We start from the raw sequence: 111910 nt of genomic DNA on the forward strand, positions 1-111910 counted from the left end.
CGGCGCCGTGGCCGGGGGCGCTGCCCCCGGACCCCCGCTCCTCAAACGCCGGAGGGGCTGAAATTGCCCTGCGGGCAATCCAGCCGCACCAGGCGGGCGGCATCAGCCAAAATCCAGCCTCGCCGGCGTTTGAGGCGCGGGGTCCGGGGCAGCGCCCCGGCAGCGGCGCCGCACCCGGCACCATCCAGCCCCGCCGGCGTTTGAGGCGCGGGGTCAGGGGCCGAAGCGGCGGCGGTATTCGGCCGGGGACTGGCCCAGGGTCTTCACGAAGGCGCGTCGCAGGGCCTCCGGGGTGCCGTAGCCACAGGCACGGGAGATCTGGGCGACGCCCGCCCCGCTGTCCTCCAGGAGCCTCCGCGCGTGTTCCACGCGCACCCGCTCCACGTACCGCCCCGGCGTCACCCCCGTCTCCGACTGGAAGGCACGGGCGAAGTGCCGCGGGGAAAGCCGAGCCCGCGCGGCCAGCGCCTCCACGCTGAGGTCCCCGTCCGGGTGCTCCGTGATCCACTGCTGCACGTCCCGCAGCGGCTCCCGCCGCGCCGTCTGCGCCTCCAGCTGCGCGCTGAACTGCGCCTGGTTGCCGGGCCGCCGCAGGAACACCACCAGGTGCCGGGCGATCGTCAGCGCCACGTCCCGCCCGTGGTCCTCCTCCACCAGCGCCAGCGCGAGGTCGATCCCCGCCGTGACCCCGGCCGAGGTGGAGACCGGCCCGTCCCGTACGTAGATGGGGTCCGGCTCGACCACCACCTCCGGATAGTCCCGCGCCATCCGCTCGCACGCGTTCCAGTGCGTCGTCGCCCGCCGCCCGTCCAGCAGCCCGGCCTCGGCCAGCAGCAGCCCTCCCGTGCACACGGACACCACCCGCTCCGCCCCGCCCCCGTAGGCGCGCAGCCACTCGACGAGCCGCGGCTCGAAGTCGGCCGTGTAGCGGCCCCCGGGCACCAGCAGCGTGGTCCCGGCCCCGGGCCGGGCGCTCTCCAGTTCCCCGTCCGGCACCAGCGTGAGCCCGCTGCTCGTCCGGACCGGGGCGCCCCCGAGCGACACCGTCCGGATCCCGTACCCCGACCCCGACAGCCCGGGGAACCGGGCCACCCCGGCGAACACCTCCACCGGCCCGGTCACGTCCAGGCTCTGCACCCCGTCGTAGAGGACGACGAGCACGTTTCGCAACGACATGGCCTCATGGTGTGACGCGGACCCCGATGGCCGCAATGACGCGCTTCCCACCTTTACGGCCATGACCCCCGGCGCGGATAGGATCGGCAGATCATGACTGCAACCCTCGTCGCCAAGAAGCTCACCGCCGCGCACGGTGAGCGCACGCTGTTCGCCGATCTCGACCTCGTCATCGCGCCCGGCGACGTCATCGGCCTCGTCGGCGTCAACGGCGCCGGGAAGTCCACCCTGCTGCGCCTCCTCGCCGGGCTGGACACCCCCGAGACCGGTGAGCTGCGGCTCTCCCCGCCCACCGCCGCCGTGGGCCACCTCCCGCAGGAGCCGGAGCGCCGGCCCGCCGAGTCGGTACGGGACTTCCTGGCCCGGCGCACGGGCGTGGCCGCCGCGCAGGCGGAGCTCGACGCGGCGACGCAGGGGCTGGTGGACGGCACGCCGGGCGCGGACGACGCCTACGCGACGGCCCTGGACCAGTGGCTGAACCTCGGCGGCGCCGACCTCGAGGATCGGGCCGAGGAGGTCGCCGCCGAGCTCGGTCTCACCGTCGGTCTCGACCTCCCCATGACGGCGCTCTCCGGCGGCCAGGCGGCCCGCGCGGGCCTCGCCTCCCTGCTCCTCTCCCGCTACGACGTGTTCCTGCTCGACGAGCCCACCAACGACCTGGACCTGGACGGTCTGGAGCGGCTGGAGCAGTTCGTCAAGGGGCTGCGCGCGGGCACGGTCGTGATCAGCCACGACCGCGAGTTCCTGACGCGGACCGTCACCAAGGTCCTGGAGCTCGACCTGGCCCAGCAGCAGATCAACCTCTACGGCGGCGGCTACGACTCCTACCTGGAGGAACGGGCCCGGGCCCGCAGCCACGCCCGCGAGGAGTACGAGGAGTACGCGGACAAGAAGGCCGCCCTCGAAGGCCGGGCGCAGATGCAGCGCAACTGGATGGACAAGGGCGTGCGCAACGCCCGCCGCAAGTCGAGCGACAACGACAAGATCGGCAAGGCGCTGCGCGGCGAGTCGAGCGAGAAGCAAGCCGCCAAGGCCCGCCAGACGCAGCGGGCGATCGAGCGGCTGGAGGTCGTCGACGAGCCGCGCAAGGAGTGGGAGCTGCGCATGGAGATCGCGGCGGCCCCGCGCTCCGGCTCGGTGGTCGCCACCCTGCGCGAGGCGGCCGTCAAGCGCGGGGACTTCGCCTTCGGCCCCGCCAGCCTGCAGATCGACTGGGCCGACCGGGTGGCGATCACCGGCGCCAACGGCGCGGGCAAGTCCACCCTGCTGGCCGTCCTCCTCGGCCGGCTGGAGCCGGACTCGGGCTCCGCGACCCTCGGCTCCGGGGTCCTGATCGGCGAGGTGGACCAGGCGCGCGGCCTCTTCCTCGGCGACGAACCGCTGCTGGAGGCCTTCTGCGCGGCGGTCCCGGACACCGAGCCGGCCGAGGTGCGCACCCTGCTGGCCAAGTTCGGCCTCAAGGCGGCCCACGTGCTGCGCCCGGCGGCCACGCTCTCCCCCGGCGAGCGCACCCGTGCCGCCCTGGCGCTGCTCCAGGGCCGCGGGGTGAACCTGCTGGTCCTGGACGAGCCCACGAACCACCTGGACCTCCCGGCCATCGAACAGCTGGAGTCCGCCCTGGAGGCGTACGAGGGCACGCTGCTCCTGGTCACGCACGACCGCCGCATGCTGGACGCCGTCTCGGTGACCCGCCGGCTGCGGGTCGCTGACGGCAAGGTGACCGAGCTTTAGGTGTATTGACCACGGGGGCACGTCCCAAGGTGCCCCCGTGGTCGAACGCGACTAGCCTTTGTGAGTGAGAGCCGCAACCGCGGAGCACGCCCCCATGGCCGGAGCTCCGCGCCGCCGGGGTCGAACCCCCTGTGGCCGGACGTGTGCCTCCGCATTTCCCGCGGCCCTGTATCCGATCCGCGCTGCGCATGTCGATTTTGCGGCCGCGGTTCCGCTCCCCGTATGCCTCGCAGAGGTGTGGGCGGGTGGAAGGAAAGGGAATTTCTCATGCATGCACTGAGAGCGAAGCGCCTCTTCGTGGTCTCCGCCGCCGGTCTCCTGATGGCCGGTGGGGCCGCGCTCGGCACGGCGGGCACCGCCTCCGCGGCGACCCCGACCCAATCCGTCAGTTACGTCACCGGCGGCGGCTGGGACGACGACGATGACGACGGCGGCGGCTGGCACAACAGTGGCTGGCGTCACGGCGGCTGGGACGACGATGACGACAACGGCTGGGGCGGACACGGCAACTGGAGCGGTCACCACGGCCGAGGAGGACACGGAGGATACGGAGGACACGGCGGCTGCTGATCCGTCCCCTTCACAGCACACCGTGCGCGGACCGGTCACCGGGCCGCGCATCGGTCTGCCGCGGTGACGTCAGTGCTCGTGCTCCTGTGACCGGTCCGCCGGGGCGCGCCGGGTGCGGGCCATCCTCCGCGCCACGAAGCCCCGCGGGAGGTGGCGGGCCGCCAGGGCGTAGGCCCGGTAGCGGCGGCCGGTGACGCTGAGCGGCCGGCGCAGCGCGAGGTCGCGCAGGGCGCGCGCGACGACGGCCTCCGGCTGCAGCCAGACGGCCTCGCGCAGGGAGCTGACGTCCATCCCGGCGCGCTCCTGGAACTCGGTGCGCGTGAAGCCGGGCACCACCGCCAGCACCCGGACCCCGTACGGCTCCATGTCCACGCGCAGGGACTCGCTGAAGGCGGTGACCCAGGCCTTGGCGGCCCCGTAGGTCCCGGTCGGCAGGAGCCCGGCCACCGAGGAGACGTTGAGGACGGCCCCGCGGCGGCGTTCGCGCAGGCCGGGCAGCAGCGCGTGGGTCAGCCGGAGCGGGACCTTGACCAGCAGGTCGAGCATCCGCTCCTCGTCCTCGACGGGGCTGTACGGGAAGGGCGCGGGCAGTCCGAAGCCCGCGTTGTTGACCAGGACGTCCACGGGCCGGTCCCGGTCGGCGAGCCGCTCGGCGACGGCCGCGCACTGCGCCGCGTCCAGCAGGTCGGCGGGCAGCACCTCGCAGACCGTGCCGAACTCCCGCCCCAGTTCCCGGGCGACGTCCTCCAGCCGGTCCTTGTCGCGGGCGACGAGGACCAGGTCGCAGCCCTTGGCGGCGAAGCCGCGGGCGAAGGCGGCGCCCAGTCCGGCGCTGGCCCCGGTGATCAGTACGGTGGTGCTCACGACACCTTCACTTCCTCTTCCTCGCTGCCGCCCGCCGAGCCGTAGGCCTGCGCGACGTCGACGAGGAACCGTGCCTCGTCCGCCAGGTCCCCGCCCTCGTGCGAACTCTGGATCGCGGCGGGCAGCTCCAGCCCGGCCGACTCCCCCGCGTGCCCGGGCAGTCCGGCGAGTTTGGCCTGCCGCGCCTCCTTGAGTACGGAGGCCAGCGCGGCCGCGGTGCGCCGCTGCTCGGGGATCCCGCGCCCGGCGACCCGGCCGCGGGCGAGCTCCAGGGCGCCCGGAGCCACGTACTCCCCCAGGATGAGGATCGCGTCGCGCGTTTCGATGACCTTGCGGTAGACGAGCATGTCGCGCGGCACCGGCGGCCACAGCAGCTCCACCACCCGTCCCGACCGGGGCTTGTTGAGGGCCACGTGCGGGACGGCCTGGACCAGGTCGCGCCACAGCGGCCACAGCCGCCAGGCGGTGGCGATGTCTGCGGCGGTCCGGCGGAAGGTGAACAGGGTCGGCACGAAGATCGCGGCGGCGCGCAGCAGGCCGTGCAGGTTCATCAGCAGCGGCAGGGCGGGCATCGCCCAGGTGCTGCCGAACAGGGCCTTGAGGAGGTACGCGAACCAGAACACGCCGGCGAGCGCGGTACCGAGGCCGAAGAGCCGCAGCCCGGCGGCCAGTCCGCGGCTCTCGCTGCGGCGGCTGTAGCGCCAGCACAGGGAGACGCAGATGGTGTTGGCGACCACGTGCGCGGAGATCAGCACCAGCCAGTACGCGAGCGAGGGCACCGGATCGCCGACGGGCGGCATGGTGTGGGTGCCGTGCGCGGGCGCCGCGAGGTCCAGGGCGATCAGCGCGGAGAGCCAGGCCACCGTGGCGATCCACGAGGCGAGTTGGAGCCGGCGGCCGCGGGTGGTGGCGGCCACGAAGTAGATCACGGCGCCCGCGGACAGCACGCCGATGAGGTTGCGGACGAGGCCGATGGTGTGGGCGTAGCCGGCGCCGCGGCTCATGGCGTAGGCGACGACGTCGGGGAGGTTCAGTGTCATCGCGGCGGCGGCGGTGGCGACGGCCAGCCACAGGCCGCGCTGCTGCGGGGAGCGCAGGGCGCCGGGGGCGCGGAGCAGGACCGCGATCCACAGGATGACGACGCTCGGGACGGCGAGCGAGTTGCCGAAGTCGGTCAGGCCGGCGGCGGTCATCTCTCCCCCCGCTCGTAGCCCATGGCGGACTCCAGCCGGGCCAGCGTGCCGTGGGCCCCGGCGGCCGTGTGCGGGCCGGAGTTCGCGGTGCGGATGCGGATCATGCTGGCGAGCATCTCCGCCTCCTGCTCCTGGCGGGTGGTGTAGTTGGTGCGCCCGAGCACGGTCGGGGCGCCGCCGTCGGCCTCCTCGCCCTCCAGCGAGTTGTGCCCGAAGAGGATGTGGCCGAGCTCGTGGAGCACGATGTGCTCGCGGTGCAGCGGGGTGGTCTGGGCCTCGTAGAACACGTAGTCCACGGTGGCCGTGCCCACCCACAGCCCGCAGACGCCGGACTCCGCGGCCTCCTTGGGGAGCGGGTGCAGCCGTATGGGGCGGCCGCGCTGCTCGGCTATTCGGTTGCACAGCGCATCGAGCGAGAACGGATGGGTCAGATCCAGTTGGCCGAGAATGTTCTCGCACCGTTTGCGGAGGCTGAGTTGCCGGTGGGGCATGTGATCCCTCTTCGGACCCTTTCTCGGGCAGCGTCGGTAGGCGTGCGTGGGCATGGGCATGGTGTCCTGTGCCTTCAAGGCGGCCTCGGGGAATGCGGTCCTGAGGGGAAAAGCGGAGGCCCGTCCGCCAGGTGACGAACGGGCGTTCCACCATGCCTACAGATCTTGTACGCGAGTTGGCAAGGTGCCCCCCAATCCGGGGAACCTATTCGGCCATTCCGCGGGAAGACCCTCACGCACCTGCGCTGACTAGCGCTTTCGCCGCTCCTCGGGGCCGGTCAGGCCGGCCCGGCGCAGGGCGTCGGCCATGGCGCTGTTGGCGGGGGCGGGGGCGTTTCCGCCGCCCTGCCGGCGGTCCTGACCCTGGCCCTGGCCGCGCCGGCCCTGGTTCCGCTGGTCCTGGCCCTGCCCCTGGCCCTGGTTCCGGCCGCCTTCGCGGGAGCCCGTGCCGCCGCGCTGCTGGGGCGGGCGGCCGCCGCCGCGCCGCTCCTGGCGTTCCTCGCGCTGCCTGGGCGCGCCGGCGGTGCGGTCTGCCTCGTCCTCCAGCCGCAGGGTGAGCGAGATCCGCTTGCGCGGGATGTCCACGTCCATGACCTTCACGCGGACGATGTCGCCCGGCTTGACCACGTCCCGGGGGTCCTTGACGAAGGTCTTCGACAACGCCGAGACGTGCGCCAGCCCGTCCTGGTGGACGCCGATGTCGATGAAGGCGCCGAAGGCGGCCACGTTCGTGACGACGCCTTCCAGGATCATCCCCGGGGTCAGGTCGCCGATCTTCTCCACGCCCTCCTTGAAGGTGGCCGTCTTGAAGGCGGGGCGCGGGTCGCGGCCCGGCTTCTCCAGCTCGCGCAGGATGTCGGTGACCGTGGGCAGGCCGAAGGCCTCGGTGACGAACTGCTCGGGCCGCAGGGAGCGCAGGACACCGGTGTTGCCGATGAGGGCCGCCACCTCGCCGCCGGCCGTCTTGCCCATGGCCCGGACCACCGGGTAGGCCTCGGGGTGCACGGCGGAGGCGTCCAGCGGGTCGTCCCCGCCGCGGATCCGCAGGAAGCCGGCGCACTGCTCGTACGCCTTCGGGCCGAGCCGGGCCACGTCCTTGAGGCCCTTGCGGCTGCGGAAGGGGCCGTTGGCGTCGCGGTGGGCGACGATGTTCTCGGCGAGTCCGCCGCTGATGCCCGAAACCCGCGACAGCAGCGGCGCGGAGGCGGTGTTGACGTCCACGCCGACGCCGTTCACGCAGTCCTCGACGACCGCGTCGAGGGAGCGGGAGAGCTTCACCTCGGACAGGTCGTGCTGGTACTGGCCCACGCCGATCGACTTCGGGTCGATCTTGACGAGCTCGGCGAGGGGGTCCTGGAGGCGGCGGGCGATGGAGACGGCTCCGCGCAGGGAGACGTCCATGCCGGGGAGTTCCTGCGAGGCGAAGGCGGAGGCCGAGTACACGGAGGCGCCGGCCTCCGAGACCATCACCTTGGTGAGCTTCAGCTCGGGGTGGCGGGTGATGAGGTCCCCGGCGAGCTTGTCGGTCTCGCGGGAGGCCGTGCCGTTGCCGATGGCGACGAGCTCGACCGCGTGCTCCTTCGCGAGGCGGGCCAGCTTGGCGAGGGACTCGTCCCACCGGTTGGCGGGGACGTGCGGGTGGATGACGTCGGTGGCCACGACCTTGCCGGTGGCGTCCACGACGGCGACCTTCACGCCGGTACGGAAGCCGGGGTCGAGGCCGAGCGTTGCGCGGGTGCCGGCGGGCGCGGCGAGCAGCAGGTCGCGCAGGTTCGCGGCGAAGACCCGTACGGCCTCGTCCTCGGCGGCCGAGCGCAGCCGCATGCGCAGGTCGATGCCGAGGTGCACCTGGATCTTGGTGCGCCAGGCCCAGCGGACGGTGTCGGCGAGCCACTTGTCGCCGGGCCGGCCGCGGTCGTTGATCCCGAAGCGGCGGGCGACGATGCCCTCGTAGGTGGACGGGCCGGGCGTCTCGCCCGGCTCCTCCGGCTCCAGCGTCAGGTCGAGGACGTCCTCCTTCTCGCCGCGCAGCATGGCGAGGACGCGGTGCGAGGGCAGCGCGGTGAACGGCTCGGCGAAGTCGAAGTAGTCGGCGAACTTGGCGCCCGCCTCCTCCTTGCCCTCGCGGACCTTCGCGGCGAGCCGGCCGCGGCCCCACATGCGCTCGCGGAGTTCGCCGATGAGGTCGGCGTCCTCGGCGAACTTCTCGGTGAGGATGGCGCGGGCTCCCTCCAGGGCGGCGGCCGGGTCGGCGACGCCCTTGTCGGCGTCGACGAACGCGGCCGCCGCGGCGGCCGGTTCCACCGAGGGGTCGGCGAGCAGGCGCTCGGCGAGCGGCTCCAGGCCGGCCTCGCGGGCGATCTGGGCCTTGGTGCGGCGCTTGGGCTTGAAGGGGAGGTAGATGTCCTCCAGCCGGGCCTTGGTGTCGGCCGCGTTGATCCGCGCCTCCAGCTCGGCGTCGAGCTTGCCCTGCTCCCGTACGGAGTCCAGGATCGCGGCGCGCCGGTCCTCCAGCTCGCGCAGATAGCGCAGCCGCTCCTCGAGGGTGCGCAGCTGGGCGTCGTCGAGCATCTCGGTCGCTTCCTTGCGGTAGCGCGCGATGAACGGCACGGTGGAGCCGCCGTCGAGCAGCTCGACGGCGGCCTTGACCTGCCGCTCCCGTACGCCGAGCTCCTCGGCGATCCTGCCTTCGATGGACATCGTCACGATCGGGTCCCGCCTGCCTTCGTTTGCACTGGAAGGCTGCCAATTGTGGCAGGTGGCGGCGGCGGTCGGCGGGACCCCTGCCGATCGGTCCGTGCGGGTCAGCCCTTGCCGCGGAGGTCGGCCGGGAACGCGCCGGCCGCGACGGCCTTCAGCACGAAGCCGCCGCCCAGCTCCGCCAGGCGGGCCAGGCCCTGCGCACCGAGGTGTTCGTACGGGGCGGCGTCCAGCCGGTCGGTCTCGGTCTCCAGCCGTTCGCGCAGGGCCAGGCCGTCCTCGGTGAGCTCGCCGTCGGCGTCGAGCACGCCGCGCTCGCGCAGGCGCCCGGCGGCGGCGTCCAGGTCGGCCTGCTGCCAGCCCCGGGTGGCCTTGAGCCACTTGGAGGTCATGCCCTTGCCGGTGGCGCCGTGGCTGACGAGGGCCTCCACCGGGTCGAGCCCGACGATGAGCAGGGCCGCGAGGTGGCCGTCGCCGCGGTGCTCGCGGAGCAGGGTGGCGGCGTGCCAGAGCCGCAGGTGCGGCTGCTCGGGGACGGGCAGGTCGGCGTGGGCGGAGTAGAGCGTGCGGGCGTGGCGGGTGCAGCCCTCGGTGGCGCGTATGGCCAGCTCGGCGGCCTCGGCGAGCTCGGGGGACTCGACGGTCTCGTCGCCGAGGAGCCGGCGCAGGGTGCTGTCGGCCGCGCGGTAGCGGGCGGCGATGACCTGCTCGGGGGAGACCGTGTCCCAGACGGCGGGCAGGACGCGGGCGAGGTGTTCGTAGCGGTAGTTGTAGAACGTGGCCGCCACGACGCCGGCCCCCACGGGGCCCATGGCGGCGGCCCGGCCGGCGAGGTTGGCGGCGCCGGGGTCGGCCACGCCGAGCGCGGCGAGCTCCTTGAGGTAGTCCGGGGAGAAGTAGACCGTGGAGTGCAGCGGGTTGATGGCACCGTGCCAGGCGTGCCGGGCGGCGAGCGCGGGAATCGTCATGCCGGGCAGGTTACCGACTGCTCAGTATGCCGGGAACCCCCGCCGCCGTCCGCCGCCGCGCCGAGCCCCCGCCTCAAACGCCGGCGGGGCTGGATGTGTGCCGGGTGCGGCGCCGTTGCCGGGGCGCTGCCCCGAACCCCGCGCCTCAATCGCCGGCGGGGCTGGATTTTGGCTGATGCCGCCCGCCTGGTGCGGCCGGCCCTGTTCTTTCTGGCCTTTCTTCGGTCCCTCCGCGGGCGGTGCGAGGGCGCTGATGTGGCTGCTCGGCGCGCTCGGCGCCCTGGCCACGGGCCCGTGCGGGGCGGCGGCGGTGTGACGGCCGAATGGCGATCGTGTGACAGGGGGCGCCATGGACATGACCTGGGACGCAGGGGTGAATACGGTCGAACGACGAGCCATCCAACCGACATGACTCCCCTACCACTTGGAGCCTTTCGTGCACCGCAAAGTCATCGCCCCGAGCGTGCTCGCCGCCTCCCTGCTGCTGGCGATCCCGGCATCGGCGGCGAGTTCCGGTCCGGGCGCCCCGGGTATCGGCGACCCCTACTACCCGGCCAGCGGCAACGGCGGATACGACGTGTCCCACTACGACCTGCGGCTGAAGTACGAGCCGAAGACCGACCTCCTCGAGGGCACCGCCACGCTCCTCGCCACCGCCAAGCAGGACCTGTCCCGGTTCAACCTCGACTTCGGCCTCCAGGTCAGCGAGATCCGGGTGAACGGCGCCAAGGCGAAGTTCGCCACCTCGGGCGCGCAGGAGCTGGAGGTCACCCCGGCGAAGCCCCTCGCCCGCAACACCCCGGTGACCGTCGTCGTCAAGTACGCGGGCAAGCCCTCCGAGTTCAAGGTGGACGGCTGGACGGCCTGGCAGCGCACGCCCGACGGCGGGGTCGCGGCGCAGGAGCCCCACTCCGCCGCCTGGTGGTTCCCGAGCAACGACCACCCGCTCGACAAGGCCACCTTCGACGTCTCCGTGAGCGTCCCGGACGGCACGCAGGCGATCAGCAACGGCGTGCTCCAGTCGCAGAGTTCGCGGCTGGGCTGGACCAGGTACAACTGGCGCTCCAACAAGCCGCAGGCCACCTACCTCGCCACGCTCGCGGTCGGCAGGTTCGACATCACCACCGACAAGACGGCGAGCGGACTGCCCGTCCTCAACGCGTACGCCAAGGACCTCGGCGACAACGCCGGGGCGGCCCGCGCGAGCGTGGAGCGGACGGGTGAGGTGGCCGAGTGGCTGGAGGGGGTCTTCGGTCCGTACCCCTTCAACGCGCTGGGCGGCTACGTGCCGAACGTGACGGCCGGCTACGCGCTGGAGACGCAGACCCGCCCGTTCTACGGCCCGCGCCAGTTCTCGAACGGCGCCAACGTCTCGGTGGTCGTGCACGAGCTCGCCCACCAGTGGTACGGCGACAGCGTGTCCGTCGAGGGCTGGAAGGACATCTGGATCAACGAGGGCTTCGCCCGCTACAGCCAGTGGCTGTGGTCGGAGAAGGAGGGCGAGGGCACCGCGCAGGAGCTCGCCGACTGGGCGTACGCCCTGCGCCCCGCCGAGGACCCGTTCTGGCAGGTCAAGCCGGGTGACCCTGGTCCGGACAACCAGTTCCACGGGGCCGTCTACGACCGCGGTGCGATCGCCCTCCAGGCGCTGCGCAACGAGATCGGCGACGAGAAGTTCTTCCAGATCCTGAAGGGCTGGCCGACCGAGCGGGCCTACGGGAACGCCAAGGTCGGCGACTTCGTCCGGTACGCCGAGAAGGTGTCGAACAAGCCGCTGGCCCAGCTGTTCGAGACCTGGCTGTACACCCCGGGCAAGCCGGACGCCTCGGCGCTGAACGGGACGGCGAAGGCCCCGACGGCCCGCTCGCTCCAGGCGGCCCCCGTCAAGCCGGCGGCGGAGCCGAAGTCGTGGAAGAAGATCGCGGAGACGAACACGATCCACGGGCACGAAGCCCGGAACTGAGCCCCGGCCCCGGCCCCGGCCGTACGGGACCTCGCGCGCCGGCGCCCCTCAGCGGGCGCCGGCGCGCCACTGCGCCCGCGCCCGACGGGCGATCGGCAGGTACCGCAGCCGCTCCGGCAGCAGCGGTGCGAGGAGCCGTACGGCGGTACTGAACCGCCTGAGCCTGCGCTCCTGGGCCGGGCTCCACTCCAGCCCGATGGCGGCGCGCGCCTCGGGCGGCATGTAGCCGACGGAGACGAAGGCCCGGAAGTGCAGGAACGCCGGCCGCAGCACGGGCCAGGCGAGCCGCAGCAGCAGCCGTGCGAGCGGTCCGCCGCCCTCGGGCCGGGGCAGCGGCACGTCGGTGGCGACCAGCTCGCGGGCGACGGCGGTCGGATCGATCTCCTCGGCCAGCATCCGGCCCCAGTACTCCCGGTATTCCTCGATGCTCTGCGGCATGTCCCGGTCGCGGAGCCCGAGGATCCGGCCCACCTGGAGCCACTCCTGGTACAACTGCCGTTCCTGGGCGGGGGTGAAGGGGCGCAGCAGGTAGCGCCCGGCGTACGTGTACACCGGGAACCCGGTGGCGTGCACCCAGGCGTAGCAGGCGGGGTCGAGGGAGTGGTAGCGCCGCCCGCGGGTGTCGGTGCCCTGGATCTCCTTGTGCAGGCGGCGTACCCGGCGGCCCTCCTCGGCGGCGTCCTCCCCGCCGTACACCCACAGCTGGACGGAGCGCAGCGAGCGCTCGCCGCGGCCCCAGGGGTCGGTGCGGAAGACGGAGTACTGGTCGACCCCGGCCGCGATGGCGGGGTGTGCGACCTGCATGGTGAAGGCGGCGGGCAGCATCAGCAGCGCCCGGACGTCCCCGGCGATGGTCCACAGCACCCCGCCGGGCGGGGGCGGCTCGGGGTCGGTCCGGCCGGCGGTCCCGCTCGGCGGGGTCCGCTCGGCAGGCTGCTGCGTCGTACTCATCCACGTGCCCCCGGTGCGCGTTCTTGCTGGTCCCCCCAGTATCGCGCCCCCACGATGTCCCGGGCCCGACAGAAAGTCTTGTCACGGGTGTTACCCAGAGGTAACCGCGGCTGCTTGGATGGCGAAGCCGATCTTCCCCACAGGAACGATGGAGACCTCATGCTGCACACCTCGCACCGCCGTCACCGGGCCGCCGCCGCGGCCGTCGCCGCGGTCGCCGCCGGCACGCTGGCCGTCACCACCGCGCCCTCCGCCGCGGCGGCGGAACCGGCCGCCGCGCCGCGGCTCAGCGTCCTGTCGTACAACGTGTTCCTGATGAGCAAGAACCTGTACCCGAACTGGGGCCAGGACCACCGGGCCGCGGAGATCCCCAAGGCCTCCTTCTTCCAGGGCCACGACGTGGTCGTGCTCCAGGAGGCCTTCGACAACGGCGCCTCCGACGCGCTGAAGGCCAACGCGGCCGCCCGCTACCCGTACCAGACCCCGGTCGTGGGCCGCAGCAAGAGCGGCTGGGACGCCACGGGCGGCGCCTACTCCTCCACCACCCCGGAGGACGGCGGCGTCACGATCCTGAGCAAGTGGCCCATAGTCCGCAAGGAGCAGGTCGTCTACAAGGACGCCTGCGGCGCCGACTGGTGGTCGAACAAGGGCTTCGCCTACGTCGTGCTGGACGTGAACGGCACCAAGGTGCACGTGGTCGGCACCCACGCGCAGTCCACCGATCCCGGCTGCAACGCGGGCGAGGCGGCGGAGATGCGCGCCCGTCAGTTCCGCGCGATAGACGCGTTCCTGGACGGGAAGAACATCCCGGCGGCCGAGCAGGTGATCGTGGCGGGCGACATGAACGTCGACTCGCGCACCCCCGAGTACGCCTCGATGCTCGCCAACGCCGACCTGGCGGGTTCCGACACGCGCACGGGCCACCCGTACTCCTTCGACACCGCGCTGAACTCGATCGCGAACTACCGCTACCCGACGGACCCGCGCGAGGACCTGGACTACGTCCTGTACCGCAAGGGCAACGCCCGTCCGGCGGGCTGGGAGAACAACGTGGTCAAGGAGCAGTCGGCGCCCTGGACGGTCTCCAGCTGGGGCACCTCCTACACCTACACCAACCTCTCCGACCACTACCCGCTGATCGGCCGCTAGGCCTGCCCGCGCGCCCCGCACCCGGTCCGTCCCGCCGGGTGCGGAGTGCGGCACCGCCCCGTCCGGGTTACGGGGCTTCGTACGAGTCCGCGTACAGGCCGTCGATCAGCGCGCCGTACTTCTCGCGGATCACCCGGCGGCGGAGCTTGAGCGAGGGGGTCAGCTCGCCGGTCTCGGGCCCCCACTCCCCGGTGAGCAGCCGGTAGCGCTTGATCTGCTCGGTCCGGTTGAGCCGCGCGTTGGCGGTCTCGACGGCCCGGGCTATCTCCGCCCGTACGGCGGGGTCCTCGGCGAGCTCGGCCATGGAGGCGGCCTCGATGCCCCGGGCCGCGGCCCATACCGGCGCCAGCTCCGGGTCCAGGACCAGCAGGGCGACGAGGTAGGAGCGGCCGTCGCCGTGGACCAGGGCCTGGCCGATCAGCGGGTGCTCCTTGACGGTGTTCTCCACGAGCGCCGGGGAGACGTTCTTGCCGTTCGAGGTGATGATCAGTTCCTTCTTGCGGTCCGTCAGCCAGAGGAAGCCGTCCTCGTCGAGCCGGCCGACGTCCCCGGTCGGGAACCAGCCCTCCGCGTCGGACGCGCTCTCCACCGAGCCGTCGGGCCGCAGGTAGCCGTCGAAGACGGTCGCGCCGCGCGTGAGGATCTCGCCGTCCTCGGCGAGCCGCAGCTCCAGCCCCTCGATGGGGCGGCCCACCGAGCCGAGCCGGAAGCCGTCGGGGCTGTTGACCGTGCACACGCCGGAGGTCTCGGTCAGCCCCCACGCGTCCATGATGGTGATCCCCCAGCCCGCCCAGAAGCGGACCACGTCGATCGGCATCGGCGCGGTCGCGCTGGCCGTCCAGACGAGCCGGTCCAGGCCCGCCAGGCCCAGCAGCGGGTCGAGCACCTGCTCCTTCGCCCTCGCGTACGAGGCTTCGAGCGCGGGCGGCACCGCCTGCCCGCGCTCCCGGTGGCCGGCCCGCGCCCGGGCGAGGTCGTTCGCTGCCTCGATGGCCTCGCGCTGCTCCCGCGGGAGCTGCGCGAGGACCGCCCGTACGGAGGCGGCGAGCTTCTCCCAGACCCGGGGCACGCCGAAGAACTGCACGGGGTGCAGTTCGCGGACGGCGCCGGACACGGCGGTGGGGTCGGCGCACAGCCGCACGTGCGCGGCGCGCAGCAGGGGCAGGTAGATGCCCAGCACCCGCTCGGCGATGTGCGCGAAGGGCAGGTAGCAGATGTGCTCGGCGTGCTCGGGGAGGTCCACGTTCCGGTCGAGGCGCACGGCCTGGAGCAGGATATTGCGGTGGGTCAGCCGGACGCCCTTGGGGTCGCCGGTGGTGCCCGAGGTGTAGACGACGGTCAGGGGGTCCTCGGGGCGGGTCTCCTGCCAGGCCTTGTCGAAGGCGTCGGGGCGGTGCAGGCGGGCTCCGCTCGCGTACAGGGAGCCGTAGGTGCGGTGCGGGCCGGCCTCCGCGGCCTCGGCCACGACCAGCCGCTCCAGGGGGACCCCGGCGTCGGCCAGCAGCGGCTCCCAGCGGGCGAGTTCGCGGGCGCCCTCGACCACGGCGACCCTGGCCCGGCTGTGGCGGGCGATGTGGGCGATCTGCTGGGGCGCGGAGGTCCCGTACACGGTGACGGGGACGGCGCCGAGGTGGACGAGGGCGAGGTCGCTGAGCCAGTGCTCGGGGCGGTTGCCCATCATCAGCAGGACGTGGTCGCCGCGCCCGACGCCGAGCGCGGCGTAGCCGGAGGCGAGGACGGCGACCTTGCGGCGCACCTCGCTCCAGCCGAGGGTCTCCCAGCCCTCGCCGGCACGCCACGACAGGGCGGGCAGGTCCCCGTACTCGGCGGCGTTGCGGGCCAGCAATGCGGGGAGGGTGAGCTCCTCGGGGCGTCCGGGCAGTCGCAGTTTCGTGGTCATGGGCAGCTCCTGGCCGTTTCACATCGTTGGTGCGACAGCAATACTGTTGAACCCAAGCCGTTGAGCAGAGAGCGAGGCGCAGACGATGGCCGACCAGGCACCCGAGCCGATGCTCACCGTCGACGAGCTGGCGGCCAGGGCGGGCGTCACCGTCCGTACCGTACGGTTCTACAGCACGCGCGGGCTTTTGCCCCCTCCCGTGATCGGCCCTCGTCGGGTGGGCCACTACGGCCCCGAGCACCTCTCCCGGCTGGCGCTGATCGAGGAGTTGCAGCACCAGGGCATGACCCTGTCCGCGTGTCAGCGCTACCTGGACGCGCTGCCGGACGATCTGAGCGCGCACGATCTGGCGATCCACCGGGCGCTGGTGGCCAGTTGGGCCCCGGATTCGGCGCAGGAGGTGTCAAGGGCGGAGCTGGAGAAGCGGGCCGGGCGGAGCCTGTCGGACTCCGATGTGCGGCGGCTGACGGCGATGAACGTCCTCTCCGCCTCGGGGGACGGGTTCCGGGTGGACGTGGGGCTGCTGCGGCTGGGGGTGGCGCTGCTCGACGTGCCGATCGCGCACGAGACGATCCTGGCGGCGCGCAAGGTGCTGGTGGAGCACACCAGGTCGGCGGCGCACGAACTGACGGCGCTGTTCCGGGACGAGGTGTGGGGACCGTTCACCCAGGGCGAGAGCGATCCGGAGCGGGTGGAGTCGATGAAGGCGCTGTCGGCGCACATGCAGCCGATGGTGGTGCAGGCCCTGGTGACGGCCTTCCAGCGGTCCTTGAAGGAGGAGCTGCGGGCGGCGTTCGTCTCCGGCGGGGAATGAGGGCCGCCACGTTGTCACATCTGCCCGCCGGGGCGGGTCAAGGAGGCATGGACACCAAGAAGATCGCTCTCGCCGCCCCGCTCGCCGCCGCCCTGCTGGCCGTGACCGCCGCCTCGCCCGCCGGCGCGTACGGCTCCCCCTGGCACAGTGCCTGGGCCTCCTCCCCGCAGGCTCCCGCCCACACCTCCTGGTACCCCAACTGGTCCGAGCAGGGCTTCGCCGACCAGTCCGTACGCCAGGTGGTCCGCGTCGGCGCGGAGGGCTCGGAGGTGCGGATCCGGCTGACCAACGCCTACGGGAAGACGCCGCTGCGGCTCACCGGCGCGACGGTCGCCAGGAGCGCCGGGGGCGCGGCCGTACAGCAGGACACGGTGCGCACGCTGACGTTCCGGGGGTCGGGCGGCGTGACCGTCCCGGCGGGCGGGGAGCTGTCGAGCGACCCGGTCGCCCTGCCCGTCCGGGCGTTCGAGGAACTCACCGTCACCTTCTGGTTCCAGGGGCCCACCGGTCCGGCCACCTTCCACAACGTCGCCATGACCACGAGTTACCGGGCGGCCGGGGACCACCGGCGCGACGCGGCGGGGGACGCGTTCACCGACCGCAGCTGGTCCTGGTACTACCTGGCCGGTGTCGACGTGAAGAACCGCGACCGCGACCGCGGCCGCGGCGGCGAACGCGGGGCCGTGGTGACCTTCGGAGACTCCCTCACCGACGGTTTCGGCTCGACCCCGGGCGCCAACCGCCGCTACCCGGACCTGCTCGCCGAGCGCCTCGCGGAGAGCGGCGCCGCCCGTCCCGTGCTCAACGCGGGCATCGGCGGCAACAAGGTGCTGACCGGCTCGGAGTGCTTCGGCGAGAGTGCCCTCTCCCGGTTCCGGCGCGACGCCCTCGGCCGTCCCGACGTACGCACGGTGATCGTCCTCGAGGGCACGAACGACATCGTGCAGCCCGACGTGCCCGCCGACCACTGCACGGCGGGCAGCCCCCGGGTGACCGCCGAGCAGATCATCGCCGGTCACCTGCAGCTCATCCGCGAGGCCCACACCCGCGGGGTCAGGGTCGTCGGCGCCACCATCCCGCCGTACCGGGGCTTCCCCGCCTGGAACAAGGCCTCCGACGACGTGCGGATCGCCGTCAACACCTGGATCCGCACGAGCGGCGCGTACGACGGCGTCGCCGACTTCGACCGGGTCCTCGCGGACGGCTCCGACCCGGCCGGCGATGCCATCAAGGAGGAGTACGTGCTGGAGATGGACCACCTCCACCTCAAGGACGCCGGCTACAAGGCGATGGCCGACGCCGTGGACCTGAACACGCTCTGACAGGCGCACGGGCACCGGGCCGGTCCTGCCGAGCGGGGCCGGCCCGGCCTGAGTACGCTGGAAAGGAATCTCCGCGCCCGCCGGTCCTGCCTCGGTCAGTTCACGCTCACCGTCGTGAGGGAGATCGATTCCCGTGGACCTCAACACCATCACCGAAGTCGTCCGGCTGCCGTCCGAGCGTCCCGGCACGGACTGGCGGGAGGGCGACGCCTGGCTCGCGGGCGGCACGTGGCTGTTCTCCGCGGAGCAGCCGCACCTGCGCCGCCTGGTCGACCTGACGGCCCTGCCCTGGGAATCCCTCGTCCCGGGCGACGCCGGCCTGGAGATCGGTGCCACCTGCACCATCCGCGACCTGTACGCCTTCGCACCGCCGGCGGAGTGGACCGCCGGCCCCCTCATCAGGACCTCCTGCGAGGCGTTCCTGTCCTCCTTCAAGGTCTGGAACGCGGCGACCGTCGGCGGAAACATCTGCATGTCCCTCCCGGCCGGACCGATGATCACGCTCACGGTGGCGCTGGAGGCACGCTACGAGCTGTGGGCCCCCGACGGGTCGGTGCGCACCGTGGACGCCCTCGACTTCGTGACCGGGAACAACCGCAACGTCCTCGCGCCCGGGGAGCTGCTGCGCCGCATCGACGTTCCGGCGCACGCCCTGGGCAAACGCGCCGCGCACCGCCGCTTCACCCTGACCCACCTCGGCCGTTCGACCGTGTTCCTCATCGGTACGCACACGCCCGGCACCAGCAACCTGCTGCTCACCGTCACCGCCGGCACCACACGGCCGGTGCGGTTCGCCTTCGACTCCATGCCCGATGCCGCCACCCTGCGGCAGAGCATCGACGCCATCCCCGCCGACGTCTGGTTCGCCGACCCCAACGGGACCCCGGACCACCGCCGGCACCTGACGGAGCACTTCGCCGAGGAGATCCGCCGCGAACTCATGGAGGGGAGTGCGGCATGACGTACACCGTGAACGGCGAGAGCTTCGCCGAGGAACCCGCCCCCGGCCAGTGCCTGCGCACGTTCCTGCGGGCGCTCGGCCACTTCGGCGTCAAGAAGGGCTGCGACGCCGGCGACTGCGGCGCCTGCACGGTGTGGCTGGACGGCCGGCCCGTGCACAGCTGCATCACCCCCGCGTTCCGCGCGGACGGCCGCGAGGTGACCACCATCGAAGGGCTCGGCACACCCGGCGACCTGCATCCGGTGCAGCGGCAGTTCCGTGACGCCCCCGGGTTCCAGTGCGGCTTCTGCACCGCGGGGATGATCATGACCTCGGCGACGTTCACCGAGGAGCAGAAGGCCGACCTGCCGAGGGCGCTGAAGGGCAACCTGTGCCGCTGCACCGGCTACCGGTCGATCGAGGACGCCGTGCGGGGCGTCACCGGCGTGCAGACCGCGGCGCCGGGCAAGGCCGTCGGGACGAGCGTCGGCGCGCCGGCGGCCGAGGAAGTGGTGACCGGCCGCGCCGAGTTCACGATGGACACCCGCATGGAGGGCATGCTGCACCTCAAGGTGCTGCACTCGCCCCACGCGCACGCCCGGATCCTGTCGATCGACAAGACCGCCGCCCTCGCGGTCCCCGGCGTGCACCGCGTCTACACCTGGCAGGACGTGCCGCGCAGGCGGTTCACCACGGCGATCCACACCGACCACCTGGTCGATCCGGACGACACCTACATCCTCGACGACACGGTCCGCTTCGTGGGCCAGCGCGTCGCCGTCGTCCTCGCCGACACGGTCGGGGCGGCCGAGGAGGGCTGCCGCAAGCTGGCCGTCGAGTACGAGGTGCTGCCGGCGGTCTTCGACCCCGAGGAGGCCATGGCCGACGGGGCACCGCAACTGCACGGCTCGGAGGACCCGTTCGTCCGCGACTCCGTCCACAACCTCCTGCTGGAGATCCACTCCGACATCGGCGACGTGGACGCGGGCTTCGCCGCGGCCGACGTGATCCACGAGGGCACGTACGTCTCACCGCGCGTGCAGCACGCGCACCTGGAGACCCACGGCTCGATCGCCTGGATGGAGGGCGGCCGGCTGAACGTGCGCACCAGTTCGCAGTCCCCGTCGATCGCCAAGGTCAAACTGGAGTACCTGTTCGCGCTCCGCCCCGACCAGCTCCGCGTGTTCTGCAAGCGCGTCGGCGGTGGGTTCGGCGGCAAGCAGGAGGTCATCGCGGAGGACCTGGTCGCACTCGCGGCCCTGGACACCGGGCGTCCCGTCTGCCTCGAGTACACGCGCGAGGAGGAGTTCACAACGGCTTCGCCGCGGCACCCGATGAAACTGACGGTCAAACTCGGCGCGAAGGCGGACGGCACGCTCACGGCCTTCCAGGTCCGCAACATGTCCAACACCGGCGCCTACGGCAACCACGGCGGCGAGACGCTCTTCGCGGGCGGGGCCGCCGTCATGATCTACCGCTGCCCCAACAAGCGGTACGACGCCTACTCCGTCTACACCAACACCGTTCCGAGCGGCGCGCTGCGCGGCTACGGGATGACCCAGCCGGCCTTCGCCGTGGAGTGCGCGATGGACGAGCTGGCCCTCGCCCTGCACATGGATCCGCTCGATCTGCGCCGCCGCAACATCGTGCGCCCGGGCGATCCGCTCGTCGCCATGCACGAGGGCCCCGACGACGTGATGTTCAACGAGGACGGACTCGCCAAGTGCATCGACCTGGTGGCCGGCGCCCTGGCCCGTACGGCCGATCAGCCCTCCCCCGGCCCGGGGTGGCTCGTCGGGGTCGGTGTCGCGAGTTCCCTGCACGAGACGGCGCCCCCCACCGAGCACATATCGGAGGCCTGGATCACCCTCGGCGACGACCTCGTGTACGAACTTGCCGTCGGCACCGTCGAATTCGGGGAGGGCACCTCGACGGCGCACGTCCAGATCGCGGCCAACCAGCTGGGTACGACCCCGTCCCGGATCCGCCTGGTGCAGTCCGACACCGACCGCACGGGGTTCGACACGGGCGCCTTCGCCAGCGCGGGCCTCTTCGTGGCGGGCAACGCGGTGCTCCGCGCCGCCAACGCGGTGCGCGACCGCATCCTGGAGTTCGCCGCCGCGCACACGGGCGTCCACCCCGTGATGTGCTCGATGGACGACGAGGACGTCGTCTGCGGGGACGAGCGCGTCCCGCTGGCCGAACTGGTCGCGCTGGCCCGGGCCCGCGGCATCCGCTTCACCGCCGCCCGCAAGGCCTACGGCTCGCCGCGCAGCGTCACCTCCAACACCCAGGGCTTCCGCATCGCCGTCCACCAGGTCACGGGTGAGATCCGCATCCTGCACAGCGTCCATGCCGCCGACGCCGGTGTGCTCATCAACCCGGAGCAGGTCCGGGGACAGGTGGACGGCGGGGTCGCCCAGGGCGTCGGATTCGCGCTGACGGAGAACTACCTGATCGACGCGGACGGCGCCATGGTCAACCCGAACCTGCGCAACTACCGGATCCCCACCTACGCCGACGTCCCCCGCACCGAGCTGCTCCTGGTGGGTTCGTCCGACTCCGTCGGGGCCATGCACTCGAAGGGGATGGCGGAATGCTGCATCAACCCGGTGGCCCCCGCGCTGGCGAACGCGCTCCGCGATGCCACCGGCGTCCGCTACCGCGAGCTGCCCCTCACGCCGGAAAGGATCTACAGCCGGCTGAGTGAGAGCCGGTCGGCGGCGACGGGCCCGAGACGATGACCACCGAGGAGCGGGCGGAGGCGGCGGCCACCGTCATCATCGGCCGCAGGGTCCGCCCCGGCATGGAGCGGCAGTACGAGAAGTGGCAGGAGGGCGTCAACGCCGCCGCCGCCCGCTACGCCGGGCACCTGGGCGCCGAGGTGTCCCCGCCGACGGAGCTGCAGCCCGACTGGGTCGTCGTCTACCGCTTCGACTCGGTGGCCCATCTGCAGGCGTGGATCAACGGCGCGACCCGGCAGAGGCTGCTCGACATCGGTGAGGAGCTCTTCGACGGTCCCGCGACCCAGCAGGTGATCAGCGGCGGCACCCAGCCGACGGACCCGCTCGTGACCGTGGTGGTGACCCACCGTGTCCACCCGGACCAGGTCGAGGACTTCCTCGCCTGGCAGCGCCGCATGAGCGAGGAGGAGGGCAAGTTCGACGGGTTCCGCGGGACCGAGCTCTTCCGTCCCATCGAGGGCCTCCAGGACGAGTGGACCACCCTGTACCGCTACGACAACGCCGAACACCTCGATGCCTGGCTGACGTCGGCGAAACGGCGGGAGATCCTCGCCGAAGGGGAGAAGTTCAACGACTTCAAACTGCGTACGATCGACAACTCGTTCGGCAGCTGGTTCGCCTTCGAGGAGAACGGCAGGGAGGCACCGCCGCCCTCGGACACCAAGACCGCCATCGCCGTCTGGGTCGGCCTGTACCCGACCGTCGTGCTGCTGGCGCTCGCCCTGTCGCCGCTGAAGCTGCCGATCTGGCTCGGACTGCTCGTGGGCAACCTGCTGTCGAGCCTCGCCATGACCTTCTTCACGATGCCGTACTACGTGAACCGGCTGCTCAAGCGGTGGCTGTGGCCCCCGCCGGACGAACCGGCCGCGCGGACCAACCTCGTCGGCCTCGGCCTGGTCTTCGCGGCGCTGGCGTTCTGGGTGGTCGTCTTCTACCTCGTGACACGGCAGTTCTGGACGCTGCCCTGAGAACGGGGGAGGCGGGGAGGCCGGCCGGCCTCCCCGCCCCGTCGTCAGTCGCTGTAGGTCTCGCCCCGCTCGGCCTTCGCCACCAGGGAGGCGGGCGGGGTGAAGCGCTCGCCGTAGGTGTCGGCGAGCTCCCGGGCGCGGGCTACGAAGCCGGACAGGCCGCCCTCGTAGCCGTTGATGTACTGGATCACACCGCCGGTCCAGGCCGGGAAGCCGATGCCCATGATGGAGCCGATGTTCGCGTCGGCGATCGAGGTCAGCACGCCCTCGTCGAGGCAGCGGACGGTGTCCAGGGCCTCGGAGAAGAGCATCCGCTCCTTCATGTCCTCGAAGGGGATGTCGGCGTCCGGCTTGGCGAAGTGCTCGCGCAGGCCCGGCCAGATGCGGGCGCGCTTGCCGCTCTCGTCGTACTCGTAGAAGCCGGCCCCGCCGCTGCGGCCCGGACGGCCGAACTCGTCGACCATGCGGTCGATGACGTAGTCGGCGGGGTGCTCGGCCCACGCCCGGCCCTCGGCCTCGAAGGCCTTGCGCGTCTCGTTGCGGATCTTGCGCGGGAGGGTGAGGGTCAGCTCGTCCATCAGGGAGAGCACCTTGGCCGGGTACCCGGCCTGCGCCGCGGCCTGCTCGATGGAGGCGGGCTCGATGCCCTCGCCGACCATGGCCACGCCCTCGTTGATGAACTGGCCGATGACGCGCGAGGTGAAGAAGCCGCGCGAGTCGTTGACCACGATCGGGGTCTTGTTGATCTGGCGGACCAGGTCGAAGGCGCGGGCGATGGCCTCGTCGCCGGTCTGCGCGCCCTTGATGATCTCGACCAGCGGCATCTTGTCGACGGGCGAGAAGAAGTGCAGGCCGATGAAGTCGGCGGGGCGCGAAACCCCCTCCGCCAGACCGGAGATGGGCAGGGTGGAGGTGTTGGAGCAGAGCAGCGCGTCGGGCTCGATGACGCCCTGGACCTCCTGGAACACCTTGTGCTTGAGGGCCGTGTCCTCGAAGACGGCCTCGATGACGGCGTCGCAGCCCGCCAGGTCGGCCGCGTCGGCGGTCGGCGTGATCCGGGCGAGCAGCTCCTCGCGCTGGGCCTCGGTCGTACGGCCGCGGGAGACGGCCTTGTCGAGCAGCTTCTGCGAGTACGCCTTGCCCTTGGCTGCGGCTTCGGCGGAGACGTCCTTGAGGACCACCTCGATGCCCGCGCGGGCGCAGGAGTAGGCGATGCCCGCGCCCATCATCCCGGCGCCGAGCACCGCGACCTTGCGGACCGTGCGGGGCTCGACGCCCCGGGGGCGGCTGCGGCCCGCGTTGACGGCCTGGAGGTCGAAGAAGAACGCCTGGATCATGTTCTTGGCGGTCTGCCCGGTGACCAGCTCGGTGAAGTAGCGGGCCTCGATGGTCAGCGCGGTCTCGAAGTCCACCTGGGATCCCTCGACGGCGCAGGCCAGGATGTTGCGCGGGGCCGGGTACGGGGCCCCGTTCAGCTGCTTCTTGAGGTTCGCGGGGAAGGCCGGGAGGTTGGCGGCGAACTTCGGGTTCGACGGGGTCCCGCCGGGGATGCGGTAGCCGGGGACGTCCCACGGCTGCTGCGACTGCGGGTTCGCGTCGATGAAGGCGCGGGCCTTGGCGAGCATCTCCTCGGGGGTGGCGGCCAGTTCGTGGACCAGGCCGTTCTCCAGGGCGCGCCGGGGGTTGTACTGGGTCCCCTGGAGCAGCACCTTCAGCAGGGCGTCGGCGATGCCCATCAGGCGCACGGTGCGGGTGACGCCGCCGCCGGCCGGGAGCAGGCCGAGGGTGACCTCGGGCAGGCCGATCTTGGAGCCCGGCACGTCGAGGGCGACGCGGTGGTGGGAGGCGAGGCAGATCTCGTACCCGCCGCCCAGGGCGGCACCGTTGATGGCGGCGACCACGGGCACGCCGAGGGTCTCGATGCGGCGCAGCGAGCGCTTGATGGCGGTGCCGGTGTCGAAGGCGAGGCCGGCGTCCTCGGGGCGGAGCCGGATCATGTCCTTGAGGTCACCCCCCGCGAAGAAGGTCTTCTTGGCGGAGGTGTAGATGATGCCGCGGATGGAGTCCTTCTCGGCCTCGGCGCGGTCGGCGATGGCCGCGATGGAGTCCTTGAAGGCCTGGTTCATGGTGTTGGCGGACTGGCCGGGGTCGTCGAGGACCAGGGTGACGACGCCGGTCTCGTCCTGTTCCCAGCGGATGGTGCGGGTCTCGGTCATGGGGTGGGTCTCCGTGGAAGTCTGGTTCGGCAGGGCCGGGCGGAAGGGGGCCGGGGTCGTCCCGGCTCGGGCGCTGCGCGGCGGCCGGGGCCTCCGCTGCGCCGCACGGCTACAGGCGTTCGACGATGGTGGCTACGCCCATGCCGCCGCCGACGCAGAGGGTGACGAGCCCGTAGCGCTTGTCCTGGCGCTCCAGTTCGTCGATGACGGTGCCGAGCAGCATCGCGCCGGTGGCGCCGAGCGGGTGCCCGAGCGCGATGGCGCCGCCGTTGACGTTGACCTTGTCCAGGGAGACGCCCATGTCCTTGACGAAGCGCAGGACGACGCCTGCGAAGGCCTCGTTCATCTCGATGAGGTCGATGTCGTCGATGGTCAGGCCGGCCTTGGCGAGGGCCTTGCGGGTGGCGGGGGCGGGGCCGGTGAGCATGATGGTGGGCTCGGAGCCGGAGACGGCGGCCGAGACGATCCGGGCGCGCGGTGTCAGCCCGTTCCGCTCGCCCGCCTCGCGGGTGCCGATGGCGACGAGTGCGGAGCCGTCGACGATGCCGGAGGAGTTGCCCGCGTGGTGGACGTGGTCGATCTTCTCGATCCAGTGGTACTTCTGCAGGGCGACGGCGTCGAATCCGCCGAGGTCGCCGATGTCGGCGAAGGAGGGCTTGAGCTTGGCGAGGGTGTCGGCCGTCGTGCCGGGGCGGACGAACTCCTCGTGGTCCAGGACGACCAGGCCGTTGCGGTCGGTGACCGGGACGACGGACCGCGCGAAGCGGCCGTCCTTGATGGCGGTGGCGGCACGCTCCTGGGAGAGGGCGGCGTACTCGTCCACATCGCGCCGGGAGAATCCCTCGATGGTGGCGATCAGGTCGGCGCCGATGCCCTGCGGGACGAAGCCGGTGTCCCAGTTGGTCATCGGGTCGGCGAACCAGGCGCCGCCGTCGGAGGCCATGGGGACGCGGGACATGGACTCCACGCCGCCCGCGAGGACGAGGTCCTCCCAGCCGGAGCGCACCTTGGCGGCGGCCAGGTTGACGGCCTCCAGGCCCGACGCGCAGAAGCGGTTCTCCTGGACGCCGGCCACGGTGTCCGGCAGCCCGGCGGCGATGGCCGCGATGCGGGCGATGTCGGAGCCCTGGTCGCCGACCGGGCCGACGACGCCGAGCACGATGTCGTCGATGGCGGCCGGGTCCAGGCCGGGGTTGCGCTCGCGCAGGGCGTGGATGAGGCCGACGACCAGGTCGATCGGCTTCGTGCCGTGCAGGGCGCCGTTGGCCTTGCCGCGGCCGCGCGGGGTGCGGATCGCGTCGTATACGTAAGCTTCGGTGCTCACTGGTCAAGCCTTTCGAGGGGAGTTAGCCGAGCAGGGAACGTCCGATGATCTCTTTCATGATCTCGGTCGTGCCGCCGTAGATGGTCTGGATGCGGCCGTCGGTGAAGGCCCGCGCGACCCGGTATTCGGTCATGTATCCGTATCCGCCGTGCAGTTGCAGGCAGCGGTCGGCGACGCGCTTCTGGAGTTCGGTGGCCCACCACTTGGCCATCGAGGCGTGGACGTGGTCCAGTTCGCCGTTGGAGTGGTCGGTGATGCAGCGGTCGAGGAACGTGCGGGTGACCGCGCACTCGGTGGCCATCTCGGCGATCTCGAAGCGGATGTGCTGGAGCCGGGACAGCGGCCGGCCGAAGGCCTCGCGCTCCTTGACGTACTGGGTGGTGATCTCCAGCAGGTACTCGGCGGCGGCGATGCCGGCCATCGCGATGCCCATCCGCTCCTGCGCGAGGTTGGTCATCAGGTGGACGAAGGCGCCGTTCAGCTCGCCGAGCAGGTTCTCCTTGGGGACGCGTACGTCGTGGAAGAACAGTTCCGCGGTGTCCTGCGCCTTCTGGCCGATCTTGTCGAGGTTGCGGCCGCGCTCGAAGCCCTCCATGCCGCGCTCGACGACCAGCAGCGACAGGCCGTGCGCCCCGCCCTCGGGCGTGGTCTTCGCGACGACGATCACCAGGTCGGCGAGGATGCCGTTGGAGATGAACGTCTTGGAGCCGTTGAGGACCCAGTGGTCCCCGCGGTCCTCGGCGGTGCTCCGGATCCCCTGGAGGTCGGAGCCCGCGCCGGGCTCGGTCATCGCGATGGCGGTGACGGTCTCCCCGGAGCAGAATCCGGGCAGCCAGCGGCGCTTCTGCTCCTCGGTGGCCAGCGAGGTCAGGTAGGGGCCGATGATGTCGTTGTGCAGGCCGATGGCGAGTCCGGCGGCCCCGGCCCGGGTGAACTCCTCGGCGATCACGGCGGCGTAGCGGAAGTCGGTGTTCCCGCCGCCCCCGTACTCCTCCGGGACGGCGAGGCCGAGCAGCCCCTGCCGGCCGGCGGCCCGCCAGGCCTCGCGGCTGACGATGCCGTCCTTCTCCCACTGCTCGTAGTGCGGCAGCACCTCCTTGTTCAGGAAGGTGCGGACGGTCTCGCGGAACGCCTCGTGGTCGGCGTCGAAGATCTGGCGCTTCATCGGTCGGCTCCCTACAGCCAGTTCTTGACGGTTTCGATCAGCCGGGCCGGGTCGGCGCCGACGGGCGTGACGTTGAGCATGGTGACGCCGGCCTCGCGGAAGGCCTCGACACGCTCGCGCACGTAGCCTTCGGGCCCGCACAGCGTCATCAGCTCGCAGAACTCGTCCGGGACGGCGGCCGCGGCGTCGCGCTTGCGCCCGGAGAGGTACAGCTCCTGGATCCTGCGGGCTTCCTCCTCGTAGCCGTAGGCCACGGCGAGGTCGTTGTAGAAGTTCTTGCCGACCGCGCCCATGCCGCCGACGTACAGGGCGATCTGCGGGCGCGCGAGGTCCCGTACGGCGGCGGCGTCCTCGCCGATGGCGAGCAGGCCGCCCGCCACGGTCTGCAGCGGGCCGAGCTCCGCGGGCCTCTTGCCCGCGCCCTCGGCGAGGGCGCCGCCCCACACCGCGCCGGCCTTCTCGGGGATGAAGAGGGTGGGCAGCCAGCCGTCGGCGATCTCGGCGGTCAGCCGCACGTTGGCCGGGCCGAGCGAGGCGATGTAGACGGGGACGGTGTCGCGGACCGGCCGGGTCAGGATCTTCAGCGGCTTGCCGTGCCGGCCGCCCTTTTCGGGCGGCAGCGGCATGTCGGTGATGCCGTGGTGGTCGATCGTCTCGCGGCGCCAGATGCGGCGGCACAGTTCGACGGTCTCGCGGGTTCGGCCGAGCGGTTTGTCGTACGGCTTCCCGTGCCAGCCCTCCACCACCTGCGGGCCGGAGGCGCCGAGACCGAGCAGCGCCCGGCCGCCCGAGACCGCGTCCAGGCCGGCGGCGGTCTGTGCGATGAGGCCGGGGGTGCGCGAGTAGACGTTGAGGATGGCCGAGCCGATCTTCATCCGCTCGGTGCGGGCGGCGAGGTAGCCCATGATCGTCGGGGAGTCGAAGCCCCAGGCCTCGGCGACCCACACGGCGTCGAGCCCGGCCGCTTCCAGCGCGGCGGCCTGGTCGGCGGCCCGGCGCGGGTCCCCGGCGTAGTCGAGCATCATCGACAGCTCCATCACGCCTCCTTGCCGAGCAGGGCCGGTACGTCCCAGTCGGCGGCCACGGACGCGGTGTCCGCCCCCGGCCGGGCGGGGCCGGAGGTCACCGCCACCGGGGTCGCGGAGAAGCGGGGAGCCGGGGCGGGCTGGGTGATCCCGCCGAAGTCGGTGAAGGTCCCGCGGGCGGCGAGGTGGGGGTGGTGCGGGGCCTCGCGCAGCGAGAGCACGGGCGCCACGCAGGCGTCGGTGCCCTCGAAGACCGCCGTCCACTCCTCGCGCGTACGGGACTTGAAGCGCGCGGCCACGGCCTCGCGCAGCTCGCCCCAGCGGGCGAGGTCCTTGCGGGCCGGGGCCTCGTCCTTGATGCCGAGGAGGTCCACGAAGGTGTCGTAGAACTGCTGCTCCAGCGCCCCGACCGCCATGTACCCGCCGTCGGAGGTCTCGTAGGTGCCGTAGAAGGGGCAGCCTCCGTCGAGGAGGTTGGCGCCGCGCCGGTCCTGCCAGCCGCCGGCCGCCACCATGCCGTGGATCATCGCGGTGAGGTGGGCGGTCCCGTCGACGATGGCCGCGTCGACGACCTGCCCGGCGCCGCCGGGGGTGCGGGCGTGCTGGAGGGCGGCGAGGACGCCGATCACCAGGTACAGGGAGCCGCCCGCGTAGTCGCCGACGAGGTTGGCGGGCACGGCGGGGGGCTCGCCCGGGTTGCCGATCATGCCGAGCGCCCCGGTGAGGGCGATGTACGCGATGTCGTGCCCGGCGGTGTGCGCGAGCGGGCCCTCCTGGCCCCACCCGGTCATCCGGCCGTAGACCAGCCGCGGGTTGCGCGCGTGGCAGTCGGCCGGGCCGACGCCGAGCCGCTCGGCGACCCCGGGGCGGAAGCCCTCGATGAGGACGTCGGCGCGCTCGACCAGGTCGAGGACCCGGGCGGGGCCGTCGGCGGACTTGAGGTCGACCAGCACGGAGCGCTTGTTCCGGTTGGTGACGTCGTAGGCCGGATCGACCGCGAGGCCGCCACCGCCCGGCCGGTCCACCCGTACGACGTCGGCGCCCAGGTCGGCGAGGAGCATGGCGGCGAACGGGCCGGGGCCGATGCCCGCCAGTTCGACGACGCGCACCCCGGCGAGCGGGCCGTTCCCTGTCACTGCCATCGAGCCCCCAGCGTTGTCGAGCACACGGTGTGACACAACTGATGTAACACCAGTGATGCTAGGAACGTGTCCCGCTCAGCACAAGAGCAAGCGCTTAGCCGTTTGCGGCGATGCGGGCGTCCAGCTCCTTGACGTGCCGTTTGAGGGCCACCGTCCGGTAACTCTCCTCCACCCATTCGCACAGCACCTGGAGCGACGGCGCCCCCTTCACCCCCATCGGCACCGAGACCCAGCCGGAGCGGCCCAGGCCGTATCCGGTGGGCTCCGCGCCGGGCGCGGCCATCGCGTGCCCGTGCAGCGCCTCGTCCTTGAGCTTCACGGACAGCCCCGGCGGCCGGTCCCCGTCCACGTCGCCCAGGAAGACGAAGATCTTCTTGTTGACCTTCACCACGCAGTCCTCGGGCCCCCACGGGTGGTCCTCGACCGCCTCCGGGAGCCCCCGTGCGAACTCCCGCACCGCTTCCCACTTGCGCACCGCAGCCTGTCCGGCCTTCATGACGCCTCCCGCCACCGCTGGTCCCACCTGCCCGCACGGACAGCCTGTCCTCACGCTAGCCTCAGCCCCCGACAACAGCTGGGAGGAGCGGTCATGAACGCACGGGTCCGGCAGGACCATTCGGAACGGCCCTACGACGTCGTGCTGTTCGGGGCGACCGGGTTCGTGGGGGCGCTGACCGCCGAGTACCTCGCCGCGCACGCCCCCGCGGGCTGCCGGTGGGCGCTGGCCGGGCGGGACCGGGCCAAGCTGGAGCGGCTGCGCGAGCGGCTGGCCGCGCTCGACCCGGCCTGCGCGGCGGTGGAGCTGCTGCAGGCGGACGCCTCCGACCCGGAGGCGGTACGCGAACTGGCCGCCTCCACACGGGTCCTGGCCACGACCGTGGGACCGTACGTCTGGTACGGCACGGAGCTGGTCGCGGCCTGCGCGGAGGCGGGCACGGACTACGTGGACCTCACCGGGGAGCCCGAGTTCGTGGACCGGACGTACGTGGAGCACGACGCGCGGGCCCGGGAGACGGGGGCACGGCTCGTGCACGCCTGCGGCTTCGACTCGATCCCGGCCGACCTGGGGGCGTACTTCACCGTGGGGCAGCTCCCGGAGGGGGTGCCGCTGCGGGTCGACGGGTTCCTGCGGTCCAACGCGCTCTTCTCCGGCGGCACGCTGGCCTCCGCGCTCACCGCGGTCAGTCGCGGCCCGCAGACCCTCGCGGCCGCCCGCGCCCGCCGGCTGCACGAGCCCCGGCTGCTGGGGCGGCGGGCGCGCGGCCCGGTGGGGGCGCCCCGGTTCAGCCGGGAGACCGGGACGTGGGCGGTGCCGCTGCCCGTGCTGGACCCGGCGGTCGTGGCCCGGTCGGCGGCCGCCCTGGAGCGGTACGGCCCCGACTTCCGCTACCGGCACTACGCCTCGGTCCGGCACCTTCCCTTCGCGGTGGGCGGCACGGCGGCGGTCGGCGCGACAGTGGCGCTGGCCCAGATCCCGCCGGCCCGGCGCTGGCTGATGAACCGCTGGGAGGCGGGGCAGGGTCCGGACGCGGAGCGGCGGGCGCGCAGCTGGTTCACGGTGCGGTTCGTGGGCGAGGGCGGCGGCCGCCGCGTGTTCACGGAGGTGTCCGGCGGCGACCCGGGGTACGGGGACACCGCGAAGATGCTGGCGGAGTCGGCGCTGTGCCTGGCCTACGACGCCCTGCCCGAGGCCGCCGGCCAGCTGACGACGGCCGTGGCGATGGGCGACGCGCTGATCGACCGCCTGCGGAAGGCGGGGATCACCTTCCGCGTGGTGGACGTGCGGGACGCCGGCTGAGTCACCCAGCGGCTTCGCGCAGGGCGCGGCGGCACAGGGAATCGGCGTGCCGGGTGGTCTCCGGGATCCGGAAGCGGGGGCTGAGGGCGAGGGTGTGGGCGCAGGCGTTGTCCAGCGAGACGCGGTTTCCGACGGAGACGTAGACCGGCTTGACGCCGTCCTGGGTCCGCAGCGCCCGGCCGACCTCGGTGCCGTCGGCCGCGAGCAGCGGGGCCGCGTCGCCGCGCCGGGCGCCCGGTTCCTCGTGGGTGAAGGTGAAGGGGTTCTTCGCGACGCCGATGGCCGGGATGCCGGTGACCACGCCGAGGTGGCAGGCGAGTCCGAAGCCGCGGGGGTGGGCGAGCCCGTAGCCGTCGCAGACGACGAGCCCGGGCACGGCGGTGAGGGAGTCGAGGGCGGCCAGTACGGTCGGCAGCTCGCGGAACGCGAGCAGCCCGGGCACGTAGGGGAAGCTGACGTGCCCGACGGCGGTGGCCTCCTCGACGACCTCCAGGGTGGCGGCGTCGAGCACCACGGCCGCGGCGGCGACGAGGTCGCGCTCGTCGTCGTAGGCCACGTCGACTCCCGCGACCAGTCCGCGGCCGGGCGGCGGGCCGGGTTCGGTGAGCACGACCTGATGGCGCAGTACGTCCTGTATCGCCCGGGCCTCGGCCTCGTCGGCGGGGGTCTTCACACTCGTCATGATGGTGCGAGAGTAGCCTGACGATCATGTTCGTCATGGAGCTCAGCTACACAGCGCCCCTCGAAGCCGTCGAAGAACAGATGGACGCCCACATCGCCTGGCTGGACGGCTACTACGCCGCCGGCGTCTTCCTCGCGTCGGGGCGCAAGGTCCCGCGCGAAGGCGGGGTGATCCTGGCCGGCGGGGTCTCCCGTGCGGAGATCGAGAAGATCGCGGCCGAGGACCCCTTCACGGTGGCGGGGGTCTGCGCCTACCGCATCACGGAGTTCATCGCGACGAAGACCTCGGCGGACCTGTCGACGGTCCGCGAGAACCCCGCGGTCTAGTTGCGTTCGGGGGCACCGGGCCTCGTGTGTCCTTCATCAGCCGGGTGCAGCCGGGGGTGCCGCACGCGGCCGGGCTTCCCGGGCCCGGGGCCGCAGCACGCGCCGGGGGCCAACGGCCGCCATCCAGGCCGGGCCCGTAGCGGCGGGGCGGCCGCCAGGGCCCTGTTGACCCGGTCGAGGCTGTCCGCGGGCGCGTGCGGCTGGGCGCTGGTCGTCCCGGTCCGGCACCGGCTGGTCGCCTTCGGCCCCGGGGGCGAGCGGGTCCGGCGCCTGCCCGGGCGTGGGCGCCAGGCCGCCCAGGGGGCCGGGAGCCTGCCGCGCCCGGCCCCCGGCCACCGACACCACGACCGCATTCACCCGCTGACCCACAGGAGAACGCCGATGCCACCGCGTCCCGCCACCCGTGCCGACATACCCGAGCTGATCCGGCTGCGCGCCGTCGCGCTCGCCTCCCTGGGAGTGGACCCGGGGCCGGCGGACGCCGCCTGGCGGCGGACGGCGTACGACTGGTTCGGCGAGCGCGTCGGCGACCGCCCCGACGTGCGCTGCCTGGTCGTCGGCGGCGCACCGGGCGAGCCGCTGCTGGCCACCGGGATGGCCTGGATCACCTACCACCTGCCCGGGCCGCAGTGGACGGACGGGCGGCGCGGCTACCTCGACGGGGTCGTCACCGACGGCCCGGCGCGCGGGCGGGGGCACGGGCGGCGGATCGTCGACGCGCTGGTCGGCTGGCTCGAAGGGCTCGGCATCGGCTACGTCCAGCTGCACGCCAGTGCCGACGGCGAGCCGGTGTACCGGGCGGCGGGGTTCCTCCCCGGCCGCTACCCGGGCATGGACCGGATCACCCCCGCGCCCCTCGCCCCGCCCGCCCCCTGATCAGCGGCGTTCCAGCCGGGCCACGCGGCCCTTCTCCCCCGCCGCCCAGCAGCCCGCGTCCGGCGCGCAGTCGACCGTGTCGAACGAGCCCGGGTCCAGGGTCCGCCAGCTGCGGCCCCCGTCCAGCGTCAGGTCCGTGCCGGTCGGGCCCACGGCGAGGGCCGTACCGCCGCCGTACGGGTACCAGGCCGCGCCCGACCGGTACGCCGGCGGCGGGGTGGCCGCCTGGCCCCACGTGCGGCCGCCGTCGGAGGAGACGGCCGCGGCCTGCGGGGAGGGCTGCCCGGTGCGGTAGTCGCCGCCGACCGCGAGGCCCCTCGTACGGTCGCGGAAGGCCAGGGCGAAGACCCCGCGCGCCGGGTCCCCGGCCGGGACGGTGGACTCGGCGGCCCACCAGGTCAGGCCGCGGTCGGCGGAGTGCAGCACCCGCGCGGTGGCCCCGCCGCCCGTGGCCAGCCAGACGTCGCGCGGGCCCGCGGCCACCAGGCACTGGCCGCTCGCCGCGAAGCCCGCCTCGCCGGGCAGCGCGGCCGGCATGCCCTCGGCCGGCAGGACCCGCCAGCTCCGGCCCCCGTCGTCGGTCGACAGGATGCGGAACTTCCCGTCCACCGGGTCGCTCATCGCCAGGCCGTGCCGGGAGTCGAAGAACGTGAGGCAGTCGTAGAACGCCCGCGGGTCGGGGTTGCGGAAGGTCTCGGTCCAGGTGGCACCGCCGTCCTCGGTGCGCAGCACCCTGGAGGCCTCGCCCTCCCCGATCGACAGGGCCACGGCGCGGCGCGCGTCGAAGGCCTCGACATCGCGCAGCTCCAGCTTCTCGGCGACCGCGGCGGGCGGCGAGACGTCCTGCCAGCTGCGGCCGCCGTCCACCGTGCGCAGCACCGTCCCCTTGGAACCGGCCACCCAGGCCGTGCTCCGGCTGACCGCCGCCAGCCCGCGGAACCGCGCGTCCTTGCCGGTGTCCTTCAGTGCCCAGCCGGCGGCTCCACCGCCCGTCAGGGCCGGTAACTCTCCCCCGGCCTCGGCTGGTGCGGCCGACAGCCCCACCACCAGCGCCGCGGCGCACAGGCCCACTCCCACTCCCAGAAGTCTCATGGCGCCGGAAGCTAACGCACCCCCGATTCCCCGTCCAGGGTGCCTCTCCGGGAGGGTGCGTTGGGCCTGTGGAGTGATCGGTAACCAGCCCTTCTGAGAGCTTCGCGGAACCGGTGGAACCGACCGGCCCGCCTACCGCCGCAACTCCCCCGCTGGTCACTCTGTGCGATCACACGGTTCGTTTCCGGCCAATCCGTGACACAGCTCACGTCAGCCCCCCTGCACGGATTTGCCGATTCCGGCGTCTATCGGGTTGCCGGGTTCCACCCCACAACCCGGCAGCAGATCCGCCGCAAGGGAGTGAGCCTTGATCACTGTCATCGAGCAGGCCGTACAGGCCCGTCTGGTAGCCACCGCGCCGAAGGTCGAGACCGTTCCCGTCACGCTCTGCTATGACCGCGCGGATCCGTTCGCCGTGCGGATGGCGTTCCCCGCTCCCGCGACCCTGGAGGGCATCGAGGTCTCCTGGACCTTCGCGCGTGAGCTCCTGGAGTCCGGGCTGGACCGCCCGTCGGGCTGGGGCGACGTGCGCGTGCGCCCGTACGACGCCGACCGGACGACGATCGAGTTCCACGCGCCGGAGGGCGTGGCGGTGGTACTCATGGTGACGGCCGAGCTGCACCGGTTCCTGGAGCGGGCCTCGACCGTGGTCCCGCCCGGCCTGGAGCACCTCTACCTCGACATGGACCAGAGCCTCGCCGAGCTGATGCGCGACACCTGCTGAATCCCGACGGCGCCTAATTCGTTTGCGGGCGGCTCCGGCCGCCCGTAGCTTCGTAGACGCCCCATCGCCGTCGAACGGAGCAGGACGTTGCTCTTCTGAGGTCCGAGACACCGACCACTGACCGGTCCCCGGCCGGTCACCGACCGATCGTCGGCTGTCTCCCCGCGTTGCACGCACCATTCACGCAACCTGGAGGCCTCCATGAGTCATCCCCCTGCTTACGTCACCTGCTCCGCCCTGTCCTTCGACTGGCCCGACGGCACTCCCGTCTTCGACGGGTTCCACCTCTCCGTCGGCCCCGGCCGCACCGGCCTGATCGGGCTCAACGGCTGCGGGAAATCCACCCTGCTGAAGCTGATCGCCGGGGAACTGACCCCGTCCGACGGCCAGTTGGCCACGGCCGGCACCGTCGGGTACCTCCCGCAGAACATCACCCTCGACACCGCGCTGCGCGTGGACGAGGCGCTCGGCATCCACACCGCCCGCACCGCCCTGCACGCCATCGAGGCGGGCGAGGCCACCGAGGCGAACTTCGCCGCCGTCGGCGACGACTGGGACGTGGAGGAGCGGGCCCTGGCCATGCTCGACCAGCTCGGCCTCGCCCGGATCGGGCTGGACCGTACCGTCGGGGAGGTCTCGGGCGGTGAGGGGGTCCTGCTGCGGCTGGCCGCCCTGCTGCTCGCACGCCCCGACGTCCTGCTGCTGGACGAGCCCACCAACAACCTGGACCTGCGGGCCCGGGGCCGCCTCTACGCCGCGGTCGAGTCATGGACCGGGGTGATGGTCCTGGTCAGCCACGACCGGGAGCTGCTGGAGCGGGTCGACCAGATCGCCGATCTGCGCGACGGCGAAGTCCGCTGGTACGGCGGCAACTTCACGGACTACGAGGAGATGCTCGCCGCCGAGCAGGAGGCGGCCGAGCGGATGGTCCGGGTCGCGGAGGCCGACGTGCAGCGCCAGAAGCGCGAACTGGTGGACGCACAGGTCAAATTGGCGCGGCGCAAGCGGTACGGCCAGAAGATGAACGAGAACAAGCGCGAGCCGAAGATCGTGATGGGCGCCCGCAAGCGCGCGGCACAGGAATCGGCCGGCAAGCACCGCATCATGCACACCGAGAAGCTGGCGCAGGCGAAGGAGCGGCTGGACCAGGCGGTGGAGGCGGTGCGCGACGACGACACCATCCGGATCCAGCTGCCCGCCACCCAGGTCCCGCCAGGACGGCGCGTCCTGACCCTGAGCGATCTGCGCCTTGCGCACGGTGCGCGCGTACGGGGCGAGTGGGAGCTGCGCGGCCCCGAGCGGATCGCGCTGGTGGGCCGCAACGGCTCGGGCAAGACCACGCTGCTCCGTACGATCGCCGGGCTGCTCGCGCCGGAGTCGGGCGCGTCGGTCACCCACGTGCCCGCCCGGTACCTGCCGCAGCGGCTGGACGTGCTCGACGAGAGCCGTTCGGTGGTGGAGAACGTGGCGCGGTTCGCCCCGCAGGCCACGAACAACGTGATCCGGGCGCGGCTCGCGCACTTCCTCTTCCGGGGCGCCCGCGCGGACCGGCCGGCCGGCACCCTGTCGGGCGGCGAGCGTTTCCGGGCGGCGCTGGCGGCGCTGCTGCTGGCGGAGCCCGCTCCGCAGCTGCTGATGCTGGACGAGCCGACGAACAATCTGGATCTGGCGAGCGTACGGCAGTTGACGGACGCGCTGGACGCCTACGAGGGCGCGCTCGTGGTGGCGAGCCACGACGTGCCGTTCCTCGAGTCGATCGGCATCACGCGGTGGCTGCTGCTGGACGGTGAACTGCGGCCGACCACGGCCGAGGAGGTCCGGGAGACCCTGTGGCTCGGGTGACGGGGCTAGCGGGGCAGTAACGCCCAGGACTTGGTTCCCCCCAGGGGGGTCAGGACGGGAGTGAGCCCCCAGTCCCCGCCGCAGGCCTCGACGGCCGCGGCGAGCAGCCACATCCCGCGGCTGCGCCGGCGCCGGCACTCCTCGCTCGCCTCGGGCGAGGAGTGCGCCGGGTGCTGGTCGTAGAGGACGATCCGCAGCGCGTCGAACTGCCAGCGGATCTTCAGCATCATCTCCTTGTCGGGCGTGAACCGGTGTGCGCACGCGACGAGTTCGGAGGCGGCGAGGGCCGCGGTGTCACACAGGTCCGACAGGGCGTGCCGGGTGAGCAGGGACCGGACGACGGAGCGGGCGGTCCCCGCGCAGTGGGCGCCGCCGGGCAGGCCTATCGAGTAGTCCAGCTTCTCCGCCTCGCGCGGCGGGGGCTGCAGAAGTTCGTGTACCGGCCGCGTGCCACGGAGAGTGCCCGTCATCGTGCTGCTCCAAATGTGGGTGTGATCGACAGCGGTGTGATCAAAGACGGACCAGGAGGTCGCCCCGTGTGAGACTTGCACTACCGACCGTAGCGCAACCCGGTGCACAGTGCTACTACTTGTACGACCACCTGCTGATTTCTCAGGTCATTTCCGGACGGGTACGGGCATCGCTCCCGCCCCCGGCCGAGATAGGGGGAACCGTGCCGCCCAGGAGCACGCCGACCGCCAGGCAGCAGCGCCTCGGCTCCGAGCTGCGCAAACTCCGCGAGCAGTCGGGCACGACGGTCCAGCAGGCCGCGGCCCTCCTGGGGGTCGACCGGACCCGCATTCCCAACATCGAATCCGGCCGGATCGGGATCAGCGCCGAGCGTGTCCGCACGCTCGCGTTCAACTACGACTGCCCCGATACGGGGCTCGTGGACCTGCTGGCATCGATGGCGCAGGAGCGGGACAAGGGGTGGTGGGAGCAGCACCGGGGGATGCTGCCGCCCGCGCTGCTCGACATCTGCGAGCTGGAACACCACTCGGTCGCGCTGCACACCGCGGTCACCACGCACATACCCGGCCTGCTCCAGACCGAGGCGCACGCCCGGGCGGTCTTCGACACCGCCGACCCGCCGCTGCCGCAGCCGGACCTGCAGGCGCGGCTCGCCCTGCGGATGAGCCGCCGGCAGGTGTTCGCGCGGGAGCGGCCGCCGCTGTACGAGGCGGTGGTGCACGAGGCCGCGCTGCGGATGCAGTTCGGCGGTCCGAAGGTGGCCCGGGCGCAGCTGGAGCACATGGTGGAGCAGTCGCAGCGGCCGCTCACGACGGTGCTGGTCATCCCGTTCACCGCGGGCGGGTTCCCGGGCGCCGGGCAGTCCTTCACGTACGCCGCGGCCGAGATGAGCCAGCTGGACACCGTGCAGCTGGACAGCTCGCACGGCTCGATGCTGCTGGACTCGCACATGAAGCTGCTGCGGTACCGGGGCCTGCTGGAGCGGCTGCGCTCGCTGGCGCTGCCGGCCGCGGCCTCCCGCGACTTCATCCACGCCATCGCCCAGGGCCTCTGACCGGATCCCGACGAGGAGACGAGAACCCACATGACCACGACCACCACGGCCGCCACTTCGACCGATATCGCCTGGGACGAGGCTTTCTGCAGCGAGGGGGCCAATTGCTTCCGCTTCGGCCGCGACGCCGAGGGAAAGGCGTACATCGGAACGACAGATTCCGCCGCCTACGTCACCGACTCCATCGACGCCCTCCGGGCCCTGATCTCCGCCGTCAAGGCCGGAGCGGCGGATCACCTCCTGGCGTGAAACGGCCCGGCGACGGTCTGGAAGAGGGCGCTTTTGCTACAACTTCCCCCTTCCGCTTCCCGCCCGCACCCTTCGTTAACTGCACAGATAACTGGATGTAACCGGACATAGGCACGGCTGGGGCTTGGCCTCGTCTTGATGTCGCGCTTAACCTACGACTCCGTAGGCTACGGAACCGTAGGTAATTCGCTTTGCACCCAGGAGTACCCGTGACGATCACCTCTCCCCACCTCGGCAGCTCGGAGGCGTGGACCGACGCCAAGCTGCTGTTCGCGCTGGAAGAGGTGGTCGAGAAGGAGCTCAACCGCCACCTGACGGTCACCAAGGACTGGATGCCCCACGAGTACGTCCCGTGGAGCGACGGCCGGAACTTCCCCGGCTTCTTCGAGGACGGCGAGGCCTGGGACCCGCAGCAGTCCAAGGTCACCGAGATCGGCAAGATCGCGCTGGTCGTGAACCTGCTGACCGAGGACAACCTCCCCAGCTACCACCACGAGATCGCCACGCTCTTCGGCCGCAACGGCGCCTGGGGCACCTGGGTGCACCGCTGGACGGCCGAGGAGGGCCGCCACGGCATCGTGATGCGCGACTACCTGCTGGCCTCGCGCGCCGTGGACCCGGACAAGCTGGAAGCGTTCCGGATGCAGCACATGTCGGAGGGCTTCGAGTCCGACAACCGCCACTCGATGCTGCACTCGGTGGCCTACGTGGCCTTCCAGGAGCTCGCCACCCGCATCTCGCACCGCAACACCGGCCACCAGTCCGGTGACCCGGTCTGCGACCGCATGCTGGCGCGCATCGCGCAGGACGAGAACCTGCACATGATCTTCTACCGCAACCTGCTGGGCGCGGCCTTCGAGATCGCCCCCGACCTGACGATGCAGGCCGTGCGGGACGTCGTGGTCAACTTCCGGATGCCCGGACACGGCATGCCCGGCTTCGAGCGGATGGCCGCGCAGATGGCGATCGGCGGGGTCTACAACCTGCGGATCCACCACGACGACGTGCTCGCCCCGGTGCTCCGGTTCCTCAAGGTCATGGAGATCGCCGACCTCGGCCCGGAGGGGCAGCAGGCCCAGGACGAGCTCGGGCTGTTCATGAACGGTCTGGACTCCGAGGCCAAGAAGTTCGACGAGCGGCTCGCCGCCCGCGCGGCCCGCATGGCGGCCCGCAAGGGCTGACCCATGACCCCGGCAGAGCCGCGCTCTGCCGGGGTTCAGCGGCGGCTGGGCCGCAGGGCGTGGCGTTCGGCTTCCGAGAGGCCGCCCCAGACACCGAAGCGCTCGTCATTGGCCAGCGCGTACTCCAGGCACGCGGCCCTCCCCTCGCACGCCCCGCACACCCGCTTCGCGTCCCGCAGTGAAGAGCCCGGCTCCGGGAAGAAGAAGCCCGGGCCCGTCTGGGCGCACAGGGCGAGTTCGTACCAGGCGGTGGCAGTGGCGGTCGCGGTGTCAGTGGTGTTCATCGGCATGCCGGAGATACTCACCGCCCGCGATGGACGTCCGATCAACGCCTGATCAACGGAGCCGGTGCCGTGTCACGCTCCCGGCGGCGGGGCGCTGGCTATGACCGCGAAGCGGGCTCCGAAGGGATCCGCCAGTTTGGCGAAGCGGCCGACCCCCTCCATGAAGACCGGCGTCATCCGGACCTTGCCGCCGGACTCCTCCGCCCGCGCCGCCGTCGCGTCGCAGTCCGCCACCTCGAAGTACGGGGTCCAGTAGGGACGTTCGGTGTCTTCCACCGGGTCCGTCGAGAGGGGGACCAGACCGCCGATCGCCGCCTCGTCCGTCGTGCCGGCCGGTCTGACCATCGTGTACGTGCCGCCCCCGAACGACATCTCGCTGACCTCCCAGCCGAAGACCGCGCCGTAGAAGGAGGCGGCCGCGGCCACGTCGGCCGTGTACAGCTCCGCCCAGCACATCGAGCCCACCTCCGCCACCACGTCCAGGCCCTTGTTCCTCCGTGGCTGCCACACGCCGAAGCCCACTCCCGCCGGATCGGCGAACACCGCCATCCGGCCGAAGTCCATGACGTCCATCGGCTGGAACCGCACCGACCCGCCCGCCTCCGTCACCGCCGCGGCCGTGGCGTCCGTGTCGGAGGTCTGGAAGTACACCGTCCAGGCCGCGGGGCCCTGCTCCGCCGTGACGGTCATGCCGCCCGCGACCGTCCGGTCGCCGAGGCGGAACATCCCGTACCCGCCGACCTCCTCGCCGCCCGCCTGGAAGTCCCAGCCGAACAGTCCCCCGTAGAACCCGGCGGCGCCCTCGATGTCCGGAGCGCCGAGGTCCAGCCAGTTCGGGGAGCCGTCCTTGTAGTCCGTGGTGAGCATGGCCCCGCCCTCCTTCCCCACCCGCCCTGTCCTGTCGTCTGTCCTGTCCTCTTCGAGCATGGCATCCCCCACTGACAGCAGCCCGGCGCCCGTTCCACAGGGTGCACGACCGTGCGTTCGGTAAGATGGTGATATGGCAGACGGACGCGTGGAACGCGGGAACCAGACGCGACGGACCGTTCTCGACCGGACCATGAGCATCGCCTCCGTGGACGGCCTCGAAGGCCTGTCCCTGGGGAAGATCGCCGCGGATCTGGGCCTCAGCAAGAGCGGCGTCTTCGCGCTCTTCGGCTCCAAGGAGGACCTCCAGCTCGCCACCGTCCGTGCCGCCGTGGACGTGTTCGTCGAGCAGGTCGTCCGGCCCGTGCGCCAGGATCCCGCCGGCATCGCCAAGGTGTGGAAGGTGTGCGAGCGCTGGCTGGACTACTCCGGGCGCCGCGTCTTCCCGGGCGGCTGCTTCTTCTACTCCGTCTCCGCGGAGTTCGACTCGCGCCCCGGCCCCGTACGCGACGAGGTGGCCAAGGTGCGCACCGACTGGACGCGCTACATCGAACGGGTCCTGGACGAGGCCCGGCTGGCGGGCGCGTTCCGGGACGGGATCGACGCGGCTGACGTCCCGCAGCTGGCCTTCGAGGTGATCGCCCTGATGGAGCTGGCCAACGCGCATTCCGTCCTGCACGACGACCCGGTCGCATACGAGAGGGCCGGCCGAGGCATCCTCGACCGGCTGCGGGCGGTGGCGGCCGCCCCGGAGGAACTCCCGGAACGGCCGCCCGCCGTCAACTCCCCTTCCTGACCCCGTTCGCCCCGCCGCGCACGCGCATCGAGCAGCCGGCGGCCGCCGCGCCCAGGGCGGCGACCGCCGCCGTCAGGAAAACGGCGCGCCAGTGGTCACCGGCCCCGGTCAGCAGGGCCGCGGTGGCCGCGACGCCCAGTGCGCCGCCGAGTTGACGGGCCGTCATCAGCAGCCCGGTGCCCGCCGCGAAGCGCTGCGGCGGCAGCGCGGCCGAGGCCGCCGTGGACAGGGCGGTCAGGGTCACCCCGATGCCGAGCCCGCCCAGCAGGCCGGCCGGGAGGAAGATCTGGGCGTACGAGGTCGAGGCGTCGACCCAGCCCCACAGCAGCAGGGCGTTGGCGGCGAAGAGGAGCGAGCCGACGGTGACCGCCGCCCACTGCCGGTGGGCGGGGACACGGCGGCCGACGACCAGGGCGCCGGCCATGGCCAGTACGGCTCCCGGCGTGACGCCGAAACCGGCTTCCAGGACCGAGTAGTTCCAGCGGGCGATCAGGTAGGAGGGCCCGGTCAGCAGCCATGCGTACATGGCGGTGCCGAAGAGCAGCGCGCCGGTACTGGCGCGGGCGAAGACGGGGTCGCGCCACAGGTCGCGGTCGACGGCGGGGGCCGGGTGGCGGCGCGAGCGGTGGAGCGCGGTGGCGGCGCAGAGGGCTCCGCCGGCCAGGAGTACGAGCACCGCGGGGTCGGTCCAGCCCCACTCCTGGCCCTGGGAGAGGCCGGTCACCACGCCCCCGATGCCGAGCGCGAGGGCGAACGTACCGAGGGGGTCGGGCAGTTGGCGTCCCGTCGGGGCCTCGCGGGGCACGGCGCGGGCGGCGGCCCAGCAGACCACCAGGCCCAGCGGCACGTTGACGAGGAAGATCGCGCGCCAGTCCCAGGCCTCGACCAGCAGTCCGCCGAGGCTAGGGCCGACGGCGGCGGCGAGCCCGCCCGCGGCGCCCCACGCGCCGAGGGCCGCGGCCCGGCGGCCGGGCGGCGTGTGGGCGAGTACGAGTCCCAGCGCGGCCGGGATCATTCCGGCGGCCGCCGCTCCCTGGAGGGCGCGGGCGAGGATCAGCAGGTCGGCGGTGGGGGCCGCGCCGGCGGCGAGCGAGGTGAGGGTGAAGGCGAGGGACGACCCGAGGAAGAGGGTGCGCCGGCCGAGGGTGTCGGCGAGCCGTCCGGCCGCGGCCAGCAGGGCGGCGAACAGCACGGCGTAGGCGCTGACCACCCAGGTGAGCCGGGCCAGGGACACCTCGGGGAAGGCCCGCCGCAGGTCGGGGAAGGCCACGTTGACGACGGTGGCGTCGAGGAAGGCGAGGAAGGTGACGGCGCAGGCGAGCGCCAGGATCCGCCGGGGATCCCCCACGCCTGCCGGCCCGTTGCGGGCCGGTCCTCCGCGGGCGCTGTCGGTGCCGGTGCCGGTGGTCCGCGGAGCGGGGTGCGTCGTCATCGGGCCACCGCCGAGGCGCCCGTCGCCGATGCCGCGGGCGGCACGGCCTGCCCAGGGGCGGTGGCGAACTCGACCGCTGCCGCGATGACTTCCGGGTCGGACAGGATGCGGCGGTGGCCCAGGCCGCTGGTCTCGATCAGGCGGGCCCTGGAGCCGTACGCCGCGGCGATCGCGCGGGACTGGGCGGGGGCCGCGACGTCGTCGTCCGCGTCGTGGACGAGGAGGACCGGCATCGGCCCCTCGACCGGACGGCGACCGGCGTCGAGGCGCTGCCAGATGTCGGGTTCACCGCGGAAGAGGCGGTGTTCGACGTGGTCGCGCAGGGCGCGCATGGCCGGCTCGCGCAGGCGCAGCCCGGCACGGAACTGGTCGAGGAGGTAGCCGAAGTCGGCGACGCCCCCGATGCCGACGAACCGGTCCGCCCGGATGCCGTCGGCCTCCCGCAGCATGAAGAGCGTGGCGAGCACGCCGAAGGAGTGGGCCACGACCGCGGAGAACCCGCCGTACTCCGCGTGCAGTTGGCGCAGGATGTCCCGGTAGTCGAGGATCGTGGAGGCCCGGCCGCCGGACTCCCCGTGGCCGGGGGCGTCGAAGGCGATCACCGTGTGCCCCTCGGCCCGGAGGGCCTCGACGAAGCCGCTGAACCGCGAGGCGCGCGAGGTCCAGCCGTGCACCAGCAGCACGGGCCGTTCTCCGTCGCCCCACCGATAGGTGGTGACGGGTATGCCGTGCACGGTGAGCCGGCCGGTGCGGGCCCGGGCCATCGGCTCCGCCTCCTCGGGGCGGAGCCGGACGCGGCCGAGGGGCCGGACGAACCACGCGAAGGCGCGGGGTCCGGCCAGCCCCGGGGCGAGCCGGGCGGTGAGGTTGAGGGTGGTGCTCAGGAGTGAAGCCGTGGGATGCATGCCCGGTTCTCCGGATCTCCTCAGATGGCCAGTGGCCGGTCGGCCGGATGGCGCCGGCAGGATGATGAGGAGATATTAGCACGATCGTTCGTGTTGTTTTGTTGGAGAGCCCCGCTCCCCGGACGGGAGGAGAGCGGGCTCAGCCGGGCTTCGAGGCCGTTGGCTTGTGGCCGGGGTAGACGTGGTCGGGGGTCACGATGCGGGTGATCGCCGCGCCGAAGAGGGCGCTGGGCTCCTGGCCGTCGTGCAGGATGTCGGTGTTGAGGAGGACGACCATGGTCGCCTGCGCCTGGGGCAGGTAGACCGTCAGCGTCTCGTAGCCGGGCAGTGAGCCGTTGTGGCCGATCCAGCCCTGGACGTTGAAGATGCCCAGCCCGTAGCCGGCGCCCGGAATGCCGATCGAGGTGGTCTTGAGGCGCTCGGCCTGGGTGGCCGGCGTCAGCAGTGTGCCGGTGGCGAGCGTGCGCGCCCAGCTGCGCAGGTCGTTCAGGTCGGAGATGACCGCTCCCGCCGCCCAGGCCCAGGAGGGGTTCCAGTCGGTCGCGTTCTCGATCTTTCCGGAGGCCGTCTGGTCGGTGTAGCCCTGCGCGTGCGGTGCGGGGAATTGCGCCCCGGTCGGGAAGAGCGTGGCGTGCAGACCGGCCGGCTTCAGGACGTCCTGCGCGATGACCTCGTGGAGCGGACGGCCGGTGATCTTCTCCACCACCAGACCGAGCAGGATCAGGTTGGTGTTGGAGTACTCCCACTTCGCGTCCGGCGCGAACTGCACCGGGTGCTTGAAGGAGTAGTCGAGCAACTGCTGGGGCGTGAAGGGCTGCGTGGGGTGGGCGAAGAGGGCCTTGGTGAAGTCCTCGTCCTCGGAGTAGTTGAAGAGTCCGCTGCGCATCCCGGCGAGTTGGCGCAGCGTGATGCGGTCCCCGTTCGGAACGCCGGTGACGTACGTGCCGATCGGGTCGTCCAGGCCGATCCTTCCCTGGTCGACCAGCCGGAGGAGCGCGGTCACGGTGAAGGTCTTCGTCTCGCTGCCGATGCGTATGTGCATGTCGGTCCGCATGGGCGCGCCGGTCGCCTTGTCCGCGACCCCGAAGGTCTTCACGTAGCTGCCCTTGCCGGGGGCCCACAGGCCCACCGTCACGCCCGGCACCCGCGCCTCGCGCAGGACCTGCTGGATGGCGGCGTCCAGCTGCGCCGCGACGGCAGGCGTGAGCTGCGCGAATTCGGAGCCGCCGTCCGGGGAGGGCGGGACGGGTGCGGCGAGGTCGGTCTGCGCCCGGGCGCCGGCCGACCCGTAGGCGGGACCCGCGAGGGCCGGGGCGAGGAGCAGGCCCGCGGCGGCGACCGCCACGCAGCCCTTGCGCAGCCGAGTGTGCGTCGAACCCATGACGTGCCTCCCGTCGTACGGGGACAAAAGCGCCGGAATCAGCCTAGGCCCGGACCGCCTGAGTCGCGAGACGGGGCAGATGCCCGCGAGAGCGGGTCAGTCCTCCCGCTTCGCGCGGCTCGGCTGGACGCGCTTCGGCTCGCCCGGCATCTTCGGGTAGTCCGGGGGGTAGGGCATGTCGCCCAGCCCGTGGTCGTGCTCGTCGCGGTCGGCGAGTTCCAGTACGGACTCCAGGCTGAAGGCGTGCTCGTCCATGTCCGCGTGCAGGTCGCCCAGTTCGGCGAAACGGGACGGCATCGTCACGATGTCGAAGTCGCGCGGCTCGGCGTCGTCCACCTCGTCCCAGCGCAGCGGTGCCGACACCGGGGCGTGCGGGCGCGGGCGGATGGAATAGGCGGAGGCGATCGTGCGGTCGCGCGCCGTCTGGTTGTAGTCGACGAAGATCCGCTCGCCGCGCTCCTCCTTCCACCAGGCCGTGGTGACCTTCCCCGGCATCCGGCGTTCCAGCTCGCGGCCGAGGGTGATGGCACACCGCCGGACCTCCGTGAACGTCCAGCGCGGCTCGATCGGCACGAAGACGTGCAGGCCGCGGCCGCCCGAGGTCTTGGGCCAGCCGCGCAGCCCCAGTTCCTCCAGCAGGGCGCGCAGTTCGTGGGCGGCGGCCACCGCGTGGTGGTAGTCGGTGCCCGGCTGCGGGTCCAGGTCGATGCGCAGCTCGTCGGGCCGGTCGGTGTCCTCGCGCCGCACCGGCCAGGGGTGGAAGGTGAGGCAGCCCAGGTTGGCGGCCCACAGGACGGCGGCCGGCTCGGTCGGGCAGATCTCGTCGGCGGAGCGCCCGCTGGGAAAGGCGATGTGTGCGGTCGGGATCCAGTCGGGGAGGTTCTTCGGGGCCCGCTTCTGGAAGAAGGACTCGCCCTCCACTCCGTCCGGGAACCGTTCGAGGGTCGTCGGCCGGTTGCGCAGGGCGCGCGTGATGCCCTCCGCGACCGCCAGGTAGTACGCGGCCACGTCCCGCTTGGTGAGGCCGCGCTCCGGGAAGTACACCTTGTCGGGGTTGGACAGCCGCACCGTGCGCCCGCCCGCGTCCAGCTCGATGGCATTGCCCGAAGCACCCATGTGCGCCACGGTAGGCGGGCCCGGCCGGGCGCGCACACCGGGCGGGGCCGGACGTACGACCGCAGAATCGGAGACATGGATCTGCCGGTGATGCCGCCCGTGAAGCCGATGCTCGCGAAGTCCGTGGGGAAGATCCCGCCCGGCATGCAGTACGAGGCCAAGTGGGACGGCTTCCGGGCCATCGTGCACCGCGACGGCGACGAGGTCGAGATCGGCAGCCGCACGGGAAAGAGCCTGACCAGGTACTTTCCCGAGCTGGTGGCGGCCCTCAAGGAGAACCTGCCCGACCGCTGCGTCGTGGACGGCGAGATCGTGATCGTTCTGGGCGGACGCCTCGACTTCGACCGGCTGACCGAGCGGATCCACCCCGCCGCATCCCGCGTGAAGCTGCTCGCCGAGACGACCCCGGCCAGCTTCGTCGCCTTCGATCTGCTCGCGATCGGCGACGAGGCGCTCCTCGGCACCCCGCTGGCCGACCGCCGCAGCGCCCTCGCCCGGTCCCTCTCCACTGCTCGGCCCCCCGTCCACCTCGCGCCCGCGACCACCGATCCCGCGCTCGCGCAGGAGTGGTTCGAGCGGTTCGAGGGCGCCGGGCTCGACGGGGTGATCGCCAAACCCCTCGATCTCCCCTACCGGCCCGATGCCCGCCTCATGTTCAAGATCAAGCACGAGCGTACGGCCGATGTCGTCGTCGCGGGTTTCCGTTTCCACAAGAGCGGTCCGATTGTCGGATCGCTGCTCCTCGGCCTGTACGACGGCCACGGCGCCCTCCAGCACGTCGGCGTGTGCGCCGCCTTCCCCATGAAGCGCCGCGCCGAACTGGTCGAGGAGCTCGAACCCCTGCGCATGGCGGACCCCGCGGGCCATCCGTGGGCCGCCTGGACCGAGGAGTCGGCCCACGAGGACGCCCGGCTGCCCGGCGCGCAGAGCCGCTGGACCGGCAAGAAGGACCTGTCGTGGGTGGCGCTGCGCCCCGAGCGGGTCGTCGAGGTCGCCTACGACCACATGGAGGGCGACCGCTTCCGGCACACCGCCCAGTTCCGCCGCTGGCGGCCCGACCGGACGCCGGAGAGCTGCACCTACGACCAGTTGGAGGAGGTCGTCGGATACGACCTCGCCGAGGTGCTCGGCCCGCCCCCCGCCGCCGCCCGCTGACGGGTCATCCCGCCGTCAGCTTCTCCCACTCCGCCCGGTCCGGGCCCACCGCGTTCGGCGCGTAGTCCGGCCGCGCGGCCAGCCAGCGCGCAACCCTGGCCCGGACGTCCGGATCCGCGTACGCCCGCTCCGGCGGCTCGGCCAGGTGCCGGACCCTGGCCCGCGCCCGCATCACCTCGGGGTCCTCCAGCGCGCAGTCGAACAGGGCGGCCACCTCGCGCGCCGTCCCCGTCCGCACGGCCCGGGTCGCGAACCGCTCCCCGATGGCCGCGTCGGCGACGACCTGGAAGTCGAACCAGGGCTTCAGGGTGCGTACCGCCCACGCGTGGTGGTCGGCGGCGTAGCGCTCCGATCCCGGGTCCCGGTGCGCCGTACGGGCCACCCTGCGCGCGGCCCACAGCGCGAGCGAGGTGCCCTGCCCGAGGGTGGGGTTGGTGTGCGTGATGGCGTCGCCGACCGGCACCAGCCCGCTCACGACCGGGCCCCGCTCGTCGGCCAGGGCGCTCCACCGGTTGTCCAGGCTCGCGGTGGCCAGCACCTCCGAGCGGGGTTCGGCGCCCAGCGCCAGCCAGGCCGCGCCGGGCGGGAAGGCGCGCGCGGCGGCCTCGAAGACGGCCGGGTCGCGCAGGGCGGAGCGCGTGGTGTCCGCGGTGTGCACGAACAGCGTCACGGCGAAGAGCCGGTTGTCGGCGGGGAAGACGGCGCATCCGGCGAAGGCGCCGCCCGTGACCGCCCAGGGCCGGCGCGGCCCCTCCGCCATGCCCTCGGGCAGCCGGTACCAGCGGCAGAAGTAGGCGAGCCCGGTGCGGTGCCGTTCCACGACCGGGGGGCGGCTGCCCGCGGCGGCCAGCCGGCGCTCGGCGCCGCCGCGCCGCCCGCCCGCGTCCACCACGAGGTCCCCCGCGTAACTCCCGGCCTCGGTGGTCACTCCCGTCACCCGGACCACACCCCCCTGGCCCCCGTCACCGCCCTCACCCCCTCGGGCCGCCGTGGTCAGCCCGGTCACGGGTTCCCCGTACCGCGCCACCACGCCCGGTTCGGCGCGCAGGGCGCTCGCCAGTGCGCTCTCCAGCACGATGCGCCTGGCCTGGAGCATCACGAGGTCCTCGTCGCCGGGGCGCGCGGGCGGGCGGGCGTCGAACCAGTCCAGCTCGTGCCGTTCGCGGGCGCCGAGCCGCAGCATCTCCCGGTACACGTCCGGCAGTTCCTCGCGCAGCACGTTCCGCGCGGCGCCCAGCAGCGCGTGCGGCTGGGCGGCCTGCGGTACGGCCGGCCGCCGCCAGCCGAAGAAGTCCCGGTCGAGGGCCGTGCCGGGGGCGCGCGTGTCGCGCTCGAAGAGTTCGGCCGTGTGCCCGCGCCGTGCGGCGAGCAGGGCCGTGGCCAGTCCCCCGAGTCCTCCGCCGATGACCAGCACATGTGTCATTGCGCCCCCCTGAGCCGATGAGCCGATGAGCCGATGAGCCGATGAGCCGTACGACGATCACACCGCCTGGAGCCTGCGCGGACGGAACCGGGCCGAAACCCGCACAGGCGTCCTAGGGCCGTCCGGGGCGGCGCGCGCCAAGGGCCCGGCTTGACACATGTTGTTGACCAAGTGGCAAATGGAGCCATGGCCCGTGAGAGCCACGTGCACAGAGGAAGGACGTCCATGACCACCACCACCGGCGAACGCCCCGAGCGGGCGGTCCCACAGCCCAATGCCGTCGTCGGCGTCGGGCTGGTCGTCGTCGGCCCTGACGGCCGGGTGCTGCTCGGCCAGGCGCACGACGGCCGCTGGGAGCTGCCCGGGGGCAAGGTCGACCCCGGGGAGGGCTTCGAGCAGGCCGCCGCCCGGGAACTGGCCGAGGAAACGGATCTGCGGGCGGCCCCCGAGGGGATCCGGGTCCTCTCCGTCCAGATCGACGCGAAGTCCGGCGTGACCCGGCTGACGGCCGCCGCCGTCACGACCGCCGCGCAGGGCGTGCCCACCGTCACCGAGCCCCACAAGATCGCCCGCTGGCAGTGGTTCGCCCCGGCCGAGATCCCCGCCGCGCTCTACGCCCCGTCGGCGGCGGTGCTGCGCTCCTGGCGCCCGGACCTCGCCGCCCTGCCCGACGTGCCCTCGTACGACTACCCGACGGCCGACCACCCCACGGCCGACCACCCGACGGCCGGCCCCACCGGCTAGCTCGTCGCGGCGGCGGTGGCGGCCATGGCCGCCACCACGGCCGCCTGCGTGTCGCGGATCGCGGTGCGCACGCTGTCGGTCGCCCACTGGCCGGCGGCCACCTCCGCCATCCGCGGGACGACCTGCCCGCGCGGCACCCCGGGGAAGGCCAGCCGGTGCAGCCTGGCCGCGTGGAGCAGGGCCACCAGGGCGGCCGTACGCTCGTCCGGATCGGAGCCCTTGAGCACCACGGCCCGGAGCCGTTCCCGCAGCGCGGGCCCGACCGTCCCGTCGGCCTCCGGATAGCGGCGCCGCGGGAACATCCCGAACACCTTGTCCACTTCGGCGCCGATCAGCCCCCGCGCTTGCAGCCGCTCCAGGCCGGCGGCGACCGCCCGCGCGTGGTCCTTGGTCAGCCAGTCCGTCACCCGGCGCTTGCTGCGGCCCCGCAGCCACGCGCCGATCAACTCGATCCGGCCGTCGAGCAGTTCCTCCCCGGTGGAGGAGGTGTCCGACAGCGACAGGTACGCACCCGTCACCGACACCCGCTCCGCCATGACGAGTTCGACGAGGATCCCGCCCGCCACGGCCCAGCCCACGGTCTGCCGCTGCCGCGCCGCCCCGGACTCCTCGTCCAGGCACAGCAGCACGATCTCCTCCGCCAGCGTGATCCCCATGAGCAGCCCCCCGTTGCCCTCGCGCCCCACCGGGAAGGACGTACGGCGGCCGCGGGTGGTTCCGGCCCCGCCGGGCGGACGCCGAGCCGATGACCGCGGGGCGGACGCGGTGGCCCTACCCCCGCACCGCCGTCCGCGGTGCGAAGTTGCCCTCGCCCAGGTCCTCGGCCAGCAGCCGCTTCGCGATCGCGTCCGCGGCCACCCTCAGTTCGGCGCTCCGCGGCCGGCCCCGGTCCTTCTCCAGCCGGTCTCCGAGCCAGTCCGCCCACGCGCTCGAGATGACGGCCGCCTCGCGCTCGCCGGCCGGGGTGTGCGCGAGGAAGTTTCCCTCCCGCGTCAGGTACCCCTCGTCGACCATCCGGTCGAAGACCGGCAGCAGCACCTCCGGCGGCAGCGACCTGCGGTTCGCGATGAGCCCCAGGCTGGCGTGGCCGACCGTCCGGGTCAGCAGGTCCACCTGCATCACCGCCCACGCGCCCGCCATGTCCAGCCTGGTGTCGGAGGCGTCGACGATCGCGCGCGCCTGCTCGGGCCCCATGTTCCGTACGAGCTTCCCGACCGCCAGCTCCAGCAGCTTGGCCGAGTCCCCCGAGGCCGTGGCCGGCGAGGCGAAGCCGTCGCCCATGTCCGTGGAGCCGGCCCGGGCGGTGTCGCGCAGGTGCACCTGCTTGAGGAAGAGCGCCACGACGAAGCCGACCACCGCCACCGGCACGGTCCACAGGAACACCGTGTGCAGGGCCTGCGCGTACGCGTCGATGACCGGGCCGGCCTCCGCCGGATCCAGCGCGTGCACGCCCTGCGGGCTCTGCGCGGCCGCGCCCAGCCGCGCCGGATCGGCCCCGGTGGCGCGCGCCGCCTCCGCGACCCCCGCCTTCAGCTCGGGGCCCAGGCTGTTGGCGTAGATCGTGCCGAAGACGGCGGTTCCGAAGGAGCTGCCGAGCGTACGGAAGAACGTGACGCCCGAGGTGGCCGTGCCGAGGTCGGCGTAGTCGACGGTGTTCTGCACGGCGATCGTCAGCACCTGCATGCACAGGCCGATGCCGGCACCGAGCACGAACATGTACAGCGACTCCAGCCAGGCGCCGGTCCCCGGGCCCATCCGGGACAGCAGGTACAGCCCGACGCCCATCACCAGGCAGCCCACGATGGGGAAGATCCGGTACCGCCCGGTCTTGCTGGTGACGTTGCCGCTGAAGACCGACGCGATGAGCAGGCCGATGACCAGCGGCAGCGTCCGTACGCCGGACACCGTGGCCGAGTCCCCGTCCACGTACTGCAGGTAGGTGGGCAGGAAGGTCATCGCCCCGAGCATCGCGAAGCCGACGACGAAGCTGAGCACGGAACAGACCGTGAAGACGGGATTGCGGAACAGCCGCATCGGCAGCATCGGCTGCGCGGCCCGCGTCTCGGCCGCGCAGAACAGCGCCAGGGCGACCGCCCCGCCCGCGAACAGCCCGATGATGGTCCCCGAGCCCCACGCGTACTCGTTCCCGCCCCAGCTCGTGGCCAGGATCAGCGCGCTGGAGCCGGCCGCGACGAGCGCGATGCCCAGGTAGTCGATCCTCGGCCGCCCCACGGCCCGCACGGAGGGGATCGTCCGGGCGGCCGCCGCGACGACGAGGATCGCGATGGGCACGTTGACGTAGAAGGCCCAGCGCCAGGTCAGGTGGTCGGTGAACAGCCCGCCCAGCAGCGGTCCGATCACCGTCGCCACGCCGAAGACGGCGCCGATCGCGCCCTGGTACTTGCCGCGTTCGCGCAGCGGGACCACATCGGCGATCAGTGCCATCGAGGTGACCATGAGGCCGCCGGCTCCGATGCCCTGCACGCCCCGCCACAGGATGAGCAGGCTCATGTTGCTCGCGAGGCCGCACAGGAAGGAACCGGTGATGAAGACGACCGCCGACACCTGGAAGATCAGCTTCCGGCCGAAGAGGTCGCCGAACTTGCCCACCAGCACCGTCGCGACGGTCTCCGCGAGCAGGTAGGAGGTCACCACCCACGACATGTGGTCCCCGCCGCCCAGGTCCGCCACGATCGTGGGCAGCGCGGTGCCCACGATCGTCTGGTCGAGTGCGGCCAGCAGCACGCCGAGCATGATCGTGCCGAAGACGACGTTGCGCCTGCGCCGGTCGAGCACGGGGGGCGCCGCGGCCGCGACGGGGGCAGTGGTCACATCTCGCACTCTCACAGCAGCCCCGCCGGGCCGCATGCGGCACGGGGCCGTACGGGCGACCCCGCGCGGGGATCAGCGCAGGTAGGCCAGGCCCGGATGCTCGGCGGCGTAGCCCTCCAGCAGCCGCCGGGCCACCCCCACCGAGTCCACCAGCGGATGCAGCGCGAAGGCCTTGACCGCGGCCGCCCGCGAGCCGCTCTCCGCGGCGGCGAGGACCTCCCGCTCCACGGCCTTCACCGAGGTCACCAGCCCGACCGCGTGCAGCGGCAGCGGGGCGACGCCCACCGGGTGGGCGCCGTTCGCGTCGACCAGGCAGGGCACCTCGATGACCGCCTCGGCGTCCAGGACGGACAGCGTGGAGCGGTTGCGGACGTTCAGGATCAGCGTGGCGCGCTCGTCGCGCGCGATGGCCCGCATCAGGGCGAGCGCGACCTTCTCGTAGCCCCCCGACTCCAGGTCGCCCTCCTCGCGCTCGCCGGCGCCCGCCGCCTCCCGGTTCTCGGCCATGTACGTGGCCTCGCGTTCGGCCCTGGTGCGGTCCCAGGCGGCCAGCGCCGCCCCGGCCGGCAGCCCGTGCCGGCCGGCCTCCGCGTAGAAGGCCTGCTGCTGGTCGCGCAGGAAGGCCCCGCGGGTCTGCTCGGCCTCCTGGTAGGCCCGTACGGTGTCACGGTTGAAGTAGTAGTAGTGCAGGTACTCGTTCGGGATCGCGCCGAGCGAGCGCAGCCATTCGGCCCCGAAGAGCCGGCCCTCCTCGAAGGACTCAAGGGCCGCGGTGTCGGCGAGCAGCCGGGGCAGCTCGTCCCGGCCGGCGATGCGCAGCCCGCGCACCCAGCCCAGGTGGTTGAGGCCGACGTAGTCGATCCAGGCGTCCTCGGGCCGCGCGCCCAGCAGCCGGGCGATGCGCCGGCCGAGCCCCACGGGGGAATCGCAGATGCCGATCACCCTCTCGCCGAGCTCCCCGGCCATCGCCTCGGTGACCAGCCCGGCCGGGTTGGTGAAGTTGATGACCCAGGCGTCGGGGGCGGTGCGGGCGATCCTGCGCGCGAGTTCGCGGGCCACCGGCACGGTCCGCAGCCCGTACGCGATCCCGCCCGCGCCCACCGTCTCCTGGCCCAGCACTCCTTCGGCCAGGGCGATCCGCTCGTCGGCGGCGCGTCCCTCCAGGCCTCCGACGCGGATGGCGGAGAAGACGAAATCGGCCCCGCGCAGGGCCTCGTCGAGGTCCCCGGTGGCCGTCACGGCCGGGGCGTCGGGTACCCCGGCGGCGGCCGCCTGGTCCGCGAGCACCCGGGCCATGGCCGCGAGCCGCCCGGCGTCCTCGTCGTACAGCACCACCCGGGTCACCCGGCCCTCGGCGTGGTCGCCGAGCAGTGCTCCGTAGACGAGCGGTACCCGGAAACCGCCCCCGCCGAGGATCGTCAGCCGCACGCCCCTACCGCCCTTCACCCGTGCCCGGTGCCCCGCACCCGGCGTCAGGGCACCAGTCTCCCCCGGTGGTTCACTCCGCCGGCGACGGCACGGCGCGCAGCCGGGCGCCCTGCTGGTGGGCGGCCCCGCCGCCCGGGACGAAGCCCGCCGGCGTGCCCTGCGGGGCCGAGAGGATCAGGGTGATCCGGGTCAGCCCCATGGCGTCCAGCATCCGGCTGGTTTCGGCCACCATCCGGCAGCGCACGAGGCCCGACCGCGGGTCGGGGTGGCGCACGGTGCGCACCGCCCCGTCCTGCTCGGCGGCCTCGGCCCCGCGGCAGCTCAGCCAGTGCGGCACGCCGTACCGGTAGGCCGCCTCCATGAACGGGTCACGGGCCACCTCCTGGCGGATGCTGCGCAGCCCCTCGTCCTCGGGGGCGGCGGCCAGCGCGGTGGCGAACTGCGCCAACAGGGGGACGCACCAGGCGGGTTCGTGGTCCTCCAGCACCGCCGCCGCATCCGGGTGGAACAGCACGAAGCGCAGGAAGTTGTCGTCCGGCAGGGCCGTCGGGTGCGGCCGTACGGACTGGAAGAGCTGGTCGAAGGCGGAATTGGTGAGCGCGACGTCCCAGCGGTGGTCCACCAGGAAGCTCGGGTAGGGGACGGCCTCCATGAGGGCCGCGTAGTCGCACAGGTAGTCGCGCTGCGCGGGGTCCTCGGGCAGCCGGTTCTCCTCGGCGGCCCGCCAGGTGGGCGGCGGATCGCGGTCGACCATGATGCGGAAGAGCCAGAAGCACTGCCGCTCGCTCATCTCCAACGCCTCGGCGAGGGCGAGCAGTTTGCGGTCCGTCCACTCCTTGACCAGGCCGCGTTCCCAGTTGCCGTACGCACGCACGCTGATGCGGAGCCGGGCCGCGAGGTCCTCCTGGCTCAGCCCCAGCTCTTCGCGGCGCTGGCGCAAAATCTCCTTGCGTCGCTCCGACCGCACGGCGCCACGTGCGGGCTCCTCGCCCGCCAGGCGCTCCTCACCGGCTCGGGCGAAGCCATCGGACGGGCCCACCGCTGCGAGATGTGGCACCGAGAGCTCCCCCTCCTCACGGTCTGGATCTTCATTTCCGTGTGGCGATCCTGCTACCGACCTCATTCGAGTGTCAACTATTGTGGCAATTCCAGCCTCTTGACAGCTCAATCCCGCCACAGCTGTGGCACGTTCTAGCCCTTCGCAGCGGGACCGGATAGATTCCAGAAGCCGACCACGTGCCGTACCGACTTCGCGCGATCTAGGAGAACCACTGGTGACAGACGGCTTCCCGGCTCCCGTCGCGGTGGCCCACGCACCCCTGGCAGCCACCATCACGCGTGTCGCCGAACTCGCGGGCAAGATGGGCCGCGACCTCAATCAGGTCTTCGACCTACGGCGCCTCTCGGAGGCCTCCGGTGTGCCGGCGGACGTGGTCAGAACCCTGCTCGACGGCAGGCCCGCCGGCGAACCCGACCTCCAGACCCGCTTCCTCCAGCGCCTCGACCTGCTCCGGCGCACCCGGGTCAAACCCAACGGCCGCCGCTACACCCAGCAGGAGATCGCGGACGGCGCCGGGATGTCCCGGCAGCAGGCAGGGGCCCTGATCAACGGCGACCGCCGCCCCACCATGGAGCACTGTGACGCCATCCAGCGCTTCTTCGGGGTGCACGCCGGCTTCCTCACCGCCCACGACGCCGACGCCCTCACGGACGCGCTCCAGCGCACCGAGCAGCAGCTGCTCCAGGACTTCGCCGGGCGGGCCCGGGAAAACACCCCGCCCCCCACCGCTTCGGCCGGCGATCCGCTGGCAAGACTCCTCCAGAACCACGGTGTACGGGGCATCGCATGGCGGGCCGCCCAACTCCCCAGCGACAAGCACCGGGACAAGGTGACGGAATGGCTGGACATGCTCCTCGAAAGCGTAAAACCGAACGAATCCTGACCCAGTCGAGAGTCTGGGTCTGATCCTTGAGTCCTGATCCGGATCCGCGCCGACGGGGAGAACGGTGAGCATAGGCAGAGAGCAGCGGCGGTTGTGCGGGGAGCTGGTGGCCGGGATCCGGCTCGCGGCGCCCGTGGAACCCGTGGACCTCTACGCCGCCCTCTGCGAGGGCATGAGCAGACACCGCGGCCGCCGGGTGGAGTTCCGGATGGCCTCGTTCCCGCCGGGGACAGCCAGCGGCCTGTGGCTCGACATGGCGGACCGCGACCTCGTGGTCATCGAGGAACGGACCGCGCCCGACCACCAGTTGGTGATCCTGGGTCACGAACTGTGGCACATGAAGGCGGGGCACTGCAGCCACCACGTCGACGGCGCCGCCGTCGCCGCCCGACTGCTGTGCGACGAGGCCGACATCGGCGAGACCGTCCGCCGGGTCGCCGCGCGCACGCGCGCCGACGTACAGGAGGAGACCGAGGCCGAGACGTTCGGCTTACTGCTGGGTGCCCGGTGCCGGACCTGGCTGGCCGGGTCGGCGAGCCACCGGGCGCCGGCGCAGCGCGACGAATTGGCGGGCCGGATCGAGGCCTCGCTGGGCTACCGGGGGCACAGGAACGAACGTTGAGCGGCGAGGACTACTACATACCGGCCATCGCACTGGCCATCTCCCTGGCCTTCAAGCTGCCGGCGCTGCGCACCAACTGGCGTGACCCGCTGCTGCGTTCGGTCTGCGCCCTGCTGACCCTGGCCGCCGCGGTCTTCACCTTCGCCGCCCCGCCCACCATCGACGCGGTCAACCGCTGGACCGGGATCACGAACGTCTCCGCCCCGCTCGTCTACTGCCTGATCACCGCCTTCAGCGCCTCCTGCCTGGTGCTGATGGTGAACTGGCGGGGCGGCCCGCCCGAGCGGACCCGCCGCGTCTCGCGGCGCTGGATCCTGGGCTACAGCGTGGTCGTCGTCACCCTGATCGTGCTGTTCGTCCTCGGCGAGGCGCCCGTCGAGCGGCTGCGCGACTTCGACACCTACTACGCCAACACCCCGTACCTGCAGCAGATGATCGCCCTCTACCTGCTGGCGCACCACGTGGCCGCGGTCGTGATGGTGTCGCTGTGCTGGCGCTGGTCCCTCCAGGTCCGCGGCTGGCTGCGGGTCGGCCTGGTGATCATCGTCGTCGGCTACGTCTTCAACCTCACCTACGACGCCACCAAGATGTCCGCGGTCGTCGCCCGCTGGCTCGGCCACGACCTGGACGACCTGAGCACCTACGTCGCCCCGCCGCTCGCCGCCGTGGGCGCGCTGATCAGCGCGATGGGTTTCGTCGTACCCCTCCTGTGCCAGCGGCTGTCGGACAACTGGCGGACCTGGACCACCTACCGCAGGCTCGACGCCCTCTGGCAGGAGGTGCAGATCTGCACCCACAGCTGCACCCCCGGCGTGCGGATGTCCTGGTGGTCCGCCGCCGAGCTCCGGGTGATCCAGCGGGAGTCGGACATCCACGACGGGTTCCTGCACCTGGGGCCGTACTTCGACCGGAGCCTGCGCGACGACGCCTACGGGCGCGCCGTCGCGCAGGGGGCCGACGAGGGTTCGGCGCGCGCGGTCGCCGACGCCGCCATGGTCGCGGCCGCGGTGCAGGCCCGCTCCGCGGACCCCGACGGCCGGGTCATCGGGGCCAGCGAGGAGAGCGTGTTCGACATCCCGGACGCGCCGCGCGACCTCCTGCGGATCTCCCACGCCCTGCGCCATTCGCCGGTGGTCCAGGCGGTCCGGCAGCAGGCGGCCCTGTCGGTGGCGGGCGGCCCGGCGTAGCGCAGGCCCGCCGGCCCGACTCGCGGGGGCCGTCCCCCGATCAGCGAGCGGCGGCCATGGCCGTCGCGGGGAACAGCTCCTGGAAGGGGCCTGCGGAGTCGAGTCCGTCCCGCCCGTAGGGGGCGTCGAAGCTCCACACCATGAACAGCAGGAACACGATCAGCGCACTGAACAGCCCGGCCAGCAGCAGCTCGCGCCCGGAGCGGCGGATCTGCAGGGTGAAGATCAGCCCGACCGTGACCAGCCCGCCGACCAGCAGCCCGAACCACACCACGCCCGGCAGCGTGGACTCCGCGCTCTGGGTCCGCGAGTGGCGGGCGTCGTCGGCGGCCGCGATGTGGTCCAGCAGCGGCTGGTAGGCCTGCGCCTGGAGCTCGTTGGCCGGGCTCTGGTGGGTGACGTCGCTGCGCAGCTTGCCGAGCAGCTGGGCCCCCTCGGCCGAGGCGCTCTCCCCGGAGGTCAGCCGCGGCCAGTCCACGGAGACGGTGTGGGAGACGTACTCGTTCACCTCGCCGCGGATCCGGTCGCGGACGGCGGCCGGGTAGACGTCGGCGCGCTGGGTGACCTCGTACAGCGACTGGGCCTCGCGGCGCACGCTGTCCTCGGCGGCGCCGCGCGCCTCCCAGACGCCGGCGATGGCCAGACCGAGCACGATCGCGTAGACCACGCCCACCATCATGGTCATGTACTCGATGACATCGGGGGTTTCGCTGGTGTCCTCGTCGTCGGCGACCCGGCGGTGCCGGATCGCGGTGGCGGCGAGGACGAGGGCGCAGACGAGCACCATGGCGATGGCCAGGACCAGCCATTCGGACACGTGGATTCTCCCGTGGTGGATCGGTGGATGGATGTGCCGGCGGCGGTCAGCCGCGGCTCTTGGAACGGGGGCGCAGGGCGGCTGCGGCGAGTACGGCCGGGGTGGTGACGACGACCATGAGCATCATGGTGGACATCCCGTCCGGGCCGCGCCGCTCCAAGGCCGCCGGGTGGTACGGACGCACGTGAAAGGCGCTCACGGGCGCGGCGGCGGCCTCGTGCGGGGGCGGGGCGGGGGCGTCCGCCGCCTCCGGCCCGGCCTCGGGCCCGGGATCCGCCGCGGGTGCCGGGGGCTCCGGCTCCCCGGCCACGGCCTCCGCCTCGGGTAGGGGCGCGCCCGGCGAAGCCGGCCGCTGCGAAGCGCGGGCGGGGGCCGGGCCGGGCCCGGGTGCGGGGGTCCGCCCCGGGTGGTGCACGGTGGGCCGGCCGGCCCCGGGCACGGGCACCCGTACCGCGGGCGCGCCCGCCCCTACCCCGGGCGGCTCCGGGAGGGCCGGCTTGCCCGGCCCGGCCGGCACGCACACGTCGACGCGGGCGCCGCGGCCGTGGCCGTCGCCCGCGACCGCCACATGGCCGTGCAGCGGGCAGAGCGCCGCCACCAGACCCGCTCCGGCGAAGTACTGCCAAGCGGTCACCGCGTGTCCTCCCGATTCCGCAGCACGCATATGAGGGTTACGGCTGAAGAAACGATCACGGCCCCGGTTCGACACGCGGCAGACAGGTCAAGATGCAGGTGGGCCGGTGGGCCCGGTCCGCACGGCGCAGGCGGCCGCGTAGCCCGCGGGCACGCGGAGGTCGGTGAGCCGCCACCCCGGCTGCGCTACGGGCGCCGGGCCCACGCCCACCCGGGTGGCCGCCATGAGGCGGGCGTCGATGCCGCGGCCGGTTCCCTTGAGGAGGGCCTCCTTGCGGGTCCAGCAGCGCGCGAAGGCCGCGGCGCGCGGGCCGGGCGCGAGCGCGGCCAGCTCCGCCCGCTCCCGCGGGTGCAGGGCGGCCGGGACCTCCGGGAGGCGGTCGCCGGACGGCACCTCCTCGACGTCGGCGCCCACGGGGCTGTCCGCGAAGGCCAGCAGGGCCAGGCCGCGGGTGTGGGACAGGGAGAAGTGGACGGGCGCGCCGGGCAGGGCGGGGCGGCCGTGCGGGCCGCCGCACCCCGGGCAGTCCTCCCTGACGAAGGTGATCCCCGCCGGGTCGGCGGCGAGGTAGGCCCCGAGGAGCAGGCGGAGCGCGGCGTGCGCGGCGACGTAGACGGCCCGGTCGGCGGCGGACCGCCGGGCCCGCGCCCGCCGGCGCTCCTCGGCGTCGAGCAGCTCGAACGCGGCCCCGACCCCGGACCCGAAGCCGTACCCGTGGCCGTGCCCGACCCCCGCGACTTCCGCCACCGGAACCGGAACCGGAACCGGAACCGACCAGACTTCCGCATTCCCGCCCGGTACCGATAGCGGCAAACCCGGGGGAAGAGGATCCCTCCCGAATTCCAAGACGGTCTTCAAAATACCGGCCCTCCGCAATTCCGCCATCTCCGGAACCCCACCCCACCAGCGCATGTGTCAGCGATCTGACGTCGATTTGACCCTCTCGGGAGAAATCCTCGATTGACCTTGCAAAACCTGACCGAACCCTGCATGGACCCGTCTTGTTCGGCCCTCTCGAATTGCAGAGTATGAGACGCATCATCCGAGGGGGAAGGCATGCAGAAGATACTTATCGCCAATAGGGGTGAGATCGCGGTCCGTGTCGCAAGGGCCTGCCGCGACGCCGGAATCGCCAGTGTCGCCGTGTATGCCGAGCCCGACCGCGACGCCTTGCACGTCGAGGCCGCCGACGAGGCGTTCGCGCTGGGCGGGGACACCCCCGCGACCAGCTACCTGGACATGGCCAAGGTCCTGCGGGCCGCCGCCGGCTCCGGGGCGGACGCCGTCCATCCGGGGTACGGGTTCCTCTCGGAGAACGCCGAGTTCGCCCAGGCGGTGCTGGACGCCGGGCTGGTCTGGATCGGCCCGCCGCCCCGGGCCATCCGGGAGCTGGGCGACAAGGTCGCCGCCCGGCACGTGGCCCTGCGGGCCGGCGCGCCCCTCGTCGCGGGCACCGCGCAGCCCGTCACAGGGCCCGCCGAGGTGCTCGACTTCGCCCGCGAACACGGTCTGCCCGTCGCCGTCAAGGCGGCGTTCGGGGGCGGCGGCAGGGGCCTGAAGGTCGCCCGGACCCTGGAGGAGATCCCCGCCCTGTTCGAGTCCGCCGTACGCGAGTCGGTCGCGGCCTTCGGGCGCGGCGAGTGCTTCGTCGAGCGTTACCTCGACGAGCCGCGGCACGTCGAGACCCAGTGCCTGGCCGACTCGCACGGCAATGTCGTCGTCGTGTCCACCCGCGACTGCTCGCTCCAGCGCAGGCACCAGAAGCTGGTGGAGGAGGCCCCGGCTCCGTTCCTCACCGAGGAGCAGAACGCGCTGCTGTACTCGGCGTCCAAGGCCATCCTGCGGGAGGCGGGCTATGTGGGGGCCGGGACCTGCGAGTTCCTCGTGGCGGCCGACGGCACGATCTCCTTCCTTGAGGTCAACACCCGTCTCCAGGTGGAACACCCGGTCACCGAGGAGGTCACCGGCATCGACCTGGTGCGCGAGCAGCTGCGGATCGCCGAGGGCGAGGCCCTGGGCTACGGCGATCCGCAGGTCCGCGGCCACTCCTTCGAGTTCCGAATCAACGGCGAGGACCCGGGGCGCGGCTTCCTGCCCGCCCCCGGCTCGGTGAGCCGGTTCGAGCCGCCGCTGGGGCCGGGCGTCCGGGTGGACTCCGGGGTCGCGACCGGCTCGGTGATCGGCCCGGCCTGGGACTCGCTGCTGGCGAAGCTGATCGTCACCGGAGCCGACCGCCGCCAGGCGCTGGAGCGTGCCGCCCGCGCCCTGCGGGAGTTCAGGGTCGAGGGGATGGCCACCGCGCTGCCGTTCCACCGTGCGGTCGTCACCGACCCGGCCTTCACGGACGAGCCGTTCCGGGTGCACACCCGCTGGATCGAGACCGGGTTCGACAACACCATCGCCCCCTACGCCCCCTCACCGGGCGAGGGGCCCGCGGAGCCGGCCGCGGGCGGCTCCGGCCGCGAGAACTTCGTGGTGGAGGTCGGCGGCAAGCGGGTGGAGGTCTCCCTCCCGGCCGCGCTGGGCGCCGCTCCGTTCGGCGGCCGGGAGGCCCCCGGCGCTCCCGCGCCCCGCCCCCGCCGTGCGGCCGCCGCCGCAAAGCCCGCCGCATCGGGCGACAGCGTGGTCTCACCGATGCAGGGGACGGTCGTCAAGGTCGCCGTGACCGACGGTCAGACCGTCGCCGCGGGCGAGCCGATCGTCGTCCTGGAGGCCATGAAGATGGAGCAACCCCTCACCGCTCACAAGGCCGGCACCGTCGTCGGCCTCACCGTCGAGATCGGCCAGCCCGTCAGCAGCGGAGCCACGCTCTGCGAGATCAAGGGATAGGACACCGACACCATGCACAGCACACTCATCGTCGCCAGGATGGACCTGGCCTCCCGCGCCGACGTCGCCGGGCTCTTCGCCGACTTCGACGGCACCGAGATGCCCCACCTCATGGGCACCCGCCGCCGCCAGCTGTTCTCGTACCGCGGTCTGTACTTCCACCTCCAGGACTTCGACGAGGACAACGGCGGCGCGCTCATCGAGCGGGCCAAGTCCGACCCGCGCTTCGTCCGGATCAGCGACGACCTGAAGCCCTTCATCGAGGCCTACGACCCGGCGACCTGGCGCTCCCCGGCCGATGCGATGGCCACCCGCTTCTACGACTGGGAGGCCGGCAAATGACCGGCCGCCGCGTCGTCATCACGGGGATGGAAGTCCTCGCGCCCGGCGGCCTCGGCACGAAGAGCTTCTGGGACCTGCTCAGCGAGGGCCGCACCGCCACCCGCCGCATCACCTTCTTCGACCCCTCCCCCTTCCGCTCCCGGGTGGCGGCCGAGATCGACTTCGACCCGGAGGAATTCCTGCTGACCCCGCAGGAGGTCCGCCGGATGGACCGGGCCGCCCAGTTCGCCGTGGTCGCGGCGCGCGGGGCCGTCGCCGACAGCGGGATCGACCCCGGCGCCCACGACCCGTACCGGATCGGCGTCACCATCGGCACGGCGGTCGGCGCCACCATGGGGCTCGACGAGGAGTACCGGACGGTCAGCGACGCGGGCCGGCTGCACCTGGTGGACCACGCGTACGCCGTACCGCACCTGTACAACTACATGGTCCCGAGTTCCTTCGCGGCGGAGGTCGCGCTGACCGTGGGCGCGGAGGGACCCAGCACGGTGGTGTCGACCGGCTGCACCTCCGGCATCGACTCCGTGGGCTACGCGGTGGAGCTCATCCGCGAGGGCAGTGCCGACATCATGGTCGCGGGTTCCTCCGACGCGCCGATCTCCCCGATCACCATGGCCTGCTTCGACGCGATCAAGGCGACCACGCCCCGCGACGACGACCCCGCCACCGCTTCCAGGCCCTTCGACGGGAGCCGCAACGGCTTCGTGCTCGGCGAGGGGGCGGCCGTGTTCGTCCTGGAGGAGCTGGAGAGCGCGAGGCGGCGCGGCGCGCGCATCTACGCCGAGATCGCCGGCTACGCCACGCGCAGCAACGCCTATCACATGACCGGACTTCGCCCGGACGGGGCGGAGATGGCCGAGGCGATCCGCCTCGCCCTGGACGAGGCGCGGATGAACGGCGACGAGATCGACTACATCAACGCGCACGGGTCGGGGACCAAGCAGAACGACCGGCACGAGACGGCCGCCTTCAAGAAGCAGCTGGGCGAGCACGCCTACCGGGTGCCGGTGAGCTCCATCAAGTCGATGGTCGGGCACTCGCTCGGCGCGATCGGGTCGATCGAGATCGCGGCGTCGGTGCTGGCGCTCCAGCACAACGTGGTGCCGCCGACCGCGAACCTGCACACGCCCGACCCCGAATGCGACCTCGACTACGTGCCGCTCACCGCCCGGTCGCACGCCACCGACGCCGTGCTGACCGTGGGCAGCGGCTTCGGCGGATTCCAGAGCGCCATGGTGCTGGCCCGGCCGGACAGGAAGGCAGCGGCATGACCGTCAAAGCAGTGGTATCCGGGCTGGGCATCACCGCGCCCAACGGCCTGGGGGTGCGGGAGTTCTGGGCCGCCACCCGCGCCGCGAAGAGCGGCATAGGCCGGGTCAGCCGCTTCGACCCGGGCCAGTACCCGGCCACGCTCGCCGGCCAGATCACCGATTTCACGGCCGAGGACCACCTGCCGAGGAACCTGCTGCCGCAGACGGACCGGATGACCAGGCTGGCCCTGGTGGCCACGGACTGGGCGCTCGCCGACGCGGGCATCCGGCCCGAGGAGCTGCACGGGTTCGACATGGGCGTGATCACCGCCAGCTCGGCGGGCGGGTTCGAGTTCGGCCAGGGCGAGCTGCGCAACCTGTGGGCCAAGGGACGCCAGTACGTGAGCGCGTACCAGTCCTTCGCCTGGTTCTACGCCGTCAACAGCGGGCAGATCTCGATCCGCAACGGCATGAAGGGCCCCAGCGGGGTCCTGGTCAGCGACCAGGCGGGCGGGCTCGACGCGGTGGCGCAGGCGCGCCGGCAGATCCGCAAGGGCACGAACCTCATCGTCTCGGGTTCCGTGGACGCCTCCATCTGCCCGTGGGGGTGGGTGGCGCAGCTGGCCGGGGACCGCCTGAGCACCAGCTCCGACCCGGAGGCGGCGTACCTGCCGTTCGATCCGGCCGCCGACGGGCACGTGCCCGGCGAGGGCGGGGCCATCCTCATCGTGGAGTCCCACGGGGCGGCGCTGGAGCGGGGCGCGCGGATCTACGGGGAGATCGCGGGCTACGGGGCGACCTTCGACCCGAGGCCGGACCGCGGGCGCGTGCCCGGGCTGCGCCGGGCCATCGAGCTGGCGCTGGCCGACGCGCGGGTGCGGCCCGGCGAGGTGGACGTGGTGTTCGCGGACGCCGCGGCGATCCGCGAGCTCGACCGCGTGGAGGCCGAGGCCATCACCCAGGTGTTCGGTCCGCGCGGGGTGCCGGTCACCGCGCCCAAGACCATGACCGGGCGGCTCTACTCGGGGGCCGCGCCGCTGGATCTGGCGACGGCGTTCCTGGCCATCGAGGACGGGCTGATCCCGCCCACCATCAACGTGTCGCCCGCCGCCGAGTACGACCTCGACCTCGTCGTCGACCGGCCGCGCGCGGCGAGCGTGTGCACCGCCCTGGTCCTGGCCCGCGGGCACGGCGGATTCAACTCCGCCATGGTCGTCCGGGACATCGCCTGCGGGCACGGCTGAGCACCGACTTCCCACCGTACAGACCCTGTTGCCGCCGCCAGAGAGGCATCCGCCATGTCCACCACCGCCGACTTCACCCTCGACGACCTCACCACCATCCTGCTCGCCGCGGCCGGCGATCAGGGCTCCGACTTCGCGGCCGAGCTCGGCACGGAGTTCGAGGCGCTCGGCTACGACTCGCTCGCCCTGCTGGAGATCAGCGGCCGGATCGAGCGGGAGTACGGCATCTCGCTCGACGACGACCCGCTGACCGGCGAGAGCACGCCGCAGTCGCTGATCGATTCCGTCAACTCGCTGCTCAACGCCTCTGTCTGACCTCGCGCCAGTTCATGCCCCGCACGATCGCCCACTCATTGGAGAAGACAGCCATGCCGCAGCAGAGTCAGCGGGTCGCCCTCGTCACCGGTGCCACCAGCGGGATCGGCCTCGCCGTCGCCCGGCTGCTGGCCAGCCAGCAGCACCGGGTGTTCATCGGTGCGCGCACCGCCGAGAACGTCGCCTCGACCGTCAAGCAGTTGCGGGAGGAGGGGCTCGACGTGGACGGCAGCGCCGTAGACGTCCGCTCCAACGACGGGGTCCACGCCTTCGTCCGGGCCGCGGTCGACCGGTTCGGCCCCATCGACGTTCTGGTGAACAACGCCGGCCGCAGCGGTGGCGGCGTCACCGCCGACATCGACGACGAACTGTGGAACGACGTGATCGACACCAACCTCAACAGCGTCTTCCGGCTGACCCGGGAGGTGCTCAACACCGGCGGCATGCGCACCAGGAGCCGCGGCCGGATCATCAACATCGCGTCCACGGCGGGCAAGCAGGGCGTCGTCCTCGGCGCCCCGTACTCGGCCTCGAAGCACGGCGTGGTCGGCTTCACCAAGGCGCTCGGCAACGAGCTGGCGCCGACCGGGGTCACCGTCAACGCGGTCTGCCCCGGATACGTGGAGACCCCGATGGCCCAGCGGGTCCGGCAGGGCTACGCCGCCGCCTACGACACCACCGAGGACACCATCCTGGAGAGGTTCCAGGCGAAGATCCCGCTCGGCCGCTACTCCACCCCCGAGGAGGTCGCCGGCCTCGTCGGCTACCTGGCCTCGGACACCGCCGCCTCCATCACCGCGCAGGCGCTGAACGTCTGCGGCGGCCTCGGCAACTTCTGAGCACCCGCCGTCCGCCCTCCCACCCGTTCCCCGAGAGGAGCACCGCATGTCCGTGTCCGAGCGGTCCCGTTCGCACGAGGTCGAGCACGACGTCACCATCGCGGCCCCGGCGGCAGCCGTGTACCGGCTGATCGCCGAGGTGGAGAACTGGCCGCGCATCTTCCCGCCGACCATCTACGTCGACCAGGTCGACAAGGGCACCGGCGAGGAGCGCATACGCATCTGGGCCACCGCCAACGGCGAGGCCAAGAACTGGACTTCGCGCCGGATCCTGGACCCCGAGGGCCTGCGGATCGACTTCCGGCAGGAGGTCTCCGCTCCCCCGGTCGCCTCGATGGGCGGCGCCTGGCTGATCGAGCCGCTCTCGCGGACCGAGTCGCGGGTGCGCCTGCTGCACGACTACCGGGCGATCGACGACGACCCGGCGGGCCTCGCCTGGATCGAGGAGGCCGTCGACCGCAACTCCCGCTCCGAACTCGCCGCACTGAAGACCAACATCGAGTTCGCGCACCAGGCCGAGGAGCTGACCTTCTCCTTCGAGGACACCGTCCAGGTGAACGGATCCGCCAAGGACGTCTACGACTTCGTCAACGAGGCGAACCTGTGGGCCGAGCGGCTGCCGCACGTGGCGAGCATCCGGCTCACGGAGGACGTACCGGGCCTCCAGACCCTGGAGATGGACACCCGCGCCAAGGACGGCTCCACCCACACCACCAAGTCGTACCGGGTGACCTTCCCGCACCACAGGATCGCCTACAAGCAGGTGACGCTGCCCGCCCTGATGACCCTGCACACCGGCTACTGGACCTTCACCGAGAACGCGGACGGGGTGGCCGCGTCCTCCCAGCACACCGTGGTGCTCAACACCGCCAACATCGCCCGGATCCTGGGCGAGGGCGCGACCGTCGCCGACGCCCGGGAGTACGTGCACAGCGCGCTCAGCACCAACAGCCGCGCCACGCTGGGCCATGCGAAGGACTACGCCGAGAGCCGGCGCTGACCGTGGCGGCCGCCGACCGGAACGCCACCGCCGGGCACCCGGATGCACCACACCCGGACACCCAGGTCGTCGTCGTGGGCGCGGGACCCGTCGGGCTGATGCTCGCCGGCGAGCTGCGCCTGGGCGGGGCGGACGTGATGGTGCTGGAGCGCCGTACCTCCCCCACCACGGAGTCACGCGCCTCCACCCTCCACGCCCGCACGATGGAGATCTTCGACAGCCGCGGTCTGCTGGCCCCGCTCGGCGAACCGCCGAACGAGCGCCGCGGGCACTTCGGCGGGATCCCGATGGACCTGACCCTCCCCGGCCGCTACCCCGGCCAGTGGAAGGTCCCCCAGTTCCGCACCGAACAGCTGCTCCAGGAGTGGGCGCTCGCGCTCGGCGCGGACGTCCGGCGCGGCTGGGAGGTCGTGGAACTGGACGAGGACGCCGAGGGGGTCCGGGTCACCGCGGACACCCCGGGCGGCCCCGTACGGATCCGCGCCGCCTACCTCGTCGCCTGCGACGGCGAGGACAGTACGGTCCGTGCGCTGGCCGGGGCCCCCTTCCCCGGCCGGCGCACCGTCCGCGAACTGCTGCGCGCGGACGTGGCCGGCATCGACGTCCCCGGCCGCCGGTTCGAGCGGCTGGAGCGCGGGATGGCCGTCGCCGCGCGCAACGCCGAAGGCATCACCCGGGTGATGGTGCACGAGTTCGGCACCAGCGCCCGGTCCCGTACCCGCGAGCCCGACTTCGCGGAGGTCACCGACGTGTGGAAGCGCGTCACCGGCGAGGACATCAGCTCCGGGACGCCCCTGTGGGTCAACTCCTTCGGGGACGCCAACCGGCAGCTGACCCGCTACCGCGAGGGCCGGGTGCTGTACGCCGGCGACGCGGCCCACCAGCAGATGCCCATCGGCGGCCAGGCCCTCAACCTGGGCATCCAGGACGCCGTGAACCTGGGCTGGAAGCTGGCCCTGCGGGTCCGCGGCCGGGCGCCCGACGGCCTGCTCGACACCTACCATGCGGAACGGCACGCGGTGGGGGCCCGGGTCCTGGAGAACATCGGGGCGCAGGCCCTGCTGCTGCTCGGGGACGCGGAGGTGGAACCGCTGCGGGCCCTGCTGGGCGGGCTGGTCGCCGCCGAGGACAACCGCGCCCGCCTGGCCGGGATGATCAGCGGCCTCGACGTCCGCTACCCGGTCGACGAGGGCGACCACCCCTGGCTCGGCGCACGGCTGCCGGAGCTGGCGCTCGCCGGGCCGGGCGGCTCCACCACGACGACCGAGCTGCTGCGCAGCGGGCGGGGCCTGCTGCTGGACCTGACGGGTGATCCGGCGGCGGCCCTCGGCCGCATCGCCGGACCGTGGGCCGACCGGGTCACGACCGTGCCGGCGCTTCCGGAACAGGGCGGCGACAACGACCCGGGCACCGAGGCCCTGCTCGTCCGCCCCGACGGCCACGTCGTATGGGCCGCGACCTGGCAGGCCGTACCGCTTTCCCGGGTCCTGCGCCGCTGGTTCGGCGCGTCACGCCATGAATACGAAAATCCGAGCAGAGGATGAATCCCGTGGACACGGACGTCATCATCGTCGGCGCCGGGCCGACCGGTCTCATGCTGGCGGGCGAGCTGCGCCTCGGCGGCGTGGGCGTCATCGTGACCGAGCGGCTGGCCGAACCCACCGGCCAGTCCCGCGGTCTCGGCTTCACCGCCCGCGCCATGGAGGTCTTCGACCAGCGCGGGCTGCTGCCGCGGTTCGGCACCCTCGAGAAGAGCCCCCTCGGCCACTTCGGCGGGGTCCAGTTCGACTACACGGTGCTGGAGGACTCCCACTTCGGGGCCCGCGGCGTACCCCAGTACCTCACGGAGGAGGTGCTGGAGGCCTGGGCCACCGAGCTGGGCGCGGACCTGCGCCGCGGCTGGGACCTCGTGGACATCGCCGACGAGGGGGACGAGGGGGTGCGGGTCACCCTGAACACCCCGGAGGGCGTACGGCAGCTGCGCGCCGCCTACCTGGTGGGCTGCGACGGGGGCCACAGCACCGTCCGCAAGGCCGTCGGCTTCGACTTCCCCGGCACGCCCGCGACCCGCGACATGTACCTGGCCGATGTGGTCGGCTGCGACCTGCGCCCCCGCTTCCTCGGCGAACGGCTGCCGAACGGCATGGTGATGGCGGCCCCGCTCAAGGAGGGCGTGGACCGCGTCATCGTCTGCGAGCACGGCACGCCGCCCGGCGCCCGGGGCGAGTCCCCCGGGTTCGAGGAGATCGCCGACGCCTGGCAGCGAATCACCGGCGAGTCCCTGCACGGCGGCGGCGCCGAGTGGGTCAGCTCGTTCACCGACGCCACCCGCCAGGTCACCGAGTACCGGCGCGGCCGCGTCCTGCTGGCCGGCGACGCGGCGCACATCCACCTCCCGGCCGGCGGGCAGGGGCTGAGCACCGGCGTCCAGGACGCCGCCAACCTCGGCTGGAAGCTCGCCGCCACCGTGCGGGGCCGGGCGCCAGAGGGGCTGCTCGACAGCTACCACGACGAGCGGCACCCCGTCGGGGCGCGGCTGCTGATGAACACCCGCGCCCAGGGCACGGTGTTCCTCGGCGGCGACGAGGCGGACCCGCTGCGGCACCTGCTGACCGAGCTGCTGGAGTACGACGTGGTCAAACGGCACCTCTCCGGCACCGTGAGCGGCCTCGACATCCGCTACGACGTCGGCGGCCCGGCCCATCCACTGGCCGGCCGGCGCCTGCCGCCCCGGGGTCTGCGGACGGCGTCCGGGCCGACCACCACGACCGCGCTGCTGCACGCGGGGCGGGGCGTGCTGCTCGTCCTCACCGACGACGAGCAGGCGCCGGAGAGCGCCGAGATCGCGGAGGCGTGGGCCGACCGGGTCGACGTCACCGTGGCCGTACCGGAGGATCCGGGGTCGTTCGGCGGCGCCGCGGCGCTCCTCGTACGCCCCGACGGGTACGTGGCCTGGGTCGGCTCCGACACCACCGCCGCCGGCGTCCCCGACGGGCTGGCGCAGGCCCTGCGCCGCTGGTTCGGCGCGCCGGCCGCCCTCGACGCGGCGTCCGCGGCATGACCACCGCGCCCGCGGCTCTGTCCCGGGGAGTGCGCCGGATCAGCCTGGACGCCGACGGCACCCCGCTGTCGGCCCTGCTCTGCGAACCCCGGGACGGCGCGCCGCGGGCGACGGTGGTCGCGGTGCACGGCGCCGGCATGAGCGCCGGCTACTTCGACGGCCAGGCCCTGCCCGACCTGTCCCTGCTCACCCTGGGGGCACGGCTCGGGTTCACGGTCCTGGCCGTCGACCGGCCGGGCTACGGACGGTCCGCGGACCTGCTCCCCGAGGGGCAGGCGCTCGCCGAACAGGCGGTCACCCTGGCCGCCGCGCTGCGCGACTACCGCTCCCGCTTCCCCACCGGGGCGGGTCTCTTCCTCCTGGCCCACTCCTTCGGCGGGAAGGTCGCGCTGCTCACCGCCGCGGACCACTGCGCGCCCGATCTGCTCGGCGTGGAGATCTCCGGCTGCGGCCACCGGTACGCGCCCGACGCCCTCTCGGGCGCGGGCGCGGCCCGGGGAGGCAGGCGCAGCTGGGGGCCGCTGCGCCTGTACCCGCCGAGCACCTTCATCACGAGCGGCTCGATCCTGGCGCCCGTCCCGCCCCTGGAGCAGGCGGACATCGTCCACTGGCCGGAGGTGTTCCGGGGTGCCGCGGGCCGCGTCCGCGTGCCCGTACGGCTCACCTTCGCGGAACACGAGGCGTGGTGGCGGCACGACGCGGAGGCGCTCGCGGAGCTGCGCTCGCGGCTCAGTGCGGCGCCGCGGCTGTGCATCGACCGGCAGCCGGAGGCGGGCCACAACATCAGCCTGGGTTACGCGGCGCGCTCCTATCACCTGCGCTGCCTCGGCTTCTTCGAGGACTGTCTGCTCCAACGGGGCGTCACGTACTGTTGATTGCTGGTCGGATCGTACGAAACGAGGGGACCGAAACGGATATGACAACCGCTCAGGACGGCGTTCGGGTCGAGCCGAGTGCGAAGCGGGTCAGGGTCTTTCTGGGCGGCCGTGCGGTGGCCGACAGCAGCCGCCCCCTGCTGGTGTGGGAGAACCCGTACTACCCGACGTACTACTTCCCGGCCGAAGACGTCGACCGGGACCTGCTGACCCCGGACGGGGAGAGCGCCCACTCGCCCGAGCGCGGCGACGCGGAGGTGTTCACCGTCAAGGCCGGCCCGGCAACGGCCGCCGGCGCCGCGCGGCACTACGCCGAGTCGCCGGTGGAGGAGCTGCGGGGGCACTTCCGCTTCGAATGGGAGGCCATGGACTCCTGGTTCGAGGAGGACGAGGAGATATTCGTGCACGTCCGGTCCCCGCACACGCGCATCGACGTCCTGCCCAGCTCGCGCCACATACGGGTGGAGATCGACGGCGTCACGATCGCCGAGACCCGCAACGCGCGCCTGCTCTTCGAGACCGGCCTTCCCACGCGGTACTACGTGCCGCAGACCCATGTCCGGATGGACCTGCTGGAGCGGTCCGACACCGTCACCCGCTGCCCGTACAAGGGCACCGCGCGGTACTGGTCGATCCGCGTCGGGGACCGGCTCCACACCGATCTGGCCTGGTCGTACCCGACGCCGCTGCCGGAGAGCCAGAAGGCCGCCGGCCTCATCGCCTTCTACAAGGTGGACATCTACGTGGACGGCGTGCTCCACGTGGACCCGAAGCGCCGCTGATCCTGCCCGGAGCCGCGTACGGAGAGCCGCATTCGCCGAATGCGGCTCTCCGCCGTGTCCCTGTCAGTCCGTCCAGCTGCGGGCCCCGGTGAACCGGGGCGCCCGCCACCGGACGGCGTCCGCGGGCCGCGCCGGCTCCGCCCGGGCGGCCCCCCGCTGAGCCGCCCGGGCGAGCACGACGGCTGCCAGGGCCGCGAGTTCCTCCGTGTTCGCCCGGCCCCGTTCGATGCGCAGCAGCGGCTGCGCCGCCTCCGCGCTCACTGCGGCGGGTTGCCGTGCTTGCGCGCCGGCAGGTCGACGTGTTTGGCCCGCAGCATGGCCAGGCCCCGGATGAGCGCGCCCCGCGTGTCGGCCGGGTCGATGACGTCGTCCACCAGGCCGCGTTCGGCGGCGTAGTACGGGTGCATCAGCTCCGCCTTGTACTCCTTGACCAGGCGGGCCCGGGTGGCACCGGGGTCCTGGGACGCGGCGATCTGCCGGCGGAAGATGACGTTCGCCGCGCCCTCGGCGCCCATCACCGCGATCTCGTTGGTGGGCCAGGCGTAGGTCAGGTCGGCGCCCACGGACTGCGAGTCCATGACGATGTAGGCGCCGCCGTAGGCCTTGCGCAGGATCACCGAGATCCGCGGGACGGTCGCGTTGCAGTAGGCGTAGAGCAGTTTGGCGCCGTGCCGGATGATCCCGCCGTGCTCCTGGTCCACGCCGGGCAGGAAGCCGGGCACGTCGAGCAGTGTGACGAGCGGGATGTTGAAGGCGTCGCACATCTGGATGAAGCGCGCCGCCTTCTCCGAGGCCTTGATGTCGAGGACCCCGGCCAGGGACTGCGGCTGGTTGGCGATGACGCCCACGACCTCGCCGTCGAGCCGGCCGAGGGCGCAGATGATATTGGTGGCCCAGCGCTCGTGCACCTCCAGGTACTCGCCGTCGTCGACGATCTCCCGGACGACGGCGCGCATGTCGTACGGGCGGTTCCCGTCGGCGGGGACGAGGTCGCGCAGTGCCTCGCAGCTGCGCCCGGGCGGGTACTCGGCGGAGGCGGCCGGCGGGTTCTCCCTGTTGTTCTGCGGCAGCAGGGACAGCAGGTAACGGACCTCCTCCAGGCAGGTCTGCTCGTCGTCGTACGCGAAGTGCGCGACGCCCGAGGTCTCGGCGTGCACGTCGGCGCCGCCGAGGCCGTTCTGGCTGATCTTCTCGCCGGTGACGGCCTGGACCACGTCCGGGCCGGTGATGAACATCTGCGAGGTGTCGCGGACCATGAACACGAAGTCGGTGAGGGCCGGGGAGTACGCCGCCCCGCCGGCGCAGGGTCCGAGCATCACGCTGATCTGCGGGATGACCCCGGAGGCGCGGGTGTTGCGCTGGAAGATGCCGCCGTAGCCGGCGAGCGCCGAGACGCCTTCCTGGATCCGGGCGCCCGCGCCGTCGTTCAGCGACACCAGCGGCGCGCCGGCGGCGAGGGCGTGGTCCATGACCTTGTGGATCTTCTGTGCGTGGGCCTCGCCGAGGGCCCCGCCGAAGATGCGGAAGTCGTGGGCGTAGACGAAGACGGTGCGCCCGTGGACGGTGCCCCAGCCGGTGACGACCCCGTCGGTGTGGGGCCGGTTCCGTTCGAGGTCGAAGCCGCTCGCGCGGTGCCGCCGCAGGGGTTCCAGTTCGCTGAAGGACCCTTCGTCGAGGAGCAGGGCGATGCGCTCGCGTGCGGTCAACTTGCCTTTGGCGCGCTGTCGTTCGGTGGCGGCCGGATCGCCTTCGAGGAGGCTGCGGCGCAGCTCCTCGAGTTCGGGGACGCCGATCGGCGGCACGTGCTGCCGGTCGCGTTTGACGGTGTCCATGCAGATTCCCTTCGCGTGTGCGGTGTCAGCCGAGGAGCGAGCCGCCGCTGGCGTCGAGGACGGCGCCGGTGATCCGGCGCGCGTCGTCGGAGGCCAGGAAGGCCACGACGTCGGCGATGTCGGAGGGCTGGGCGATGCCGCCGAGGGCGGCCAGGCCGGACAGGGCCTCCCGGACCCCGGGGACGTCCAGGAAGGCGTGGCCGGTGTCCGTGACGCCGGGCGACACGGTGTTGACGGTGATGCGGCGCGGGCCCAGGTGGCGGGCGAAGTGCAGGCCGATCATCTCCACCGCGCCCTTGGTCATGGCATAGGCCACTTCCTTCGGGTTCGCGTACCGGGTGAGGCCGGAGGAGATGGTGATGATCCGCCCGCCGTCACGGAGGACCGGCAGTGCGCGCTGCACGACGAAGAACGGCGCTTTCGCGTTCACCGCCATGAGCCGGTCGAAAAGTTCCGGAGTGGTCTCCTCTGGGCCCGCCCCGGTGGTGTTGATTCCCGCGTTGTTCACCAGGATGTCCAGCTCGGCGGTGCCGCAGAGCGTCTCCAGCCCGGTGCGGAGCTGCTCGAAGAGCGTTTCGACGGCGCCGGGAACACCGAATTCGGCGCGTACGGTGAATGCCCTGCCGCCATCGGCGGCGATGGCTTTGACGGTATTCTCGGCGGCCTCGCGATCCTGTGCGTAATGTACGGCGACGAGTGCGCCCTCACGCCCCAGCCGCTCGGCGATCGCACGGCCTATACCTCGACTCGCTCCGGTGACGAGCGCCGTTTTGTTCGTTAGCCTGCTCATCGCTCGGCCTCCACCCCGATGAATGTCCCCGGTCTCTTTCCGTCTCATGGTGGGTGGCCGAGAAGAGCCGTTCAAGGCCGGGGATTCCAGGGTTCGGTCATGTTTCGAATGACGGACGGCGGCTTCCTCCGGCGAATGTCACGGCAATGTCAGATCTCCGTCAGTTCCACGGATTCCCGCTGTCGGGAGGTATCCGGCTGCGGCTAGCTTCGAAGTCATGGAACACAACACGACTTCAGCCGATGCGCTGAATGAGACAACTGGCCGGAATTCCCCGATCGGTTCGTGGTCGGCGAGTGTGGTCTACGGAGACAAGACGGCCGAGGTGCAGCTCACCTTCGAGCCGGACGGCACGGTCCTCCTCGCCACCCCCGTGAGCACCGGCGAGGGCACCTGGACGCGGTCCGACGAGGACGGGGCGCGCTTCAGCTACCGGGTCAAGGAGGTCTTCGACGACAAGCCGGGGCTCCCCGGCTGGGTGGACATCGAGCAGGACGCGGTGCAGTCCGGGCCGGCGTTCACCAGCTCGGGGGCTTCCGAGATCTGGGCCGTGAGCGGCACCCGGCTGGCGTCCGTGACGGCGGACGTGTCGGCCAGGCGGGAAGGCGGTCGCGCATGACGAAGCTCGGTTACGAGGACGCCGTCAACGAGGCCCTCGAACGCCTCGACGACCTGGGGTACGAGCGCGGCGCCCAGGGCGACCTGGCCAACCACGGACCGATGGGCGCCGAGACCCTGGCGGTCCTCGGGCACGCGGACAAGGTGGCGGCCTGGGTCGAGGGCTACCGCACCGCGATGCCCCACCACGAGCCCCCGGCCGCCCGGTTCGCGCTCGACGCCGCCGACGAGTCGTCGTGGCGCCCCGCGCTCGGCGCCTTCGAGCGGGCGGGCGACTGGGAGCAGCTCTTCGTACGGGAGCTGGCCGAGGCCCCGTGGCGTACGGTGCTGGCCCGCTGGTGGCCCGAGCTGCTGCCGGGGCTCCTCGCCGGGCTGACCCACGGGGCCATCCGTACGGCGCACGCGGTGCGCAGCATCGCGGCCGCCCGGCAGCCGAGCTCGTTGCAACTCACCGAACTGGCACGTGCTTTGGCGTACTGGGCCGCGCGCTACACCCGGCTGCCCGGCGAGCCCCGGCTGAAGGGCGCCCACGACATCGCCGGCGCCGTCGCCGCCCTGCCCCGGTTCCGCGGCGAGGAGGCGGTGACCCCCGCCGTCGCACGCAAGCGCTTCAGCCAACTCGACGCGATACCGGGCTACTTCGACGCCCTGGACTCGGTCGCCCCGAACCACGCGCAGTGGCTGCTGAGCGAGATGACCGCGGAGTTCGCGGGCGTCTACCTGGCCCACGACGAGATCTACGCCGTTCCCATGGTCCACGCGGTCACCGCCCCCGCGGCCGTGCGCCTGGTCCTCCCCCATCTTCCCGTCGAACTGCACGAACCCTCCGTCGCGGCCCTGTGGCAGGTCCACACCGCCTTCCTGCTGGCCTTCACCCGGGACCGCAGGGGAGAGCAGGAGGCGGTCCTGGCGGCGACGGACAGCGATCTGCCCTCCTTCGACGAGCTGAGCGCCCGCGCCGTGGAGCACGGCGACGAGCACGTCATCAAGTTCACCGAGGCGTGCCTGCGCGAGCACATGCTCCGGCCCGACCGGCGCTTCCCCGCGGCGGCCTTCGCGGCGCTGTCGCGCATCGACCCCCGGTAGACGGCCTTCGCCGTCGCCGGGCCATCACCACACCTTTATCAGGAGGAATCATGAGTTCGACTGTTGTCGTCGTCGGTGGCGGATACGGCGGTACCACCGTTGCCAAGGCCCTGGACGACGTGGCGGAGGTGATCCTGGTGGAGCAGAAGGACTCCTTCGTGCACAACGTCGCCGCCCTGCGCGGAGTCGTCGATCCTGCATGGAGCGAGCGCCTGTTCCTGCCCTACGACGGCCTGCTCGCGCGGGGGCGGATCGTGCACGCCCGCGCCGAGCGGGTGGAGCCCGGCTCCGTGACCCTGTCGACGGGCGAGCGGATCGAGGCCGACTTCGTGGTCCTGGCCACCGGCTCGACCTACCCCTTCCCCGCCAAGTTCGACATCGACGACGCCGCCGGGGCCAAGGCCCGGCTGGCCGAGACCCGTACGGCCCTGCAGGCCGCCGGTTCGGTGCTGCTGCTGGGCGCGGGCCCGGTGGGGGTGGAGTTCGCCGGTGAGATCCGCGCGGCGTGGCCGGAGAAGAAGGTCACGATCGTGGATCCCGCCTCGGAGCTCATCGTGGGCGATTTCCCCGACGAGCTGCGCGCCGAGGTGCGGCGCCAGCTGGAGGAGCTGGGGGTGGAGATCGTCCTGGGTGCCTCGCTGGTGGAGGAGCCGCCGGCCGAGGCCGGCCGGGCCAAGACGTTCACGGCGAAGCTGACGACCGGCGCCGAGGTGACGGCCGACATCTGGTTCCGCTGCTTCGGCGCGGCCCCGGCCACCGGCTACCTGGGCGGCGACCTGGCCGCCGACCGGCAGGCCGGCGGGCTCGTCGAGGTGCGCGACACCCTCCAGCTGGCCGGGCAGGACCGGGTGTTCGCGCTCGGCGACGTCACCTCGATCCCCGAGGCCAAGAAGGCCAAGGCGGCCGAGGACCACGCCGTGGTGGTCGCGAACAACATCCGCAAGCTGATCGCGGGCGAGACGGAGCTGGAGACCTACCGGGCGGGCGGCCCGATGATCGCCCTGTCGCTCGGGCCGAACGGCGGCGCCGGCTTCATCCCGGAGCGCGGGGTGCTGGGTGCGGAGATGGTCTCCCGCGCCAAGAGCGCCGACCTGCGCACCACGTTCTACGAGGAGCTGCTGGGCGTGGTCCGGCCGGCCGCGGACCGGGGCTGAGCGAAGTAGCCGTACGGTGAGCGGGGTTGTCCGTCGCGCGGTCCGTGCGTACGGACAACCCCACACGCCTGCCTCAGTGCTTCGCCGCGGCTCCCGCGGCGCCGTGCTCGTGGTGGCCCGGGCCGCTGTGGGCGTGGAACCGGGCGACCTCGGCCGGGTGGACCACGAACGGCCGCATCATGCCGTCGTCCTCGTGATCGAGGGTGTGGCAGTGGTAGACGAACTGCCCGGTGCCGCCGTCGAACTTGCCGGCGACCGCCACCCACTGGCCCCGGTTGACGAGGACGGTGTCCTTCCAGCCCTCCTCGTACTTCTCCAGCGGGACGTCGGTGAAGCCGGTGATGGGGGCGGTGGTGCGGGCGGTGGGGATGTCGTAGGTGGTGGTGAAGTTGCGCCGGAACAGTGCCTGGAAGCGGGTCAGGTGGATGTGCATGGGGTGCACCGGTCCGATGGGGCCCACGTGGATGAAGTTCCAGACGGCCCAGCGGTTGTGGTTGATGTAGACGCCGACCGTGTCGTCGAAGAGGGCGCCGAGCTTGCGGAAGGTCCGCGTGGCACCGGTCTCGGGGTCGGTGATCTGGATGACGCCCTCCCCGCCGGGGTCGCTCGCGAGCTCCTCCAGGTCCCACATCTCCGGGTGGCCCTGCTGGTTCATCACCAGCGCCACCCATACGTGGTCGTGGTCCTCCGGCAGCGTCCTGCCGTGCTCGACCCGGTAGTAGGAGGGCGAGAGGACGGCCGGGATGCTGTAGGCGTCCGACCGGGTGCGGTCCTCGACCCGGAACTGCATCAGGTCCGGCTCCGTGGGCCCGCCGGCGGTCCGCGCGTCGGTGAGGCGCAGCCTGAGTCCCTTCAGCTGCCTGAAGTCGATCAGTACGTCGAACCGTTCGGCGGGGGCGACGGTCAGACCGCCCGCCGGGACGGGCGCGGCGGCGGGGAGCAGGCCGCCGTCGGTGCCGATGAGGCGGATGGCGTCGTTGTGGGACGTGCCGTTCTCGTCCACGAGGTTGAGGGTGTAGATCCGGCCGTTGGAGGCGTTGAGCAGCCGGAAGCGGTACCAGCGCGCCTCGACGTTCAGGTAGGGCCAGATGACCCCGTTGACCGTGTTGAACGGGCCGGTGAACCCGGCCGGGACCACGTGGTCGCCGAACGGCACGGCGGGGACCTTGAACAGGAGCTGGCCGGTGAGCGCGCCGGTGGCCGGGTCGGTGTCGAGGTTGCGGTCGCCGAGGATCAGCGGGACCTCGCGGGTGGGCAGGGCGAGTGCCTTCTCCTCCGCGTCGCGGATGAGGTACATGCCGACCAGCCCGGCGTGGACGTTGTACCGGGTGATCGCCATCGCGTGGTCGTGGTAGAAGAGCGCCGCCGACGGCTGGAGGTTCGGGTACTGGGAGATCTGGCTCGTGCCGGTCAGCCCGCCGTTGTGCGGCCAGCCGTCGCTGCCGCCGTTGTTCGGCGCCCCGTGCAGGTGGGTGACCGTCCAGGACGGGAGCTCGGCCACGCCCTCGACGATGGTGTGGCCGGCCCGGAGCGCGCCGCCCGGGTCCCGGTAGCCGGGGCTCGCCGTCGGGTTGGCCGGGGCCGGGGCCTGTACGGCGACCAGCGGCATGCGGGTCTCGATGCCGTTGGTCCAGCTGACCCGCAGGTCCTTGCCGCTGGGGACGTCGATGGTCGGGCCCGGGTACTGGCCGTTGTAGGCCCAGACGGTCGTCGGCGGCAGCTGGGAGTGCAGCTGCACCTGGGCGGTGGTCAGGTTGATCTTCGCCTCGGTGAGGGTGCCGCCCGCCCGGATCACCGGGGGTATGCGCAGCGGGTCGAGGAACTTGGTGAGGCCCCAGTTCGGACCGGCCGGTGCGGCCCCGGGGGTTTCGGCCGGGCCGGCCGGGGCCGCCGCGGCGCCCGCCGGCGGGCGGCCGATGCCCGTCCCCACGGCCAGCGCCCCGAAGAAGGCGCCGGCCGTCACCACCCTGCGGGTGATCCCCGGCCCCCGGTCCCCTCGAATGTCTTCCACCATGTCCTGATCCCCCGTCATGTCCGCTGGCTGTGACTGCTGTTGCGGCGGCAGACTGGCACGACGGAACCACGGCGGACAAAGCGCGTCCCCTGCGCTCCGCCGCCCTGCTGAACAGGGCCTTCCGCCCGGACCGGCCTACCGATCCGAGCAGGTGAACACCACCGCGGGGGTGGACTTGCGGCCACGGTGACCGAAAGCGGGCTGTTCCGGTTGCAACTCCCCTGACACTGGGGCCGGATAACCTGACGCTGACGTCACGCGAAATTCACCGTTCCGGCCGGACGGGGCCGGGGTGGCCGGGCCAGCGGGGACCGCGGGGCCGGCGGATCAGCCGGCGGCCATCACGGCGGTCCCGGGAACGGCGACCTGGTCCCGGCCGCGTGCGTCGAAGGCGGCCTGGGCCGAGCTCACGGCGCCGACGTACTGCTCGCACCAGGCCCGGACGGCACGCAGCGGGACCAGCAGCGTCCGGCCCAGCGGGGTGAGCGAATAGACCACGCGGGGCGGGGTGTTGGCGTAAACCGTGCGGGCCACCAGACCGTCGCGCTCGAGGGTGCGCAGCGTCTGCGTGAGCATCTTGCGACTGACTCCGCCAACGGTGCGCTGCAGTTCGGAGAACCGGGCGTCCCCGTCGCCCAACATGTTCACGACGAGGATCACCCACTTGTCCCCTGCGGTGTGAAGCAGGACACGTGGCTCACAACCGGCGCTGAACGGGTCGCCGGACGAACTCTCAGGTGAAGGGGTGGATGAAGTGGTGTTGTCGGTAGCCATGTTGACCAGCCTACCCACCCAGGTCTCACATGGAACCCTTGTTTCCAGAAGAGACCTGCTCTAGCCTCTGAGCCACGGGCACAGCGAGGGCGGGGTTTCACCGCCGATGCTCCAACCCCTTGTCTGCGGCTCGTTCACAAACGGATCAGTCACTCCAACGGCCGGATATCGGCCACGACTTGCACTGTGCGCCCGTTTGTCGAACGCGACCCGCCGCCGCCCGGAAAGACGCAGTCCATCCGTGAGGACTCGACTGGCTCGCCGACCGCGAGGTCCCATGGCGATCGCACACCCGATTGGCCCGGCCGTGGGCTCAGTTGACGCGAGAACAGTGCGAAGGGGAGCGCGCAGTGATCAAGAACGGGGGAGCACAGTGATCAGGAGCACCATCGATACACCCAGCATTCCGAGTCGGACCGATCGCCTGTCCAATTCTTCGACAGCGTACCGAGTACTGGTTGTCGAGAACAATATCGGCGACATGGAGGCCCTGACTCGGGGGCTGCGGCGCAATGGCCACACCGTCGACAACGCGAAGACGAGCGATGAAGCACTGGCGCAGTACCGGAACGCCGACATGGTGCTGCTCGATCTCGAACTGCCCGACCTGGACGGTCTGGAGGTCTGCCGGATCATCCGGTCGAGCTGCGACGTCCCCATCATCGCGGTGACGGCGCGCGGTTCGGAACTGGACCGCGTGCTGGGATTCCAGGCGGGCGTCGACGATTACGTCGTCAAGCCCTACGGATTTCGCGAACTGCTCGCCCGAATGGAAGCGGTGATGCGGCGGGCGCGGCCTGCCACGCCGGCGAAGGCCTCCTTCCGGGGAATCTCGCACGGACCGCTCACCATTGACACCGGCTCGCGCGAAGTGGAGCTCGGAGGCCAGCGCATCGACCTGACCCGAAAGGAATTCGACCTCCTGTTACTCCTCGCCTCCCAGCCGGACTCCGTCGTCCCGCGGCGGCAGATCATGCACGAGGTGTGGGGGGACTCCTGGTCCCGGCGCACCGTCGACACCCACGTGAGCAGCCTCCGCAGCAAGCTCGGCGGCAGCGCCTGGATCCTCACCGTCCGCGGCGTCGGCTTCCGCATCGGCCACGCCTGACCGCACCCGGCCGGGAGCCGCCCCAGGGCGGGCGGCTCCCGCAGGGGTCCATGTCGTCGTGGCCCTAGACTCGGAGTACATGTCCGACATCACACCCTTCCCGCCCGTCGCCGTCCGGGCCGCCCTGCGGCGGCCGGGCCGCTTCCTCCTCTCGCGGTGGCCCTGGCGGTGCTGGGGCTACCTGGCGGCCGGGGCCCTCCTCGGCTACCCGGTGCTCGTCGCGCTCGTGGTGCTCGTCGGCCTCGGGGTGGTGCTCGCGGTCGCCGGGATCGGGCTGCTGCTCCTGCTGTGCGCCGTCGCCGCCGGGGTACCGCTCGGGGCGCTGGAGCGGTGGCGGCTGCGCTGGGTGGAGCCGGCGCCGGTCGCCGATCCGCACACCTCGCTCGCCGGGGCGGGGCCCGCGGCCTGGCTGCGGACCCGGCTGCGGGAGCGGGCCACCTGGCGCGAGTTCGCGTACGCCGCCCTGCTCGGGCCGGTCTTCGGGGCCGCCGGGTTCGGGGTGGTCACGCTGCTCGCGTTCTCCCTGATGCTCGTCGCGTCCCCGGCCGTCGTCTGGGCACTCGCGCCGGAGCCGGTGATGCTGATCCCCGGCAGGGCCGTCTCCGGCCCCCTGGAGGCGCTGGGCGGCACGGCCGTGGGACTGGCCGGGCTGGTGGCGGCGGCCTACGCGGGCGCGCTGCTCGCCACGGCCCAGGTCAAGACCGCCCGGCTGCTGCTCGGACCGCGCGAGGAGGACGCCCGCGTCCTGGAACTCACCCGCTCCCGGGTCCGGCTCGTCGACGCCTTCGAAGCCGAACGGCGGCGCATCGAACGGGACTTGCACGACGGCGCCCAGCAGCAGCTGGTCGCACTCAGCATGACCCTGGGCCTCGCAGAGCTGGAGCTGCGCTCCCTCCCGCAGGCCGCCGGAGCCGCCGCGCTCGTGGCCCGGGGCCGCGGCGAGGCGAAGGTGGCCCTGGAGCAGCTGCGCGATCTCGTACGGGGGATCCACCCGCAGGTCCTCACCGACCACGGGCTGGCGGCGGCCGTGGCCGAGGTGGCGCAGCGCCACCCCGTCCCGGTGACCGTGGACCTCGACGGCGTGCCGCGGCTGGCCGACTCCGTGGAGATCACGGCCTACTTCACCGTCACCGAGGCGCTGGCCAACGCGGCCAAGCACAGCGGTGCCTCGCGCGTCGTCGTCCTGGGTAGGGTCGAGGGCGACCGGCTCACTCTCTCCGTCACCGACGACGGCCGCGGCGGGGCCGATCCCGGCGCGGGTGCGGGCCTGGCGGGACTCGCGGACAGGGTGGCGATGTTGAAGGGCAGGCTGGTGGTGTCCAGTCCGGTGGGCGGACCGACCGAACTCCGCGTGGAGGTCCCGTGCTCCGGCTGATCCTCGCGGAGGACTCCGTACTGCTGCGCGCGGGGCTGACGGAGCTGCTGACCCGCGGCGGCCACCGGGTGCTCGCCGCCGTCGGCGACGCCGGGGAGCTGGTGCGGGCGGTGGAGGCGGAGCGGCCCGACGTCGTCGTCACCGATGTACGGATGCCGCCCGGCTTCCGCGACGAGGGCCTGCGGGCCGCACTCGAACTCCGCGCCCGGGACACCTCGTTGCCGGTGCTCGTGCTCTCGCAGTACGTCGCCACGGCCTACGCGACCCGGCTGTTCACCGGCGCCTCGTCGGCCGGGCTGGGCTACCTGCTCAAGGACCGCGTCGGCGAGGTGGCCGAGTTCCTGGACGCGCTGCGGCGCGTGGCCGAGGGCCAAACCGTCATCGACCCGGAGGTGGTCCGGGTCCTGCTCAGCCGGCAGTCCGCGGACGACTCGCTGGCCCGGCTCACCCCGCGCGAGCGGGAGGTGCTGGGCCTGATGGCCGAGGGCCTCAACAACCAGGCCCTGGCGGCGCGGCTGTTCGTCACCGAGGCCGCCGTGGTCAAGCACGCGTCCAGCATCTTCACCAAACTCGACCTGGACCCCACGGACGGCAACCGCCGGGTCCTGGCCGTCCTCGCCCACCTGCGGGGCCGGGAGACCGCGTAGGCCGGGGCCCCGGCACTCAGCCCGGGCCCTGCCCCCAGGGTTTGGCGCCCTCCGGGTCCAGGGCGTCCGCGCGGGCGCGGAGGTCCTCGGCGATGTCGTCCCAGGACGGGCCGTGCGCCTCCAGGTTGAGGGCCGCCTCCCGCATCATGTCCGGGTCGTCCGGGCGCTGGAGCAGGATCAGGCGGTAGGCGAGGTTGCGGACCCACACCGGCAGCCAGCCGTCGACCAGGCCCGGGCACAACTCGCGCAGCATGGCGAGGATCGCGTCCGCGTCGGCGAAGGTCAGCTCTTCGGCGAAGTACATCCAGTGGTGCTCGCGGGCTTCGCAAGGGGGCGTCGGACCGTACTCGTCGCCCCAGACGCACCGGGCGTGCTCCGTCAGGGTGGTGTGCATACGGCGAACCTACAAGGCCCGTGCCGGTCGGCGGCCGGGGGCACCCGGGCCGGCGGCCACGATCCGGGAAGCGCCGCGGCGGGGCGCCGCCGAGCGGGCCCAGAGCGCCAGCAGCACCGGCAGCGCCAGGTAGCCGAAGCGGCCGGCCGGGGCCAGCAGGAAGGCCGCGGTGAGGCCGATCGCGAGCCGGTCGGCCGCCGCCACCACCGTGCGCGGCGGCCGGACCACCAGCGAGAGCGCCACCGCCAGGCCGGCCGCCGCGAGCAGGGCCACCGTCAGGTACCAGCCCCAGGGGCCCAGTCCGGCCAGCAGGTGACCCGGCAGCGGGCTGCTCGCCGGAGTAGGGACCTCCGCCCGCCCGGTGGGGAACGCGAACACCTGGCGCCACAGCTCCCCCGGCTGGAGCAGCGCGCTCGGCAGCACCAGCAGGGCCGTGCCGCCCGCCGCCACCAGCCCGCAGCGCACCGCCGCCCGGCCGCCCCGGCAGGCCGCGAGCAGGGCCACCGCCACCGCCACCGCGGGCAGCGCCGTCCACTTCAGCGCGCACGCCCCGGCGAGCACCGCCCCCGCCAGGACCGGACGCCCCGCCGCTGCGGCCGCGAGCGCCAGGCAGCACAGCCCGGCGAGCGGCAGGTCCACCCCGCTCACCGCCAGGGGCAGCGCCACCACCGGCGAGGCCACCAGCACGGGCAGCAGCGGCGAAGGGGCGCCGCCCAGCAGCCGGCGGCCTGCCGTCATGCCGCCGAACAGGGCGGCCGCGCACCAGATCCGGGCGTCGCCGAGCAGCCGCACCGCCCAGCCGTCACCGCCGCCCAGCAGCGCGCGCGGCATGCCGAGCAGGGCCATGCCCGGGAGGTACGGGGTGTACTCCTCGACCCCGGCCGGCTGGTCGACGTAGAGCCGTCCGGTCCGGAGCAGGAGCCGCCCGGACCGCTCGATCACCCCCACCTCCGACTGCCCCTGCCCGGTCAGCACCAGGTACAGCAGCGGCACGGCGACCGCCCCCAGCAGGGCCGCGCCGAGTGCCGCCCGGCGGCGGCCGAGGGCGGTCGCCGCGGCGGCTGCGAGGTACCCGGCGGCCGCGCACCAGCCCCACGACCGGTGCGGGCCCAGCGAGGAGAACAGCGGGAAGGAAAGGGCCCAGGCGGCGGCGAGCAGCCAGCCGGCCACCCCCAGGGCGGGGCGGGCGGCACCGGCGCCACGGGCTGTCGTACGGGAAGCAGGCATAGGGCCATTGCAGCCGCCCGGCCCCCGCCCGGTCTGCACGCCCAGGCGGACACTTCACGGTGGGGTTTCCCCTACCACCACCGCCACCGCGGACACGCGTGAGGGGCGCGTCCCTCAAAGGAACGCGCCCCTCACGAGTCACGGCTGCGGAGCTCAGGCCTCCGGCGAACCGCCGAAGCGCTCGCGGTAGGACTCCAGGTCGTCCTCGGTGACCCGCGCGAAGAGCACCGGCGGCACGGTGAACGGCGTACCGGCCGGGACCGCGTCCAGGGAACGGGCCTGCTCCGGGCTGATCCACGTGGCCGTGTCGTCGGCGAGCGCGAACGAGGAGCGCATGGCGCGCGCCGAGGCCGGGATGAACGGCTCGGAGACCACCGAGTAGAGGTGGATCAGGTTCATCGCGGTGCGCAGGGTGAGCGCCGCGCCCTCCAGATCGGTCTTGACCTCCAGCCAGGGGGCCTTCTCGTCCAGGTAGGCGTTGCCGGCGGACCACAGGGCGCGCAGCGCGGCCGCCGCCTTGCGGTACTGGAGGGTGTCCATGTGGCCCTCGTACTCGGCCAGGAGCTCGGCGATCTGCTCGCCCAGCTTGGCCTCGGCCTCGCCGGCGGGGCTGCCGGCCGGGACCTCGTCGCCGAACTTCTTGCGGGAGAAGGTCAGTACGCGGTTGACGAAGTTGCCGAGGGTGCCGCCGAGGTCCTTGTTGACCGTGGTGGTGAAGTGCTCCCACGTGAAGGACGAGTCGTCGGACTCGGGCGCGTTGGCGATGAGGAAGTAGCGCCAGAAGTCGGCCGGGAGGATCTCCAGCGCCTGGTCGGTGAAGACGCCGCGCTTCTGCGAGGTGGAGAACTTGCCGCCGTAGTACGTCAGCCAGTTGAAGGCCTTGACGTAGTCGACCTTCTTCCACGGCTCGCGGGTGGCCAGCTCGGTGGCGGGGAACATCACCGTGTGGAACGGGACGTTGTCCTTGGCCATGAACTGCGTGTAGCGGACGTCCTCGGCCTCGTACCACCACGACTTGTAGTCGCGGTTCGCCGGGTCCAGGTCCGACCACTCCTTCGTGGAGCCGATGTACTCGATCGGGGCGTCGAACCAGACGTAGAAGACCTTGCCCTCGGCGGCGAGCTCCGGCCAGGTGTCGGCCGGGACCGGCACGCCCCAGTCGAGGTCGCGGGTGATGGCGCGGTCGTGCAGGCCCTCGGTCAGCCACTTGCGGGCGATGGAGGACGCCAGCTGCGGCCACTCCTCCTCGTGCTGCGCGACCCAGGCCTCGACCTCGTGCTGGAGCTTGGACTGGAGGAGGAAGAGGTGCTTGGTCTCGCGGACCTCCAGCTCGGTGGAGCCGGAGATGGCCGAGCGCGGCTCGATCAGGTCCGTGGGGTCCAGGACGCGGGTGCAGTTCTCGCACTGGTCGCCGCGGGCCTTGTCGTAGCCGCAGTGCGGACAGGTGCCCTCGACGTAGCGGTCCGGGAGGAATCGGCCGTCGACCGGCGAGTAGACCTGCCGGATCGCCCGCTCCTCGATGAAGCCGTTCTCCTGGAGCCTGCGCGCGAAGTGCTGGGTGATCTCGCGGTTCTGCGCGGAGGAGCTGCGGCCGAAGTAGTCGAAGGACAGCTCGAAGCCGTCGTAGACCGCCTTCTGGGCGTCGTGGGCCTGCGCGCAGAACTCGGCGACCGAGAGGCCGGCCTCCTTGGCGGCGAGCTCGGCGGGGGTGCCGTGCTCGTCGGTGGCGCAGATGTACAGGACGTCGTGGCCGCGCTGGCGGAGGTACCGGGAGTACACATCCGCCGGAAGCATCGACCCGACCATGTTGCCCAGGTGCTTGATCCCGTTGATGTACGGAAGCGCGCTGGTGATCAGGTGTCGAGCCATCCTCGGATGCTCCATTTCTCATGTGCGTGCAGCGTGGCGTGACGGATTGTGAACGCGGTTCATCGTATCGAACCGCCGAAAGGCCCCGCGCCGCATTTGTTCACGGCGGACGTAACGCAAAAGCGAGGGCAGTGACCTCTCCGTCACGGCCCTCGCGATCGGGCTCATGCTACAGGCGGCCGGCGCCGTGCGGCGCCGCCGGGCCCGGCATGTGGACGGGCATATGCATACGTGCCTGCTGAACCCATGCATGATCAGGAGCGATCACGAGACGATCATCGCCGACCGATATCGCGCCAGGTTTCTTCTCTGCACCCTCCGGGTGTGCTCGCGCTGATTTCCTGTTCTGCGCACAGGGGATGAGGTGGAACGGTGAGCGATGGCGGACCGGAGGAGTCCGGTGGGGCCGTGGGACTGCCGAGCCGGCGCCGGCGGCCGACGCCCATGAGCCAGTGGGATCCGACGGCGCGCCTGTCGTACTGGGCCTTCCACGCCAATCGGCGGCCCGCGTACATGCGCTTCGCGTATCTGCAGCTGGGCTCCGACGCGGCGGCCGAGGAGGCGGTGGACGCCACCTTCGACTCGATCATGGGCGAGTGGCTCAGGATGCTGCACATGGACCGCCTGGACGCCTACGCGTGGACCGTGCTCAAGCACTCCATAGTCGACCGGCAGCACCGGCTCCACCCCTGGCGGCAGCAGCCCGAGCCGATGGACATCAGCGCCTTCGAGGCCGCGCTCAAGGAGGCGCACGCCGACCAGTACGAGGTGCTGACCGACACCATCCGCTTCTACTCCGCCGTCTCCCGGCTCGCCGAGCGGCAGCGCGACGCCGTGCTCCTGCGGTACGGCCTCCAGTGCACCCCCGGCGAGGCCGCAGCCGTGATGGGCGTCGACGAGGCCACGGTCCGCTCGTACCTCGGCCAGGCCCACCGGCGGCTCGCCCGCCTGCTCGACACGTCCGCGGCGTCCCCCGAATCCGAATCAGCGGAACCAGCCGAATCATGAGGCCCCAAGAACGGCGCCAGCCGCCGGACGGCGACGAAACCCCCCGCTCCCTGGCCGAGTTCCTCGCCCGGGCGGGCGTCCGCGACCGCTACCGCCACTACGACCTCGGCGCGGCCGAGGCCCGGCTGCTGCGCGCGACCCCCCAGACCCCGGTCCCCGGACACCGCGCCCGCCGCCGGTCCGCCTACGGGTGGAGCGACCCCGTCCGGGACTGCCCGCTCGACGCCGAACGGGCCCGGCGCGACCTCAAGGCCGCCTGTCTGGCCTCCGTGTGCGCGCCGAAGGCCGAGGCCCAGCTCGCCGCCTTCCTCGCCAGCGCGCACTCCGATCTCGCCGGCGCGGTCGTCTTCGGCTGTCTGCTCCACCTGGCCGGGCTGCGCGAAGGCGCCCGCTTCTGGTGGCAGTTCGCCGCCGGCTCCGGGCGGTCGCGGACCGCGCCGGCCGCGTACTGCCTCTTCCTCGACCACTCCCGGCGCGGCGAGCACCACGACGCCCGGCTGTGGGCGCGCGAACTGGGCCGCCGGGGCTTCCGGCCGAGCGGCAGGAGGGACCTGCGGGAGGTACGGCTGTGCGCGCAGGCGGCCGTCCTGCGCTACGTCGACCAGCTCGACGATCCCGATCTGGGCCCGGTGCCCCTGCCGAAGCCCGGGCTGCCCGCCGTGCTGGCCGCGTTCCGGCCACCGCCGGCGGCCACCGTGACCGTCACGGCCGCGACCGCGCCGCCGCCCGTGCCCGCTCCGCCGCCCGCACCCCGGCCGGGGACCGGCCCGCTGCGCCACCCCGCGCTGACGGCGGCCGCCCGCGGGACGGTCGTCCAGGCCGGGACCGGCGAGGCCCTGGCCGAGGCCCGCCGCGCGCTGGCCGTCGTACGGGTCCTGGAGCGGCATCCCCTCGGGGTCCGGGCGCGCCGGCTCGCGCGGAAGGCGGGCCTCGCCGAGGCCGAGCTCGGGCCGCTGCTGTCGATGCTGTGCGAGGAGGAGTACGCGTACCGCGCGGGCGCGGGGGTCTATGCGCGCGGGCCGGCCCTGGACCGGCTCGCGGCCCCCGGCGGCCACGGACTGGCGGTCCAGCTCCAGCGCACCCTGGCCCTGGCCCGGGACAGCGCGGGCGCCGCGGTGTACCTGAGCCGGTACGCCGAGGGGGAGGTCCGGATCACGCAGATGGCGGACGGGCCCGCGGCCCCGCCGGTGCGGGAGTGGGTGGACTTCAGGGCGGCCGCCCACGCCAGCGCCGTCGGCAAGTGCCTGCTGACCCAGCTCGACCACGACCGGCGGGCCGACCACGTGGCCCGCCACCGGCCGGCCCGGCTCACCCCGCAGACCATCACCGACAGCCGGGCCCTGTTCACCGCCCTGGACGCTGTGGCCCCGGGCGCGCCCGTCTTCGACCTGCTCGAATACTCCCCCGGGGTCGTCTGCTCGGCGGTGCCGATCGCCACCGGCGACTCCGCGGGCAGCCTGGCGCTCTCGCTGCCCGCCACCCATGCCCACCGGCTGCGCTCGGCCACGGAGGCCCTGCGCCGCAAGGCCGTCCCGGTCCTCCTGGCCCTGCTCCTGACGGGCGCGATCCCCCCGGACGCCCCACCGGTCCCGGACCCGGCCACCGCCCTCTCCCCCGATCCCCTCGCCCCGGACGCCCTGTACGCCGATGCCCCGCACCCGGATTCCCCGTACGCGGATCCCCTCCACCCGCAGCCCCAGCGCACCCGGAGCCCGGTGACCCCGGAGACCCTGCGCCACCTCCGCCGGCTCTTCCGCACGCCCCTGACGGGCACCGCGCCCTCCCCCGGCGGGCCCCACCTGGTCAGCGACACCACCGCGGCGGCCGCCTACCTGTTCGACGCCGCCCCGGACACCGGCGCCCCGCGCCTCTCGCTCCCCCACACCTTCACGGAGGTCACCCCGGGCACCCTGACCACTCCGGGCGGCCTGGTCGTCCTCCACACGTAAAGAGAGCGGGCCGGTCGGGAAACCGGTCGGGAAAACAGAAGAACCCCACACGATGCGTGTGGGGTTCTTGCTTGTGTCCGAGGGGGGACTTGAACCCCCACGCCCGATAAAGGGCACTAGCACCTCAAGCTAGCGCGTCTGCCATTCCGCCACCCGGACTAGGTGGTCGGCCCCGGTTTCCCGCGGCGACATGGACAACAATAGCAAAGGATCGGCGGGCCTCCGACCACATATCCGCTCGGCCGCCGTCCGCCACGCCGTGCTGACCTGCAGGCATGCACCGGAGAGTGAAGCGAGACGGGACGTCTCGCCATGGAGGGGCCGCTGCCGGACCGGTTGCGGCCGGCACGGGGGCCGGGGCCCCCGCCGGGGTCACGGGCAGCGGATGACCTGGCCCGCGTACGAGAGGTTGCCGCCGAAGCCGAAGAGGAGGACGGGGGCGCCGGAGGGGATCTCGCCGCGCTGGACCAGCTTGGAGAGGGCCATCGGGATGCTGGCGGCCGAGGTGTTGCCGGAGTCGACGACATCGCGGGCGACGACGGCGTTGACGGCGCCGATCTTGGCGGCGAGAGGCTCGATGATCCGCAGGTTCGCCTGGTGGAGGACGACAGCGGCCAGCTCCTCGGGGTGGACCCCGGCCTTCTCGCAGACCTTGCGGGCGAGCGGCGGCAGCTGGCTGGTGGTCCACCGGTAGACGGACTGGCCCTCCTGCGCGAAGACCGGCGGCGAGCCCTCGATGCGGACGGCGTTGCCCATGGACGGGACCGAGCCCCACAGCACCGGGCCGATGCCCGGCTCCCCGCCCTCGCAGGCCTCGACGACCGCGGCGCCCGCTCCGTCGCCGGTGAGGACACAGGTGGTGCGGTCGGTCCAGTCGGTGATCTCGGCCATCTTGTCGGCGCCGATGACCAGCGCGCGGGTGGCGGAGCCGGCCCGGATGGCGTGGTCGGCGGTGGCGAGGGCGTGCGTGAAGCCGGAGCAGACGACGTTGATGTCCATCACGGCGGGCGCGCCGCCCATGCCGAGCTTGGCGGCGACGCGGGCCGCCATGTTCGGCGAGCGGTCGATCGCGGTGGAGGTGGCGACCAGGACGAGGTCGATGTCGTCGGGGCTGAGGCCGGCGCCGGCCAGCGCCTTGCCCGCCGCCTGGAAGGCCAGCTCGTCCACGGGTTCGTCGGGGCCCGCGATGTGGCGGGTCTTGATGCCGACCCGGGAGCGGATCCACTCGTCGGTGGTGTCGACCATGGCCGCGAGGTCCTCGTTGGTGAGCACCTTCGCGGGCTGGTAGTGCCCTAGCGCCACCACGCGTGAACCGGTCATGGGCGGGATTCCCCTCGTAAAGAAGTCAGGATCACCCAGCTTTGCCTGCTACTGGTGGGTACGTGTGCGCGTGATCCGACAGGATTCGGACCCCGGAATTTGGAGATTCCCGAGGATCGACCTGTCGGGGCGGGGGGCGAAGCGGAACCGGGACAATGGGGTGGTCACAGGAACGAGAACCGAAGGGGTGGGCTGATCACCATGGGACGGGTCACCGAACGCCGTCGCGTCGTCCGCATCCGGAACGGCACGGCCGGGGTCCGTCCGGACACGCTGGTGGCCGAGGAGCCGCTGGAGATCCGGCTGAACGGCCGGCCGCTGGCCATCACGATGCGCACTCCGGGAGACGATTTCGCCCTGGCGGTGGGGTTCCTGGTGAGCGAGGGCGTGCTGGGGCGGGCCGAGGACGTCCAGGCCGTGACCTACTGCGAGGGTGCGACGGAGGACGGCTCCAACACCTACAACGTGGTCAACGTGCAGCTGGCGCCCGGAGTGCCCGTGCCGGACATCACGCTGGAACGCAACGTCTACACCACCTCCTCCTGCGGCCTGTGCGGCAAGGCCAGCCTGGACGCGGTCCGCACGGCGACCCGTTTCCCGGGGATCGCCGCCGATCCCGTACGGATACCCGCGGATCTCCTCGCCGAGCTGCCGCCCCGGCTGCGCGCGGCCCAGAAGGTCTTCGACCGCACGGGCGGGCTGCACGCGGCCGGGCTGTTCACGGCGGAGGGCGAACTGGCGGACCTGCGCGAGGACGTGGGCCGGCACAACGCGGTGGACAAGATCGTCGGCCGCGCCCTCCAGGCCGGCCGCCTCCCCCTGGCCGGCTCGGTCCTGCTGGTCTCGGGCCGCGCCTCCTTCGAACTGGCCCAGAAGGCCGTGATGGCGGGGATCCCGATCCTGGCGGCGGTCTCGGCCCCGTCCTCCCTCGCGGTGGACCTGGCCCTGGACTCGGGACTGACCCTGGTCGGCTTCCTGCGCGGCCCGGACATGAACATCTACGCGGGCGAGCAGCGGATCGGGCACTGATCCCGCCGGACACCCCCTAGCGCTTGCCCCGGCGGCCGCGGCGGGTGGAGGCCGGGGCCGGCTTGGGCTCCGGGGGGTCGATGCGGTGGAGGTCGAGGGTGGCCGGGACGGGGGTGGAGCCGGGGCCGCCGGATTCGGCCCAGGCGATGATCTCGTCGGTCGCGGTGTCGTCCAGGGCCCAGCCGAACCAGGCCGCGCGGGCGCCGCGGCGGCGGGCCTCGGTGGTGGGCTGGACCACGATCACGTTGGCCTGGGCGCAGGGGCCGAGGCAGTCGCTCGTACGGACGGCCAGGCGGCCGCCGGAGGCCTCGGCGGCCTCGCGGAGGCGGGCGAGCTGACCGGCGTGGTCGGAGCCCGGGTTCTTGCGGGGGTCACCGCAGCAGCAGCCGCGGCAGACCACCAGGGTGCAGGGGCGTTCGGCGTGGGCGGCGAGCGGGCGTATCCAGGTCACCGCCGCACGTTACCGGGCCTGGGAGCTGGGGTGTTGGACCGGGCGGGAGACGTCCGCCACACGGTCTGCGGCGGGTTCGCCCTGCTCGGTCGGACCGGACTGCGCGCGGCGGCGGGCGAGGACCGCGCAGACCATCAGCTGCATCTGGTGGAAGAGCATCAGCGGTAGCACGGCGAGGCTCGCCTGCGCCCCGAACAGCACGCTGGCCATGGGGAGTCCGGCGGCGAGGCTCTTCTTGGACCCGGCGAACTGGATGGCGATGCGGTCGCCGCGGTCGAAGCCGAGGCGCTTGGCGCCGTACCAGGTGACCAGCAGCATCACGGCGAGGAGTACGGCCTCCACGAGCATCAGCGCGCCCAGCCGCGGGACGCTGACCTGGTGCCAGATCCCGGCGGCCATGCCCGCGCTGAAGGCGGCGTAGACGACGAGCAGGATCGAGCCGCGGTCGACGTAGCCGAGCACCTGCTTGTGGCGGACGAGGAAGCCGCCGACCCAGCGGCGCAGGGCCTGTCCGAGGAGGAAGGGCAGGAGGAGCTGGAGGACGATCTTGAAGAGCGAGTCGAGGGAGAAGCCTCCGGCGCTGTTGCCGAGGAGGGCCGCGGCGAGCAGGGGCGTCAGGACGATGCCGGCGAGGCTGGAGAAGGAGCCGGCGCAGATCGCGGCGGGCACGTTGCCGCGGGCGATCGAGGTGAAGGCGATGGAGGACTGGATGGTCGAGGGGACCAGGCAGAGGAAGAGCAGGCCGCTGTAGAGGGGCTGCGTCAGGAGGGTGGGGACGAGACCGCGGGCGGCGAGGCCGAGGAGGGGGAAGAGGAGGAAGGTGCAGGCGAGCACGGTGAGGTGCAGCCGCCAGTGGCGCAGGCCGTCGAGGGCCTCGCGGGTGGAGAGCCGGGCCCCGTAGAGGAAGAAGAGCAGGGCCACGGCCGCGGTGGCCGCGCCGTCGGCGAGGGTGGCGGCCGGGCCGCGGGCGGGGAGCAGGGCGGCGAGGCCGACGGTGCCGAGCAGGGCCAGCACGTACGGGTCCAGGGGCAGCCAGGCGGGGAGGTGCGGGCGGCGCATGTGCGGGGGGCTCACTTGCTGTAGGGGGTGGGTCTTTCATGGTCGGGGGTGGGGTGGTGATCGGGAAACCCGCACACCGTACTCACTGCCATCACGGATCGTGATGGGCGCGGCTAGCATGGGCGATATGTACGACCCTGTCCAGCTGCGCACGTTCCTCACGGTGTCCCAGACACTGAGCTTCACGCAGGCCGCAGGGCGGCTCGGCGTACGGCAGTCCACGGTCAGCCAGCACGTGCGGCGGCTGGAGGAGGCGACGGGGCGGCCGCTGTTCGTCCGCGACACGCACAGCGTGGAGCTGACGGAGGACGGCGAGGCGCTGCTGGGCTTCGCGCGGACCATCCTGGAGGCGCACGAGCGCGCCGCGGCGTTCTTCGCGGGGACGCGGCTGCGGGGGCGGCTGCGGTTCGGGGCCTCGGAGGACTTCGTGCTGACGCGGCTGCCGGAGATCCTGGAGGGCTTCCGCCACGAGCATCCCGAGGTGGACCTGGAGCTGTCGGTGGAGCTGTCGGGGACGCTGCACGAGCGGCTGGACGCGGGGCGGCTGGACCTGGTGCTGGCGAAGCGGAGGGGGCCGGGGGACGAGCGGGGCCGGCTGGTCTGGCGGGACCGGATGGTGTGGATCGGGGCGGAAGGGCTGCGGGTGGACCCGGAGCGGCCGGTTCCGCTGATCGTCTTTCCGCCGCCGGGGATCACGCGGGCCCGGGCGCTGGAGGTGCTGGAACGGGAGGGGCGGGGGTGGCGGATCGCGTGCACGAGCGGGAGTCTGAGCGGGCTGATCGCCGCGGCGCGGGCCGGTTTGGGCGTGATGGCCCACACCCGGGGGCTGATCCCGCCGGGCCTGGTCCGCATCGGCGGCCTCCCCGACCTGGGCCCGGTGGAGTTCGCGCTCCTGCAGGGCCGGCGCCCCACGGCCGCCGCCGAGGCACTGGCCGCCGCCGTGCTCGCCGGGGGCGACCGCCTCAGCCGCCCGGCCTGAGCGGCCCGCCGGCAGGGGGGCGCAGCGTATGCCCCCGGCCCTGGGGAGGTCTTGTGGAGGTATCGGCAGGGTGATCAACCTCCGCCAGACTGGGCGGTACGTTCGCCGCGGCGCGCGGAGAGGAGCGGGGCCTTGCGCGAGATCACCGTCCCACCCGTCGTCACGGGCCTGCCCGTCGGCGGGCTGGCCGACGTCGTATTCCGGCACGCACAGGAGGACCCGGACCGGGTGGTGCTCGGCCGGAAGACCGACGGGGTCTGGCAGGACGTGACCTCCGGCCGGCTGGCCGCCGAGGTGCTCGCGCTCGCGAAGGGGCTGCTCGCCCAAGGGGTGCGGTTCGGGGACCGGGTCGCCGTCATGTCCCGCACCCGCTACGAGTGGACCCTCTTCGACTTCGCCCTGTGGGCGATCGGCGCCCAGCCCGTCCCCGTCTACCCGACCTCCTCCGCCGACCAGGTGCACTGGATCCTGTACGACTCCGAGTGCACGGCCTGCGTCGTCGAGAACGAGGACCAGGCCATGACGGTGGGCTCGGTCATCGACCGGCTCCCCCACCTGCGCCTGCTCTGGCAGCTCGACGCCGGCGCCGTGGACGCGCTCGTCGCCGACGGGCACGGCGTCGCCGAGGACGTCGTGCACCGCCATCGCGGCGCCGTGACCCCCGACGCGACCGCCACCGTCATCTACACCTCCGGGACCACCGGCCGGCCCAAGGGCTGCGTGCTCACCCACGCCAACTTCATGTACGAGGCCGACACCCTGGTCACCCGCTGGGAGTCCGTCTTCCAGGCCAGGCAGGGCGAGCAGCCGTCGACCCTGCTCTTCCTCCCGCTGGCCCACGTGTTCGGACGGATGGTGGAGGTGGCCGCCATCCGGGCGCGGGTCAAGCTCGGGCACCAGCCCGTGCTGGCGGCGGCCGAGTTGCTCCCGGACCTCGCCGCGTTCCGGCCGACCTTCGTGCTCGGGGTCCCCTACGTCTTCGAGAAGGTCTTCGCCGCCGCCCGCCGCAAGGCCGAGACGGAGGGGCGCACGGGCCCCTTCGACCGGGCGGTGGAGACGGCCGTACGGTACGCGGAGGCGCGCGAGCAGAAGGCCTTCGGCACCGGGCCCGGCCCCTCGGCCGGGCTGCGGATGGAACACCAGCTCTTCGAGAAGCTGGTCTACGGGAAGGTCCGCGAGGCCATGGGCGGCCGGGTGCGGTACGCCATGTCGGGCGGGTCCGCGATGTCGCGCCGCCTCGGGCTGTTCTTCGACGGGGCCGGGATCACGATCTTCGAGGGGTACGGCCTGACCGAGTCGTGCGCGGCGGCCACCGCGAACCCGCCGGGGGCGACGAAGTACGGCACGGTGGGCCGGCCGATCCCGGGCGCCACGGTGCACATCGCGGAGGACGGGGAGGTCTGGCTGCACGGCGGCCACATCTTCTCGGGCTACCTCAACGACCCGCGCGGCACGGAGGCGGTGCTGCGCGGCGGCTGGCTGGCGACCGGGGACCTGGGGCGGCTGGACGGGGACGGCTACCTCACCATCACCGGCCGCAAGAAGGAGATCCTGGTGACCTCCAACGGCAAGAGCGTCGCGCCGACCGCGCTGGAGGAGCGGGTGCGCTCGCACCCGCTGGTGTCGCAGTGCGTGCTGGTGGGCAACGACCGGCCGTACATAGCGGCCCTGCTCACCCTGGACATGGAGGGGATCGCGCACTGGCTGTCCATGCGCGGTCGCCCGCAGCTGCCGGCGGCCGATCTGGTGCACGACCCGGACCTGACGGCGGAGGTCCGGCGGGCGGTGGTGGCCGCCAACACCCTGGTCTCGCAGGCGGAGGCGATCCGCACGTTCAGGGTGCTCGCCGAGCAGTTCACGGAGGAGCGGGGGCTGCTGACGCCCTCGCTGAAGCTCAAGCGCCGGGCGATCGAGAAGGTGTACGCGAGGGAGGTCGCGGCCCTGTACGAGTCGTGAGCGCGGCCTTGGGGCGACCCCTCGCAACCTCCGCAACAGGTACCTGACGGTTCGTCATTTCACGCCGCCGTTGATATTGACGATCCGTCAGGTCACGCACAGAATGCGGGGATTCCGACCGGAGGGGATCCCCGACATGTTGCGACCGATCCGCACCCTGGCCGCCGCGGCGGCGGCCCTCGCGCTCGTCTCCGCCTGCAACTCCGCCTCCAACCACACCGGTACCGCACAGCCCGGCCCGGCCGGCGATTCGCGCGGGGTGACCGCCGACTCCATCAAGGTGGGCGGCATCGTCTCCATGACGAGCGCCAGCGGCTACAGCAAGAAGGACACCGATCTCGGCGCCAAGGCCCGCTACCTCAGAGCCAACGCCGAGGGAGGCATCCACGGTCGCAGGATCGACTACCTCGGCGCGGAGGACGACGGCCAGGACCCCGCGAAGAACATGGCGGCCGCCCGCAAACTCGTCCAGCAGGACAAGGTCTTCGCGGTCTCCCCCATGAGCTCCGTGACCTTCTCGGGCGCCGACTTCCTGGAACAGGAGAAGGTCCCCACCTTCGGCTGGGGCACGCTGCCCTCCTTCTGCGGGCCCAAGTACATCTACGGCTTCAACGGCTGCCTGGTCCCCACCCCCGGCGGCACCCTCAACCAGACCTGGCCCGAGGGCATCGGCAAGGTCCTCGGCGGAGCCCAGGGCAAGTCGGTCGCGATCATCGCGAACGACAGCGACGCCGGGAAGTTCGGCATCCGCACCTTCCAACAGGGCTTCACCAGCGCCGGTTTCACCGTCTCCTACGCCAAGGCCTCCGTACCCGCGACCGCCGTGCCGAGCGACTGGTCCGCGTACGTGAAGGACATCCTGGAGAGCAACGGCGGCAAGGCCCCGGACGCCGTCGTCTCCGTCATGCAGACCCCCAACAACATCGGGCTGTTCACCGCCCTCAAGCGCAGCGGCTACAAGGGGCTGCTCTCCGACCCCACCGACTACGACCCCGGGCTGCTCGCCAAGGACGCCACCAAGCAGGCCCTCGACGGGGTGCACGTGCTGCTCCAGTTCGAGCCCTTCGAGTCGGACAACCCGAAGATGGCCCAGTTCAAGGCCGACATCAAGGCCGCGGCGGGCGGCCAGGACGTACCGCTCAACATGCACATGATGACCGGGTACATGTCCGCCGACCTGTTCGTGTCCATCGCGCAGAAGGCCGGCAAGGACCTGACCGTCGAGTCCTTCCAGGCCGCCGCGCAGGGCTTCTCCGACACCGCCACGCTCGTCGGCGACCGCGCGGAGCCCAAGGGGCAGAAGGACAGCTTCGGCTGCGGGGCGCTCGTACAGCTGAAGGACGGCGCCTACGGGGTCTCCGTCCCGTTCAAGTGCTACGAGCCCATCCCCTTCAAGTAGGGGTGGGGTGACGGGATGGGGGATCTGCTCGTCTTCGTACTGAGCGGTCTGGTCTCCGGCGCCGTGTACGCACTGCTCGCCACCGGGCTGGTGCTGTCGTACTCGGCGTCCGGACTGTTCAACTTCGCGCACGGGGCCACCGCCTACCTGTGCGCGCTCACCTTCTACGAGCTGCATTCGGGCCTGGGCTGGCCGGCCGTCCCGGCGGCGCTGCTGGTGGTGTTCGTCCTGGCTCCCGGACTCGGCTGGGGACTGGACCGGCTGATGTTCCGGCGGCTCGCCAAGGTCGGCGAGACCGCGCAGATCGTGGCGACCATCGGGCTGCTGGTGGCGCTGCCCGCCGCCGGACTGTGGGCGGTGGAGCTGCTGGCGGACGCGGGCGCGCCTGTCAAACCGGCGGAGAACCAGTTCGGGCTGCCGGGGGTGGGGCCGAGCCCCGCGAAGTCCTGGCAGCTCGCCGAGGGCGTCGGCATCGACTCCGACCAGCTGATCACCTGGGTGGTGACGGCGGTGGTGGCGGTGGCCCTGTGGGTGCTGATGCGGCACACGCGGCTCGGGCTGCGGCTGCGGGCCGCCGTCGACAACCGCTCGCTGACCGAGCTGCGCGGGATCAGCGCGGACCGGCTGTCGTCGGTGGCATGGATGATCGCGTCCGGGCTGGCCGGGCTCGCGGGCGTGCTGGCGACCCCGCTGCTGGGGCTGTCCGCGCACGACTTCACCCTCTTCCTGTTCGTCTCGGCGACGGCGGCCGTCATCGGCCGGTTCGCGTCGGTGCCGCTCGCCTTCGCGGGCGGGCTGGGGCTCGGGGTCCTGCAGAACCTGGTCGCCGGCTACGCCTCCTTCGCCGAAGGCATCACCGGATTCCGTACGGCGGTGCCGTTCCTGATCCTGTTCGGCGGCCTGCTGGTGCTGACCCGGCGGGCCCGCACGGCGGGGGTCGCGGCGGTGGACGCCCCGCCGGTGGACCACCTGGCCGGGGCCTCGTGGGGGCGCCGGTGGGGGCTGTGGGCGGCGGGTGCGGCGGTGCTGTGCGTGGCGTTCTACACCGTGACCACCCCCTTCTGGAGCGGGCTGCTGGCGCAGGGCCTGGCCATCTCGCTGGTGTTCATGTCCTTCACGGTGGTGACGGGGCTGGGGGCGATGGTGTCGCTGGCCCAGGGCACGTTCGTGACCGGTGCCGCGCTGGTGGCCGGACTGCTGATGAGCCGGGGCTGGCCGTTCGTTGCGGCACTGGCGGTCGGAACCTGCGTGGCGGCGCTGCTGGGGGCCCTGGTCGCGCTGCCGGCGCTGCGGCTGGGCGGGCGGTCCCTGGCGCTGGCCACGCTGGCACTGGCGTTCCTGGCCGACCAGGTGCTGTTCCAGATGCGCTGGCTGCGGAACGGGGACTCCGGATGGTCGATCCCGCGGCCGGTGTTCGGACCGGTGGACCTGTCCGACGACCGGGCGCTGGGAGTGGCACTGGTGGTCCTGGCCGCCCTGTGCGCGGCCGGGCTGAGCGCGCTGCGGAACTCGCCGTCCGGGCGGGCGATGCTGGCCGTGCGGTCGGCGCCGGCGGCGGCGATGGCGTCGGGCGTGTCGGTACTGCGGACGAAGCTGCTGCTGTTCACGCTGTCGGCGGGGCTGGCCGGGTTCGGGGGCGTGATGTACGCCTCGTACAACACCCGGATCACGGCGACCGACTTCACGGCGATGACCGGGCTGGTGTGGCTAGCGGTCGTGGTCGCGGCGGGGGTCCGGCGGGCGCCGTACGCGGTGGTGGCGGGGCTGGTCTTCGCCGTGGCCCCGCGGGTGCTGTCGGACTACGTCACCTCGTCCGCACACCTGCCGGTGATCCTGTTCGGGCTGGCGGGGCTGGCCCTGGCGAACGATCCGGACGGGTATTGCGCGGCCGGTCCGGTGCGGTGGGCCCGCAGGCGCGCCGCCGCTTCACGGGGGCCCGCCCCGGACCCGGCGCCTCGAACGCCGGCAAATCCAGCCCCGCCGGCATTTGAGGCGCCGCCGGAGGCAAATCCAGCCCCGCCGGCGTTTGAGGCGCGGGGGTACGGGGGCGGAGCCCCCGCGGGGTCCGGGGCGGGCCCGCGGGGGGGCCGGGCGGCCCCCCCCCCGGGGGGCCGGCCGCGCCCCCCCGGCGACGGGGGGCTGGGGGCAGCGCCCACAGTTTCGGGAAGGGGCGGGGTGGGGGAAAGCCCCGCAGGGCCCGCGCTCGAGCTGCGCGGCATAACGGCCGGGTACGACGGCGGCCTCGTGCTCTACGGCGTCGATCTCGCCGTACGGCAAGGGGAGATCCTCGCCGTGCTCGGGCCGAACGGCGCGGGCAAGAGCACCACGTGCCGGGTCGCCGCCGGGCTGCTGCCCGTCACCGCGGGCGAGGTACGGATACGCGGCCGCGACGCCACCCGCGAGGGCGCGGTGCGCCGCTCGCGCGCCGGCGTACTGCTCGCCCCCGAAGGCCGCGGGATCTTCCCCGCGCTCACCATCGAGGAGAACCTGGCCCTGTACCTCCGCGAGGCCGACGCCCGCGCCGCCGTCTACGACCGGTTCCCCCGGCTCGGGGAGCGCCGCGGCGTGGCCGCCGGGGCGCTGTCCGGCGGGGAACAGCAGATGCTGGCGCTGGCCCCGCTGCTCCAACGGCCGCCGGAGGTGCTGATCGCCGACGAACCCTCGCTCGGGCTCGCGCCGCGCGTGGTGGAGGAGGTGTACGCGCTGCTCACCGAGCTCCGGGACGCCGGGACCGCGCTGCTCCTGGTGGAGGAGAAGGCAGCGGAGATCCTCGGTATCGCCGACACCGTCGCGTACCTCTCCCAGGGCCGGGTCTCCTGGTGCGGGCCGCGGGCCGAGGTGGAGGCGGAGCGGCTCACCGAGGCTTACCTGGGGATGGCGACATGAGCGGGGACGGGTACGTGCTGGAGGCCAGCGGCATCAGCGTGCGGTTCGGCGGGGTGCGGGCGCTGGACGGGGTGGACCTCGGGATCCGGGCGGGCGAGGTGTGCGGGCTGATCGGGCCGAACGGGGCCGGGAAGACCACGCTGTTCGACGTCCTGTCCGGGATACGGAGGCCGGACCGGGGACGGATGCTGATGGACGGCGCGGACATCACCCGCCGCTCCCCCGTGTGGCGGGCCCGGCACGGGATGCGCCGGACGTTCCAGCGCCAGCAGCTGTTCGGCCAGCTGAGCGTGGCCGACAACGTGCTGGTGGCGCAGGAGTGGCGGGGCGGTGGGGGCGGTCTCGCCGCCGACCTGCTCGCCTTCCCCGCGCGCCGGGCCCGGGAGCGGGCCCGGCGGGAGCGCGGAGAGCGGGTGCTGGCCGACTGCGGGATCGGCGCGCTGGGGGCCTCGTACGCGGGAGGGCTGCCGGTCGGCCAGGCCCGGATGGTGGAACTGGCCCGCGCGGTGGCCGATCCGCCGCGGGTGCTGCTGCTGGACGAACCGGCGTCCGGCATGTCGGCGCCGGAGCGGGCCCAGCTCGCGGCGGTGGTCCGGCGGCTGGCGGAGGAGGAGGGCTGCGCGGTGCTGCTGGTGGAGCACAACGTGGCGTTCGTGATGGACCTGTGCACGCGGGTGGTCGTCCTGGACCTGGGGACGGTGCTCGCCGAGGGGACGGCGGCGGAGGTTCGGGCGAATGCGGGGGTGCGGGAGGCTTATCTGGGGAGTGCCTGAGGAGTGGGTGGCGCGGGTGGGTGGGGCGTCGCCTCGATCTGGCTTCCGCGCGGGAGGATGGCGGGAATACGTCGTACGGGAGGCCGGGTGCCGGTTGCCGCCCGTGCGGCGCGCCGCCGCATCACGATTCGAGGGAATGACCAGACGTGAACCAGGTCCCCAACCAGGTCCCCACCGCCGCGCTCAACAACGGCACGCGCATGCCCCGCATCGGCTTCGGCGTCTGGCAGGTTCCGGACGCGGAGGCCGAGCGGGCCGTGGCGACCGCGCTGGAGGCGGGCTACCGCAGCATCGACACCGCGGCCGTCTACGGCAACGAGTCCGGCACCGGCAAGGGCATCGCCGCCTCCGGGGTCGCGCGCGAGGAGCTGTTCGTCACCACCAAGCTGTGGAACGGGCCTTCGCGGAAGTGGAGCAGGGAGGCGGTGCTGCGCGCGTTCGACGATTCGCTCGCGTTGCTGGGTCTCGACTACGTCGATCTCTATCTGATCCACTGGCCGCGGCCGATGCGTGACGACTTCGTCTCCATCTGGAAGACCTTCGAGGAGATCGCGGCGAGCGGGCTGGCCAAGGCGGTCGGTGTGTCGAACTTCCGGCCGGCGGACCTGGACCGGCTCGCCGCGGAGAGCCCGCTGGTCCCGGCCGTGAACCAGATCGAGCTGCACCCGCTGTTCCCGCAGGCCGAGCTGCGCGCCCTGCACGCCGAGCGCGGGATCGCCACCGAGGCCTGGTCCCCGCTGGGGCAGGGGAAGGAGCTGCTGACGCTGCCGGAGGTGACCGCGATCGCCGCCCGGCACGGCCGCAGCGCCGCGCAGGTGGTGCTGCGCTGGCACCTCCAGCTCGGGAACATCGCGATCCCGAAGTCGGTTACTCCGGTGCGGATCCGGGAGAACCTGGATGTCTTCGGCTTCGAGCTGGATGCTGCTGACATGGCTGTCCTGGGTGGCCTGGGTGGCCTGGGTGGCCCGGGTGCCGGGGGTGCGGGTGGGGTGGGGCGGAGGATCGGGCCGGATCCGGCCGTCTTCGATGTCTGAGTACGGGGAGTGGGGGAAGTACGGGAGTGGGTGTGCGTGTGAGGCTTTCCGACGGGGTCTACCGGATCCGCAACGTTGAGAGTGGGCTGGTGCTCCAGTTGGAGGGCGCTTCCCGGGTACGGGTGGGCCCTGACGGGCCGCCCGCGCCGGTGGCGGCCCGCCGCTGGCGGATCTCGCCGGTGCACAGCGGCGGCGGGGTCTACCACCTGGTGAGCGAGGACAACGGCCGGCGCCTGGACGTCGCGAACGCGTCGCTGGAGAGCGGGGCGCGGGTGCAGGTGTGGCGGGCCAACGCCTTCGGCGCGCAGGAGTGGCTCGTCGAGGAGCACGTGGACGATCCGGGGGTGGTCTCGCTGGTCGCGTGCATCAGCGACTTGCTGCTGGAGGCCGATGCGGAGGGGCGCGCCCGGCAGGGCGAGGACAGCGACTCGGCGTCGCAGTGGTGGCGGTTGGAGGCGGTCTGATCGTAGTCAGGGAGGGTTTGGGGGTTTCCCGTCAGTCCCAGCGTCTCTCCGGTTCGGGCCGGTCCCTCAAGGGCGCTCCCTGCGGTCGCGTCGCTTCGCGATGGCCTGCGGCCACCCTTGACCGACCGGCCCGAACCGGAAAGACAAGGACTGCCGGGAAGCCCCCAAAGGAACGGTCCACGGGTCAGACGCTTCACACGGGGAGAGCCAGGGAACTGCGGGCCCACACCCTCAGACCTGCCCAGCCCCGCCCGCCTGGGCGCGCACGGACGTCAGATCCCGAGCCGGGGCGGCTCTACCCGCACCAAACAGCGGCGAGAGGCCCATCGGGAGCCGCCATCGCATCAGATCGCTACGCGCTTCCCTCGGGTCGGCGTCTGCCGCTCCTCTGGGGCTGGGACGCGCCAGATCGCTACGCGCTCCGCACGTCTCGGCGTCCGCGGGCCGTCCGGGGCTGGGACGCGGCGGATCGCTAGGGCTTCCGTCGGCTCAGCGGGGGCGTGGCGTGCCGTTCCAGCCTCGCCGGCGTTTGAGGCGCGGGGTCTGGGGCGGAGCCCCAGGTCGCGTGAGGGGGTCAGGTGGCGCCGTGGGTCGGGGCCAGGGATTCGACGCGTTCGGCCAGGGCGAAGTCCCGGTCCGTTACCACGCCGCCCGCGTCGTGGCTGTTCACCGACAGGCGGACCGTGTTGTAGCCCAGTGTCAGGTCCGAGTGGTGGTTCAACTCCTCCTGGACGGAGGCGATGTGGGTGACCAGGGCGCTCGCCGCGAAGTGCGTGCCCAGGCGGTAGGTGCGGAAGATGCGGTCGTTCTCGAAGGCCCAGCCGGGGAGTTCCCGCAAGCGGTCCTCGATCTCCTTCTGCGACAACGGCTCACTCGGCATGCACCGGCTCCTCTTCCCGTGACGTGGGGTCAATCTTCCCACGGTGTGCGCCGGAGCGAGCCTTTCGCGCCATAGTGCGCCCGGGTAGATGTACGGCCTTCCGTGGCCAGTGTGGGCCCCTTATGCTCCTGCGCCGGACCGTTACCGGCGGTAACAAGCAGGGGGTAGGGCATGACGGGCATCGGGAGTTCCCGGCGGACGTTCATCGCGGGCGCGGCGGCCACCGCGGGGGTGCTGGCGGCTGCCCCTTCGGCCGCTGCGGCGACCGGCACGGCGGGCGGGCGCCGGGTCGCGGTCCTCGGCGGCGGGGTGGCCGGGCTGACCGCCGCGCACGAACTGGCCGAGCGCGGCTACGCCGTCACCGTGTACGAGCGGCGGGCGCTGGGTGGGAAGGCCCGGAGCATGGACGTGCCGGGCAGTGCGCGAGGCGGCAGGCGGCCGCTGCCCGCCGAGCATGGGTTTCGGTTTATTCCGGGTATTTACCACAACCTGCCTGACACCATGCGGCGCATTCCCTTTCGCGGGAACGCCAACGGCGTGTGGGACAACCTCGTCGCCCCTCGCGAGATGATGTTCGCCCGGGCGGGCGGGCGTGAAGACCTGCGGGCGCCCATCCCGTGGCCCGAGCACGCGCCCGCCGAGCTGACGCCCGACGAGCTGCGGCGGGCGCTGACCGGGATCCTCCAGTCGCTGGTCCGGCTCCCGCTGCACGAGACGGCGTACTTCGTCGACCGGGCCCTGGTCTTCCTCACCAGTTGCGACGAGCGACGGAATGAAGTCTGGGAGCGGACCCCGTGGTGGGAGTTCACCCGGGCCGCCCAGATGTCGAGCGAGTACCAGCGGATCCTCGCCGTCGGGGTCACCCGCAACATCGTGGCGACCAAGGCCGAGGAGGCCTCCACCCGGACGGTCGGCACGCTGGGCGAGGCCTTCGTCTTCAATCTGCTGGGCCGGGGTGCGGACGGCCCGCCGGACCGGATCCTGAACCTGCCGACCAACGAGGCGTGGATCGATCCGTGGGAGGCTCATCTGCGGTCGCTGGGGGTGGAGTTCAGGATCGGATGGACGGTGCGGGAGGTGCAGTACGGGAACGGGCGGGTGAGCGGGGTCGTCGTGGTGGACCCGGCCGGCGCCCGGCAGACGGTCACCGCCGACCACTACGTCTCGGCGCTGCCGGTGGAGCACGCCCGCCGCACCTGGAGCGCGGGGCTGCGGGCCGCCGATCCGATGCTGGGGCGGTGCGACAAGCTGGAGACGGACTGGATGACGGGAATTCAGTTCTATCTGACCGAGCGGGCGCCGCTCGTTCACGGGCACCTCAACTGCATTGATTCGCCTTGGTCGTTGACTGCCATTCAGCAGGCCGAGCACTGGCCGTCGCGGAACTTCCCCGCCGACTACGGGGACGGCTCGGCCGTCGACTGCCTGTCGGTGGACATCTCGGAGTGGGACAAGCCCGGGATCCTGTACGGGAAGACGGCCAAGCAGTGCACCCGCGAGGAGGTGGCGCGGGAGGTGTGGGCGCAGTTGAAGGCGTCCCTCAACGACACCGGGAAGACCCTGCTGAGCGACTCCGTCCTGCACTCCTGGTTCCTGGACCCCGGCGTGGACGGGCTCGGCACCCCCAACCCCACCAACCAGGACGAGTTGTTGATCCACCCGACCGGCACCTTCCACAACCGGCCGAGCGCGGGCACCCGCATCCCCAACTTCTTCCTCAGCGGGGACTACGTGGCGGTCGACATCGACCTGGCGACGATGGAGGGCGCCAACGCCTCCGCCCGGGCGGCCGTCAACTCCCTCCTGGACCGGGACGGTTCCCAGGCCGCCCGGTGCACGATCCAGCCCCTCTACCGGGCCCCGGAGGTCGAGTCCGCGAAGCGGCACGACCTGTGGCGCTACCGTCTCGGACTGCGGAACGTGTTCGACCTGGGATGACCCGTTTCGGCTAACGTCGTGAGCATGACGACGACCCTCACGGCCGAAACCTCCGTCGGTGCGCTGCTGCGCACCTGGCGCGAGCGGCGCGGCATCAGCCAGCTGGAGCTGGCGGGCCGCGCCGATTCATCCTCCCGGCACATCAGCTTCGTCGAGACGGGCCGCTCGCGGCCGAGCGAGGCGATGGTGCTGCGGCTCGCCGACCACCTCGACGTCCCGATGCGGGAGCGCAACGCCCTGCTCCTGGCCGCCGGTTACGCGCCCCGGTACGCGCAGACACCGTTCGACGACCCCTCGATGAGCACGCTGCGCGAGGGCCTGGAGCGGCTGCTCACGGGCTACGAGCCCTATCCGGCGCTGGTGGTGGACAGTACGTACACGGTCGTCGCGGCCAACCGGGGCATCCTGATGCTGCTGGACGGGGTGCCGGAGCACCTCCTCGCGCCGCCGCTGAACGCGATGCGGCTCACGCTGCATCCCGAGGGGCTGGCTCCGAAGATCCACAACCTGAAGGAGTGGCGGGGGCACCTGCTGGCCCAGATGGAGCGGCAGATCGCGCTGGCCCGCTCGGAGCCGCTGCGCGAGCTGTACGAGGAGGTGGCCGCGTACCCGGTGCAGGACCGCCCGGGCGACACGGAACCGGACGAGCCGGTCCCGTACTTCGCGCTGCCCCTGCGCATCGAGCACGAGGGCCGGATCCTGTCCTTCGTCTCGTCCATCTCCACCTTCAACACGCCCATGGACGTGACCGTCGCCGAGCTGGCCATCGAGACCTTCCTCCCGGCCGACGCGGCGACGGCGCAGTACCTGCGCTCACTGGCCGGCTGAGACCGACCGCAGCGCCAGCTGCTGGAGCACGGCGAACGAGGCCACGGTGGCCGCCTGCGCCGGGATCCACAGCAGGCCGGCCGTGGTGGGCGAGAACCAGAGCACGACCGACACCAGACTGAGGGCGGCCCAGGCGTAGTTCGCCTCGATGACGAACTTCACGGGGAAGACGGGCGGCCGGCGCCGCGAGGCCAGCAGGCCGACGCCGGCGCCGAAGAGGGCCAGGAAGATGCCGAGTTCCAGCAGCAGCACTTGGCCGACCCCGAGCAGCCGGCCGAGCGGGGCCGAAAAGGCCACGTACGCCGGCCCGTTGCCGGTGGTGACGACGGCGTCGAGGGCGAGGAAGCGGCGCAGCACGGTCTGCGGCGAGGTGGTGCGGGCGAGGGTGCCGAGCAGGGTCGCGGACATGGGGGATCAGCCTCCATCGAGGTCGAACGCGCTGGTGGGATACGGGTTCCGAGGCCGAGTGCGCGGTCTCGGAACCCGATGGCCCCACTGTGCCGCCCGGCCGGTCGCCCGGTCGATTACCTGCGGGGTCATGCCGGGCCGTCGCAACCTTTTTTGAGCCGTACGGCAGGAAAGGTGGGGATTCCTCTGGTTCGGCGCGGGGCGGGAAGCTAGGCTTCAGCGAGCCCGCTTCCCTCGAACGTCTTGTCGACATACGGAGAATCAGCCGGTGCGAGCAGACGCCCGACCCGACCTCGCCGCGATGTGGCGTCGCGTCGGGGAGCTGTCGGAGCGGTGCGGCCGGGACCCGGCCGAGGTGCTGTCCGTGGAGCGGCTGAGCCGCCTCTCCGGGGTCGAGCCCGACCGCGTCCCCCGGGTGGTCGCGGGCACGGTGGCGGGGGTTGCGCTGGACCGGCGCGTGCACGAGCGGTTCCTGCTGCTGCGCGCCACCCGCCGCGACAAGCACGGCCGGGAGTGGCCGCTCGCCGCCATCGCCGACGACTTCGGCGCGCCCGGCGCATCCCTCGGCCCCCTCAACGCGGGCACCGGGCTGCTGCGGCTGGGTCACGCGGCGGGCGTACAGCGCTTCTTCGGGGTCTACGCCGGTTTCCTGCTGGCCGACTCCAAGAGCGCGGTGGAACGGGCCCTCGCCCAGTCGGCGGTCCGGGACCGCCGGGACGATCTGGAGCGCCTCTCGTACCGCACCGGCATGACCCCGCAGGCGATCCGGCTCACCCTCGACGGCAGACCGCCCCGGCTGCCGCTGAAGGAGCAGGTGCACCAGCGGTTCGAGCAGCTTCGCCGCACCCGGTTACGGGAGGACGGGCAGCCCCATTCGCTGGCGGCCATCGCCGGCTCCTTCGACGCCTCGGGGCAGTCGCTGACCCGGCTCGCCCGGGGAGAGGGACTGCCCAACCTCGCGGCGGCCGCCGGGATACAGCGGTTCTACGGGGTAGAGGGCGGCTTCCTGCTGGCCGACGACACCGAGGCGCTGGCCACCGCCCTCACCGGGATCGAGCGGGAGCTGGAGTCCGCGGAGCGGGCGGAGGAGAACCCGATGCTGGCCGTGATGCGGGCGCACGACGTCCGCAGCATCGTGACGCGCGCCGGCCGGCTCTCCCCGCGGGGCTGGAAGTCGCTCGCCGACCACCTGGACGACCTGCTGGCGCGGGAAGGGCAGCTCGGCCGCGAGGGGGACGCGCCGTGAGGACCACCCGGGCGATGCGCAGGCTCGCCGGCGACCTGCTCGCGGACGCGGGCCTGAGGCCGCCCTCCGACGTCGCGGCGATCATCGGCGGTGTGTGCGCGGCGTACGGCCGGCGGCGCGGCGGGGACCGGAACGTGGACTTTCATTTCGCCGCCTTCCCTCCGGGCACGGCCAGCGGACTGTGGCTGGAGATGGCCGAGCGCGATCTGCTCGTCATCGAGGAACGCACCCGGCCGGAGCATCAACTCGTCATCGCCTGCCATGAGTTGTGGCACGTGGACGAGGGCACGTGCCACAGTGGCGGACCGGGCATGGCAGTGGCCGCGCGGCTGACGGGACACCGCGGCAGCCTCGCCGGGCTGCTGCACTGCGAAACCGGGCTGAGCACCGTGATCCGGCAGGCCGCCGCCCGCGCCGACCGCGAGGACCCGGCGGAGATCAGGGCCGAGATCTTCGGCCTGCACCTCGGCAAACTCCTCAAGCCGTACCTGCCGCCACCCAGGGCAGAGCACTTCCCCGAGGCGATCGAGCGCATCAACACCTCGCTCGGCTGGGGGCGTCCCGCGTCACCCCGGTGACCGCCGCCCAGCCGGCCGCCGCACCCTTCGCGCCGATGCCTCCGCACGGCCCTGACAGAGAGCACGACACGATGACCCAGTCTTCCCCGCCCCGCCGCCACGCCGTCGTCATCGGCGGCAGCATGTCCGGGCTCCTCGCCGCGGCCGTGCTGGCCGAGCACGCGACGGTCACCGTCATCGACGCGGACACCCTCCCCGAAGGCCCGGAGCCGCGCCGCGGGCTCCCCCAGGCGCGCCACGTCCACGTCATGTGGTCCGGCGGGGCGCGCGCCATCGCGGAGATCCTGCCCGGCATCACCGGGGAGTGGACGGCGGCGGGCGCCATCCGCCGCAGCCTGCCCGCCGACCTCGTCACCAAGACCGCCCAGGGCTGGATCCCGCGCTTCGGGGAGAAGCAGTTCAACGTCTCCTGCAGCCGCGACCTCCTCGACTCGGTGGTCCGCGCCCGGGTGACCGGCCTGCCGGGGGTCACCACCCTCCAGCGGAGCCGGGTCCGGGGCCTGGAGGGCACGGCCGCCCGGATCACCGGGGTCCGCGTGGACACCCCGGAGGAAGAGGGCAGGCTCCTGTCCGCCGACCTCGTGGTGGACGCGAGCGGGCGCGGCTCGCGCGCCCGCGCCTGGCTGGAGGCGCTCGGCGTCGGCGGGATACGGCAGGCCGAGGTCGACTCCGGGCTGGTCTACGCGACCCGGATCTTCGAGGCGCCCGCCGGAGCCCACGAGATGGGTTTCCCCATCGTCAACGTGCAGTCCGACCCCCGCGTGCCCGTTCCCGGCCGGACGGCCACCATCGTGCCCATCGAGAACGGCCGGTGGCAGGCCACCCTGTCCGGCACCCGGGGCGGCCAGCCCACCGCCGACCCCGACGCGTTCATCCCGTTCGCCAAGAGCATCCGCGACCCGATCGTCGGCGAACTCCTCGAAGGCAGGAAGCCCCTCACCGACGTCGCCGTCACCCAGGGCACCGCCAACCGCCGGGTCTACTTCGAGAAGGCGCAGCTCCCCGACGGCTTCTTCGCCGTCGGCGACTCGGTCGCCACCTTCAACCCGCTCTACGGGCAGGGCATGACCGTCGCCGCGCAGGGGCTGCTCGCCGTACGCGCCCTGCTCCGCGCCAAGGGACCGGCCCACCCGTCGTTCGGCCGCGAGGCCCAGCGCGCGCTCGCCCCGCAGGTGGCCACCGCCTGGGAGCTCGCCACCTCGCAGGACATCCTCTACCCGGGTGCCACCGGCATGCGGCCGCGGACCGGTGCCGGGCTGCTCAACGCGTACGTGAGCAGGCTGATGACGGGGGCCACGACCCGCGAGGCCCTCACGGCCGCCTTCCTCCAGGTCATCACCATGAGCAGCGCACCGACGTACTGGGTGCGCCCCTCGGTGGTCTGGCACGTGCTGCGCGCCTCCGACCGGGGCGCGCCGAAGGCGCCGCCCCTCACGGCGGCCGAGCGGGCGATCGCCGGACTGGACGCGTCGGATCCGGCCGGACGGACGGGCCCGGCCGATCCCGTCGGCCGGGTGCGATGACGGACGGCCTCATCCTCTACGGGCCGGGGGCGCTGATGCTCCTGACCCTGCTGGTCAAGGCGCCCGCCCTGCGCAGGGGCTGGGACCAGCCGCTGATGCGGGCCGTGTGCGCGCTGCTCGCCGTCGCCTGCCTCACCGTCTTCCTGGCGGCCCCGCCCTCGATCGCGGCGGTCAACCGCCTCACCGGTGTCGTCAATTTCGCGGCGCCGCTGGTGTTCTGCGCGATCACCGCGTTCTCCGCGACGTGCGTCCTCCTGGTCGTGCACTGGGCGGGCGGGCCGCCGGCCGCAGTGCGGCGGGCCGCCCGGCTGACGCTGACCGGGTTCGGTGCCGTCTCGCTGGCGATCGTCACCCTCTTCGTGATCGGTGACGCACCGGTGGAGCGGCTGCGGGACCTGGACACGTACTACGCCAATACGCCCTGGATCCGCGAGATGATCGTCTGCTACCTGCTGGCGCACACCGTGGGCACCTCGGCGCTGACCGTGCTGACCGGGATGTGGCTGCGGCGCGCCGACCCCTCGCTGCGGGCGCTGCGGACCGGGCTGGCCCTGATCGTGCTGGGCGGGCTGCTGGACCTGGGCTACGTCGTCGTGAAGTGGACCGCGCTGGGCGCCCGCTGGACGGGCCGCGACTGGGACACCCTCTCCACGGACGCGGCGCCTCCGCTGGCCGCGGCGGCGGCGCTGCTCGTGGCCTCGGGGTTCATCGCCCCCATGGTGGGCGGGTCGGCGACCTGGCGGGACTTCGGCCAGTACCGGCGTCTGCACCCGCTGTGGAAGGCGCTGCGGGGCTTCGCCGCGTCGAGCGTACGGACCGTGCCGCTGGCGTGGTGGTCGCCGGTGGGGGTCCGGCTGATCCACCGCGAGTCGGTCATCGACGACGGGATCCTGGCGCTGGCCGGCTGGTTCGACCCGGAGGTGCGGCGCACGGCGTACGAGGCCGCCCGCGGCGAGGGCCTGTGCGAGGCCCGGGCGGAGGTGGTGGCGGACGCCGCGGTGCTGGCCGCGGCCTGCGGGCGCCGGGCGGCTGCCGGACCGGGACACCCGGACCCGTACCGCATGGGCTGCCGGTCGCTGGGCGCGCTGGCCCGCGAGTTCCGCCGCTCGCCGATCGTGGCGACCGCCCGCCGGTCCGCCGCCGCGGAGGCGGGCCGGGCCGTCCCGTCCTGAGCCCGCCCGGCCCACCGCCCCGGGCCGAAGGGGCCCGGGGCGTCGGTCGTACGGGTGTGCGTGCGGCGGGGTGGGTCAGAGGTCCGCGAGGTCCAGCCCGGCCTGCGCGGCGGCGGCCTGCACGGTCTGCTCCAGCAGGACCGCGATGGTCATCGGGCCGACACCGCCCGGTACGGGCGTGATCAGCGAGGCGCGGGCGGCGGCCGACTCGAAGTGGACGTCGCCGACGTTGCCCTCGTTGTAGCCGGCGTCCAGGACCACGGCGCCCGGCTTGATGTCCTCGCCCCGGATGAACTCGGCCTTGCCGACGGCGGCGACCAGCACGTCCGCCTGGCGCACGATCGAGGGGAGGTCCTGCGTACGGGAGTGGCAGTAGGTGACGGTGGCGTTCTGCTCCAGCAGCAGCATGCCGGCCGGCTTGCCCAGGA

At 72.7% G+C, this 111910-nt stretch carries 100 protein-coding genes, 1 tRNA gene and 1 pseudogene (1 of these 102 cut by a window edge); 56 read left to right on the plus strand and 46 right to left on the minus strand.

What is annotated here, in order from left to right; genetic code table 11:
* Positions 1-213: 213 nt before the first annotated feature.
* Positions 214-1176: a GlxA family transcriptional regulator gene (locus ACFTXQ_RS14270; RefSeq protein WP_382640140.1), complete on the minus strand. Its 963-nt coding sequence runs from the start codon at positions 1174-1176 to the stop codon at positions 214-216.
* A gap of 93 nt (positions 1177-1269) precedes the next feature.
* Between ACFTXQ_RS14270 and abc-f the strand changes: the two genes are divergently transcribed.
* Both abc-f and ACFTXQ_RS14280 read left to right on the plus strand, forming a co-directional pair.
* Entirely contained in the window at positions 1270-2907 is a 1638-nt protein-coding gene (abc-f, locus tag ACFTXQ_RS14275; RefSeq protein ID WP_382640143.1) for a ribosomal protection-like ABC-F family protein, read from the plus strand.
* 267 nt (positions 2908-3174) lie between these two features.
* Complete coding sequence (locus ACFTXQ_RS14280; RefSeq protein ID WP_382640146.1) at positions 3175-3477, plus strand: hypothetical protein; 303 nt, start codon at positions 3175-3177, stop codon at positions 3475-3477.
* 69 nt (positions 3478-3546) lie between these two features.
* Here ACFTXQ_RS14280 and ACFTXQ_RS14285 read toward each other — a convergent pair whose 3' ends face one another.
* The 5 genes from ACFTXQ_RS14285 to ACFTXQ_RS14305 form a co-directional block, all read right to left on the minus strand.
* Positions 3547-4341, minus strand: coding sequence for an SDR family NAD(P)-dependent oxidoreductase (locus ACFTXQ_RS14285; RefSeq protein ID WP_382640149.1), 795 nt, complete (start codon positions 4339-4341; stop codon positions 3547-3549).
* Entirely contained in the window at positions 4338-5534 is a 1197-nt protein-coding gene (locus ACFTXQ_RS14290; protein ID WP_382640152.1) for an MAB_1171c family putative transporter, read from the minus strand. The genes ACFTXQ_RS14285 and ACFTXQ_RS14290 overlap by 4 nt, the downstream gene beginning before the upstream one ends.
* Positions 5531-6025, minus strand: a complete 495-nt coding sequence (locus ACFTXQ_RS14295) for a hypothetical protein (RefSeq protein ID WP_382640153.1) — start codon at positions 6023-6025, stop codon at positions 5531-5533. The genes ACFTXQ_RS14290 and ACFTXQ_RS14295 overlap by 4 nt, the downstream gene beginning before the upstream one ends.
* A gap of 249 nt (positions 6026-6274) precedes the next feature.
* Entirely contained in the window at positions 6275-8731 is a 2457-nt protein-coding gene (locus ACFTXQ_RS14300; protein ID WP_382640156.1) for a Tex family protein, read from the minus strand.
* 98 nt (positions 8732-8829) lie between these two features.
* A complete protein-coding gene (locus tag ACFTXQ_RS14305; protein ID WP_382640159.1) occupies positions 8830-9693 on the minus strand; it encodes a hypothetical protein in 864 nt (287 codons plus the stop codon).
* 436 nt (positions 9694-10129) lie between these two features.
* Between ACFTXQ_RS14305 and ACFTXQ_RS14310 the strand changes: the two genes are divergently transcribed.
* Complete coding sequence (locus tag ACFTXQ_RS14310) at positions 10130-11656, plus strand: M1 family metallopeptidase (protein WP_382640162.1); 1527 nt, start codon at positions 10130-10132, stop codon at positions 11654-11656.
* A 48-nt stretch (positions 11657-11704) separates the two neighbouring features.
* Here the strand turns inward: ACFTXQ_RS14310 and ACFTXQ_RS14315 are convergent, their stop codons facing one another.
* On the minus strand, positions 11705-12607 hold the full coding sequence (locus ACFTXQ_RS14315; RefSeq protein WP_382640165.1) for an oxygenase MpaB family protein: 903 nt from the start codon (positions 12605-12607) through the stop codon (positions 11705-11707).
* Between the two features lie 159 nt (positions 12608-12766).
* Between ACFTXQ_RS14315 and sph the strand changes: the two genes are divergently transcribed.
* Entirely contained in the window at positions 12767-13756 is a 990-nt protein-coding gene (gene sph / locus ACFTXQ_RS14320) for a sphingomyelin phosphodiesterase (RefSeq protein WP_382640168.1), read from the plus strand.
* A gap of 67 nt (positions 13757-13823) precedes the next feature.
* Here sph and ACFTXQ_RS14325 read toward each other — a convergent pair whose 3' ends face one another.
* Entirely contained in the window at positions 13824-15656 is a 1833-nt protein-coding gene (locus ACFTXQ_RS14325; RefSeq protein ID WP_382640171.1) for an AMP-dependent synthetase/ligase, read from the minus strand.
* Between the two features lie 85 nt (positions 15657-15741).
* On the opposite strand from ACFTXQ_RS14325, the gene ACFTXQ_RS14330 reads away from it, so the two are divergent.
* From ACFTXQ_RS14330 to ACFTXQ_RS14350, 5 genes are all read left to right on the plus strand, one after another.
* Positions 15742-16470, plus strand: a complete 729-nt coding sequence (locus tag ACFTXQ_RS14330) for a MerR family transcriptional regulator (RefSeq protein WP_382640174.1) — start codon at positions 15742-15744, stop codon at positions 16468-16470.
* Positions 16471-16517: 47 nt separating this feature from the next.
* Complete coding sequence (locus ACFTXQ_RS14335; protein WP_382640176.1) at positions 16518-17792, plus strand: SGNH/GDSL hydrolase family protein; 1275 nt, start codon at positions 16518-16520, stop codon at positions 17790-17792.
* 133 nt (positions 17793-17925) lie between these two features.
* The gene (locus ACFTXQ_RS14340) at positions 17926-18753 is read left to right on the plus strand and encodes an FAD binding domain-containing protein (protein ID WP_382640179.1); all 828 of its coding nucleotides are present in this window, start codon (positions 17926-17928) and stop codon (positions 18751-18753) included.
* Positions 18750-21476, plus strand: coding sequence for a molybdopterin-dependent oxidoreductase (locus tag ACFTXQ_RS14345; RefSeq protein ID WP_382640182.1), 2727 nt, complete (start codon positions 18750-18752; stop codon positions 21474-21476). The genes ACFTXQ_RS14340 and ACFTXQ_RS14345 overlap by 4 nt, the downstream gene beginning before the upstream one ends.
* Positions 21473-22444: an antibiotic biosynthesis monooxygenase gene (locus ACFTXQ_RS14350; protein ID WP_382640185.1), complete on the plus strand. Its 972-nt coding sequence runs from the start codon at positions 21473-21475 to the stop codon at positions 22442-22444. The genes ACFTXQ_RS14345 and ACFTXQ_RS14350 overlap by 4 nt, the downstream gene beginning before the upstream one ends.
* Before the next feature lie 44 nt (positions 22445-22488).
* Here the strand turns inward: ACFTXQ_RS14350 and ACFTXQ_RS14355 are convergent, their stop codons facing one another.
* The 6 genes from ACFTXQ_RS14355 to ACFTXQ_RS14380 all read right to left on the minus strand — a co-directional run bounded on the left by ACFTXQ_RS14355 (position 22489) and on the right by ACFTXQ_RS14380 (position 29812).
* Positions 22489-24660, minus strand: a complete 2172-nt coding sequence (locus tag ACFTXQ_RS14355; protein ID WP_382640188.1) for a 3-hydroxyacyl-CoA dehydrogenase NAD-binding domain-containing protein — start codon at positions 24658-24660, stop codon at positions 22489-22491.
* A 109-nt stretch (positions 24661-24769) separates the two neighbouring features.
* Positions 24770-25984: an acetyl-CoA C-acetyltransferase gene (locus tag ACFTXQ_RS14360; protein WP_382640191.1), complete on the minus strand. Its 1215-nt coding sequence runs from the start codon at positions 25982-25984 to the stop codon at positions 24770-24772.
* 22 nt (positions 25985-26006) lie between these two features.
* Positions 26007-27149 (minus strand): acyl-CoA dehydrogenase family protein, encoded by a 1143-nt coding sequence (locus tag ACFTXQ_RS14365; protein WP_382640194.1) that lies wholly within the window; start codon positions 27147-27149, stop codon positions 26007-26009.
* 11 nt (positions 27150-27160) lie between these two features.
* The gene (locus tag ACFTXQ_RS14370; RefSeq protein ID WP_382640197.1) at positions 27161-28186 is read right to left on the minus strand and encodes an LLM class F420-dependent oxidoreductase; all 1026 of its coding nucleotides are present in this window, start codon (positions 28184-28186) and stop codon (positions 27161-27163) included.
* The gene (locus ACFTXQ_RS14375; protein WP_382640200.1) at positions 28186-29316 is read right to left on the minus strand and encodes a CaiB/BaiF CoA transferase family protein; all 1131 of its coding nucleotides are present in this window, start codon (positions 29314-29316) and stop codon (positions 28186-28188) included. The genes ACFTXQ_RS14370 and ACFTXQ_RS14375 overlap by 1 nt, the downstream gene beginning before the upstream one ends.
* A gap of 94 nt (positions 29317-29410) precedes the next feature.
* Positions 29411-29812: an MmcQ/YjbR family DNA-binding protein gene (locus ACFTXQ_RS14380; protein WP_382640203.1), complete on the minus strand. Its 402-nt coding sequence runs from the start codon at positions 29810-29812 to the stop codon at positions 29411-29413.
* A 93-nt stretch (positions 29813-29905) separates the two neighbouring features.
* On the opposite strand from ACFTXQ_RS14380, the gene ACFTXQ_RS14385 reads away from it, so the two are divergent.
* Positions 29906-31114 carry a saccharopine dehydrogenase family protein gene (locus tag ACFTXQ_RS14385; protein WP_382640206.1) on the plus strand — a complete coding sequence of 403 codons (1209 nt, stop codon included), beginning with the start codon at positions 29906-29908 and terminating at the stop codon, positions 31112-31114.
* Position 31115: 1 nt separating this feature from the next.
* Here ACFTXQ_RS14385 and ACFTXQ_RS14390 read toward each other — a convergent pair whose 3' ends face one another.
* Complete coding sequence (locus ACFTXQ_RS14390; RefSeq protein WP_382640209.1) at positions 31116-31796, minus strand: endonuclease V; 681 nt, start codon at positions 31794-31796, stop codon at positions 31116-31118.
* A gap of 26 nt (positions 31797-31822) precedes the next feature.
* Between ACFTXQ_RS14390 and ACFTXQ_RS14395 the strand changes: the two genes are divergently transcribed.
* Positions 31823-32122, plus strand: a complete 300-nt coding sequence (locus tag ACFTXQ_RS14395; RefSeq protein ID WP_382640212.1) for a YciI family protein — start codon at positions 31823-31825, stop codon at positions 32120-32122.
* Between the two features lie 381 nt (positions 32123-32503).
* Complete coding sequence (locus tag ACFTXQ_RS14400; protein WP_382640215.1) at positions 32504-32998, plus strand: GNAT family N-acetyltransferase; 495 nt, start codon at positions 32504-32506, stop codon at positions 32996-32998.
* Here ACFTXQ_RS14400 and ACFTXQ_RS14405 read toward each other — a convergent pair whose 3' ends face one another.
* Complete coding sequence (locus tag ACFTXQ_RS14405) at positions 32999-34090, minus strand: WD40/YVTN/BNR-like repeat-containing protein (RefSeq protein ID WP_382640217.1); 1092 nt, start codon at positions 34088-34090, stop codon at positions 32999-33001. It abuts the gene before it with no gap.
* A 307-nt stretch (positions 34091-34397) separates the two neighbouring features.
* Here ACFTXQ_RS14405 and ACFTXQ_RS14410 point away from each other — a divergent pair, with 307 nt between their 5' ends.
* Together ACFTXQ_RS14410 and ACFTXQ_RS14415 are read left to right on the plus strand one after the other, a co-directional pair.
* Positions 34398-34814, plus strand: a complete 417-nt coding sequence (locus ACFTXQ_RS14410; protein ID WP_382640220.1) for an SsgA family sporulation/cell division regulator — start codon at positions 34398-34400, stop codon at positions 34812-34814.
* A gap of 201 nt (positions 34815-35015) precedes the next feature.
* On the plus strand, positions 35016-36656 hold the full coding sequence (locus ACFTXQ_RS14415; RefSeq protein WP_382640223.1) for an ABC-F family ATP-binding cassette domain-containing protein: 1641 nt from the start codon (positions 35016-35018) through the stop codon (positions 36654-36656).
* A gap of 5 nt (positions 36657-36661) precedes the next feature.
* On the opposite strand, the gene ACFTXQ_RS14420 is transcribed toward ACFTXQ_RS14415, so the two are convergent.
* Positions 36662-37126, minus strand: a complete 465-nt coding sequence (locus ACFTXQ_RS14420; protein ID WP_382640226.1) for an ATP-binding protein — start codon at positions 37124-37126, stop codon at positions 36662-36664.
* A 203-nt stretch (positions 37127-37329) separates the two neighbouring features.
* Here ACFTXQ_RS14420 and ACFTXQ_RS14425 point away from each other — a divergent pair, with 203 nt between their 5' ends.
* The 3 genes from ACFTXQ_RS14425 (at position 37330) to ACFTXQ_RS14435 (ending at position 39611) form a co-directional block, all read left to right on the plus strand.
* On the plus strand, positions 37330-38181 hold the full coding sequence (locus ACFTXQ_RS14425) for a helix-turn-helix domain-containing protein (protein WP_382640228.1): 852 nt from the start codon (positions 37330-37332) through the stop codon (positions 38179-38181).
* 30 nt (positions 38182-38211) lie between these two features.
* Positions 38212-38430 carry a hypothetical protein gene (locus ACFTXQ_RS14430; protein ID WP_382640230.1) on the plus strand — a complete coding sequence of 73 codons (219 nt, stop codon included), beginning with the start codon at positions 38212-38214 and terminating at the stop codon, positions 38428-38430.
* A 209-nt stretch (positions 38431-38639) separates the two neighbouring features.
* Positions 38640-39611, plus strand: coding sequence for an acyl-ACP desaturase (locus ACFTXQ_RS14435; RefSeq protein ID WP_382640232.1), 972 nt, complete (start codon positions 38640-38642; stop codon positions 39609-39611).
* A 35-nt stretch (positions 39612-39646) separates the two neighbouring features.
* Here the strand turns inward: ACFTXQ_RS14435 and ACFTXQ_RS14440 are convergent, their stop codons facing one another.
* Both ACFTXQ_RS14440 and ACFTXQ_RS14445 read right to left on the minus strand, forming a co-directional pair.
* Positions 39647-39901 carry a WhiB family transcriptional regulator gene (locus ACFTXQ_RS14440; RefSeq protein ID WP_382640234.1) on the minus strand — a complete coding sequence of 85 codons (255 nt, stop codon included), beginning with the start codon at positions 39899-39901 and terminating at the stop codon, positions 39647-39649.
* Positions 39902-39967: 66 nt separating this feature from the next.
* Complete coding sequence (locus tag ACFTXQ_RS14445; protein WP_382640237.1) at positions 39968-40762, minus strand: VOC family protein; 795 nt, start codon at positions 40760-40762, stop codon at positions 39968-39970.
* Between the two features lie 133 nt (positions 40763-40895).
* Between ACFTXQ_RS14445 and ACFTXQ_RS14450 the strand changes: the two genes are divergently transcribed.
* Positions 40896-41558, plus strand: coding sequence for a TetR/AcrR family transcriptional regulator (locus ACFTXQ_RS14450; RefSeq protein WP_382640240.1), 663 nt, complete (start codon positions 40896-40898; stop codon positions 41556-41558).
* Here ACFTXQ_RS14450 and ACFTXQ_RS14455 read toward each other — a convergent pair.
* From ACFTXQ_RS14455 to ligD, 4 genes are all read right to left on the minus strand, one after another.
* A complete protein-coding gene (locus ACFTXQ_RS14455; RefSeq protein ID WP_382640243.1) occupies positions 41542-42990 on the minus strand; it encodes a DHA2 family efflux MFS transporter permease subunit in 1449 nt (482 codons plus the stop codon). The genes ACFTXQ_RS14450 and ACFTXQ_RS14455 overlap by 17 nt on opposite strands.
* Positions 42987-43895 (minus strand): alpha/beta fold hydrolase, encoded by a 909-nt coding sequence (locus tag ACFTXQ_RS14460; protein WP_382640246.1) that lies wholly within the window; start codon positions 43893-43895, stop codon positions 42987-42989. The genes ACFTXQ_RS14455 and ACFTXQ_RS14460 overlap by 4 nt, the downstream gene beginning before the upstream one ends.
* A gap of 139 nt (positions 43896-44034) precedes the next feature.
* Complete coding sequence (locus ACFTXQ_RS14465) at positions 44035-45276, minus strand: serine hydrolase domain-containing protein (protein ID WP_382640249.1); 1242 nt, start codon at positions 45274-45276, stop codon at positions 44035-44037.
* A gap of 96 nt (positions 45277-45372) precedes the next feature.
* Positions 45373-46392 (minus strand): non-homologous end-joining DNA ligase, encoded by a 1020-nt coding sequence (ligD, locus tag ACFTXQ_RS14470; protein WP_382640252.1) that lies wholly within the window; start codon positions 46390-46392, stop codon positions 45373-45375.
* Positions 46393-46467: 75 nt separating this feature from the next.
* Between ligD and ACFTXQ_RS14475 the strand changes: the two genes are divergently transcribed.
* Positions 46468-47547 carry an ATP-dependent DNA ligase gene (locus tag ACFTXQ_RS14475; protein WP_382640255.1) on the plus strand — a complete coding sequence of 360 codons (1080 nt, stop codon included), beginning with the start codon at positions 46468-46470 and terminating at the stop codon, positions 47545-47547.
* Positions 47548-47551: 4 nt separating this feature from the next.
* Here the strand turns inward: ACFTXQ_RS14475 and ACFTXQ_RS14480 are convergent, their stop codons facing one another.
* Complete coding sequence (locus ACFTXQ_RS14480) at positions 47552-48970, minus strand: NAD(P)-binding protein (protein ID WP_382640258.1); 1419 nt, start codon at positions 48968-48970, stop codon at positions 47552-47554.
* Between the two features lie 225 nt (positions 48971-49195).
* On the opposite strand from ACFTXQ_RS14480, the gene ACFTXQ_RS14485 reads away from it, so the two are divergent.
* Entirely contained in the window at positions 49196-49714 is a 519-nt protein-coding gene (locus ACFTXQ_RS14485; protein WP_382640261.1) for an NUDIX hydrolase, read from the plus strand.
* On the opposite strand, the gene ACFTXQ_RS14490 is transcribed toward ACFTXQ_RS14485, so the two are convergent.
* The 4 genes from ACFTXQ_RS14490 to ACFTXQ_RS14505 all read right to left on the minus strand — a co-directional run bounded on the left by ACFTXQ_RS14490 (position 49711) and on the right by ACFTXQ_RS14505 (position 55031).
* Entirely contained in the window at positions 49711-50370 is a 660-nt protein-coding gene (locus tag ACFTXQ_RS14490) for a GPP34 family phosphoprotein (RefSeq protein ID WP_382640263.1), read from the minus strand. The genes ACFTXQ_RS14485 and ACFTXQ_RS14490 overlap by 4 nt on opposite strands.
* A 115-nt stretch (positions 50371-50485) precedes the next feature.
* Positions 50486-52582, minus strand: a complete 2097-nt coding sequence (locus ACFTXQ_RS14495) for an MDR family MFS transporter (RefSeq protein ID WP_382640266.1) — start codon at positions 52580-52582, stop codon at positions 50486-50488.
* A 36-nt stretch (positions 52583-52618) separates the two neighbouring features.
* A complete protein-coding gene (locus tag ACFTXQ_RS14500) occupies positions 52619-53974 on the minus strand; it encodes a 6-phospho-beta-glucosidase (RefSeq protein WP_382640269.1) in 1356 nt (451 codons plus the stop codon).
* A 70-nt stretch (positions 53975-54044) separates the two neighbouring features.
* Positions 54045-55031, minus strand: a complete 987-nt coding sequence (locus ACFTXQ_RS14505; protein WP_382640272.1) for a helix-turn-helix domain-containing protein — start codon at positions 55029-55031, stop codon at positions 54045-54047.
* 217 nt (positions 55032-55248) lie between these two features.
* Here ACFTXQ_RS14505 and ACFTXQ_RS14510 point away from each other — a divergent pair, with 217 nt between their 5' ends.
* The 3 genes from ACFTXQ_RS14510 (at position 55249) to ACFTXQ_RS14520 (ending at position 57726) form a co-directional block, all read left to right on the plus strand.
* Positions 55249-55917: a helix-turn-helix domain-containing protein gene (locus ACFTXQ_RS14510; RefSeq protein ID WP_382640275.1), complete on the plus strand. Its 669-nt coding sequence runs from the start codon at positions 55249-55251 to the stop codon at positions 55915-55917.
* Between the two features lie 64 nt (positions 55918-55981).
* Entirely contained in the window at positions 55982-56539 is a 558-nt protein-coding gene (locus ACFTXQ_RS14515; protein WP_382640278.1) for a toxin-antitoxin system, toxin component, read from the plus strand.
* The gene (locus ACFTXQ_RS14520; protein ID WP_382640281.1) at positions 56536-57726 is read left to right on the plus strand and encodes an MAB_1171c family putative transporter; all 1191 of its coding nucleotides are present in this window, start codon (positions 56536-56538) and stop codon (positions 57724-57726) included. The genes ACFTXQ_RS14515 and ACFTXQ_RS14520 overlap by 4 nt, the downstream gene beginning before the upstream one ends.
* A 40-nt stretch (positions 57727-57766) precedes the next feature.
* On the opposite strand, the gene ACFTXQ_RS14525 is transcribed toward ACFTXQ_RS14520, so the two are convergent.
* The 3 genes from ACFTXQ_RS14525 to ACFTXQ_RS14535 all read right to left on the minus strand — a co-directional run bounded on the left by ACFTXQ_RS14525 (position 57767) and on the right by ACFTXQ_RS14535 (position 59924).
* On the minus strand, positions 57767-58543 hold the full coding sequence (locus ACFTXQ_RS14525; protein ID WP_382640283.1) for a hypothetical protein: 777 nt from the start codon (positions 58541-58543) through the stop codon (positions 57767-57769).
* 46 nt (positions 58544-58589) lie between these two features.
* Entirely contained in the window at positions 58590-59177 is a 588-nt protein-coding gene (locus ACFTXQ_RS14530) for a hypothetical protein (RefSeq protein ID WP_382640285.1), read from the minus strand.
* Positions 59178-59264: 87 nt separating this feature from the next.
* Positions 59265-59924 carry a 4'-phosphopantetheinyl transferase family protein gene (locus ACFTXQ_RS14535; protein ID WP_382640288.1) on the minus strand — a complete coding sequence of 220 codons (660 nt, stop codon included), beginning with the start codon at positions 59922-59924 and terminating at the stop codon, positions 59265-59267.
* 309 nt (positions 59925-60233) lie between these two features.
* On the opposite strand from ACFTXQ_RS14535, the gene ACFTXQ_RS14540 reads away from it, so the two are divergent.
* Genes ACFTXQ_RS14540 through ACFTXQ_RS14590 form a run of 11 tightly spaced genes read left to right on the plus strand, consistent with a single transcriptional unit; the run spans position 60234 to position 71714 of the window.
* Positions 60234-62006, plus strand: coding sequence for a biotin carboxylase N-terminal domain-containing protein (locus tag ACFTXQ_RS14540; RefSeq protein WP_382640291.1), 1773 nt, complete (start codon positions 60234-60236; stop codon positions 62004-62006).
* A gap of 12 nt (positions 62007-62018) precedes the next feature.
* The gene (locus tag ACFTXQ_RS14545; protein ID WP_382640294.1) at positions 62019-62348 is read left to right on the plus strand and encodes a TcmI family type II polyketide cyclase; all 330 of its coding nucleotides are present in this window, start codon (positions 62019-62021) and stop codon (positions 62346-62348) included.
* Positions 62345-63619: a beta-ketoacyl-[acyl-carrier-protein] synthase family protein gene (locus ACFTXQ_RS14550; RefSeq protein WP_382640297.1), complete on the plus strand. Its 1275-nt coding sequence runs from the start codon at positions 62345-62347 to the stop codon at positions 63617-63619. Before ACFTXQ_RS14545 ends, ACFTXQ_RS14550 begins: the two co-directional genes overlap by 4 nt.
* On the plus strand, positions 63616-64842 hold the full coding sequence (locus tag ACFTXQ_RS14555) for a ketosynthase chain-length factor (protein WP_382640300.1): 1227 nt from the start codon (positions 63616-63618) through the stop codon (positions 64840-64842). The genes ACFTXQ_RS14550 and ACFTXQ_RS14555 overlap by 4 nt, the downstream gene beginning before the upstream one ends.
* A 54-nt stretch (positions 64843-64896) precedes the next feature.
* Positions 64897-65157 carry a phosphopantetheine-binding protein gene (locus ACFTXQ_RS14560; protein ID WP_382640302.1) on the plus strand — a complete coding sequence of 87 codons (261 nt, stop codon included), beginning with the start codon at positions 64897-64899 and terminating at the stop codon, positions 65155-65157.
* A gap of 53 nt (positions 65158-65210) precedes the next feature.
* A complete protein-coding gene (gene fabG / locus ACFTXQ_RS14565; protein WP_382640305.1) occupies positions 65211-65996 on the plus strand; it encodes a 3-oxoacyl-ACP reductase FabG in 786 nt (261 codons plus the stop codon).
* 46 nt (positions 65997-66042) lie between these two features.
* Positions 66043-66996 carry an aromatase/cyclase gene (locus ACFTXQ_RS14570; RefSeq protein ID WP_382640308.1) on the plus strand — a complete coding sequence of 318 codons (954 nt, stop codon included), beginning with the start codon at positions 66043-66045 and terminating at the stop codon, positions 66994-66996.
* Between the two features lie 2 nt (positions 66997-66998).
* On the plus strand, positions 66999-68540 hold the full coding sequence (locus ACFTXQ_RS14575; protein WP_382640311.1) for an FAD-dependent monooxygenase: 1542 nt from the start codon (positions 66999-67001) through the stop codon (positions 68538-68540).
* Positions 68537-70057 carry an FAD-dependent monooxygenase gene (locus tag ACFTXQ_RS14580; protein ID WP_382640314.1) on the plus strand — a complete coding sequence of 507 codons (1521 nt, stop codon included), beginning with the start codon at positions 68537-68539 and terminating at the stop codon, positions 70055-70057. The genes ACFTXQ_RS14575 and ACFTXQ_RS14580 overlap by 4 nt, the downstream gene beginning before the upstream one ends.
* Positions 70054-70932: an alpha/beta hydrolase gene (locus ACFTXQ_RS14585; RefSeq protein ID WP_382640317.1), complete on the plus strand. Its 879-nt coding sequence runs from the start codon at positions 70054-70056 to the stop codon at positions 70930-70932. The genes ACFTXQ_RS14580 and ACFTXQ_RS14585 overlap by 4 nt, the downstream gene beginning before the upstream one ends.
* A 41-nt stretch (positions 70933-70973) precedes the next feature.
* Positions 70974-71714, plus strand: coding sequence for a DUF427 domain-containing protein (locus tag ACFTXQ_RS14590; protein ID WP_382640320.1), 741 nt, complete (start codon positions 70974-70976; stop codon positions 71712-71714).
* Between the two features lie 63 nt (positions 71715-71777).
* Here ACFTXQ_RS14590 and ACFTXQ_RS14595 read toward each other — a convergent pair whose 3' ends face one another.
* The 3 genes from ACFTXQ_RS14595 to ACFTXQ_RS14605 are packed head-to-tail and all read right to left on the minus strand — an operon-like array spanning position 71778 to position 74336.
* Complete coding sequence (locus ACFTXQ_RS14595) at positions 71778-71975, minus strand: acyl-CoA carboxylase epsilon subunit (RefSeq protein WP_382640323.1); 198 nt, start codon at positions 71973-71975, stop codon at positions 71778-71780.
* Complete coding sequence (locus ACFTXQ_RS14600) at positions 71972-73546, minus strand: acyl-CoA carboxylase subunit beta (protein WP_382640326.1); 1575 nt, start codon at positions 73544-73546, stop codon at positions 71972-71974. The genes ACFTXQ_RS14595 and ACFTXQ_RS14600 overlap by 4 nt, the downstream gene beginning before the upstream one ends.
* A 25-nt stretch (positions 73547-73571) precedes the next feature.
* Positions 73572-74336, minus strand: a complete 765-nt coding sequence (locus tag ACFTXQ_RS14605; RefSeq protein WP_382640329.1) for an SDR family oxidoreductase — start codon at positions 74334-74336, stop codon at positions 73572-73574.
* Positions 74337-74634: 298 nt separating this feature from the next.
* On the opposite strand from ACFTXQ_RS14605, the gene ACFTXQ_RS14610 reads away from it, so the two are divergent.
* Genes ACFTXQ_RS14610 through ACFTXQ_RS14620 form a run of 3 tightly spaced genes read left to right on the plus strand, consistent with a single transcriptional unit; the run spans position 74635 to position 77194 of the window.
* Complete coding sequence (locus ACFTXQ_RS14610) at positions 74635-74955, plus strand: hypothetical protein (RefSeq protein ID WP_382640332.1); 321 nt, start codon at positions 74635-74637, stop codon at positions 74953-74955.
* Complete coding sequence (locus tag ACFTXQ_RS14615) at positions 74952-76040, plus strand: questin oxidase family protein (RefSeq protein ID WP_382640335.1); 1089 nt, start codon at positions 74952-74954, stop codon at positions 76038-76040. Before ACFTXQ_RS14610 ends, ACFTXQ_RS14615 begins: the two co-directional genes overlap by 4 nt.
* Before the next feature lie 50 nt (positions 76041-76090).
* Complete coding sequence (locus tag ACFTXQ_RS14620) at positions 76091-77194, plus strand: NAD(P)/FAD-dependent oxidoreductase (RefSeq protein WP_382640338.1); 1104 nt, start codon at positions 76091-76093, stop codon at positions 77192-77194.
* Between the two features lie 73 nt (positions 77195-77267).
* On the opposite strand, the gene ACFTXQ_RS14625 is transcribed toward ACFTXQ_RS14620, so the two are convergent.
* On the minus strand, positions 77268-79208 hold the full coding sequence (locus ACFTXQ_RS14625; protein ID WP_382640341.1) for a multicopper oxidase family protein: 1941 nt from the start codon (positions 79206-79208) through the stop codon (positions 77268-77270).
* Positions 79209-79535: 327 nt separating this feature from the next.
* Positions 79536-79868, minus strand: a complete 333-nt coding sequence (locus ACFTXQ_RS14630) for a winged helix-turn-helix transcriptional regulator (RefSeq protein WP_382640343.1) — start codon at positions 79866-79868, stop codon at positions 79536-79538.
* A 490-nt stretch (positions 79869-80358) separates the two neighbouring features.
* On the opposite strand from ACFTXQ_RS14630, the gene ACFTXQ_RS14635 reads away from it, so the two are divergent.
* From ACFTXQ_RS14635 to ACFTXQ_RS14645, 3 genes are all read left to right on the plus strand, one after another.
* Positions 80359-81090, plus strand: a complete 732-nt coding sequence (locus tag ACFTXQ_RS14635) for a response regulator transcription factor (RefSeq protein ID WP_382640507.1) — start codon at positions 80359-80361, stop codon at positions 81088-81090.
* A 79-nt stretch (positions 81091-81169) separates the two neighbouring features.
* The gene (locus tag ACFTXQ_RS14640; RefSeq protein WP_382640346.1) at positions 81170-82465 is read left to right on the plus strand and encodes a sensor histidine kinase; all 1296 of its coding nucleotides are present in this window, start codon (positions 81170-81172) and stop codon (positions 82463-82465) included.
* The gene (locus ACFTXQ_RS14645) at positions 82453-83112 is read left to right on the plus strand and encodes a response regulator (RefSeq protein WP_382640349.1); all 660 of its coding nucleotides are present in this window, start codon (positions 82453-82455) and stop codon (positions 83110-83112) included. The genes ACFTXQ_RS14640 and ACFTXQ_RS14645 overlap by 13 nt, the downstream gene beginning before the upstream one ends.
* 16 nt (positions 83113-83128) lie before the next feature.
* On the opposite strand, the gene ACFTXQ_RS14650 is transcribed toward ACFTXQ_RS14645, so the two are convergent.
* The 3 genes from ACFTXQ_RS14650 to metG form a co-directional block, all read right to left on the minus strand.
* Positions 83129-83506: a hypothetical protein gene (locus ACFTXQ_RS14650; RefSeq protein WP_382640351.1), complete on the minus strand. Its 378-nt coding sequence runs from the start codon at positions 83504-83506 to the stop codon at positions 83129-83131.
* A 9-nt stretch (positions 83507-83515) separates the two neighbouring features.
* Positions 83516-84733 (minus strand): glycosyltransferase 87 family protein, encoded by a 1218-nt coding sequence (locus tag ACFTXQ_RS14655; RefSeq protein WP_382640354.1) that lies wholly within the window; start codon positions 84731-84733, stop codon positions 83516-83518.
* A 153-nt stretch (positions 84734-84886) separates the two neighbouring features.
* A complete protein-coding gene (metG, locus tag ACFTXQ_RS14660; RefSeq protein WP_382640356.1) occupies positions 84887-86602 on the minus strand; it encodes a methionine--tRNA ligase in 1716 nt (571 codons plus the stop codon).
* 408 nt (positions 86603-87010) lie between these two features.
* On the opposite strand from metG, the gene ACFTXQ_RS14665 reads away from it, so the two are divergent.
* A complete protein-coding gene (locus ACFTXQ_RS14665; protein ID WP_382640359.1) occupies positions 87011-87610 on the plus strand; it encodes a sigma factor-like helix-turn-helix DNA-binding protein in 600 nt (199 codons plus the stop codon).
* Between the two features lie 854 nt (positions 87611-88464).
* Positions 88465-89166, plus strand: a pseudogene (locus tag ACFTXQ_RS14670) (IclR family transcriptional regulator C-terminal domain-containing protein); the annotation flags it as partial.
* A 467-nt stretch (positions 89167-89633) separates the two neighbouring features.
* Here ACFTXQ_RS14670 and ACFTXQ_RS14675 read toward each other — a convergent pair.
* Both ACFTXQ_RS14675 and ACFTXQ_RS14680 read right to left on the minus strand, forming a co-directional pair.
* Positions 89634-89718: transfer RNA gene (locus ACFTXQ_RS14675), tRNA-Leu, on the minus strand.
* A gap of 213 nt (positions 89719-89931) precedes the next feature.
* Complete coding sequence (locus ACFTXQ_RS14680; protein WP_382640362.1) at positions 89932-90879, minus strand: beta-ketoacyl-ACP synthase III; 948 nt, start codon at positions 90877-90879, stop codon at positions 89932-89934.
* Positions 90880-91080: 201 nt separating this feature from the next.
* Between ACFTXQ_RS14680 and fdhD the strand changes: the two genes are divergently transcribed.
* A complete protein-coding gene (gene fdhD / locus ACFTXQ_RS14685) occupies positions 91081-91908 on the plus strand; it encodes a formate dehydrogenase accessory sulfurtransferase FdhD (protein WP_382640364.1) in 828 nt (275 codons plus the stop codon).
* 16 nt (positions 91909-91924) lie between these two features.
* Here fdhD and ACFTXQ_RS14690 read toward each other — a convergent pair whose 3' ends face one another.
* Both ACFTXQ_RS14690 and ACFTXQ_RS14695 read right to left on the minus strand, forming a co-directional pair.
* Positions 91925-92359 (minus strand): (2Fe-2S) ferredoxin domain-containing protein, encoded by a 435-nt coding sequence (locus ACFTXQ_RS14690; protein ID WP_382640367.1) that lies wholly within the window; start codon positions 92357-92359, stop codon positions 91925-91927.
* 9 nt (positions 92360-92368) lie between these two features.
* Positions 92369-93418: a bile acid:sodium symporter family protein gene (locus ACFTXQ_RS14695; protein ID WP_382640510.1), complete on the minus strand. Its 1050-nt coding sequence runs from the start codon at positions 93416-93418 to the stop codon at positions 92369-92371.
* A gap of 127 nt (positions 93419-93545) precedes the next feature.
* On the opposite strand from ACFTXQ_RS14695, the gene ACFTXQ_RS14700 reads away from it, so the two are divergent.
* From ACFTXQ_RS14700 to ACFTXQ_RS14730, 7 genes are all read left to right on the plus strand, one after another.
* Positions 93546-94397 carry a LysR family transcriptional regulator gene (locus ACFTXQ_RS14700; protein WP_382640370.1) on the plus strand — a complete coding sequence of 284 codons (852 nt, stop codon included), beginning with the start codon at positions 93546-93548 and terminating at the stop codon, positions 94395-94397.
* Between the two features lie 132 nt (positions 94398-94529).
* Entirely contained in the window at positions 94530-96353 is a 1824-nt protein-coding gene (locus ACFTXQ_RS14705; RefSeq protein ID WP_382640372.1) for an AMP-dependent synthetase/ligase, read from the plus strand.
* A 136-nt stretch (positions 96354-96489) separates the two neighbouring features.
* Positions 96490-97752, plus strand: a complete 1263-nt coding sequence (locus ACFTXQ_RS14710) for an ABC transporter substrate-binding protein (protein WP_382640375.1) — start codon at positions 96490-96492, stop codon at positions 97750-97752.
* A gap of 15 nt (positions 97753-97767) precedes the next feature.
* Positions 97768-100638, plus strand: a complete 2871-nt coding sequence (locus tag ACFTXQ_RS14715; protein ID WP_382640378.1) for an ATP-binding cassette domain-containing protein — start codon at positions 97768-97770, stop codon at positions 100636-100638.
* Positions 100635-101411, plus strand: a complete 777-nt coding sequence (locus ACFTXQ_RS14720) for an ABC transporter ATP-binding protein (RefSeq protein ID WP_382640380.1) — start codon at positions 100635-100637, stop codon at positions 101409-101411. Before ACFTXQ_RS14715 ends, ACFTXQ_RS14720 begins: the two co-directional genes overlap by 4 nt.
* Positions 101412-101611: 200 nt before the next feature.
* The gene (locus tag ACFTXQ_RS14725) at positions 101612-102445 is read left to right on the plus strand and encodes an aldo/keto reductase (RefSeq protein ID WP_382640513.1); all 834 of its coding nucleotides are present in this window, start codon (positions 101612-101614) and stop codon (positions 102443-102445) included.
* A gap of 38 nt (positions 102446-102483) precedes the next feature.
* A complete protein-coding gene (locus tag ACFTXQ_RS14730) occupies positions 102484-102909 on the plus strand; it encodes an RICIN domain-containing protein (protein ID WP_382640383.1) in 426 nt (141 codons plus the stop codon).
* 574 nt (positions 102910-103483) lie between these two features.
* On the opposite strand, the gene ACFTXQ_RS14735 is transcribed toward ACFTXQ_RS14730, so the two are convergent.
* The gene (locus ACFTXQ_RS14735) at positions 103484-103789 is read right to left on the minus strand and encodes a 4a-hydroxytetrahydrobiopterin dehydratase (protein WP_382640386.1); all 306 of its coding nucleotides are present in this window, start codon (positions 103787-103789) and stop codon (positions 103484-103486) included.
* 171 nt (positions 103790-103960) lie between these two features.
* Here ACFTXQ_RS14735 and ACFTXQ_RS14740 point away from each other — a divergent pair, with 171 nt between their 5' ends.
* Both ACFTXQ_RS14740 and ACFTXQ_RS14745 read left to right on the plus strand, forming a co-directional pair.
* Complete coding sequence (locus ACFTXQ_RS14740) at positions 103961-105727, plus strand: FAD-dependent oxidoreductase (RefSeq protein ID WP_382640389.1); 1767 nt, start codon at positions 103961-103963, stop codon at positions 105725-105727.
* 24 nt (positions 105728-105751) lie between these two features.
* Entirely contained in the window at positions 105752-106555 is an 804-nt protein-coding gene (locus ACFTXQ_RS14745) for a helix-turn-helix domain-containing protein (RefSeq protein ID WP_382640392.1), read from the plus strand.
* On the opposite strand, the gene ACFTXQ_RS14750 is transcribed toward ACFTXQ_RS14745, so the two are convergent.
* Entirely contained in the window at positions 106541-106963 is a 423-nt protein-coding gene (locus tag ACFTXQ_RS14750; RefSeq protein ID WP_382640395.1) for a hypothetical protein, read from the minus strand. The two genes, ACFTXQ_RS14745 and ACFTXQ_RS14750, sit on opposite strands and share 15 nt — an antisense overlap.
* A gap of 268 nt (positions 106964-107231) precedes the next feature.
* Here ACFTXQ_RS14750 and ACFTXQ_RS14755 point away from each other — a divergent pair, with 268 nt between their 5' ends.
* The 4 genes from ACFTXQ_RS14755 to ACFTXQ_RS14770 all read left to right on the plus strand — a co-directional run bounded on the left by ACFTXQ_RS14755 (position 107232) and on the right by ACFTXQ_RS14770 (position 111482).
* Positions 107232-108209 (plus strand): hypothetical protein, encoded by a 978-nt coding sequence (locus ACFTXQ_RS14755; protein WP_382640397.1) that lies wholly within the window; start codon positions 107232-107234, stop codon positions 108207-108209.
* Positions 108206-108787 (plus strand): toxin-antitoxin system, toxin component, encoded by a 582-nt coding sequence (locus tag ACFTXQ_RS14760; protein WP_382640400.1) that lies wholly within the window; start codon positions 108206-108208, stop codon positions 108785-108787. Before ACFTXQ_RS14755 ends, ACFTXQ_RS14760 begins: the two co-directional genes overlap by 4 nt.
* A gap of 71 nt (positions 108788-108858) precedes the next feature.
* Positions 108859-110310, plus strand: coding sequence for an NAD(P)/FAD-dependent oxidoreductase (locus tag ACFTXQ_RS14765; protein ID WP_382640403.1), 1452 nt, complete (start codon positions 108859-108861; stop codon positions 110308-110310).
* Entirely contained in the window at positions 110307-111482 is a 1176-nt protein-coding gene (locus tag ACFTXQ_RS14770) for an MAB_1171c family putative transporter (RefSeq protein WP_382640406.1), read from the plus strand. The genes ACFTXQ_RS14765 and ACFTXQ_RS14770 overlap by 4 nt, the downstream gene beginning before the upstream one ends.
* 75 nt (positions 111483-111557) lie before the next feature.
* Here ACFTXQ_RS14770 and ACFTXQ_RS14775 read toward each other — a convergent pair whose 3' ends face one another.
* A protein-coding gene (locus tag ACFTXQ_RS14775; RefSeq protein WP_382640516.1) for a bifunctional 5,10-methylenetetrahydrofolate dehydrogenase/5,10-methenyltetrahydrofolate cyclohydrolase crosses the window boundary here: on the minus strand, positions 111558-111910 show its 3' portion. Its footprint extends 493 nt past the window's final position; only the last 353 of its 846 coding nucleotides appear in the window; its start codon lies off the right edge, out of view; it ends in the stop codon at positions 111558-111560.

This window comes from Streptomyces sp. NPDC057010 (assembly GCF_042673805.1).
GTDB lineage: Bacteria > Actinomycetota > Actinomycetes > Streptomycetales > Streptomycetaceae > Streptomyces.

Bases quoted from the DNA above. Each gene is read 5' to 3' on its own strand.
- ACFTXQ_RS14270 (WP_382640140.1), bottom strand. From the start codon at position 1,176: ATGTCGTTGCGAAACGTGCTCGTCGTCCTCTACGACGGGGTGCAGAGC.
- abc-f (WP_382640143.1), top strand. From the start codon at position 1,270: ATGACTGCAACCCTCGTCGCCAAGAAGCTCACCGCCGCGCACGGTGAG.
- ACFTXQ_RS14280 (WP_382640146.1), top strand. From the start codon at position 3,175: ATGCATGCACTGAGAGCGAAGCGCCTCTTCGTGGTCTCCGCCGCCGGT.
- ACFTXQ_RS14290 (WP_382640152.1), bottom strand. From the start codon at position 5,534: ATGACCGCCGCCGGCCTGACCGACTTCGGCAACTCGCTCGCCGTCCCG.
- ACFTXQ_RS14295 (WP_382640153.1), bottom strand. From the start codon at position 6,025: ATGCCCCACCGGCAACTCAGCCTCCGCAAACGGTGCGAGAACATTCTC.
- ACFTXQ_RS14305 (WP_382640159.1), bottom strand. From the start codon at position 9,693: ATGACGATTCCCGCGCTCGCCGCCCGGCACGCCTGGCACGGTGCCATC.
- ACFTXQ_RS14315 (WP_382640165.1), bottom strand. From the start codon at position 12,607: ATGAGTACGACGCAGCAGCCTGCCGAGCGGACCCCGCCGAGCGGGACC.
- sph (WP_382640168.1), top strand. From the start codon at position 12,767: ATGCTGCACACCTCGCACCGCCGTCACCGGGCCGCCGCCGCGGCCGTC.
- ACFTXQ_RS14325 (WP_382640171.1), bottom strand. From the start codon at position 15,656: ATGACCACGAAACTGCGACTGCCCGGACGCCCCGAGGAGCTCACCCTC.
- ACFTXQ_RS14330 (WP_382640174.1), top strand. From the start codon at position 15,742: ATGGCCGACCAGGCACCCGAGCCGATGCTCACCGTCGACGAGCTGGCG.
- ACFTXQ_RS14335 (WP_382640176.1), top strand. From the start codon at position 16,518: ATGGACACCAAGAAGATCGCTCTCGCCGCCCCGCTCGCCGCCGCCCTG.
- ACFTXQ_RS14345 (WP_382640182.1), top strand. From the start codon at position 18,750: ATGACGTACACCGTGAACGGCGAGAGCTTCGCCGAGGAACCCGCCCCC.
- ACFTXQ_RS14350 (WP_382640185.1), top strand. From the start codon at position 21,473: ATGACCACCGAGGAGCGGGCGGAGGCGGCGGCCACCGTCATCATCGGC.
- ACFTXQ_RS14355 (WP_382640188.1), bottom strand. From the start codon at position 24,660: ATGACCGAGACCCGCACCATCCGCTGGGAACAGGACGAGACCGGCGTC.
- ACFTXQ_RS14365 (WP_382640194.1), bottom strand. From the start codon at position 27,149: ATGAAGCGCCAGATCTTCGACGCCGACCACGAGGCGTTCCGCGAGACC.
- ACFTXQ_RS14370 (WP_382640197.1), bottom strand. From the start codon at position 28,186: ATGGAGCTGTCGATGATGCTCGACTACGCCGGGGACCCGCGCCGGGCC.
- ACFTXQ_RS14375 (WP_382640200.1), bottom strand. From the start codon at position 29,316: ATGGCAGTGACAGGGAACGGCCCGCTCGCCGGGGTGCGCGTCGTCGAA.
- ACFTXQ_RS14380 (WP_382640203.1), bottom strand. From the start codon at position 29,812: ATGAAGGCCGGACAGGCTGCGGTGCGCAAGTGGGAAGCGGTGCGGGAG.
- ACFTXQ_RS14385 (WP_382640206.1), top strand. From the start codon at position 29,906: ATGAACGCACGGGTCCGGCAGGACCATTCGGAACGGCCCTACGACGTC.
- ACFTXQ_RS14390 (WP_382640209.1), bottom strand. From the start codon at position 31,796: ATGACGAGTGTGAAGACCCCCGCCGACGAGGCCGAGGCCCGGGCGATA.
- ACFTXQ_RS14395 (WP_382640212.1), top strand. From the start codon at position 31,823: ATGTTCGTCATGGAGCTCAGCTACACAGCGCCCCTCGAAGCCGTCGAA.
- ACFTXQ_RS14400 (WP_382640215.1), top strand. From the start codon at position 32,504: ATGCCACCGCGTCCCGCCACCCGTGCCGACATACCCGAGCTGATCCGG.
- ACFTXQ_RS14405 (WP_382640217.1), bottom strand. From the start codon at position 34,090: ATGAGACTTCTGGGAGTGGGAGTGGGCCTGTGCGCCGCGGCGCTGGTG.
- ACFTXQ_RS14415 (WP_382640223.1), top strand. From the start codon at position 35,016: ATGAGTCATCCCCCTGCTTACGTCACCTGCTCCGCCCTGTCCTTCGAC.
- ACFTXQ_RS14420 (WP_382640226.1), bottom strand. From the start codon at position 37,126: ATGACGGGCACTCTCCGTGGCACGCGGCCGGTACACGAACTTCTGCAG.
- ACFTXQ_RS14430 (WP_382640230.1), top strand. From the start codon at position 38,212: ATGACCACGACCACCACGGCCGCCACTTCGACCGATATCGCCTGGGAC.
- ACFTXQ_RS14440 (WP_382640234.1), bottom strand. From the start codon at position 39,901: ATGCCGATGAACACCACTGACACCGCGACCGCCACTGCCACCGCCTGG.
- ACFTXQ_RS14445 (WP_382640237.1), bottom strand. From the start codon at position 40,762: ATGCTCACCACGGACTACAAGGACGGCTCCCCGAACTGGCTGGACCTC.
- ACFTXQ_RS14450 (WP_382640240.1), top strand. From the start codon at position 40,896: ATGGCAGACGGACGCGTGGAACGCGGGAACCAGACGCGACGGACCGTT.
- ACFTXQ_RS14455 (WP_382640243.1), bottom strand. From the start codon at position 42,990: ATGACGACGCACCCCGCTCCGCGGACCACCGGCACCGGCACCGACAGC.
- ACFTXQ_RS14460 (WP_382640246.1), bottom strand. From the start codon at position 43,895: ATGCATCCCACGGCTTCACTCCTGAGCACCACCCTCAACCTCACCGCC.
- ACFTXQ_RS14465 (WP_382640249.1), bottom strand. From the start codon at position 45,276: ATGGGTTCGACGCACACTCGGCTGCGCAAGGGCTGCGTGGCGGTCGCC.
- ligD (WP_382640252.1), bottom strand. From the start codon at position 46,392: ATGGGTGCTTCGGGCAATGCCATCGAGCTGGACGCGGGCGGGCGCACG.
- ACFTXQ_RS14475 (WP_382640255.1), top strand. From the start codon at position 46,468: ATGGATCTGCCGGTGATGCCGCCCGTGAAGCCGATGCTCGCGAAGTCC.
- ACFTXQ_RS14480 (WP_382640258.1), bottom strand. From the start codon at position 48,970: ATGACACATGTGCTGGTCATCGGCGGAGGACTCGGGGGACTGGCCACG.
- ACFTXQ_RS14485 (WP_382640261.1), top strand. From the start codon at position 49,196: ATGACCACCACCACCGGCGAACGCCCCGAGCGGGCGGTCCCACAGCCC.
- ACFTXQ_RS14490 (WP_382640263.1), bottom strand. From the start codon at position 50,370: ATGGGGATCACGCTGGCGGAGGAGATCGTGCTGCTGTGCCTGGACGAG.
- ACFTXQ_RS14495 (WP_382640266.1), bottom strand. From the start codon at position 52,582: ATGCGGCCCGGCGGGGCTGCTGTGAGAGTGCGAGATGTGACCACTGCC.
- ACFTXQ_RS14540 (WP_382640291.1), top strand. From the start codon at position 60,234: ATGCAGAAGATACTTATCGCCAATAGGGGTGAGATCGCGGTCCGTGTC.
- ACFTXQ_RS14545 (WP_382640294.1), top strand. From the start codon at position 62,019: ATGCACAGCACACTCATCGTCGCCAGGATGGACCTGGCCTCCCGCGCC.
- ACFTXQ_RS14550 (WP_382640297.1), top strand. From the start codon at position 62,345: ATGACCGGCCGCCGCGTCGTCATCACGGGGATGGAAGTCCTCGCGCCC.
- ACFTXQ_RS14555 (WP_382640300.1), top strand. From the start codon at position 63,616: ATGACCGTCAAAGCAGTGGTATCCGGGCTGGGCATCACCGCGCCCAAC.
- ACFTXQ_RS14560 (WP_382640302.1), top strand. From the start codon at position 64,897: ATGTCCACCACCGCCGACTTCACCCTCGACGACCTCACCACCATCCTG.
- fabG (WP_382640305.1), top strand. From the start codon at position 65,211: ATGCCGCAGCAGAGTCAGCGGGTCGCCCTCGTCACCGGTGCCACCAGC.
- ACFTXQ_RS14570 (WP_382640308.1), top strand. From the start codon at position 66,043: ATGTCCGTGTCCGAGCGGTCCCGTTCGCACGAGGTCGAGCACGACGTC.
- ACFTXQ_RS14580 (WP_382640314.1), top strand. From the start codon at position 68,537: ATGAATCCCGTGGACACGGACGTCATCATCGTCGGCGCCGGGCCGACC.
- ACFTXQ_RS14585 (WP_382640317.1), top strand. From the start codon at position 70,054: ATGACCACCGCGCCCGCGGCTCTGTCCCGGGGAGTGCGCCGGATCAGC.
- ACFTXQ_RS14590 (WP_382640320.1), top strand. From the start codon at position 70,974: ATGACAACCGCTCAGGACGGCGTTCGGGTCGAGCCGAGTGCGAAGCGG.
- ACFTXQ_RS14600 (WP_382640326.1), bottom strand. From the start codon at position 73,546: ATGGACACCGTCAAACGCGACCGGCAGCACGTGCCGCCGATCGGCGTC.
- ACFTXQ_RS14605 (WP_382640329.1), bottom strand. From the start codon at position 74,336: ATGAGCAGGCTAACGAACAAAACGGCGCTCGTCACCGGAGCGAGTCGA.
- ACFTXQ_RS14615 (WP_382640335.1), top strand. From the start codon at position 74,952: ATGACGAAGCTCGGTTACGAGGACGCCGTCAACGAGGCCCTCGAACGC.
- ACFTXQ_RS14620 (WP_382640338.1), top strand. From the start codon at position 76,091: ATGAGTTCGACTGTTGTCGTCGTCGGTGGCGGATACGGCGGTACCACC.
- ACFTXQ_RS14625 (WP_382640341.1), bottom strand. From the start codon at position 79,208: ATGGTGGAAGACATTCGAGGGGACCGGGGGCCGGGGATCACCCGCAGG.
- ACFTXQ_RS14640 (WP_382640346.1), top strand. From the start codon at position 81,170: ATGTCCGACATCACACCCTTCCCGCCCGTCGCCGTCCGGGCCGCCCTG.
- ACFTXQ_RS14650 (WP_382640351.1), bottom strand. From the start codon at position 83,506: ATGCACACCACCCTGACGGAGCACGCCCGGTGCGTCTGGGGCGACGAG.
- ACFTXQ_RS14655 (WP_382640354.1), bottom strand. From the start codon at position 84,733: ATGCCTGCTTCCCGTACGACAGCCCGTGGCGCCGGTGCCGCCCGCCCC.
- metG (WP_382640356.1), bottom strand. From the start codon at position 86,602: ATGGCTCGACACCTGATCACCAGCGCGCTTCCGTACATCAACGGGATC.
- ACFTXQ_RS14680 (WP_382640362.1), bottom strand. From the start codon at position 90,879: ATGACCGGTTCACGCGTGGTGGCGCTAGGGCACTACCAGCCCGCGAAG.
- fdhD (WP_382640364.1), top strand. From the start codon at position 91,081: ATGGGACGGGTCACCGAACGCCGTCGCGTCGTCCGCATCCGGAACGGC.
- ACFTXQ_RS14695 (WP_382640510.1), bottom strand. From the start codon at position 93,418: ATGCGCCGCCCGCACCTCCCCGCCTGGCTGCCCCTGGACCCGTACGTG.
- ACFTXQ_RS14700 (WP_382640370.1), top strand. From the start codon at position 93,546: ATGTACGACCCTGTCCAGCTGCGCACGTTCCTCACGGTGTCCCAGACA.
- ACFTXQ_RS14710 (WP_382640375.1), top strand. From the start codon at position 96,490: ATGTTGCGACCGATCCGCACCCTGGCCGCCGCGGCGGCGGCCCTCGCG.
- ACFTXQ_RS14715 (WP_382640378.1), top strand. From the start codon at position 97,768: ATGGGGGATCTGCTCGTCTTCGTACTGAGCGGTCTGGTCTCCGGCGCC.
- ACFTXQ_RS14720 (WP_382640380.1), top strand. From the start codon at position 100,635: ATGAGCGGGGACGGGTACGTGCTGGAGGCCAGCGGCATCAGCGTGCGG.
- ACFTXQ_RS14725 (WP_382640513.1), top strand. From the start codon at position 101,612: ATGCCCCGCATCGGCTTCGGCGTCTGGCAGGTTCCGGACGCGGAGGCC.
- ACFTXQ_RS14735 (WP_382640386.1), bottom strand. From the start codon at position 103,789: ATGCCGAGTGAGCCGTTGTCGCAGAAGGAGATCGAGGACCGCTTGCGG.
- ACFTXQ_RS14740 (WP_382640389.1), top strand. From the start codon at position 103,961: ATGACGGGCATCGGGAGTTCCCGGCGGACGTTCATCGCGGGCGCGGCG.
- ACFTXQ_RS14745 (WP_382640392.1), top strand. From the start codon at position 105,752: ATGACGACGACCCTCACGGCCGAAACCTCCGTCGGTGCGCTGCTGCGC.
- ACFTXQ_RS14750 (WP_382640395.1), bottom strand. From the start codon at position 106,963: ATGTCCGCGACCCTGCTCGGCACCCTCGCCCGCACCACCTCGCCGCAG.
- ACFTXQ_RS14765 (WP_382640403.1), top strand. From the start codon at position 108,859: ATGACCCAGTCTTCCCCGCCCCGCCGCCACGCCGTCGTCATCGGCGGC.
- ACFTXQ_RS14770 (WP_382640406.1), top strand. From the start codon at position 110,307: ATGACGGACGGCCTCATCCTCTACGGGCCGGGGGCGCTGATGCTCCTG.